Annotated in this window: 114 protein-coding genes, 3 tRNA genes and 1 pseudogene (2 of these 118 running past the window's edge); 61 read left to right on the forward strand and 57 right to left on the reverse strand. The window is 55.0% G+C overall.

The genetic code is table 11. The features are described from left to right. The 8 genes from D5067_RS19645 to D5067_RS19680 all read right to left on the reverse strand — a co-directional run. Nucleotides 1-116 carry the start of a TatD family hydrolase gene (locus D5067_RS19645; protein WP_119935631.1) on the reverse strand. Its footprint begins 667 nt before the window's first position, so only the first 116 of its 783 coding nucleotides appear in the window; it begins with the start codon at nt 114-116; its stop codon lies beyond the left edge, outside the window. Then, entirely contained in the window at nt 113-1165 is a 1053-nt protein-coding gene (locus tag D5067_RS19650) for a patatin-like phospholipase family protein (protein ID WP_119935632.1), read from the reverse strand. Before D5067_RS19650 ends, D5067_RS19645 begins: the two co-directional genes overlap by 4 nt. A gap of 123 nt (nt 1166-1288) precedes the next feature. After that, entirely contained in the window at nt 1289-1450 is a 162-nt protein-coding gene (locus D5067_RS19655) for a DUF1328 domain-containing protein (protein WP_003856556.1), read from the reverse strand. A gap of 127 nt (nt 1451-1577) precedes the next feature. Further along, the gene (gene osmY, locus D5067_RS19660) at nt 1578-2195 is read right to left on the reverse strand and encodes a molecular chaperone OsmY (protein WP_119935633.1); all 618 of its coding nucleotides are present in this window, start codon (nt 2193-2195) and stop codon (nt 1578-1580) included. A gap of 304 nt (nt 2196-2499) precedes the next feature. After that, nucleotides 2500-4089: a peptide chain release factor 3 gene (gene prfC, locus D5067_RS19665; RefSeq protein WP_119935634.1), complete on the reverse strand. Its 1590-nt coding sequence runs from the start codon at nt 4087-4089 to the stop codon at nt 2500-2502. 91 nt (nt 4090-4180) lie between these two features. Next, entirely contained in the window at nt 4181-4858 is a 678-nt protein-coding gene (yjjG, locus tag D5067_RS19670; RefSeq protein ID WP_119935635.1) for a pyrimidine 5'-nucleotidase, read from the reverse strand. A 20-nt stretch (nt 4859-4878) separates the two neighbouring features. Further along, complete coding sequence (gene rimI, locus D5067_RS19675; RefSeq protein WP_119935636.1) at nt 4879-5322, reverse strand: ribosomal protein S18-alanine N-acetyltransferase; 444 nt, start codon at nt 5320-5322, stop codon at nt 4879-4881. Further along, nucleotides 5291-5704, reverse strand: a complete 414-nt coding sequence (locus D5067_RS19680) for a DNA polymerase III subunit psi (RefSeq protein WP_119935637.1) — start codon at nt 5702-5704, stop codon at nt 5291-5293. The genes rimI and D5067_RS19680 overlap by 32 nt, the downstream gene beginning before the upstream one ends. Nucleotides 5705-5805: 101 nt before the next feature. Between D5067_RS19680 and rsmC the strand changes: the two genes are divergently transcribed. From rsmC to D5067_RS19700, 4 genes are all read left to right on the forward strand, one after another. Continuing rightward, on the forward strand, nt 5806-6834 hold the full coding sequence (gene rsmC, locus D5067_RS19685) for a 16S rRNA (guanine(1207)-N(2))-methyltransferase RsmC (protein WP_119935638.1): 1029 nt from the start codon (nt 5806-5808) through the stop codon (nt 6832-6834). 172 nt (nt 6835-7006) lie between these two features. Continuing rightward, nucleotides 7007-7092: transfer RNA gene (locus D5067_RS19690), tRNA-Leu, on the forward strand. A 28-nt stretch (nt 7093-7120) separates the two neighbouring features. Then, nucleotides 7121-7206 (forward strand) — tRNA-Leu (locus D5067_RS19695). A gap of 33 nt (nt 7207-7239) precedes the next feature. Then, nucleotides 7240-7325 (forward strand) — tRNA-Leu (locus D5067_RS19700). 41 nt (nt 7326-7366) lie between these two features. Here the strand turns inward: D5067_RS19700 and D5067_RS19705 are convergent. Then, on the reverse strand, nt 7367-7636 hold the full coding sequence (locus D5067_RS19705) for a DUF1435 domain-containing protein (protein WP_168192640.1): 270 nt from the start codon (nt 7634-7636) through the stop codon (nt 7367-7369). Nucleotides 7637-7851: 215 nt separating this feature from the next. Between D5067_RS19705 and D5067_RS19710 the strand changes: the two genes are divergently transcribed. Both D5067_RS19710 and fhuF read left to right on the forward strand, forming a co-directional pair. Further along, complete coding sequence (locus tag D5067_RS19710; protein ID WP_119935639.1) at nt 7852-8916, forward strand: GGDEF domain-containing protein; 1065 nt, start codon at nt 7852-7854, stop codon at nt 8914-8916. A gap of 90 nt (nt 8917-9006) precedes the next feature. Continuing rightward, on the forward strand, nt 9007-9795 hold the full coding sequence (fhuF, locus tag D5067_RS19715) for a siderophore-iron reductase FhuF (protein ID WP_119935640.1): 789 nt from the start codon (nt 9007-9009) through the stop codon (nt 9793-9795). A gap of 95 nt (nt 9796-9890) precedes the next feature. Here the strand turns inward: fhuF and D5067_RS19720 are convergent, their stop codons facing one another. Continuing rightward, on the reverse strand, nt 9891-11237 hold the full coding sequence (locus D5067_RS19720; RefSeq protein ID WP_119935641.1) for a PTS sugar transporter subunit IIC: 1347 nt from the start codon (nt 11235-11237) through the stop codon (nt 9891-9893). Nucleotides 11238-11565: 328 nt separating this feature from the next. Here D5067_RS19720 and D5067_RS19725 point away from each other — a divergent pair, with 328 nt between their 5' ends. Continuing rightward, nucleotides 11566-12024 carry a YbaK/EbsC family protein gene (locus D5067_RS19725; RefSeq protein WP_119935642.1) on the forward strand — a complete coding sequence of 153 codons (459 nt, stop codon included), beginning with the start codon at nt 11566-11568 and terminating at the stop codon, nt 12022-12024. Nucleotides 12025-12061: 37 nt separating this feature from the next. Here the strand turns inward: D5067_RS19725 and bglJ are convergent, their stop codons facing one another. Then, the gene (gene bglJ, locus D5067_RS19730) at nt 12062-12697 is read right to left on the reverse strand and encodes a DNA-binding transcriptional activator BglJ (RefSeq protein WP_119935643.1); all 636 of its coding nucleotides are present in this window, start codon (nt 12695-12697) and stop codon (nt 12062-12064) included. Beyond that, entirely contained in the window at nt 12694-13431 is a 738-nt protein-coding gene (locus tag D5067_RS19735) for a helix-turn-helix transcriptional regulator (RefSeq protein WP_119935644.1), read from the reverse strand. Before D5067_RS19735 ends, bglJ begins: the two co-directional genes overlap by 4 nt. 412 nt (nt 13432-13843) lie before the next feature. Here D5067_RS19735 and D5067_RS19740 point away from each other — a divergent pair, with 412 nt between their 5' ends. The 17 genes from D5067_RS19740 (at nt 13844) to D5067_RS19820 (ending at nt 28514) form a co-directional block, all read left to right on the forward strand. Beyond that, on the forward strand, nt 13844-14620 hold the full coding sequence (locus tag D5067_RS19740; protein WP_119935645.1) for a threonine/serine exporter family protein: 777 nt from the start codon (nt 13844-13846) through the stop codon (nt 14618-14620). Beyond that, a complete protein-coding gene (locus tag D5067_RS19745) occupies nt 14611-15084 on the forward strand; it encodes a threonine/serine exporter (protein ID WP_119935646.1) in 474 nt (157 codons plus the stop codon). Before D5067_RS19740 ends, D5067_RS19745 begins: the two co-directional genes overlap by 10 nt. Before the next feature lie 67 nt (nt 15085-15151). Beyond that, the gene (locus D5067_RS19750; protein ID WP_119935647.1) at nt 15152-15793 is read left to right on the forward strand and encodes a TetR family transcriptional regulator; all 642 of its coding nucleotides are present in this window, start codon (nt 15152-15154) and stop codon (nt 15791-15793) included. A 41-nt stretch (nt 15794-15834) separates the two neighbouring features. Continuing rightward, nucleotides 15835-16287 (forward strand): MarR family winged helix-turn-helix transcriptional regulator, encoded by a 453-nt coding sequence (locus tag D5067_RS19755; protein ID WP_119935648.1) that lies wholly within the window; start codon nt 15835-15837, stop codon nt 16285-16287. Nucleotides 16288-16370: 83 nt separating this feature from the next. Next, the gene (locus D5067_RS19760) at nt 16371-16799 is read left to right on the forward strand and encodes an organic hydroperoxide resistance protein (protein WP_119935649.1); all 429 of its coding nucleotides are present in this window, start codon (nt 16371-16373) and stop codon (nt 16797-16799) included. A 148-nt stretch (nt 16800-16947) separates the two neighbouring features. Next, nucleotides 16948-17493: a primosomal protein DnaT gene (gene dnaT / locus D5067_RS19765; protein WP_119935650.1), complete on the forward strand. Its 546-nt coding sequence runs from the start codon at nt 16948-16950 to the stop codon at nt 17491-17493. After that, nucleotides 17490-18227 carry a replicative helicase loader DnaC gene (dnaC, locus tag D5067_RS19770; RefSeq protein WP_119935651.1) on the forward strand — a complete coding sequence of 246 codons (738 nt, stop codon included), beginning with the start codon at nt 17490-17492 and terminating at the stop codon, nt 18225-18227. The genes dnaT and dnaC overlap by 4 nt, the downstream gene beginning before the upstream one ends. A gap of 84 nt (nt 18228-18311) precedes the next feature. After that, on the forward strand, nt 18312-18794 hold the full coding sequence (locus D5067_RS19775) for a YjjA family protein (protein WP_119935652.1): 483 nt from the start codon (nt 18312-18314) through the stop codon (nt 18792-18794). A gap of 270 nt (nt 18795-19064) precedes the next feature. After that, entirely contained in the window at nt 19065-21356 is a 2292-nt protein-coding gene (gene opgB / locus D5067_RS19780) for a phosphatidylglycerol--membrane-oligosaccharide glycerophosphotransferase (RefSeq protein ID WP_119935880.1), read from the forward strand. A gap of 181 nt (nt 21357-21537) precedes the next feature. Further along, nucleotides 21538-22176: an EAL domain-containing protein gene (locus tag D5067_RS19785; protein WP_119935653.1), complete on the forward strand. Its 639-nt coding sequence runs from the start codon at nt 21538-21540 to the stop codon at nt 22174-22176. After that, on the forward strand, nt 22173-22724 hold the full coding sequence (locus D5067_RS19790) for a helix-turn-helix transcriptional regulator (protein ID WP_119935654.1): 552 nt from the start codon (nt 22173-22175) through the stop codon (nt 22722-22724). The genes D5067_RS19785 and D5067_RS19790 overlap by 4 nt, the downstream gene beginning before the upstream one ends. Before the next feature lie 22 nt (nt 22725-22746). Then, a complete protein-coding gene (locus tag D5067_RS19795; RefSeq protein WP_119935655.1) occupies nt 22747-23241 on the forward strand; it encodes a Csu type fimbrial protein in 495 nt (164 codons plus the stop codon). 2 nt (nt 23242-23243) lie between these two features. Continuing rightward, a complete protein-coding gene (locus D5067_RS19800) occupies nt 23244-24020 on the forward strand; it encodes a fimbrial biogenesis chaperone (RefSeq protein ID WP_119935656.1) in 777 nt (258 codons plus the stop codon). Then, on the forward strand, nt 23941-26220 hold the full coding sequence (locus D5067_RS19805) for a fimbria/pilus outer membrane usher protein (protein WP_235843254.1): 2280 nt from the start codon (nt 23941-23943) through the stop codon (nt 26218-26220). Before D5067_RS19800 ends, D5067_RS19805 begins: the two co-directional genes overlap by 80 nt. Next, nucleotides 26211-27164, forward strand: coding sequence for a Csu type fimbrial protein (locus D5067_RS19810; protein WP_119935658.1), 954 nt, complete (start codon nt 26211-26213; stop codon nt 27162-27164). Before D5067_RS19805 ends, D5067_RS19810 begins: the two co-directional genes overlap by 10 nt. 129 nt (nt 27165-27293) lie before the next feature. Beyond that, a complete protein-coding gene (locus tag D5067_RS19815; RefSeq protein WP_119935659.1) occupies nt 27294-28037 on the forward strand; it encodes a winged helix-turn-helix domain-containing protein in 744 nt (247 codons plus the stop codon). Nucleotides 28038-28040: 3 nt separating this feature from the next. Further along, entirely contained in the window at nt 28041-28514 is a 474-nt protein-coding gene (locus D5067_RS19820; protein ID WP_119935660.1) for a FidL-like protein, read from the forward strand. A 40-nt stretch (nt 28515-28554) separates the two neighbouring features. Here the strand turns inward: D5067_RS19820 and D5067_RS19825 are convergent, their stop codons facing one another. Then, entirely contained in the window at nt 28555-29577 is a 1023-nt protein-coding gene (locus tag D5067_RS19825) for a zinc-binding alcohol dehydrogenase family protein (protein ID WP_119935661.1), read from the reverse strand. A gap of 139 nt (nt 29578-29716) precedes the next feature. Between D5067_RS19825 and D5067_RS19830 the strand changes: the two genes are divergently transcribed. Next, nucleotides 29717-30631, forward strand: a complete 915-nt coding sequence (locus D5067_RS19830; protein WP_119935662.1) for a GntR family transcriptional regulator — start codon at nt 29717-29719, stop codon at nt 30629-30631. 179 nt (nt 30632-30810) lie between these two features. Next, nucleotides 30811-32172: an MFS transporter gene (locus tag D5067_RS19835; RefSeq protein WP_119935663.1), complete on the forward strand. Its 1362-nt coding sequence runs from the start codon at nt 30811-30813 to the stop codon at nt 32170-32172. Between the two features lie 83 nt (nt 32173-32255). Here the strand turns inward: D5067_RS19835 and tsr are convergent, their stop codons facing one another. Both tsr and hpaR read right to left on the reverse strand, forming a co-directional pair. Then, the gene (gene tsr / locus D5067_RS19840) at nt 32256-33920 is read right to left on the reverse strand and encodes a methyl-accepting chemotaxis protein (RefSeq protein ID WP_119935664.1); all 1665 of its coding nucleotides are present in this window, start codon (nt 33918-33920) and stop codon (nt 32256-32258) included. Between the two features lie 84 nt (nt 33921-34004). Continuing rightward, on the reverse strand, nt 34005-34445 hold the full coding sequence (hpaR, locus tag D5067_RS19845; protein WP_119935665.1) for a homoprotocatechuate degradation operon regulator HpaR: 441 nt from the start codon (nt 34443-34445) through the stop codon (nt 34005-34007). A 270-nt stretch (nt 34446-34715) separates the two neighbouring features. Here hpaR and hpaG point away from each other — a divergent pair, with 270 nt between their 5' ends. The 14 genes from hpaG to yjiA all read left to right on the forward strand — a co-directional run bounded on the left by hpaG (nt 34716) and on the right by yjiA (nt 49679). Beyond that, nucleotides 34716-35993, forward strand: coding sequence for a 4-hydroxyphenylacetate degradation bifunctional isomerase/decarboxylase (gene hpaG, locus D5067_RS19850; RefSeq protein ID WP_119935666.1), 1278 nt, complete (start codon nt 34716-34718; stop codon nt 35991-35993). Then, nucleotides 35990-37456: a 5-carboxymethyl-2-hydroxymuconate semialdehyde dehydrogenase gene (gene hpaE, locus D5067_RS19855; RefSeq protein WP_119935667.1), complete on the forward strand. Its 1467-nt coding sequence runs from the start codon at nt 35990-35992 to the stop codon at nt 37454-37456. Before hpaG ends, hpaE begins: the two co-directional genes overlap by 4 nt. 2 nt (nt 37457-37458) lie before the next feature. Beyond that, on the forward strand, nt 37459-38310 hold the full coding sequence (hpaD, locus tag D5067_RS19860) for a 3,4-dihydroxyphenylacetate 2,3-dioxygenase (protein WP_119935668.1): 852 nt from the start codon (nt 37459-37461) through the stop codon (nt 38308-38310). Between the two features lie 9 nt (nt 38311-38319). Further along, nucleotides 38320-38700, forward strand: a complete 381-nt coding sequence (locus D5067_RS19865; protein ID WP_119935669.1) for a 5-carboxymethyl-2-hydroxymuconate Delta-isomerase — start codon at nt 38320-38322, stop codon at nt 38698-38700. A 121-nt stretch (nt 38701-38821) separates the two neighbouring features. Then, nucleotides 38822-39625, forward strand: a complete 804-nt coding sequence (hpaH, locus tag D5067_RS19870; RefSeq protein WP_023334391.1) for a 2-oxo-hept-4-ene-1,7-dioate hydratase — start codon at nt 38822-38824, stop codon at nt 39623-39625. A gap of 9 nt (nt 39626-39634) precedes the next feature. After that, nucleotides 39635-40432 (forward strand): 4-hydroxy-2-oxoheptanedioate aldolase, encoded by a 798-nt coding sequence (hpaI, locus tag D5067_RS19875; RefSeq protein WP_119935670.1) that lies wholly within the window; start codon nt 39635-39637, stop codon nt 40430-40432. A gap of 21 nt (nt 40433-40453) precedes the next feature. Then, on the forward strand, nt 40454-41800 hold the full coding sequence (gene hpaX, locus D5067_RS19880) for a 4-hydroxyphenylacetate permease (RefSeq protein WP_119935671.1): 1347 nt from the start codon (nt 40454-40456) through the stop codon (nt 41798-41800). Then, nucleotides 41772-42704, forward strand: a complete 933-nt coding sequence (hpaA, locus tag D5067_RS19885; RefSeq protein WP_119935672.1) for a 4-hydroxyphenylacetate catabolism regulatory protein HpaA — start codon at nt 41772-41774, stop codon at nt 42702-42704. Before hpaX ends, hpaA begins: the two co-directional genes overlap by 29 nt. Before the next feature lie 177 nt (nt 42705-42881). Continuing rightward, nucleotides 42882-44444, forward strand: a complete 1563-nt coding sequence (gene hpaB, locus D5067_RS19890; RefSeq protein ID WP_119935673.1) for a 4-hydroxyphenylacetate 3-monooxygenase, oxygenase component — start codon at nt 42882-42884, stop codon at nt 44442-44444. Between the two features lie 17 nt (nt 44445-44461). Then, nucleotides 44462-44974 (forward strand): 4-hydroxyphenylacetate 3-monooxygenase reductase subunit, encoded by a 513-nt coding sequence (locus D5067_RS19895; RefSeq protein WP_119935674.1) that lies wholly within the window; start codon nt 44462-44464, stop codon nt 44972-44974. Between the two features lie 178 nt (nt 44975-45152). After that, on the forward strand, nt 45153-46055 hold the full coding sequence (locus D5067_RS19900) for a helix-turn-helix transcriptional regulator (protein WP_119935675.1): 903 nt from the start codon (nt 45153-45155) through the stop codon (nt 46053-46055). A 203-nt stretch (nt 46056-46258) separates the two neighbouring features. Continuing rightward, nucleotides 46259-48412, forward strand: a complete 2154-nt coding sequence (locus tag D5067_RS19905; RefSeq protein WP_119935676.1) for a carbon starvation CstA family protein — start codon at nt 46259-46261, stop codon at nt 48410-48412. A 99-nt stretch (nt 48413-48511) separates the two neighbouring features. Further along, nucleotides 48512-48715, forward strand: a complete 204-nt coding sequence (locus D5067_RS19910) for a YbdD/YjiX family protein (protein WP_023345387.1) — start codon at nt 48512-48514, stop codon at nt 48713-48715. Between the two features lie 10 nt (nt 48716-48725). Continuing rightward, the gene (yjiA, locus tag D5067_RS19915) at nt 48726-49679 is read left to right on the forward strand and encodes a GTPase (protein ID WP_119935677.1); all 954 of its coding nucleotides are present in this window, start codon (nt 48726-48728) and stop codon (nt 49677-49679) included. A 34-nt stretch (nt 49680-49713) separates the two neighbouring features. Here yjiA and D5067_RS19920 read toward each other — a convergent pair whose 3' ends face one another. Together D5067_RS19920 and D5067_RS19925 are read right to left on the reverse strand one after the other, a co-directional pair. After that, nucleotides 49714-50193 carry an Hcp family type VI secretion system effector gene (locus D5067_RS19920; protein WP_119935678.1) on the reverse strand — a complete coding sequence of 160 codons (480 nt, stop codon included), beginning with the start codon at nt 50191-50193 and terminating at the stop codon, nt 49714-49716. Nucleotides 50194-50426: 233 nt separating this feature from the next. Next, entirely contained in the window at nt 50427-51119 is a 693-nt protein-coding gene (locus D5067_RS19925) for a hypothetical protein (protein WP_119935680.1), read from the reverse strand. Between the two features lie 549 nt (nt 51120-51668). Here D5067_RS19925 and D5067_RS19930 point away from each other — a divergent pair. Beyond that, nucleotides 51669-52214 (forward strand): YfaZ family outer membrane protein, encoded by a 546-nt coding sequence (locus D5067_RS19930; protein ID WP_119935681.1) that lies wholly within the window; start codon nt 51669-51671, stop codon nt 52212-52214. A 153-nt stretch (nt 52215-52367) separates the two neighbouring features. On the opposite strand, the gene D5067_RS19935 is transcribed toward D5067_RS19930, so the two are convergent. Next, nucleotides 52368-53738 carry an NAD-dependent succinate-semialdehyde dehydrogenase gene (locus D5067_RS19935; protein WP_119935682.1) on the reverse strand — a complete coding sequence of 457 codons (1371 nt, stop codon included), beginning with the start codon at nt 53736-53738 and terminating at the stop codon, nt 52368-52370. A 156-nt stretch (nt 53739-53894) separates the two neighbouring features. On the opposite strand from D5067_RS19935, the gene D5067_RS19940 reads away from it, so the two are divergent. The 7 genes from D5067_RS19940 (at nt 53895) to D5067_RS19970 (ending at nt 64034) form a co-directional block, all read left to right on the forward strand. Further along, nucleotides 53895-54638, forward strand: a complete 744-nt coding sequence (locus tag D5067_RS19940) for an AraC family transcriptional regulator (RefSeq protein ID WP_119935683.1) — start codon at nt 53895-53897, stop codon at nt 54636-54638. Nucleotides 54639-54685: 47 nt separating this feature from the next. Beyond that, the gene (locus tag D5067_RS19945; RefSeq protein ID WP_119935684.1) at nt 54686-55333 is read left to right on the forward strand and encodes a LysE family translocator; all 648 of its coding nucleotides are present in this window, start codon (nt 54686-54688) and stop codon (nt 55331-55333) included. A gap of 101 nt (nt 55334-55434) precedes the next feature. Next, nucleotides 55435-56616 carry a restriction endonuclease gene (locus D5067_RS19950; RefSeq protein ID WP_119935685.1) on the forward strand — a complete coding sequence of 394 codons (1182 nt, stop codon included), beginning with the start codon at nt 55435-55437 and terminating at the stop codon, nt 56614-56616. Between the two features lie 49 nt (nt 56617-56665). After that, nucleotides 56666-58285: a class I SAM-dependent DNA methyltransferase gene (locus D5067_RS19955; protein WP_119935686.1), complete on the forward strand. Its 1620-nt coding sequence runs from the start codon at nt 56666-56668 to the stop codon at nt 58283-58285. Next, nucleotides 58275-59678 (forward strand): restriction endonuclease subunit S, encoded by a 1404-nt coding sequence (locus D5067_RS19960; protein ID WP_119935687.1) that lies wholly within the window; start codon nt 58275-58277, stop codon nt 59676-59678. The genes D5067_RS19955 and D5067_RS19960 overlap by 11 nt, the downstream gene beginning before the upstream one ends. 96 nt (nt 59679-59774) lie before the next feature. Then, nucleotides 59775-63038 carry a type I restriction endonuclease subunit R gene (locus tag D5067_RS19965; protein ID WP_119935688.1) on the forward strand — a complete coding sequence of 1088 codons (3264 nt, stop codon included), beginning with the start codon at nt 59775-59777 and terminating at the stop codon, nt 63036-63038. Between the two features lie 63 nt (nt 63039-63101). Then, a complete protein-coding gene (locus D5067_RS19970; RefSeq protein ID WP_119935689.1) occupies nt 63102-64034 on the forward strand; it encodes a hypothetical protein in 933 nt (310 codons plus the stop codon). A 59-nt stretch (nt 64035-64093) separates the two neighbouring features. Here D5067_RS19970 and tssD read toward each other — a convergent pair whose 3' ends face one another. Genes tssD through D5067_RS19985 form a run of 3 tightly spaced genes read right to left on the reverse strand, consistent with a single transcriptional unit; the run spans nt 64094 to nt 65460 of the window. Then, nucleotides 64094-64585, reverse strand: a complete 492-nt coding sequence (gene tssD, locus D5067_RS19975) for a type VI secretion system tube protein TssD (RefSeq protein WP_119935690.1) — start codon at nt 64583-64585, stop codon at nt 64094-64096. Further along, nucleotides 64586-65098, reverse strand: coding sequence for a hypothetical protein (locus D5067_RS19980; RefSeq protein WP_119935691.1), 513 nt, complete (start codon nt 65096-65098; stop codon nt 64586-64588). It lies immediately after the preceding gene. Beyond that, nucleotides 65098-65460, reverse strand: a complete 363-nt coding sequence (locus D5067_RS19985) for a tlde1 domain-containing protein (RefSeq protein ID WP_119935692.1) — start codon at nt 65458-65460, stop codon at nt 65098-65100. Before D5067_RS19985 ends, D5067_RS19980 begins: the two co-directional genes overlap by 1 nt. 242 nt (nt 65461-65702) lie before the next feature. Between D5067_RS19985 and D5067_RS19990 the strand changes: the two genes are divergently transcribed. Next, complete coding sequence (locus D5067_RS19990) at nt 65703-66974, forward strand: DUF445 domain-containing protein (RefSeq protein WP_119935693.1); 1272 nt, start codon at nt 65703-65705, stop codon at nt 66972-66974. On the opposite strand, the gene D5067_RS19995 is transcribed toward D5067_RS19990, so the two are convergent. The 7 genes and pseudogenes from D5067_RS19995 to D5067_RS20020 form a co-directional block, all read right to left on the reverse strand. Continuing rightward, nucleotides 66971-68047: a DUF2955 domain-containing protein gene (locus D5067_RS19995; protein WP_119935694.1), complete on the reverse strand. Its 1077-nt coding sequence runs from the start codon at nt 68045-68047 to the stop codon at nt 66971-66973. The two genes, D5067_RS19990 and D5067_RS19995, sit on opposite strands and share 4 nt — an antisense overlap. Nucleotides 68048-68051: 4 nt before the next feature. Beyond that, nucleotides 68052-69119, reverse strand: coding sequence for an HlyD family secretion protein (locus tag D5067_RS20000; protein WP_119935695.1), 1068 nt, complete (start codon nt 69117-69119; stop codon nt 68052-68054). Further along, nucleotides 69116-69586, reverse strand: coding sequence for a MarR family winged helix-turn-helix transcriptional regulator (locus D5067_RS20005; protein ID WP_119935696.1), 471 nt, complete (start codon nt 69584-69586; stop codon nt 69116-69118). The genes D5067_RS20000 and D5067_RS20005 overlap by 4 nt, the downstream gene beginning before the upstream one ends. A gap of 138 nt (nt 69587-69724) precedes the next feature. Next, nucleotides 69725-70420 (reverse strand): ArsR/SmtB family transcription factor, encoded by a 696-nt coding sequence (locus D5067_RS20010; RefSeq protein WP_119935697.1) that lies wholly within the window; start codon nt 70418-70420, stop codon nt 69725-69727. After that, a pseudogene (locus tag D5067_RS24170) lies at nt 70395-70484 on the reverse strand (amino acid-binding protein); the annotation flags it as partial. The gene D5067_RS20010 and the pseudogene D5067_RS24170, both read right to left, overlap by 26 nt. 4 nt (nt 70485-70488) lie before the next feature. Beyond that, the gene (locus tag D5067_RS20015; RefSeq protein ID WP_119935698.1) at nt 70489-70812 is read right to left on the reverse strand and encodes an antibiotic biosynthesis monooxygenase family protein; all 324 of its coding nucleotides are present in this window, start codon (nt 70810-70812) and stop codon (nt 70489-70491) included. A 152-nt stretch (nt 70813-70964) separates the two neighbouring features. Next, on the reverse strand, nt 70965-72380 hold the full coding sequence (locus tag D5067_RS20020) for an aldehyde dehydrogenase family protein (RefSeq protein WP_119935699.1): 1416 nt from the start codon (nt 72378-72380) through the stop codon (nt 70965-70967). 100 nt (nt 72381-72480) lie between these two features. Between D5067_RS20020 and D5067_RS20025 the strand changes: the two genes are divergently transcribed. Continuing rightward, nucleotides 72481-73383, forward strand: coding sequence for a LysR family transcriptional regulator (locus tag D5067_RS20025; RefSeq protein ID WP_119935700.1), 903 nt, complete (start codon nt 72481-72483; stop codon nt 73381-73383). Here D5067_RS20025 and D5067_RS20030 read toward each other — a convergent pair. Then, nucleotides 73370-73849: a carboxymuconolactone decarboxylase family protein gene (locus D5067_RS20030; RefSeq protein ID WP_063428717.1), complete on the reverse strand. Its 480-nt coding sequence runs from the start codon at nt 73847-73849 to the stop codon at nt 73370-73372. The genes D5067_RS20025 and D5067_RS20030 overlap by 14 nt on opposite strands. A gap of 102 nt (nt 73850-73951) precedes the next feature. Between D5067_RS20030 and D5067_RS20035 the strand changes: the two genes are divergently transcribed. After that, complete coding sequence (locus D5067_RS20035) at nt 73952-75007, forward strand: aminotransferase-like domain-containing protein (protein WP_119935701.1); 1056 nt, start codon at nt 73952-73954, stop codon at nt 75005-75007. 85 nt (nt 75008-75092) lie between these two features. Here D5067_RS20035 and D5067_RS20040 read toward each other — a convergent pair whose 3' ends face one another. Beyond that, nucleotides 75093-75254 (reverse strand): DUF1127 domain-containing protein, encoded by a 162-nt coding sequence (locus tag D5067_RS20040; protein ID WP_119935702.1) that lies wholly within the window; start codon nt 75252-75254, stop codon nt 75093-75095. 176 nt (nt 75255-75430) lie between these two features. Between D5067_RS20040 and D5067_RS20045 the strand changes: the two genes are divergently transcribed. Next, nucleotides 75431-76846 carry an aminotransferase-like domain-containing protein gene (locus tag D5067_RS20045; RefSeq protein WP_119935703.1) on the forward strand — a complete coding sequence of 472 codons (1416 nt, stop codon included), beginning with the start codon at nt 75431-75433 and terminating at the stop codon, nt 76844-76846. 60 nt (nt 76847-76906) lie between these two features. Here the strand turns inward: D5067_RS20045 and foxA are convergent, their stop codons facing one another. From foxA to D5067_RS20060, 3 genes are all read right to left on the reverse strand, one after another. Beyond that, complete coding sequence (foxA, locus tag D5067_RS20050) at nt 76907-79015, reverse strand: ferrioxamine B receptor FoxA (RefSeq protein WP_119935704.1); 2109 nt, start codon at nt 79013-79015, stop codon at nt 76907-76909. A 121-nt stretch (nt 79016-79136) separates the two neighbouring features. After that, entirely contained in the window at nt 79137-80090 is a 954-nt protein-coding gene (locus D5067_RS20055) for a helix-turn-helix domain-containing protein (protein ID WP_119935705.1), read from the reverse strand. Nucleotides 80091-80228: 138 nt separating this feature from the next. After that, a complete protein-coding gene (locus D5067_RS20060; protein ID WP_119935706.1) occupies nt 80229-80462 on the reverse strand; it encodes a DUF2171 domain-containing protein in 234 nt (77 codons plus the stop codon). A gap of 219 nt (nt 80463-80681) precedes the next feature. On the opposite strand from D5067_RS20060, the gene D5067_RS20065 reads away from it, so the two are divergent. Beyond that, complete coding sequence (locus D5067_RS20065) at nt 80682-80867, forward strand: DUF2767 domain-containing protein (protein ID WP_119935707.1); 186 nt, start codon at nt 80682-80684, stop codon at nt 80865-80867. Nucleotides 80868-80905: 38 nt separating this feature from the next. On the opposite strand, the gene D5067_RS20070 is transcribed toward D5067_RS20065, so the two are convergent. From D5067_RS20070 to D5067_RS20080, 3 genes are all read right to left on the reverse strand, one after another. Beyond that, nucleotides 80906-82027, reverse strand: a complete 1122-nt coding sequence (locus tag D5067_RS20070) for a ribosomal protein uL16 3-hydroxylase (RefSeq protein WP_119935708.1) — start codon at nt 82025-82027, stop codon at nt 80906-80908. Nucleotides 82028-82163: 136 nt separating this feature from the next. Beyond that, complete coding sequence (locus D5067_RS20075) at nt 82164-82769, reverse strand: ATP-dependent Clp protease proteolytic subunit (protein WP_119935709.1); 606 nt, start codon at nt 82767-82769, stop codon at nt 82164-82166. Nucleotides 82770-82832: 63 nt separating this feature from the next. Further along, a complete protein-coding gene (locus D5067_RS20080) occupies nt 82833-83603 on the reverse strand; it encodes a DeoR/GlpR family DNA-binding transcription regulator (protein WP_119935710.1) in 771 nt (256 codons plus the stop codon). Between the two features lie 82 nt (nt 83604-83685). Between D5067_RS20080 and D5067_RS20085 the strand changes: the two genes are divergently transcribed. Both D5067_RS20085 and D5067_RS20090 read left to right on the forward strand, forming a co-directional pair. Beyond that, a complete protein-coding gene (locus D5067_RS20085) occupies nt 83686-84081 on the forward strand; it encodes a VOC family protein (RefSeq protein ID WP_119935881.1) in 396 nt (131 codons plus the stop codon). Nucleotides 84082-84206: 125 nt separating this feature from the next. Then, entirely contained in the window at nt 84207-85454 is a 1248-nt protein-coding gene (locus tag D5067_RS20090; RefSeq protein WP_235843256.1) for a hypothetical protein, read from the forward strand. A 41-nt stretch (nt 85455-85495) separates the two neighbouring features. Here the strand turns inward: D5067_RS20090 and D5067_RS20095 are convergent, their stop codons facing one another. Both D5067_RS20095 and D5067_RS20100 read right to left on the reverse strand, forming a co-directional pair. Continuing rightward, on the reverse strand, nt 85496-86890 hold the full coding sequence (locus D5067_RS20095; RefSeq protein ID WP_119935711.1) for an MFS transporter: 1395 nt from the start codon (nt 86888-86890) through the stop codon (nt 85496-85498). A 45-nt stretch (nt 86891-86935) separates the two neighbouring features. Then, on the reverse strand, nt 86936-88024 hold the full coding sequence (locus tag D5067_RS20100; RefSeq protein ID WP_119935712.1) for a cellulase family glycosylhydrolase: 1089 nt from the start codon (nt 88022-88024) through the stop codon (nt 86936-86938). Between the two features lie 185 nt (nt 88025-88209). Here D5067_RS20100 and D5067_RS20105 point away from each other — a divergent pair, with 185 nt between their 5' ends. Then, nucleotides 88210-89217, forward strand: coding sequence for a LacI family DNA-binding transcriptional regulator (locus D5067_RS20105; protein WP_119935713.1), 1008 nt, complete (start codon nt 88210-88212; stop codon nt 89215-89217). On the opposite strand, the gene fosA is transcribed toward D5067_RS20105, so the two are convergent. Continuing rightward, nucleotides 89203-89628 carry a FosA/FosA2 family fosfomycin resistance glutathione transferase gene (gene fosA / locus D5067_RS20110; RefSeq protein WP_119935714.1) on the reverse strand — a complete coding sequence of 142 codons (426 nt, stop codon included), beginning with the start codon at nt 89626-89628 and terminating at the stop codon, nt 89203-89205. The genes D5067_RS20105 and fosA overlap by 15 nt on opposite strands. Before the next feature lie 199 nt (nt 89629-89827). On the opposite strand from fosA, the gene trpS reads away from it, so the two are divergent. The 4 genes from trpS to D5067_RS20130 all read left to right on the forward strand — a co-directional run bounded on the left by trpS (nt 89828) and on the right by D5067_RS20130 (nt 92510). Further along, the gene (trpS, locus tag D5067_RS20115) at nt 89828-90832 is read left to right on the forward strand and encodes a tryptophan--tRNA ligase (protein ID WP_119935715.1); all 1005 of its coding nucleotides are present in this window, start codon (nt 89828-89830) and stop codon (nt 90830-90832) included. Nucleotides 90833-91004: 172 nt separating this feature from the next. Further along, nucleotides 91005-91688 carry an Ssp6 family T6SS pore-forming effector gene (locus tag D5067_RS20120; protein WP_119935716.1) on the forward strand — a complete coding sequence of 228 codons (684 nt, stop codon included), beginning with the start codon at nt 91005-91007 and terminating at the stop codon, nt 91686-91688. Then, a complete protein-coding gene (locus D5067_RS20125) occupies nt 91681-92028 on the forward strand; it encodes a hypothetical protein (RefSeq protein ID WP_119935717.1) in 348 nt (115 codons plus the stop codon). Before D5067_RS20120 ends, D5067_RS20125 begins: the two co-directional genes overlap by 8 nt. A gap of 2 nt (nt 92029-92030) precedes the next feature. Then, nucleotides 92031-92510: an Hcp family type VI secretion system effector gene (locus D5067_RS20130; protein WP_119935718.1), complete on the forward strand. Its 480-nt coding sequence runs from the start codon at nt 92031-92033 to the stop codon at nt 92508-92510. A gap of 175 nt (nt 92511-92685) precedes the next feature. Here the strand turns inward: D5067_RS20130 and D5067_RS20135 are convergent, their stop codons facing one another. The 18 genes from D5067_RS20135 to D5067_RS20220 form a co-directional block, all read right to left on the reverse strand. Beyond that, nucleotides 92686-93687: a YcdU family protein gene (locus D5067_RS20135; RefSeq protein ID WP_119935719.1), complete on the reverse strand. Its 1002-nt coding sequence runs from the start codon at nt 93685-93687 to the stop codon at nt 92686-92688. A 10-nt stretch (nt 93688-93697) separates the two neighbouring features. Next, complete coding sequence (locus tag D5067_RS20140; protein ID WP_119935720.1) at nt 93698-94630, reverse strand: ACP S-malonyltransferase; 933 nt, start codon at nt 94628-94630, stop codon at nt 93698-93700. A 10-nt stretch (nt 94631-94640) separates the two neighbouring features. Next, nucleotides 94641-96029 (reverse strand): hypothetical protein, encoded by a 1389-nt coding sequence (locus D5067_RS20145; protein WP_119935721.1) that lies wholly within the window; start codon nt 96027-96029, stop codon nt 94641-94643. Then, a complete protein-coding gene (locus tag D5067_RS20150; RefSeq protein ID WP_119935722.1) occupies nt 96026-96814 on the reverse strand; it encodes an outer membrane lipoprotein-sorting protein in 789 nt (262 codons plus the stop codon). Before D5067_RS20150 ends, D5067_RS20145 begins: the two co-directional genes overlap by 4 nt. Nucleotides 96815-96823: 9 nt before the next feature. Then, nucleotides 96824-98134: an ABC transporter permease gene (locus D5067_RS20155; RefSeq protein WP_119935723.1), complete on the reverse strand. Its 1311-nt coding sequence runs from the start codon at nt 98132-98134 to the stop codon at nt 96824-96826. Then, on the reverse strand, nt 98135-98782 hold the full coding sequence (locus D5067_RS20160) for a hypothetical protein (RefSeq protein ID WP_119935724.1): 648 nt from the start codon (nt 98780-98782) through the stop codon (nt 98135-98137). Beyond that, nucleotides 98766-99473, reverse strand: coding sequence for an ABC transporter ATP-binding protein (locus D5067_RS20165; protein ID WP_119935883.1), 708 nt, complete (start codon nt 99471-99473; stop codon nt 98766-98768). Before D5067_RS20165 ends, D5067_RS20160 begins: the two co-directional genes overlap by 17 nt. Nucleotides 99474-99483: 10 nt before the next feature. Further along, entirely contained in the window at nt 99484-100434 is a 951-nt protein-coding gene (locus D5067_RS20170; protein ID WP_119935725.1) for an ATP-binding protein, read from the reverse strand. Between the two features lie 18 nt (nt 100435-100452). Then, the gene (locus D5067_RS20175) at nt 100453-101670 is read right to left on the reverse strand and encodes a beta-ketoacyl synthase N-terminal-like domain-containing protein (protein ID WP_119935726.1); all 1218 of its coding nucleotides are present in this window, start codon (nt 101668-101670) and stop codon (nt 100453-100455) included. A gap of 4 nt (nt 101671-101674) precedes the next feature. After that, nucleotides 101675-104233: a beta-ketoacyl-[acyl-carrier-protein] synthase family protein gene (locus tag D5067_RS20180; protein ID WP_119935727.1), complete on the reverse strand. Its 2559-nt coding sequence runs from the start codon at nt 104231-104233 to the stop codon at nt 101675-101677. A 102-nt stretch (nt 104234-104335) separates the two neighbouring features. Further along, nucleotides 104336-105496 (reverse strand): aminomethyl transferase family protein, encoded by a 1161-nt coding sequence (locus tag D5067_RS20185; RefSeq protein WP_119935728.1) that lies wholly within the window; start codon nt 105494-105496, stop codon nt 104336-104338. A gap of 29 nt (nt 105497-105525) precedes the next feature. Continuing rightward, nucleotides 105526-105807, reverse strand: a complete 282-nt coding sequence (locus D5067_RS20190) for an acyl carrier protein (protein WP_125914340.1) — start codon at nt 105805-105807, stop codon at nt 105526-105528. A gap of 11 nt (nt 105808-105818) precedes the next feature. After that, entirely contained in the window at nt 105819-106376 is a 558-nt protein-coding gene (locus D5067_RS20195) for a hotdog family protein (RefSeq protein WP_119935729.1), read from the reverse strand. Between the two features lie 3 nt (nt 106377-106379). Next, nucleotides 106380-107135, reverse strand: a complete 756-nt coding sequence (locus D5067_RS20200) for an SDR family oxidoreductase (RefSeq protein ID WP_119935730.1) — start codon at nt 107133-107135, stop codon at nt 106380-106382. A gap of 20 nt (nt 107136-107155) precedes the next feature. Continuing rightward, nucleotides 107156-107524: a holo-ACP synthase gene (acpS, locus tag D5067_RS20205; protein WP_119935731.1), complete on the reverse strand. Its 369-nt coding sequence runs from the start codon at nt 107522-107524 to the stop codon at nt 107156-107158. A 17-nt stretch (nt 107525-107541) separates the two neighbouring features. Then, on the reverse strand, nt 107542-109164 hold the full coding sequence (locus D5067_RS20210; RefSeq protein ID WP_119935732.1) for a ShlB/FhaC/HecB family hemolysin secretion/activation protein: 1623 nt from the start codon (nt 109162-109164) through the stop codon (nt 107542-107544). A gap of 88 nt (nt 109165-109252) precedes the next feature. Further along, nucleotides 109253-113131 (reverse strand): two-partner secretion domain-containing protein, encoded by a 3879-nt coding sequence (locus D5067_RS20215; protein ID WP_119935733.1) that lies wholly within the window; start codon nt 113129-113131, stop codon nt 109253-109255. Nucleotides 113132-114068: 937 nt separating this feature from the next. Further along, a complete protein-coding gene (locus D5067_RS20220) occupies nt 114069-114542 on the reverse strand; it encodes a SymE family type I addiction module toxin (protein ID WP_119935734.1) in 474 nt (157 codons plus the stop codon). A 446-nt stretch (nt 114543-114988) separates the two neighbouring features. On the opposite strand from D5067_RS20220, the gene D5067_RS20225 reads away from it, so the two are divergent. Further along, on the forward strand, nt 114989-115343 hold the 5' portion of the coding sequence (locus D5067_RS20225; protein ID WP_119935735.1) for an HNH endonuclease. 659 nt of this gene lie beyond the right edge of the window; only the first 355 of its 1014 coding nucleotides appear in the window; its start codon is at nt 114989-114991; its stop codon lies beyond the right edge, outside the window.

The raw sequence follows: 115343 nt of genomic DNA on the forward strand, positions 1-115343 counted from the left end.
GGGACGATAATCGCCTGCACGCCTGCATCTGCGGCACGGGCGATGCTCGGCCCTTCGTCACCGGTAAACGGTGGAAAATCAAAATGGCAGTGGGTGTCGACAAAACGGTACGTCACGCCAGATCCTCGTTATCTAAGAGTGCGTCGTTGGCCTGCGGAACATCCACCAGCGGCACGGTCAGCGGATCGTTCGCCACAACTGCAGGCGGGGTAATGATGCGCTTGTGCCGGTGAAGCGGCGGCTGTTCCGCCAGCATTTTGCCCACCGTTGCCAGGAAGTAGCGTCCGCACAGCCGCCCCGTTTTGTAATCCATGCGCAGCGCCGGTATGCGGCTGCCCAGCGCCATGCTCACCAGCGGCTTAGGCGGGTAAATTTCGAAAATACGCAGCTTGCCCGGCGGCTTTTCAATAAAACGCTGCATCTCACCGTAGGTCGATTCATGCAGTTTGGCGATATTCACCAGCGGCTGCAGGCTGCTGTCGCCCAGCCACCGCTCCATGCGCTTAAACCACTGCGGGGTGTAGTACGTCTGCGACGGCACGGTGCGGATCACCACGATGGTTTTCGCCCCGCGTCGCGCAGCTTCCTGTACCGGAACGGCGTCGCTGATACCGCCGTCCAGATAGCTGATGCCGTCCAGCAGTGCGCCGGTGCGGTAAAAACCCGGTATAGCGCTGGAGGCGCGGATAATGTCCAGCCAGTTCTCTTTCTGCGGGGAAAAATAGCCCGGCGTGTAGTCATCTCCCCTGCTGGCGCACATCCAGAACTCTTTTCCGTTATCGAACAAACGAGCCGCAGTGTCCATCGCCAGCGGCATCTGGCTGGCAGTTGACTCCAGCAGCCAGTCGAGATCGATCAGGTTTCCACCGCGCACAAAACGCATCGGGTTGAAAAATTCCTTCGACGTGGTGTAGCGCATAATAACTTTGCGGGCATAGCCCGGCTGGTTACAGACGTAGGCGGATAGGTTTTGCGCTCCGGCAGAGGTGCCAAAGAAGAGGTTAAAAGGGTTAAACTGCGCGCGCATAAATTCATCCAGCACGCCGGCCGTGAATATGCCGCGCTGTCCGCCACCTTCACATACCAGTGCAAGCTGGCCTGCACGAAACGGCTTTAACGCCAGCGGCGCAATATTGCCGAGCGTAACGGGAATTCGCTGACCCACCTCTGCATTCCTGTTTTCATTATTGTGTTCTGACACAGTAACGCACTCCCGGCCTGAGACTCAAACACGAAAAAGCCAGTCGCAAGGACTGGCTTTGTTTTGTTGACGGTCTATTGCGTTTTGCTACGGACGGCGTCGGCCCGTAAACAGGCTGACCAGGAACAGGATAATACCAACCACGAAGACAATTTTAGCTGCCCAGGCCGCAGTACCTGCCAGTCCACCAAAGCCCAATGCGGCGGCAATTAACGCGATAACCAGAAATATAATGCCCCAACGAAACATAAGCCTCTCCTTTACCATAGTTAATGTCGGCCGCTAAACGTGAGCGCTCAGGCTGCTCACCGGCGTGTTTCCAGTGTCATTGTTATTTCGCCCGCTCGCCTCAGCCAGACGGGCGAATTGTGTAGATTTACTTCGTTTTCAGATCGTTTTTGACGCTTTTGACACCATCAATAGCTTTGGCGATGGTTTCAGCGCGTTCAATTTGCGCCTGCGAATCTACCGTACCGGAAAGCTGAACCACGCCGTCGGTGGTTTCTACTTTCACTTTACGAGACGGCACGATGTCATCAGCTAACAGTTTAGCTTTGATTTCGCTGGTGGTTGCCGCATCCCCGGCATACCCTTTCACAGAGGAGTCTTTAGCGTCGCGAACGTGCAATTTATCGCTAACGTCCGTTACGCCCTCAACACCCTTCGCGACTTTTACAGCCTGTTCGGCCTGAGCCTGGCTTTCAACAAAGCCGCTCAGCGTAACCACTTTCTTTTCCGTTTTTACGGAAATGTCGGTGCTCTTGATGGCTTCATCATCCACCAGCGCGGCTTTCACTTTTGCTGTGATAGAGCTGTCATCCATGAAATTACCGACTTTATTCATAGAGCTATCGATTTTTTCCCCTGCGGTATTGGCAGTGGACTGCGCTTTATCCGTGGCGCTGGTTTCTGCAAAGGCAGAACCGCTTACCAGGACGCTACCCAATGTTACAGCCAGCAGAGTTTTAGAAATCTTCAGTCTTGTCATATTCATCGATGTATTCCTGTGTTTTGCCCGTTAGTTGGGCGACAAACTTCCTTTATTACTAGTTTTATATTTCGCGAATTAACACACGGGTGAAATGGAGAACCTAAAGTCATGCATTGAACAGTTAATTCATCCGCGCCCGGTGTTAAACACTGAGTTAAATATAGATCACTCTCACAGTGTCGCTTTCAGAATTGGGCAAAAAACGCGCGAATGGCGTAAAAATGCGATGAATTAAGAACATTCCGCAAGGGATTAATAAGACAGGAATAAAAAAAGAGCACGGCGGTTGCCGTGCTCTGAGCGGGGATTAGTGTTCGCGCGTTTTGCGGAACTGAACGTCAGGATAACGTTCCTGCGTCAGGTTAAGGTTAACCATGGTTGGGGCGATATAGGTCAGGTTATCCCCGCCGTCCAGCGCCAGCTGAATTTCGTTCTTACGCTTAAATTCTTCAAATTTCTTCACGTCAGAACACTCAACCCAGCGCGCGGTCGCCACGTTTACGGATTCGTAAATCGCTTCCACGTTGTACTCGCTCTTCAGACGCGCAACCACCACGTCAAACTGCAGCACGCCGACCGCGCCAACGATCAGATCGTTGTTCGAAATTGGGCGGAACACCTGCACGGCGCCCTCTTCGGACAGCTGAACCAGCCCCTTCAGCAGCTGTTTCTGCTTCAGCGGATCGCGCAGGCGAATGCGACGGAACAGTTCCGGTGCGAAGTTCGGAATGCCGGTGAACTTCATCATTTCGCCCTGGGTGAAGGTATCACCGATCTGAATAGTGCCGTGGTTATGCAGGCCGATGATATCGCCCGGATAGGCCTCTTCAACGTGCGAACGGTCACCCGCCATGAAGGTCAGCGCGTCGGAAATAACAACATCTTTCCCGATACGCACCTGGCGCAGCTTCATGCCCTTCTCGTACTTTCCGGATACCACGCGCATAAAGGCCACGCGGTCGCGGTGTTTCGGGTCCATGTTGGCCTGAATTTTGAAGACGAAGCCGGTAAATTTCTCTTCCTGCGCTTCCACCTCGCGGGTGTCGGTTTTACGCGGCATCGGGCGCGGCGCCCACTCAACCAGTCCGTCAAGCATATGGTCAACGCCGAAGTTACCCAGCGCGGTACCGAAGAACACAGGGGTGATTTCACCGGCCAGGAACAGCTCTTTATCGAACTCGTGGGAGGCACCTTTCACCAGCTCCAGCTCGTCGCGCAGCTGCGCGGCCAGCTCTTCACCGATGGCAACGTCCAGATCCGGATTATCCAGCCCCTTCACGGTGCGGACTTCCTGAATGGTGTGACCCTTACCGGTCTGATAAAGATACACTTCGTCTTTGTAGAGGTGATAAACCCCTTTAAACAGCTTGCCGCAGCCGATTGGCCAGGTAATCGGCGCGCAGGCGATCTTCAGCTCGCTTTCAACTTCGTCCATCACTTCCATCGGATCGCGGATGTCACGGTCGAGTTTGTTCATGAAGGTGAGGATCGGCGTGTCGCGCAGACGGGTGACTTCCATCAGCTTACGGGTCCTGTCTTCGACCCCTTTAGCGGCATCGATAACCATCAGACAGCAGTCCACCGCCGTCAGGGTACGGTAGGTATCTTCGGAGAAGTCTTCGTGGCCCGGGGTGTCCAGCAGGTTCACCAGGCAGTCGTGATACGGGAACTGCATCACGGAGGTGGTAATGGAGATACCACGCTGCTTTTCCATCTCCATCCAGTCAGATTTTGCGTGCTGGCTGGAGCCACGGCCTTTAACGGTACCGGCAGTCTGGATCGCCTGTCCGAACAGCAGGACCTTCTCGGTGATGGTCGTTTTACCGGCATCCGGGTGCGAGATAATGGCAAAAGTGCGGCGTTTAGCCACCTCTTGCAGATAAGGAGACAACGTCATAATTAAATCTTCTTTTATAAGCGCGGCAGCACGCCACGCATCATGGAATACGAAATTGCGGCTATTTTACCCATCAACGGGGGGCAGGCAATCATTGTTTACACAGGAGCTGCTCCAGTTCGTTCAATGACGTGACGGTCCAGGTCGGCTCGATGCCTTCAGGCTGCACGCGACCATGCGCGTTGAGCCAGACGGTCGACAGCCCGGAGTTGATGCCACCAAGAATATCGGACTCTGCGGTATCGCCCACCATCAGCACGCGATCGCGGTCAGGGTTGCCCGCCTGCGCCAGCGCATAGTCGAAAATACGCGGGTCCGGCTTCGGCACGCCCACCTCTTCGGAGATCACCAGCGCGTCGAAATGATCGCGCAGGCCGGTGCGCTCAAGGCGGATCTGCTGCAGCGCGGTAAAGCCGTTGGTGATGATCCCAAGCCTGGCTTTACCTTTCAGCGAATCCAGCAGAGACACTGCGCCCGGCAGCGGCGCGCAGATGTCCGCCATTGCGTTCAGGAAGGCATCGTTCAGCGATCCGGGGCTGACGCTCAGACGTTCGGCCCAGAGGTCAAAACGCTGGTGCTGAAGTTGTAACGCGGTGATGGCTCCGTTCTGGTAGTCCACCCACAGCGGCTTGTTCACCGCCTGATAGTCCTGAAAATCTTCAGCGGTGAAGGTTACGCTATAGTCGAGAAACATCCGCTGTAGGCCGCCGAACGAGTCAAACGTAAACAGCGTTTCGTCGGCATCAAAGAAAATCCAGTCCCATTTCATCGTTACAACCTTATTTTTTATTATCCAATCGGCAGAGCCATAATAATGGCGTCTTCACGTCCCTCTGCGGTGGGGTAGTAGTTACGGCGGATCGTCGCCTCGTTAAAGCCTAAGCTTTCATAGAGCGCGATGGCGGCGACGTTCGACGCGCGCACCTCCAGCCACAGGGTGAAAACGTCACGGGTTTCGAGCTCACGAATGAGGTGCTCGAGCAGTTCCCTTCCCAGCCCACGGCGCTGAAACGCAGGATCAACGGCAATGTTAAACAGCGTAGCCTCGTCGAGAACGACCTGGGTGATTGCAAAAGCAGCCAGGGTGCCGTCAACGTCCAGGCGGTAGTTCAGGTACCGTTCACCCTGATTGCCGGCGAAGGTTTTTTCGCTCCACGGAAAGGCGTGGGCGCGCGTTTCAATCGCGAACGCCGTTGTCAGGTCAGGCGTCGTGAGGGAAGAAATCGTGTTCATATTCGCAGATTTGTTGCCATAGCGCGCTTCGCGCCTTTGGGTTGGCTTTCAGTTCGTCCAGCGCCGGCGAGCAGATCTGGCTTCCCTGCAGAGCGATCGCATTTGTCTCTCCCATGCGCCAGCTGTTGCAGCGGCTATCGGGAGGAAGCATCGTGACCCGCTCTGGCGTCAGCTGTAAAACCTGTTCGGCCGTCAGCTTCAGGCTGCGAAGGACATCTCCGATCAGGGGTTCATTCAGGGCAGGCAGTTCCTCCGCCACCATCACCAGGCGAACATGCTCGGGGATGGATATTGCGATTTCGCCCTGCAACGCCGTCGGGCGACGCAAGGCCCACTGGGTGATGCCCAGCTGCTGCAACTGCCAGTCTCGTCGGGATGTCATAGGGAAAACTCCTGTCTCTCAGGCGCGCAAATATAGCAAATGTGTCGAAAGTGCGCCATCTACCTACTATAATCCCCGCCTGAGTTTATTGAGGAACAATTATGTCTGCATTTACCCCGGCAAGTGAAGTCTTGCTGCGCCACAGTGATGATTTCGAACAAAGCCGTATTCTGTTTGCCGGAGATATGCAGGATGACCTGCCTGCGCGTTTCGACTGTGCTGAAAGCCGTGCCCACACACAGTATTATCACCACTGGCAGGTGCTGAGCCGCCAGATGGGCGAGCGTGCGCGCTTTAGCCTGGTGGCGGAGCAGAGCGATGTTGCCGATTGCGACACGCTGATCTACTACTGGCCGAAGAACAAACCGGAAGCCCAGTTCCAGCTGATGAACCTGCTCTCCCTGCTGCCGGTCGGCTGCGATATCTTCGTTGTCGGTGAGAACCGCAGCGGCGTGCGCAGCGCGGAGCAAATGCTGGAAGCCTACGCGCCGCTGAACAAAGTCGACAGCGCCCGCCGCTGTGGTCTGTATCATGGTCGTCTGGAAAAACAGGCAACGTTTGATGCCGAAGCCTTCTGGGGCGAGTATGAGCTTGACGGCCTGACCATCAAAACCCTGCCGGGCGTATTCAGCCGCGACTATCTGGACGTGGGAAGCAAGCTGCTGCTGTCTACCCTGACGCCGCACACTAAAGGCAAAGTGCTGGATGTGGGCTGTGGCGCGGGCGTACTGTCAACGGTGCTTGCCAGCCATTCCCCTAAAGTGCGTTTAACGCTCAGCGATGTCAGCGCGCCGGCGGTTGAAGCCAGCCGCGCAACGCTTGCCGCTAACGGTATTGAAGGCGAAGTGATTGCTAGCAACGTCTTCTCTGACATCACCGGCCGTTTCGACATGATTATCTCCAACCCGCCGTTCCACGACGGCATGGAAACTACCCTTGAAGCCGCGCAAACGCTGATCCGTGGCGCAACCCGTCACCTCAACAGCGGCGGCGAGCTGCGTATTGTCGCCAACGCCTTCCTGGCGTACCCGAAAGTGCTGGATGAAACCTTCGGTTTCCACGAAGTGATCGCCCAGACTGGCCGTTTCAAAGTGTACCGCACCGTGATGACGCGTCAGGCCAAAAAGTAATCGTCAATTTTGTAGGCCGGATAAGCGCAAGCGCCATCCGGCTATACATGACGCATCTATCGACCATTTTTGCATCAATCAAGGCATCACGCGCACATTTCAGTTGACGTTAAGCTGAAAACATCTAGAATGCGCCTCCGTGGTTACGATACTTTTACAGTATCGATGGTATGCGAAGGTGGCGGAATTGGTAGACGCGCTAGCTTCAGGTGTTAGTGTCCTTTGGATGTGGGGGTTCGAGTCCCCCCCCTCGCACCATAAATCACGTTGATATTGCTCGCACTGGGCGAAGGTGGCGGAATTGGTAGACGCGCTAGCTTCAGGTGTTAGTGTCCTTAGGATGTGGGGGTTCGAGTCCCCCCCCTCGCACCAACGAGGCGATATCAAAAAAAGTAAGATGACTGTGCGAAGGTGGCGGAATTGGTAGACGCGCTAGCTTCAGGTGTTAGTGTCCTTAGGATGTGGGGGTTCGAGTCCCCCCCCTCGCACCAATTATCTTACATTCCCTCTGAAGTACCTCTCGTTTTCCGTGTTATTTCAAACTCATCAGTATTACCAGAATCCCGCTGACCAGCGCGACGCACGATGGCAACAACACGAAATGCCGCAACTGCTTGTGCCAAATCATCCCGGACGTCACCAGTAAGCCAGAAACGATCATTGCCTTCCAGACGTCGATGGAGAGATCGGCAAACATCAGGCCGCCAATAACTGCTCCAGGCAGAAGCACTCCCCAACCACTTCCCAGCGCTTTACTCAACATGGTTTGCTCTCTCACATCGATAATGATAACCAATATCATATGATAAAGATTATCATCTGTCAGTACACAAACGTATAATTCGTTGTCCTTTACCTTTCCTATAATGACAGCGAATGGTTAAGGTGATAAATTGCCCACCTGTTAACTTCCCATAAAGTTTTTCTGATAATTACAATTCAATTTTTTTGCATCCACTATTACTAAACAACACCTGATTCATTGTTTTAATTGAATTTAAATAAAAACGCACGCATATGACATCACAATCCTGGCGATCTTTAGTCAACAAGAAATATCAGTTATCTTTACGTTTGTTTTTATTTTTGAATGCGATATCTGCAGTGTTCTCGGTAACAAACCCACTCTATTCAGTCCGGGTGGTATCTGCTCCGCTGTTTGCCGTATTCATCATTAGCACGGGCCTTCTTGTCTGGCACTGGAAAAACTGCTCCCGCAAAATAAATATCCCTGTTGTTTCAGCCATTTTTGGGTGTTTATGGGCGTGGCAAATCGCCTCTAAATTTTCGTTAATAACGCACGATCAGTCGACCTATTTAATGATGGCGCTATTAACGGTTCTTTTTATAGGGTCTTTGGCGTTCGCCAGTAATATCAAAGCATTTACGCTGCACTCACTTCCGGCTTTTATTACCTGCCTGTGGTTAAGCGATCATGAAAGCTGGCTAAGAATGGCTTACTCCTTTGCGCTGCCTATGTTCGCCATCGGTATCCACCATGTACTGCAGCGGCGTAACGACCGGTTCGCCCAGGAGCTGCTTTCTGAGCTGCTGGAAGAGCGTGAAACCCTTACCGATCTCAGCATGATGGACCCGCTAACCGGCCTGTATAACCGCCGCGGCCTGCAAAGCCGGCTGGAAAATCTTCCCGCCGCGGATAACGGCGAGCATTTTGTTTTACTGCTGGATATCGACCACTTCAAGGCTTACAACGACCATTACGGCCATATGATGGGCGATCAGGCGCTTATTCGTGTTTCCGCAGCGATCCGCGACGCCGTGCGCTCGCGCGATATTGTCGCTCGCTTCGGCGGGGAAGAGTTTATGGTTCTGCTGTCCAATATTTCGCTCGAACTTGCCCGCCAGACGGCGGAGCGTATTCGACAGAAAGTTTACGACCTGAAAATACCGCACATGTTTAATGAAAGCGTTGCTACCAACGTCACCATCAGCATCGGCATTGCCATGTTTAACGATGAAGACATTGAACAGGCACTGGAGAAGGCGGATAAAGCGCTTTACGAGGCAAAACACAGCGGGCGTAACAGCATTCTGCTAAGCGAAGAGTTGCACACCGCCTGAGTGCGGATCCGCAGATCCAGGACAAAAGGCTTGCGATCGGTTTTATCAATAGTTAGGATTGGCAATCATTATCATTTAGATTCCTATCCTATGGCCACACATACCGTACAAGCCGTTGACGCACTTCTCTGGCGAGCGCCTCTCTCCACGGGAAGCGTAACGCTTGCGGATGCCATCCGGGATAAAATTGCCGGTACGCGTGCTCATCTACTGGACTTTATTAAGCTGGATGAAGCCCCGCCGCATCACGCCATGACGCTGGCACAGTGGCAGCGCTCTGCGGAGCTACAGACTCTACTGGCAACCTATTCGGACCATATCTACCGTAATCAACCCTCGCTGGCGCGGGAAAATAAACCGCTCCTGTCGCTCTGGGCGCAGTGGTATATCGGGCTGATGGTTCCCCCCATCATGCTGGCGTTGCTGACTCAGGACACCGTGCTCGATCTCGCCCCGGAACATTTCCACGTGGAATTCCATGAGACCGGGCGGGCAGCCTGCTTCTGGATCGATGTTCATGAAGATCGCAGTGCAGGACCGCTTTCGGCCCAGGAGCGCATGGAGCGGCTTGTTACCCGTGCGCTCATCCCGGTGGTTAATGCACTGGAAGCGTCAGGAGAGATTAACGGGAAACTTATCTGGAGTAATACCGGGTATTTGATCCACTGGTACTTAACGGAGATGAAGCCGCTGCTGGGCGATGAAACCGTTGATGCCCTGCGACAGTCCTGTTTCTTTGCAAAACAGCTTTCCGATGGTCGCGACAACCCCCTCTTCCGTACCGTGGTGCCGCGTGAAGGTCTTCTTGTTCGCCGTACCTGCTGTCAGCGCTATCGCCTGCCGGACGTACAGCAGTGCGGGGATTGTACGCTGAAGTAGTGCCATTAATTGCCCGGTGGCGCTTCGCTTACCGGGCCTACAGCTCCTCAACACGTAGGCCGGGTAAGGCGCAGCCGCCACCCGGCACAAACGACTCAGGCTACCTGCTGATTTTCCTCTTCAGCGTTACGCTGCGCTTCTTCCGCTTCCTGCTCCAGCAGTTGCTTCTCGTACACCTTAAAGAACGGGAAGTAGATAATGGCCGATACGCAGGCCAGCACTATCACCAGAATAGCGGCACGGAAATCCCAGCCCAGCGCCCATGCAGCCCCGACCGGCGCCGGTGCCGTCCAAGGCACAACGGAAATCACGCGGCCAATCAAATCTAACTTCATCACTCCCCATGCCAGCACGGCGTTAACCATTGGCGCCAGCAGGAACGGAATAAAGAACACCGGGTTCATCACAATCGGCGTGCCGAAGATGACGGGTTCGTTGATGTTGAAGAAGCTTGGCACCACGCTCAGACGGCCAATCGAACGCAGGTGCGCGGAGCGGCTGCGCAGGTAGCAGATAACCAGCCCCATCGTTGCACCCGAACCGCCGATAACAATAAAGAACGTCCAGAACGCTTCCATAAAGATGTGCGGCAGCGCCTCCCCGGCGGCAAGCGCAGTCTGGTTTGCCCCCAGGTTTGTCAGCCAGAACATTTGCAGCATTCCGGAGACAATTGCCGCACCGTGGATCCCGGCAAACCACAGCAGGTGACCAATCAACACCGCCAGCAGGATAGCAGGCAGGGAGTCAGCGGCGGAAACCAGCGGTTTAAAGATAGACATGATGGCCTGCGGGATCAGCATGCCAAACTCAGACTGAATCAACAGGCTCAGCGGGTAAAGCGTCAGCACAACCACCAGCACCGGAATCAGCAGGTCAAAGGAGTTTTTGATCATCGGTGGCACCTGGTCAGGCAGGCGAATACCGATGTTGTGCGCCTTCAGAAAACGCATCAATTCAACGCAGTAAACGGCCACCAGGATGGCGGTGAAGATCCCCGTCCCGCCCAGGCTATCTACCGGCAGCGTCCCTTTGGTTTTGGGTGCCGCAACCAGCAGAAACGCCATCAGCGACAGCATGGCGCACATGAACGGGTCTAACTGATGCGATTTTACATAGTGTTTGCCAAGGTTGTAGGCGATAGCCGCACAGATATAAATGGACATGATGCCCATGGTCATATCAAACGGGGTGAGGATTTGTCCTTCAAACTGCTTCGCCATGTCCAGCCAGGCGCGAGCGAACCCCCAGGTGGTATCAGGGGAGAACGGAGGATAAGCGAACACCAACAAAAATGAGCCCACAATCATAAATGGCATCGCGGAAATGAACCCGTCGCGGATTGCCATAACATGACGCTGGGAGGAGATCCGCCCGGCTATCGGGCTTACGTAATTCTCAACGAAACGAAATATCAGATTGAACGCAGCATGGTTGGCAGACATAGCAGATCTCCTGTCAGACGTTGGTTACGGGCGTATTCGCGCCACACGTTGTGCCATACATCAGCTTCACAACCATGCTGGCTCGGGTACCAGCGGTACTGCTCAGACGGAATGGTTTCATAATTTGCTCTTATTATTGGATACAGGGAACGTTACGTACTCAGTATTAATCTATGCTTCACGCTCTGCAACCGGTTACTGTAACCGGTTTCCGTGAATGTGAAGGCGATCCAGAAATCAGCGGAACGGGATATTTGTTACGGAAGAGATATTTACAGAGCATAATTTCTTATGACAGATTACGCAGGATATTTGTCAGGAGGAAACAATGAGTTTGCAGTCTGTACAGCAGTTTTTTGCCGACAACGCGCCGGATGTCGAAATCATAGAGCTAAGCCAAAGCACCGCGACCGTGGCCCTTGCTGCTGCTGCTCACAACGTTGAACCGGGTCAAATCGCCAAGACGCTTTCGCTAAAGGTTAAAAATGAGGTCATTCTGGTGGTCGCTAAGGGTGACGCGCGCCTGGATAACAAAAAGCTAAAGGACGCATTCGGTGCGAAAGCGCGCATGCTCAGCAGTGATGAAGTCGTAACCGTTACGGGCCATCCCGTCGGAGGCGTTTGCCCTTTTGGGCTTGAGAACCCGCTTTCGGTTTACTGCGACGTGTCATTGAAACAGTACGCGGAAGTACTGCCCGCTGCCGGGGCCATTCACAGTGCAGTGCGTATTTCCCCGGACAGAATGGCCGAATTGACCTCAGCGAAATGGGTGGATGTCTGCAGTTGATCGCAGCGCCAGAATCACTCTGGCGCACGTCGGTCAGTCATGAAAATGAGGAAACGTTCAGCACAGAACGACGCGACTCCCAGGCGGGCAGATGAGCCAGAATATCGGCCGCATCCAGTAATCCCACGTCAGAATTAACGCCCAGCTTAACCATCGCGTTAAATTTATGTGCCCGAATGGTTTTAATATTACGCTCAAGCCGCGCTGCTATTTCAGGGATCGAATAGCCAGACGACATATAACGCAGAATCGCCCGCTCCGTGGGGCTCAGCATCCGGTTCTGGCTCACATACCAGTGATTGAACATGTTGTCGTTTACCCGGTGCGTTTCATTGAGCAGCACTATCAGACCTTCCAGCAGTTTCTCAAGCGAAAGCGATTTACTGATAACCCCGTGAAGACGAGAAGGAGAAAGGTGGCTGACCAGCCTCGCCTCGACCTCTCCAGCCGCCAGCACGATGCGCTGGATATCACCGTGTGAGAATGTCAGATCTCGCAGGTATGCCAGACAATTACGACGTTCCTCGCGCGCATCGGATAGCGAGTATATAACCGCGTAAAATGAGGTGTGGGAAAGCGCATCTTTGAAGCTATCGAAGCGGCTAAAAAGATGCATTTGAAAACTGCTGAGCGCGGGCAGAGCAAAAAAATGCTGCAGCCCCACGGCACTCATTGCGCAATTTTCAATGACGGCGATATGTCTTGTTGCAAGGGTCTTTTCCATTCATCAAAATCTCCATAGGCCGACATTAAACTCAGTTCCCGCATTCCCTGGGTACTGCTGATCCACGCATACATATCGGCGTTGCTGCGCAGGGATAACCGCCGCATCGCACTGTTTTTCTGCGCACTGATCGTTTTATTACTTTTCTTCAATAACGTAGCGATCTGATTAATGCCCCACCCTTTTCCCAGCAGCCGTAATACTTTGCGCTCTGAATGAGTGAGTGCGATAAAATTCTCAGTCTCTTCGTCCAAATCGGGTCTTTCTGGCATTAATAAGGTCTGGCTGATCCGTTCGGCACGTTCGCTACCGGCTCGAATAGCGCTTATCACGCCCTCAATGGGCTCCATATCTGAAAGCAATGTACTTTCAGGGCGCATAAGCAGCTCGATCGCCAACGGGTAGAGAGGACGAGAGACTAAAAATATCCAGTGAACATCCCGGTACTGATTGAGCAGCCCGTAATATTGCTCAAGCGTGCCACGCGGATTTCGGTAATCACCTGAAATATCGGCAATGATTACCCCAGCACGGCGTAACTGCAGCAGCGTTAGCTCCTGTATAGAGCGACAATAGGTCATCTCATAGTCAGGGAAATGACGCGTCATCACCCCGCCTAGCCCGGCCTGCATCACCGGTACCTTACTTATTACAACTCCGTGTTTACCCTCTAACGGCAACATAGAACCTCCGAGTCCATTCTTCTTTTACTAAATAGCGTTCAAACGCATCTTGATAAGATATATTCCATCCCTGAGCGCAAACGGATTAATTCTGCCCGATGTTGAGAATATCTTGATATGATTAAGAAATACCCAAAACGGCGTTAATATCTCATAAATGACAATCAAATTTAATTGCATCGACCTGAAAAGAACGAAAACATAAAATTAGAAATACTTAATATATAAACGCTATATTTTATTTTTAACCATTCATGCAATTAATATATTCACGTTTTCCCTTTCGTCAGCAGATATCCGCCTGTTTGCATAAAGCTTGATCTAACCCAGAGCAAGAGAGCGTACATTTTGTGCTAAAAGTAAGCATTCTGAGCCTACAGGCAGGCTTTTCACCTTCTTTTCAGGGCAAGACATGCAGGCAGATCGGTCAACGCAGCGTGCCGCTACGCGGCTATGCATTCAGTGCGGGCTTTTTCTCTTACAGCACGGTGCGGAAAGCGCGCTGGTCGAGGAGCTTTCAACGCGTCTTGGGGTCGCGCTGGGGATGGACAGCGTTGAAAGTTCCATCTCGTCAAACGCCATTGTCCTCACCACCATTAAAGACGGTCAGTGCCTGACCTCCACGCGCAAGAACCACGATCGCGGCATCAATATGCACGTCGTCACGGAGGTACAGCATATTGTCATTATGGCGGAGCACAGGCTCCTTGACCTGAAGGATATCGATAAACGCTTCAACCAAATCAAACCGTTACGTTATCCGCGGTGGCTGGTGGTCCTGATGGTGGGGCTCTCCTGCGCCTGTTTCTGTAAGCTGAATCAGGGCGGCTGGGACGGAGCAGCCATAACGTTTTTGGCCAGCGGCATCGCCATGTACGTTCGCCAGCTTCTGACCCACCGGCAGCTGCACCCGCAAATCAATTTCTGCGCTACCGCGTTTGTTGCCACGACGGTTTCTGGCCTGCTGTTGCGCCTGCCGCAGTTTGCCAGCACGCCCACCGTCGCCATGGCCGCCAGCGTGCTTTTGCTGGTACCCGGCTTTCCGTTGATTAACGCCGTTGCCGACATGTTCAAAGGACACATTAATACCGGGCTGGCGCGCTGGGCGATCGCCAGCCTTCTGACGCTGGCCACCTGTATCGGCGTGGTGATGGCGATGACGCTGTGGGGGTTACGCGGATGGGCGTGATTGAATTAGTGCTCGCACTGGCGCAGGACATGCTCCTGGCCGCCATTCCCGCCGTCGGCTTTGCGATGGTCTTCAACGTGCCACAGCGCGCACTGCCCTGGTGTGCGCTGCTGGGTGCAATTGGCCACGGTTCGCGAATGGTGATGATGACGGCAGGTTTTAATATCGAGTGGTCGACGTTTATGGCTTCGATGCTGGTGGGCTGCATTGGCATTCAGTGGTCGCGCTGGTATCTGGCGCATCCGAAGGTGTTCACCGTCGCCGCCGTTATTCCCATGTTTCCAGGCATCTCCGCCTATACGGCCATGATTTCAGCGGTGAAGATCGGCCATTTTGGCTACAGCGAGCCGCAGATGATCCTTCTGCTGAGTAACTTTCTGAAGGCCTCTTCCATTGTCGGGGCTCTTTCCATCGGGCTGTCTATCCCCGGTTTGTGGCTGTATCGCAAACGCCCACGCGTTTGATATTTGTGTTATTTCGCTGCCGTGGGGATAATCCCCTCTTTCCGTTTGGTGACGATAAGGAAAGGATGTGGCTAACCCTGGCAGCGAACACCCCGAGTACCATGACGAATCCAGCCTGAAGGATAAAATATTTCAGAGCGCGATCGCCCTGTTTGCCGAGTATGGGCTAAACGGTGCCCGCATGGAGCAAATCGCCGAGAAAGCAGGCACCACCAAGCGGATGGTGGTGTATCACTTTAAGAATAAAGAGAACCTGTACCTTCTGGCTCTTGAGTACGTTTACACCCAAATCCGCGCCAGCGAGAAACAGCTGAGCCTTGCCGGCATGCCGCCTGTCGAAGCACTGGTGCATCTGGTTGAAGCCACCTTTGACTACCATGCCGACCACCCGGACTACATTCGCATCATCTGCATGGAAAACATGCAGCGCGGTCGCTTTATGCAGCAGTCCAGCTACCTGCGCCAGGTCAACCGCAGCGCGCTGGAACTGCTGGAAGCCATCCTCCAGCGGGGGAAAGAGAAGCAGTTATTCAACCAGACGGTCGATGCGCGCGACCTTCACCGCCTGATCAGCAGCTTCAGCTTCCACTACGTCGCCAACAGCTACACGTTTACCCTGCTCTTTGAGGACGGCGCGGACGAAGCGGCGCAGCGCCAGCACTACCGAAAAATGGCGGTTCAGGTGGCACTTCGCTACACCTGCCCATAAAATAGCTTGCAATTATATTGCGCACTATTTATATTCATCTCATGAACGCAAAAACGAACGACACCACCGCCGCGCTCCTGCTGGATAACCAGCTCTGTTTTGCCCTCTACTCGGCAAACCTGGCGCTCAACAAGCTGTACCGGCAACTGCTGGCACCGCTGAACCTGACCTACCCGCAATACCTCGTCATGCTGGTGCTGTGGGAGCAGGACGACGTCACGGTGTCGGACATCGGCGAACGCCTGTTTCTTGACTCCGCCACGCTGACGCCGCTGTTGAAGCGTCTCGAAAGCGCCGGGCTGATCCTGCGTCAGCGCTCCCGTAAAGACGAGCGCCAGGTCGCAGTCACCCTGAGCGATGCGGGGCGTGCGCTTCAGCAGCAGGCGGTTGGGATCCCCCACGCGGTAGGATGTGCAGCGCAGTGTGATACCGACACGATGCTGGCCCTTAAGCAGCAGCTCGAACATTTGCGTCAACAGTTACACCGCGCGTAAAGCTATACTTTACGCGTTATTATTACCCATATATATCGCACGCTATTTAATAGCATATATAAACGTAAGATGAGGAACCTGCCATGTCTTTAGAAAAAGTTGTCTACACTGCCAAAGCAAAAGCAACCGGAGGCCGTGACGGCCGCGCCACCTCTTCCGATGGCGTTCTGGACGTTAAGCTGGGTGTGCCAAAAGAGATGGGCGGCATGGGTGGCGACGTCACCAACCCGGAACAGCTGTTCGCCGCGGGCTACTCGGCCTGCTTCCTGGGTGCGATGAAGTTCGTGGCCGCACGCGACAAATTCTCCCTGCCGAAAGATGCCTTTATTGAAGGCGAAGTGGGTATCGGCCCGCTGCCAACCGGTTTTGGTATTGAAGCAAAGCTGAATATTCACGTAGAAGGGATGGATGCAGCCGAAGCTAAAAAACTGGTGGATGCGGCACACATCGTCTGCCCGTACTCCAACGCCACGCGCGGCAATATCGACGTTACGCTGAACATCATCGCGTGATAAATGCCTGATGGCGCTGTGCTTATCAGGCCTACAAATGTAGCCCCGGTAAGCGCAGCGCCACCGGGGAAATCCCCTCCATTCCCTCCTCCTCTCTGTGCTACCATAAGCCCCTATCACGCCCGTAGTAATCAGCAGAGAAAGTGTTATGTCCTCCAGAATCCTGACAACCAGCATCGCTGGCATTGATGCCTTTATGCGTGACCCGCGCGGCGTGCTGAGCAATGCCGAAGGCGGTACGATCGCCGTGTTTGCCGACAACGCCCCGGCGTTTTACGCAATCACGCCGGAGCGTCTGGCGCAGCTTCTGGATATCGAAGCGCGCCTGTCGCGCCCGGCAAGCGATGTCACCCTGGATAACCAGTTCTTCGACGAACCGGGTAACGCGCCCGTGGCCGTGCCGATGGGAAAATTCCCGATGTACGCTGGCTGGCAGCCGGACGCCGATTTTCAGCGTCAGGCAGCCTTATGGGGCATCGCACTCTCGCAGCCCGTTACGCCCGAAGAGCTGGCCGCATTTACCGCGTACTGGCAGGCTGAAGGCAAAGTGTTCCACCATGTTCAATGGCAGCAAAAGCTGGCGCGCAGCATTCAAATTAACCGCGCCAGCAATAATGGCCAGCCCAAGCGCGATATCAACGCGTTTTCAGAACCGGATAAACAGATCCCTAACGGATTCCGAGGTGCGAAATGAAAAACGTCGGCGACCTGATGAAACGTCTGCAAAAAATGATGCCTGCTAACGTAAAACCCGCCTTTACGACGGGTGAAGAGCTGTTGGCCTGGCAAAAAGAGCAGGGAGAGATCCGGGCTGCAGCCCTGGCCCGTGAGAACCGCGCGATGAAAATGCAGCGCACGTTCAATCGCTCGGGTATCCGCCCCCTGCATCAGAACTGTTCGTTCGATAACTATAAAGTCGAGTCCCAGGGACAGATGAATGCCCTTAGCCAGGCACGTCAGTACGTGGATGAGTTCGACGGCAACATCGCCAGCTTCATCTTCAGCGGCAAGCCCGGCACCGGAAAAAACCACCTTGCGGCCGCCATTTGCAACGAGCTGCTGCTGCGCGGAAAATCGGTCTTAATTATCACCGTGGCGGATATTATGTCCGCGATGAAAGACACCTTCAGCAATCGCGAAACCAGCGAAGAACAGCTGCTGAACGATTTGAGTAACGTCGACCTGCTGGTCATTGACGAGATTGGCGTGCAGACCGAATCCCGCTACGAAAAAGTGATCATCAACCAGATCGTTGACCGTCGCTCTTCGTCTAAACGCCCGACCGGCATGCTGACGAACCACAATATTGATGAAATGACCCGCCTGCTGGGCGAGCGCGTGATGGACCGTATGAAGCTTGGCAACAGCCTGTACGTCATCTTCGACTGGGATAGCTATCGCAGCCGCGTCACCGGCAAAGAGTATTAAGACATTTCCAGGGATCGCCGGTGGCCCGGAGGTATATACTGGTGCCACTTCCGGCCCCAAACGGACCTTTTTGAGTAAGTCATTATGAAAAAACAGTTACCGATCGTCACACTTTTAGGCGTAATGCTGGCTACCGGCGCGGTGCAGGCAGCGTCATGGCAGGAGTCACTATCCAGCGCAGCAAGCGAGCTGACCAAAGAGAGCGGCAGTTCTCAGGGCGGGCTGTCAGCCTCTTCCCTCACCAGCCTGCTGGGTAACAGCTCCCAGAGCCTGAGCGCGGGCACGATGAACAACGCGGCGGGTATTCTGGAGTATTGTGCGAAGCAGAAGCTGGCCTCCGTGACCGATACCCAAAACATCAAAAATCAGGTGCTCGGTAAGCTGGGTCTGGATACGCAGGAACAGAAAGCGGACACCAACTACATGGACGGCATTCAGGGCCTGCTGAACGCGCAAAACGGCCAGCAGCTTAATCTGAGCACCCTCGGTAACTCTTCGCTGGCGAAACAGGTGAAAACCAAAGCCTGCGATCTGGTGCTGAAACAAGGGGTTAATTTCCTCTCCTGACCGTCCGCCTTTTCTGCCACAACACGCCGCGTTTATTACGATAGTCTTACAACGCGGCGTGAGAGACGTGTTTTCCCCCCCTTTCACCCTCTCAGCCTGTGCATGCCAGGATGCGACCGCCTTCAAAAAATCGATTTTATAAACCAAATCCTAACAACTGCACACTTTCGTGACGCTAAAATTGCAGCTAAACGACATCGCCATTACATTGTGTTACCCAAAAAATAATCTCTTAGCGGGCTAAGTGCCTGGCATCATGAGGATATGCTGTTGTCAGAATTAATGTCCCTTATCCTTTTTTTGGCTTCCATCGGCGTTTACGCCTGGAAAGCCGGCCGTAACACCTGGTGGTTTGTCGCCACGCTGGTGGTACTCGGCATTTTTATTGTTTTGAACATTACCCTCTACGCCAGCGACTATTTTACCGGAGACGGTATTAACGATGCGGTGCTCTATACCCTCACCAACAGCCTGACGGGCGCCGGAGTTAGTAAGTACATACTTCCCGGCCTGGGAGTCGTCGTGGCGCTGGTTGCTATTTTTGGCACGCTCGCCTGGGTGCTGCGTCGTCGTCGCCATCATCCACATCATCATGGCTATAGCCTGCTGGCGCTGTTCCTGGCGCTGGCGTCCGTTGATGCCAGCCCGGCATTCCATCAGATTACCGAGCTGGTCAAATCCCAGTCCCGCGATGGCGATCCGGACTTCGTGGCGTACTACAAAGAGCCGGCGAAGAAGATCGACAACCCGAAGCTCAACCTGGTCTATATCTACGGCGAGAGTCTTGAACGCACCTATTTTGATAACGATGCTTTCCCGAACCTGACGCCCGATCTCGGCGCGCTGAAGGATCAGGGTCTCGACTTTAGCAAGACCATGCAGTTACCGGGCACCGATTACACCATCGCCGGCATGGTTGCCTCCCAGTGCGGCATCCCGCTGTTCGCGCCTTTTGAAGGCAATGCGTCAGCGTCCATGTCGAGCTTTTTCCCGCAGAATATCTGCCTCGGCGATATCCTGAAAAATTCCGGCTACGAAAACTACTTTATGCAGGGCGCAAACCTGCGCTTTGCCGGCAAAGATGTGTTCCTGAAATCCCATGGATTTGACCATCTTTACGGCTCAGAAGAGTTAAAAACCACCGTTGCGGACCCCGCCTACCGCAATGACTGGGGCTTCTACGACGATACCGTTCTGGATGAAACCTGGAAAAAATTCGAGGAACTCTCCCGCGCTGGCAAGCGTTTCTCCCTCTTTGCCCTGACCGTAGATACCCACCATCCCGATGGGTTTGTGTCGCGCTCCTGCAAGCGTAAAAGCTATGACGTTGACGGCAAAAACAACAAGTCCTTTAGCGCCGTCACCTGCAGTCAGGAGCATATCGCCGCGCTCATTGAGAAAATCAAAGCCTCGCCGTACTTCAAAAACACGGTGATTGTCGTCTCGTCTGACCATCTGGCGATGAAAAACAGCGCCTGGGATGAACTGAACAAGCTGGACCGCAGCAATCTGTTCTTCGTCATGCGCGGCGACAAGCCCCAGCAGGAGGTCATTGCCACCAAGCGTAACTCAATGGATAACGGCGCAACGGTGCTGGATATTCTGGGGGGCGATAACTTTATTGGTCTGGGCCGCAGCACGCTGTCAGGTCAGTCCCTGTCGGAAGTATTCCTCAACATGAAGGAGAAAATCCTGGCGTGGAAGCCGGACATCATCCGTCTGTGGAACTTCCCGAAAGAGATGAAGGATTTCACCATCGATGGGGACAAAAACACCATCGCCTTCTCTGGAAGCCACTTCCGCCTGCCGCTGCTGCTGCGCGTCTCGGACAAACGCGTTGAGCCGCTGCCAGAGAGTGAATACTCTGCCCCGCTGCGCTTCCAGCTGGCCGATTTCGCCCCGCGCGATAACTTTGTCTGGGTCGATAAGTGCTACAAAATGGGCCAGCTCTGGTCACAGCCGCTGTCGCTCTCGACCGACTGGTGCGTCTCGCAGGGGCAGCTTGGCGGGGAACAGAAGGTCCAGCATGTCGATCAGGCCCAGTGGAAAGGGAAAACCGCGTTTAAGGATACGGTTATCGACACGGCGCGCTATCAGCGCAACGTCGACCTGCTGAAAATAGTCGATAACGACATTCGCTACAAAGCGGACAGCTTTATCTTTAACGTCGCGGGCGCGCCGGAGGAGGTAAAACAGTTCAGCGGTATCTCGCGCCCTGAGTCCTGGGGGCGCTGGTCCAACGCCCAGCTGGGAGATGAGGTGAAGATTGAGTATACCCATCCGCTGCCGGAAAAATTCGACCTGGTGATCACCGCGAAGGCCTTTGGCCCTAACGCCAGCCGCCCCATTCCTGTGCGGGTGGGTGATAAAGAGCAGATCCTGACGCTTGGAAATGACGTCTCTACCACCACGCTGCATTTTGAAAACCCGTCACGCAGCAATACCGTGGAGATCGTGCCGCCGGCTCCGCAATCCACAAACGAAGGCAATATCCTCGGGCACTCGCCGCGCCAGATTGGCATCGGCATGGTTGAAATCAAAATCGTCAACAGCGAAAGTTAGCCAACCCTCCGCCCGGCGTCCTGCCGGGCGAGCTTTTATAAATAGATAAAGCTTTATATCGTTTATAAATAAGCTTAAATCACTATATTTAATCTCTTTTTATTTATAAATATTCTTATATAAAGACAAAAAGTAGCATATGACCCCAGTAAACACTGACGAGGTCATACGCAGTTTCATCATGTTAACCGGCTACAAATTCGAATCCATCCGGGCGCTGCACACCGAGCATGTCATTGCCTGGGAGATGCTTTCCACGGCAAAACCGCACGTCAATCTTGAAGATTATTTCGGGTCGATGTCCTTTACGCAGCGCAAGCAGCACTTCTTCGCGCAGCTCCGCCATGCCATGGCGTGCCTGGACAGCAGCAAATACTATCTGAATGTCGCCTCCGATCTGCTCCTCGATGAGGATTTCATCGACAGGCTGCGGGAAGAGACGCCTCGTCCGCAGCGGCTGGCCATTGAGCTGACTGACCTCGAAAAAATTGTTCACCTTCCCGAGGAAGAGACGCGTGAGTTACGCCTGCGCATTGCGTCACTGCGCCGCTTCGGCATTGAAGTTTGGGCCGATGACGTTCACGAAGCCATTCTTCCAGGGCTTCTGGCCTGCCAGTTTTACTTCTACGGGATCAAGATTGATAAACACGCGTTCTGGTCCGGACGAGAGGAGCGGGAGAGATTTCTTCAGCTGGCCCGAAACTGCAAAAAGCTGGCCAGCAAAGTGCTGATAGAAGGGATAGAAACCTTTGGTGATTTCGCCCTTGCCCGCGCCAGCGAGGCGGAGTACGGCCAGGGCTACCTGTGGAATAAACAATGACCAACGCACGCCACTCTACCCCCGATTTTCGCATCATCATTCTCAGCGAAAACTATTTCCTGTGGCGCGGGCTCACGTCCCTGATTTCGATGATGATGACGCCGCGCCCCGATATCTTCTGGATAAACAGCGTCAGCCCGGAGGGGATATTACGCGTGCGTGAACAGATTATGAAGGATACCGCCCATAGCGGCTGGATGATCTTCACCGATGAATGCCGCGTTAACGACATTCAGGTCTACCTGCCTGCCGGGCGGGTCAGCGTGCTGGCGGACAACCTGTCGGTTATTCAGCTCAGCCAGTGCTTACGCAACGTGGATTTCACCCACGGCAGCCTTCAGGATGCCACGCTCACTCGCCAGGAATTACGGGTCTGCACGCTTATCAGCAAAGGGATCAGCCTGATACGCATCGCGCACTTACTCAATAAATCGCCCAAAACGATCTACACCCACAAGCGTAACGCGATGAGCAAATTCCACTGCCAGAACCTCGCGGAATTTCACCGCAAGATCTGCCTGCTGGAGCAGCACTCGCTTTATCTGTGATTAACCACTCAGGAAACTCATCATGAAAATTATCCCAATTGCCATTACCAGCGCACTTTTTCTGCTTCCTGTTACCGCCATCTCAGCAGAGACGGCAACGGCGACGATGCACGTCTCGCTGGAGGTGGTGAAGTCCTGTACGTTAAAGGCCAACGATTTAAGCTTCTCCCGCCACAGCTCTGATGAAGCCGGCGAAATCGAGGCCAGCACGCGGCTTAACATCACCTGTACTAACGGCACGCCGTTTACCCTTTCCGCTTACAGCAGCGACACCACGGAAAACGGCACGTTTTGGCTGAAACCTGAAAACACCGGCACCGGCGCGCAGAGCATTGCGTGGAAACTCTACGCAGACGAGAACAAGCAAACCCAGGTGACCAGCTCACAGGGGCTTACCGGCACGGGTAACGGTCAGGAACAGAGTGAATCCCTGTACGGCGTAATTGAAGCCGGAGCGCTGGCTGCCGCGCAGGCCGGCGCCTACAGCGATGACGTCACGCTGAATCTGGTGTACTGATCGTGCGTAGACTCTACCTGCTTACCGCCCTGTGGCTGCTAACGCTGCTGCTGCTTTCCCGCTATGCCCTGGCCGCCACCCTTCAGGTTGCACCGGTCACGCTGGATCTCGACAGCAGCCAGCGGGCGACGGCGGTATACCTCACTAACAGCGGCGATACCCCCATCCACGCGCAAATCCGCGTGTATGACTGGACCCAGGCCAACGGTAAAGATGTGCTTACGCCGACGGACGACGTGGTCAGCAGCCCGGCGATGACGGCCCTGGCGCCGGGCCAGCAGCAGCTGGTGCGCATTATTGTTCTGCAGCCCGGCGCCCGCCCGCAGGAGCAGAGCTATCGCCTGGTCATTGATGAACTGCCTTCGCACCTTGCCAATGCTGCCGGGCGCAATGCGGTGCACTTCCTGCTGCGCTACTCCATTCCGGTATTTATTGCTGGCGCACACGGCACGGGTTCTCGTGAAACCGATCTGAGCTGCGAACAGACCGACAGTCCCGCCGCTATCCAGTGCTATAACGCGGGCGATCGCCATATCCGCCTCAGCAACCTCCAGACGCTGACGCCTGAGGGCCAGGTCGTCGACACGATGAAAGGATTAGCGGGATATGTTCTGCCGGGTCAAAAATATGTCTTTACGCTCAAGCATACCCCACGCCGCGCGCTCGCTTCGCTGCGCGTCTTTTTGAATGAAAACCGCCATGCCAGCCAGATTTCGCTGGGTGCAGCTTCCGCTCGTCCTTCTGGTATTGCTCCTGCTGATGCCAACGGCGCGCGCTGAACCCGCTGCTACGGCCACGCAATGGCTGACAATCATCCTCAATCAGGCCCCGCGCGATGGGCTATGGGCCTGCAGAGTTGAGGAGAATAGCCTCTGGATGACCCGTAGCGACATCAAAAAGCTGGGGCTTCATCTGCCTGCGGGCAACGGCGAATGGATTGAACTTTCGTCCCTTTCCGGGCTGCAGGTCACTGTCGATTCGCTCGCCCAGCAGGCCACCATCACCGCCACGGCTGGAGCGCTCGACAGCCAGCAGCGCCTGGTCAGTGAAGCATCAGTGCAGCAGCACCGCTATCCTCAGGCGCAGCCCATTAGCGCCCTGTCGCTGGCCTACTCCCTTTACGCCAGCGATAGCAACGAGCAGCGGCAGGCCAGCGCATTTACCACGCTCACCGCCTCCGGCGCGCTGCCGGGCCTGCTGAGCAGCAGTTTCTCGAGCCGAACGGAAGCCGGGCAGGCCGCAAACACGCGCCTTGAGACCCGCTGGCAGTGGGATAACCCGACATCGCTCATCAGCCTGGCGCTGGGCGACAGCGTCACCACCGGTACGGGCTGGAGCCGCCAGGTGCGCTTCGGCGGCCTTCATCTGGCACGCAATTTTCAGCTCAATCCCCAGCTCAATACCGCGCCGCGCGCGCAGTTCAGCGACAGCGTGGTTCTCCCATCGACGGTCGATCTTTATATCGACGGATTAAAGCAGAGCAGCGAGCGCGTCACGCCGGGCAGCTACCTGCTCGATACCCTTCCAACGTTCACCGGCAGCGGACAGGCGCAGGTTGTCGTCACCGATATTAACGGGCAGCGCCGCACCGTGCAGCTCGATCTTTACGGTGCGCCGGACATGCTGGCAGAAGGGCTGAGCAGCGGTTCCCTGGATATCGGCTGGATGCGGCAGAACTATGCCCTCCACTCGGATGAATACGCCGGCTCGCCGATGGTCGACGCGGGCTGGCGCTACGGCGTAAACAACCGCCTGACGCTGGCGCTGCATACGGAGCAACAGCGCAGAATGCATAACGCAGGTGCGGGTTACGACTGGCTGGTTGCACCCCGTATTGGAATCGTCAGCCAGCACGTTGCGTTTAGCAACAGCCCGTACGGCAGCGGAAAGACGTGGGGGCTGGGGTGGCAATGGAACGGTAACGGCACCGGTGTTTCTGCCAGCACGACGCGCGCGGATGCGGCCTTTGCCGATAACGCCCGCATGAGCGGCACTCTGCCCGCCCGGCGCAGTGATTCCCTGTGGTTGAGCCACTCGTTTAACTCTATCGGCTCTCTGGGCGCAGGCTGGGTGCAACAAACCGTTCAGGGCAGCAGGCAGCGCTACCTCAATGCCTCATGGTCCACAACGCTGCCGGCTAACATCTCCGCCACGCTGAACTATACCCGCTCACTCTCCCGCGCGTCGCACGCCGTCCAGCTGATGTTCTCCGTTCCTTTTGGGCGCAGGGATACCGTCTCGGTGCAGGCAAGTCAGGACAAGCAGCGGCTGGATTATCGTCATCAACCGGACGACCAGACCGGCGGCTGGTCGTGGCAAATGGGGACACGCACCGGCAGCGAAGGTGAACACTATGCCGACGTCGGCCGCCTGAGCCGCTACGGCGAATGGCATCTCGGGCTGGAGCGCGGAAAAAACGTGAACAGCCAATACGCGTCTGGAGAAGGTAGCCTGACGCTGCTGGACCACTCCCTTCACGCCCTGCGCTACAACGAACAGGGGCTGGCGCTGGTTTCCACGCGCGGCACGGGGCATATCCCGGTGATGCTCGAAAATCGCCCGGCGGGGGAAACGGACGACGACGGTTATCTGTTACTGACCGAACTGCCACGCTATCACAACAGTAAGGTCACCATCGATCCCCTGGCGCTCCCGGCAGACGTGATGACGCCCGTTACGGACATCTACGCCCGGCCAGGAACAGCCGCCGCCGTGAAAGTCGATTTCGACGTGCATCGCGCGGTCACCGTCCAGGCAAGGCTGGTCGATAAGCAACGTCATCCGCTAGAAATGGGAAGCCAGGTTTCCACGCCAGGCGGCACCACGATCGTCGGTCGCGACGGGTTTATCTGGCTGGAAGACCCTCCCCTGCCCGGCGAGCTCGTCGTCCGAACATCCGCGGGCGAATGCCGCGTGAGCCTTCCGGCACGGCGTTCCAGCGCCGCCATCGTTAATATTGGAGAACAGATTTGTCATTAAGAATGCTGTTATCGCTGAGCCTCCTGCTGCCGCTGAACGCGCTGGCGCTCAGCTGCTGGATGACGTCAGGTGCCAATATCAATTTCGGCACGCTGACGGCGGGCGAAGCGGCCACCACCCATACCAGCGTCAAGTTTAGCTGTCAGGCGGATTACGGAACGACGCAATACATCAACGTCTGCCTGAGCAGCGTCGAAAGCTCGCCGTTCAGGATGATGTCGACGGGTGATGAACAAGGCAAACAGTACGCTCTGCTCTTTCGCCTCTTCAACGCCTATGAGCACGCCCAGGAGCTGAATGCCCCCACCGGCGGCAACCTGATGCAGCAAACGCTTGTGGCCGCCAGCAACGCAACCGTGAACGGGAGCTTTCCGCTGCTCGCCGTCATTCCCGCCGGGCAAAGTCAGCTACCTGCCCGCAGCTATTTCAAATACAACATGGACTTACGTATTTCATGGCGGAGCGCAGCCTCACGGGAGGCGCTGCAAAGCTGCGCGGACGGCTCAGCGGATGGCGAACAAACGCAGGGCTCCAGCAGAGCAGAAGCCACGCTAAACGATGGCTGCTTTATTCAACGCGTGACTCCGCTCAGCTTCGGGACGCTCACCAGCGCCAGCGCGCGTAGCGCCACGCGTTCTACGGCAACATTAACCGCACGCTGCCCGGCGGGCACATCCTTCGCGCTCGGGTTGAGCAGCGGAACGCATGCCAGCGGCAATCAGAGGCAGGTCTGCAACAGTCAGGGGCAGTGCCTGCATTACGGGCTCTGGCAGGATGCCAGCGCGACAAGACGCTGGGGCGATCAAAGCAGCGGCGATGCCTTTAACGTGTCAAACACCGACGGCGGAACGCAAAGCTATACCATTTACGGCGAAGTGCCTGCCCAACCCCTGACCGGCACCGGAGAATTCGTTGACGACGTGATTGTCACGCTTACTTATTAATCGGCCAAAAGCCAAACTGGATCAATGTTATCGGTAACAAACAGGATAAAATAGCGCCATAACCCGACAAACGACGCGGTTAATGCTCGCCGTTTGTATTCCATTTTCTCTGTCTGTCTTAAACACGCTATGAAATTCCTGCTTGCTGATGCCCTTGTTTACAACGACGAAGACGGTTCACTTTCAGTCGTCGGTGCACCTGACGTTGAGCCCCAGGTGCTCACGACCACCGCCAACGGCATTCTGAAAATGCTGGTGAAACAGCATGGTAACGTCGTTGAACGTGATTCCTTCCTGCGCGAAGTGTGGGACGAGCGTGGCCTGCAGGGTTCCAATAATTCGCTCAATCAGTACATCAGTATTCTGCGTAAAATGCTGGCAAGCCTGGTTCCGGACGCGTCGTTTATCGTCACCGTGCCCAAAATGGGGTTTATGCTGAACGCCGATATTACGGTGCAGCCTCTGTCCGATCGGCCAGAACATGAGGAATCGATCAAAACGCCCCGGCGCTCTCCGTCAGCGCTGCTGTTCTGCAGCGGGTTCACGATCGTGGTGGTGGCGCTGTGCGTCTGGATGTTCGTGATAAAGCAAAATCAGCAGCACGCTGAAATGCACCTTCTTACCCATATCGGCGCATGCCCGGTCTATACCTTCTCCCCGCTGGCTGACGTGTTCCACACTAAGGCGATTGCGCTGGCACAGAAGATCCAGGACGACGGCAATCTGCCCTGTCTTAAAAACTCTATTTTTTATCTGCACATACAGAACACGCTTTTCTACGGTCACGAGGGGCGGCTGGTTCTTTCGCAGTGTTCCCTGACGAAGGACAGCAAAGCCAGCGCCTGCCGCACGCTTTACTACTACGAATGGTGAATCATGACGCGTAAAAAAATGGGGCTGATTGTCGCCTTCAACCTGATGCTGATTGCCCTTGCGGTGCTGTGGTACCGCTATACGCCTCCCCTGTCCGTTACCTGCGAGGGAAACCTGAATTTTGCCGACCGGCGCGAGGCGAATAGTTTCAACTTTGAGGGTGAAATTGTGTTGCGCTTTCATCCCGACGGCAGCGGCGACTTCACGCTCAACGGCAGTGTTCTTAACACCGGGCAGAGCTGGGACGTTTCCCGCCAGGAAACCTTTCGCTGGCGGCACGTGAACGACACGCTTTACGAAATCACCATTATCCGGATCGAACGGTTCAGCCACGACGCATTGCCTAAAGGGGTATTTGAAAAATACGTTGCAGGCTTAACGCTCGGTAAGAAAAGATTACTGACCCTTGAACGCACGCCGGAAGAGGCGCTGGCGATCGGAAACTCCTTTTCGCCGCTGCTGATCTGCTCGGAATAAAAAAACAGCGCCCCACATAGCTCCGGGCGCTGCATGGCAACTAAAACGTAATCACGCCCTTAATCAGCTCGCGGTTGTTGATCACGTCACTTTCATAACGCTCCGCCAGCGACGAAAAGGGATAACGGTGTGTCAGCATCATATCCGCGGTCAACTTACCTTCTGCCATCAACCGTCCTACCTTCGCGAAATCTTCCGGCGTGGCGTTGCGGCTGCCCATCATGGTGGTCTCTTTCTTGTGGAACTCCGGGTCAGAGAACTGCAAATCCCCCTTGAACAGCCCGACAAACACGATGCTGCCGCCGTGGCGGATCAGGTTAACCGCGTTATTCATCGCTCGGGGGTTGCCGGTGGCATCAATCACTTTTTGTGCCAGCGAGCCGCCAAAGTGTGCCCGCAATCGAGCATCGAAATCCGCTGCGGCAGGGTCAACCGCCTCAACGCCCAGATGATTAACCACGTGCTCGCGGCGAGATCCGCTGGTATCTGCCACCACCACCTGCGCGCCATCCGCTTTCGCAACTGCCGCCGCGCCCAGGCCAATCGGGCCTGCGCCCACCACCAGAACCCGATCCCCGGGCTCCACGGCTGCGCGGCGTACCGCGTGTGCGCTGATGGCAAAAGGCTCGATCAACGCGGCGGCCTGCGGATCGATCCCCTCCGCCACCAGCACGTTGTCAATCGGGACGGCCAGATACTCGCTAAACCCACCGTCCTGGTGCACGCCGATCACGGAGATCTTCTCACAGCAGTTGGTGCGGCCACTTTCACATGCCGGACACTGCTGGCAGGCAACGTAGGGAATAACGGCGACCTGTTGGCCTGCTTTCACCTGAGTTATATTTTCGCCAACCTCGATAACCTCACCGCATATTTCATGGCCTAACACACGAGGATAGGTGAAAAAAGGCTGATTCCCGCCCCAGGCATGAATATCCGTCCCGCAAATCCCAACCGATTTTATTTTTATTACGACCTCGCGGTTACCCGAAACCGGTTTATTGCGCACTTCCCAGATTAATTTTTTCGGCTCACGACAAGTCAGCGCATTCATTGTGGACATTATTCTCTTCTCCCCGTTTTTTGATGTTTCAGATATCGATGAAAAATAAAAAACAGGTGATACAGGCCGCTTAATTTGTGAAAAGCCGCGCATAAAAATGTTTTAAATCGGGTTTTAATGAACGCAAAAGGAGAAAGCTATGAGTCGTTCGCAGAACCTGCGCCACAATGTTATTAACCAGGTGATTGACGACATGGCGCGCGGCCATGTCCCGTCCCCTTTGCCCTCCCAGAGCGCGCTGGCAGAAATGTACAACATCAGCCGCACCACCGTTCGCCATATCCTGAGCCACCTCAGCGAATGCGGCGTGCTGACGCAGGTAGGCAGCGATTACGTCATTGCCCGCAAGCCCGATAACGACGATGGATTTACCTGTACCTACGGCTCTATCGCCGAACAGACCCGGGTTTTCGAGCACGCGTTTTTTGCGATGATCAACCAGCGCCAGCTGCGCGCAGGAGAAACCTTTTCCGAGCTGCAGCTGGCACGCGCCGCCGGCGTCAGCCCGGTCGTGGTGCGGGAATATCTGTTGAAATTTGGCCGTTACAACCTCATCCAGAGCGAAAAGCGCGGCCAGTGGAGCATGAAGCAGTTCGACCAGTCCTGGGCTGAACAGCTCTTTGAACTGCGGGAGATGCTGGAAACGCACGCGCTTCAGCATTTCCTCAATTTACCGGATGACGATCCGCGCTGGCTTGAGGCGAAAACCCTGCTTGAGCGCCACCGGACGCTGCGCGACAGCATCGGCAGCAGCTTTCGCATGTTCTCGCAGCTGGACCGGGATTTCCACGCGCTGCTGCTTTCTGCCGCCGGGAATATCTTTTTCAATCAGTCCCTTGAAATCATTTCGGTTATCTTCCACTTCCACTATCAGTGGGATGAACGCGACCTGAAACAGCGCAATATCATCGCGATTGATGAGCACATGACCATTCTCAGCGCTCTGATCTGCCGCAGCGACCTGGATGCCACGCTGGCACTGCGCAACCATTTGGATACGGCCAAACAATCGATGATCCGCTCGATAAACCAGAATCAGGAGAACGTCCATTAAGAACGGATTAAAAACAGCAAATGTCTATCAAGAGCACGGTTTCACCATTTTGAAAACGCCGAATAAATATCCCTTGCCTATGCTCACAAACAGTCGACTGCATTAAAACCATTACGTGAGCGGTGGCGGGGTTTTATTTCGCTGCTGATAAATAAAAACAAAACATTCAGGAGTTCGGCGTGGAAAAAAATAACATTACCCTCGATCCGCGTTCGTCATATGATTCCCCCTCCCCTGCTGATATTTCCGTCCCCACGGAGGGAATGCTTCAGCGCAGTAGCAGAATAAAACGGATCCAGACCACGGCGATGATCCTATTATTTTTCGCCGCCGTCATTAATTACCTCGACCGCAGTTCATTATCCGTCGCGAATTTAACCATTCGCGAAGAGCTGGGGCTAAGCGCAACCGAAATCGGCGCGCTGCTGTCGGTTTTCTCGCTGGCCTACGGCATTGCCCAGCTTCCCTGCGGCCCGCTGCTGGACCGTAAAGGCCCGCGCATTATGCTGGGCCTGGGGATGTTCTTCTGGTCACTTTTCCAGGCGCTGTCCGGCATGGTGCACAGCTTCACCCAGTTCGTGCTGGTACGTATTGGCATGGGGATAGGTGAAGCGCCGATGAACCCGTGCGGCGTAAAGGTGATTAACGACTGGTTCAACATCAAAGAACGCGGGCGCCCGATGGGGCTATTCAATGCGGCCTCTACCATTGGGGTCGCCATTAGCCCGCCGATCCTCGCGGCGATGATGCTGGTGATGGGCTGGCGCGGCATGTTCATCACCATCGGCGTGCTGGGGATGTTTCTCGCGATTGGCTGGTACATGCTCTACCGCAACCGGGAGCAGATTGAACTGAGCGGCGTTGAGCAGGCGTACCTGAACGCGGGCAGCATCAACGCCAGGCGCGATCCGCTGAGCTTTGCCGAGTGGCGCAGCCTGTTCCGCAACCGTACCATGTGGGGAATGATGCTGGGTTTCAGCGGCATCAACTATACCGCATGGCTCTATCTGGCCTGGCTGCCGGGTTACCTGCAAACCGCGTATAGCCTGGATTTAAAGAGCACCGGCATGATGGCGGCCATCCCGTTCCTGTTTGGCGCAGCCGGAATGCTGGTCAACGGTTTCGTCACCGACTGGCTGGTCAAAGGCGGCATGGCGCCGATCAAGAGCCGTAAGATCTGCATTATCGCGGGGATGCTCTGTTCCGCAGCCTTCACCTTCGTGGTGCCAAATGCGACCACCTCAATGGCTGCGGTAGTGCTGATTAGTATGGCGCTGTTCTGCATTCATTTTGCCGGCACCTCCTGCTGGGGGCTGATCCACGTTGCCGTGGCCTCGCGCATGACGGCTTCCGTAGGCAGCATTCAGAATTTCGCGAGCTTCATCTGCGCCTCGTTTGCCCCCGTCGTGACCGGTCTCATCGTCGATACCACACACTCATTCCGCCTGGCACTGATCATCTGTGGCTGCGTGACCGTCGCAGGCGCACTGGCGTATATCGTCCTTGTGCGTCAGCCCATCAGCGACCCGCGGAAGGCATAAAAAAAGCCCGGTCGCGCAGGGCGCGTGCCGGGCTTTTTTGCGGGCCGGGTCAGGCGAAGACGCCACCCGGCAGCGTGTGCAGGTTAGAACGTTTCCCAGTTCTCGCCCGCGTCGGTGGCTGCGGTTTTACGCGCCATCACCGGGGTGATTACATTTTTCGCAGACGCGAAGTCGCGGGCTTTTATCTGCTCCTGCTGAATGCGGAATACCGCAACCGCCTGGGTCAGACGGCTCGCCTGCTCTTCCAGCGCGGCCGCTGCCGCCGCAGACTCTTCCACCAGCGAGGCGTTCTGCTGGGTCACGCGATCCATCTCGGCTACCGCCAGGCCCACCTGGTCAATCCCGCGGCTCTGCTCGTCAGAGGCAGAGGCGATTTCGCCCATGATGTCGGTCACGCGGGTCACCGCATTCACGATTTCACCCATGGTTTCACCGGCGCTTTCAACCAGCGTCGAGCCAATTTCCACGCGACCTACGGAGTCTTCAATCAGGCTCTTAATCTCGCGTGCCGCCTGGGCGCTGCGCTGCGCCAGGTTACGCACTTCGCCTGCAACAACGGCAAAACCACGCCCCTGCTCGCCCGCACGCGCCGCTTCTACCGCCGCGTTCAGCGCCAGGATGTTGGTCTGGAACGCAATGCCGTCGATCACGCTGATAATGTCGGCAATTTTCTGCGAACTGCCGGCGATGTCGCGCATGGTTTGCACCACGTTATCCACCACTTTACCGCCCTTCTGCGCGGTTTCAGACGCGCTCAGCGCCAGGTTGCTCGCCTGACGGGCGTTCTCGGCGTTCTGCTTCACGGTTGCGGTCAGCTCTTCCATGCTGGCAGCCGTCTCTTCCAGGGAAGCGGCCTGCTGCTCGGTGCGGGAAGAGAGATCGTTGTTGCCCATCGAAATCTCGCTCGCGCCGCTGTAAATCGCGTTGGCACCGTTACGCACGTCGCCGACGGTGCGCACCAGCTCGCCCTGCATATGGCGCAGCGAGTCGGCCAGCTCGCCCATCTCGTTAGAACCTTCCACGTCGATGCGCTTCACCAGGTCGCCGCTGGCGATATGGCGAATGCTGTCGATCAGACGGTTCAGCGGCGAGATCAGCGCCTGCTTGATGCCCAGCCAGACGGCAATAATCACCACCAGCACCGCAACCAGCACGCTGATCAGCACCCAGATAGCCTGAGTGTAAGAGCTGTTGCTGTCTTTAACCGCCGTTTCGTACAGCTTGTCGTTCTGCTGCAGGTAGCTCACGTACTGCTTCTCAAAACCGTCCTGATAGCTTTGGGTCGGCTGGTCGAAGAAGGCGTTGATTTTCCCTGCGCCCAGCAGCTGGATCAGCTCCGCCAGCGCGCCGTGGTAGATATCGTAGTTACGCTTGATCTCCATCGCGGCGGCGTCGCTCTGACGCGGGTCGCGCGGCAGGGCTTCGTAATCAGCCCAGTTTTTTTCCGCCTGTTTCAGAGACGCAGATGCAATCTGCATCAAATCAGAAACGGTCGCGCCGCTGCCGATATTGCTCTGGTCCATCATGTAGCGGATGCCCGCACGGTTCAGGGTGTTACGGGTTTGCAGTAGCGCAACCCAGCTGCCGTTGAGCGTAGACTGCTGCTGGCGAATGGTTTGCAGGACGGTGAAATTCTCTTTGTCATGCTTGAGCGCATTAAAGAAAAGACCACCGGATGTGAGTTGTAAAAGGCCAAAAATAGCTAAAACCAGCAATAAGCTGGTGACAATCTTGATACGGTTTAACATGTTTTCTCTTTCCTTCAGACAGATACAGAATTTTCGGCCTGGTAAGGGAAAACTTTACGAAAATCATCCTGGAATTTGTGGTTTTTACTCTTCTTCCCGCGCTGCGATATGCCTGTTTCCGAGCTCAATAAACTCTTCGAGCAGCGCCGTCAGCTGCTTCATCTTCTCCGGCGTGTACTCCGCCTCAATTTGCTGATACGCCTCTTCCACCTGCGCCTGCGCGTGTTCGTACAACGTATTGCCCTCTTTAGTCAGCGATACGTACAGCTTGCGCTGGTCGTTGACCGGCTTTAAGCGCAGCACCAGCCCGTCGCGCTCCATGCGCGTGAGGATGCCGGTCAGGCTGGGGCGCAAAATGCAGGTCCGAAACGCGAGGTCGTGGAAATCCATCGACAGATTTTCCGCCAGCACGCGCACGATGCGCCACTGCTGCTCGGTCAGGTTATGCCGCTTCACAATCGGACGAAAGTACGACATTGCCGCTTCCCGCGCCTGCAGCAGCGCGATGGTTAATGAGTCATGCATAGCCTCTCCCTTCACATCATTAACAAGTAAACAATCACTAAAAGATGCTTTTATAAACAACATGTTTTCCGTCAAAAAGTCTAACAGAAACCATTAGATTTTATTAACCATCTGATTTTAATATAAATAAAAATCAATTTGTAAATTTATTGTTATTCATATCACAAATTTTTCACTTCTGATTGCGAAATGAACAGCAAAAGCATAAAACCAGATCATTAACATATTAATGAAATCATAACCCGGACCTCCGGGGTGAGGAGTATGTGAATGAAAGGTACCGTTTTTGCCGTCGCCCTCAACCATCAAAGCCAGCGTGACGCCTGGCGTGAAGCGTTTGAAAAAGCCCCCTACAGCACGCCGCCGAAAACAGCCGTGTGGTTTATCAAACCGCATAACACGATGATCCGCGCGGGCGAGCCGATCCCCTTCCCGCAGGGGGAAACGGTGCTAAGCGGCGCGACGGTGGCGCTGGTCGTCGGCAAAACCGCCAGCAAGGTGCGCGTGGAGGATGCCGCGGCGTACATCGCGGGATACGCGCTGGCCAACGAGGTGAGCCTGCCGGAAGAGAGCTTCTATCGCCCGGCCATCAAGGCTAAATGCCGGGACGGGTTTTGTCCGCTCGGCGAACTTGTCGCCGTTGATAACGTGGCTAACCTGACCATCATCACCGAGATCAACGGCCGCGAAGCGGATCGCTGGAACACGGTCGAGCTTCAGCGTAACGCTGCCGAACTGCTGAGCGCCCTGAGCGAGTTTGCCACTCTCAATCCCGGCGATGCGATATTGCTCGGTACCCCGCAAAACCGCGTTGAGATCCGCCCGGGCGATCGGGTGCGCATCCTGGCTGAAGGCTTTCCGCCGCTGGAAAACCCGGTGGTGGACGAGCGCGACGTCACTGTTGCGCACAGCACGCCGCCGCACGCCACGCTGTTCGCCCTCGGCCTGAACTACGCCGATCACGCCAGCGAGCTGGACTTCAAGCCGCCCACCGAGCCGCTGGTGTTTATCAAAGCGCCGAACACCTTCAACGGCGACAGCCAGACGTCGGTGCGCCCGAACAATATCGAATACATGCATTACGAAGCGGAGCTGGTGGTGGTCATCGGCAAAACCGCGCGCAAGGTCAGCGAAGCCGAGGCGATGGACTACGTGGCGGGCTATACGGTCTGCAACGACTACGCCATCCGCGACTACCTCGAAAACTACTACCGCCCGAACCTGCGGGTCAAAAGCCGCGACGGGCTGACGCCCATCAGCCCGAACGTGGTGCCGAAAGAAGCGATTCCCGACCCGCACAACCTCACCCTGCGCACCTTCGTTAACGGCGAGCTGCGCCAGGAAGGGACCACGGCGGATCTGATCTTCAGCATTCCGTTCCTGATTGCGTACCTGAGCGATTTTATGACCCTGCAGCCGGGCGACATGATTGCCACCGGCACGCCGAAGGGGCTGTCCGACGTGGTGCCGGGGGATGAGGTGGTGGTGGAAGTGGAGGGCGTCGGACGCCTGGTAAACCGAATTGTCAGCGAGGAGACTGCAAAATGAAAAAGATAAGCCACTGGATTAACGGTAAAAACGTCGCGGGAAGCGAATACTTCCACACCACCAACCCGGCCACCGGCGAGGTGCTGGCAGAGGTCGCCTCCGGCGGTGAAGCTGAAATTCACCAGGCCGTTGCCGCCGCCAAAGAGGCGTTCCCGAAGTGGGCCAACCTGCCGATGAAGGAGCGCGCGCGCCTGATGCGCCGTCTGGGCGACCTGATCGACCAGAACGTGCCCGAGATCGCCGCCATGGAAACCGCCGACACCGGCCTGCCGATCCACCAGACCAAAAACGTGCTCATTCCGCGCGCCTCGCACAACTTCGAGTTCTTCGCCGAGGTGTGCCAGCAGATGAACGGCAAAACCTACCCGGTCGACGACACGATGCTGAACTACACCCTGGTGCAGCCGGTGGGCGTCTGCGCTCTGGTGTCGCCGTGGAACGTGCCGTTTATGACCGCCACCTGGAAGGTCGCGCCGTGCCTGGCGCTCGGAAACACCGCGGTGCTAAAAATGTCTGAACTCTCCCCGCTCACCGCCGACCGCCTGGGCGAGCTGGCGCTGGAGGCGGGCATTCCGGCGGGCGTGCTGAACGTGGTGCAGGGCTACGGCGCGACGGCGGGCGACGCGCTGGTGCGCCATCACGACGTGCGCGCCGTCTCCTTCACCGGCGGCACCGCCACCGGACGCAACATCATGAAAAACGCCGGGCTGAAGAAGTACTCCATGGAGCTGGGCGGCAAATCCCCGGTGCTGATTTTTGAAGATGCCGACATCGAGCGCGCGCTGGACGCCGCCCTGTTCACCATCTTCTCCATCAACGGCGAGCGCTGCACCGCCGGCTCGCGCATCTTCATCCAGCAGAGCATCTACCCGGAATTCGTCAAGCGCTTTGCCGAGCGCGCCAACCGCCTGCGCGTGGGCGACCCGACCGATCCGAATACCCAGATTGGCGCGCTGATCAGCAAGCCACACTGGGAGAAGGTTTCCGGCTATATCCGCCTCGGCATTGAAGAGGGCGCAACCCTGCTGGCGGGCGGCCCGGACAAACCAGCTGACCTGCCCGCTCACCTGAAGGGCGGCAACTTCCTGCGACCAACCGTGCTGGCGGACGTCGATAACCGCATGCGCGTGGCGCAGGAGGAGATCTTCGGGCCGGTGGCCTGCCTGCTGCCGTTTAAGGACGAAGCGGAAGGCCTGCGCCTGGCCAACGACGTGGAGTACGGGCTGGCGTCGTACATCTGGACCCAGGACGTCAGCAAGGTGCTGCGCCTGGCGCGCAATATCGAAGCCGGCATGGTGTTCGTTAACACCCAGAACGTGCGCGACCTGCGCCAGCCGTTTGGCGGCGTGAAGGCCTCCGGCACCGGCCGCGAGGGCGGCGAATATAGCTTCGAGGTCTTCGCGGAGATGAAGAACGTCTGCATCTCGATGGGCGACCATCCAATTCCAAAGTGGGGGATCTGAACATGGGTAAACTAGCGCTAGCGGCAAAAATCACCCACGTACCGTCGATGTACCTCTCCGAGCTGCCGGGCAAAAACCACGGCTGCCGCCAGTCGGCCATCGACGGGCATAAAGAGATCAGCAAGCGCTGCCGCGAGCTGGGCGTGGACACCATCATCGTGTTCGACACCCACTGGCTGGTGAACAGCGCGTACCACATCAACTGTGCGGACCATTTTGCGGGCGTCTACACCAGCAACGAGCTGCCGCACTTTATCCGCGACATGACCTACGACTACGACGGCAACCCGGCGCTCGGCCAGCTGATCGCCGACGAGGCGGTGAAGCTCGGCGTGCGCGCCAAAGCGCACAACATTCCGAGCCTGAAGCTGGAGTACGGCACGCTGGTGCCGATGCGCTACATGAATGCGGATAAGCACTTCAAAGTGATTTCCATCTCGGCGTTCTGCACGGTTCACGACTTTGCCGACAGCCGCAGGCTGGGCGAGGCCATCGTCAGCGCGATTGAGAAATACGACGGCACCGTGGCGGTGCTCGCCAGCGGCTCGCTGTCGCACCGCTTTATCGACGACCAGCGCGCGGAGGAAGGGATGAACAGCTACACCCGCGAGTTTGACCGTCAGATGGACGAGCGCGTGGTGAAGCTGTGGCGCGAGGGGCAGTTCAAGGAGTTTTGCAGCATGCTGCCGGAGTACGCCGACTACTGCTACGGCGAGGGCAACATGCACGACACGGTGATGCTGCTGGGGATGCTCGGCTGGGACAGCTACGACGGCAAGGTGGAGTTTCTCACCGAGCTGTTCGCCAGCTCCGGTACCGGCCAGGTTAACGCCGTTTTCCCGCTGCCCGCGTAAGGAGCCACCGTGCCGCACTTTATTGCTGAATGTACCGACAACATCCGCGAGCAGGCCGACCTGCCGGGGCTGTTCGCCAAAGTGAACGAGGCGCTCGCCGCCACGGGCATCTTCCCCATCGGCGGTATCCGCAGCCGCGCCCACTGGCTGGACACCTGGCAGATGGCCGACGGCAGGCACGATTACGCCTTTGTGCATATGACGCTGAAGATTGGTGCCGGGCGCAGCCTGGAGAGCCGGGAAGAGGTCGGTGAAATGCTGTTTGCGCTGATCAAAACGCACTTCGCGGAGCTTATGGCGAGCCGCTATCTGGCACTGTCTTTCGAGCTCGACGAGCTGCACCCGACGCTCAATTACAAGCAAAACAACGTGCACGCGTTGTTTAAGTAATACCGTCCCCTCTCCCATTGGGAGAGGGTTAGGGTGAGGGGATACCTCTGCGGCCCGATGCCCTCACCCCGTCCCTCTCCCACGGGGAGAGGGAGAAAAAAACATAAAACAGGATATCGCCATGCTCGACAAACATACCCATACCCTGATCGCCCACCGTCTGCATCAGGCGGAGCAGTCCCGGGAGCAGATCCGCGCGATCTCGCTGGACTACCCGGAGATCACGATTGAAGACGCCTACGCCGTTCAGCGCGAATGGGTCAGCCTGAAGATCGCCGAAGGCCGCGTGCTGAAGGGCCACAAGATCGGCCTCACCTCCAAAGCGATGCAGGCCAGCTCGCAGATTAGCGAGCCGGACTACGGCGCGCTGCTGGACGACATGTTCTTCCACGACGGCAGCGACATTCCCGTCGATCGCTTTATCGTTCCACGCATCGAAGTGGAGCTGGCCTTCGTGCTGGCAAAACCGCTGCGCGGCCCGAACTGCACCATTTTCGACGTCTACAACGCCACGGACTACGTCATCCCCGCGCTGGAGCTTATCGACGCCCGCTGCCACAACGTCGACCCGGAAACCCAGCGCCCGCGCAAGGTGTTCGACACCATTTCCGATAACGCCGCCAACGCCGGGGTGATACTCGGCGGCCGTCCGATTAAGCCCGACGCGCTGGATCTGCGCTGGATCTCCGCCCTGCTCTACCGCAACGGCGTGATCGAAGAGACCGGCGTTGCCGCAGGCGTGCTTAACCATCCGGCGAACGGCGTGGCGTGGCTGGCGAACAAGCTGGCGCCGTACGACGTGCAGCTTGAGCCCGGCCAGATCATCCTCGGCGGCTCGTTTACCCGCCCGGTGCCCGCCAGCAGAGGCGACACCTTCCACGTCGACTACGGCAGCATGGGCTCCATCAGCTGCCGCTTTGTCTAGGAGATAGCGATGCAAAACGCATTCAAAGCGGCGCTGAAAGCGGGCCGCCCGCAAATTGGCTTATGGCTGGGGCTGACCAGCAGCTACAGCGCCGAGCTGCTGGCCGGAGCAGGCTTCGACTGGCTGCTGATCGACGGCGAGCACGCGCCAAACAGCGTGCAGACCGTCTTAACCCAACTGCAGGCCATCGCGCCCTATCCCAGCCAGCCGGTGGTGCGCCCGTCGTGGAACGACCCGGTGCAGATAAAGCAGCTGCTGGACGTGGGGGCGCAAACCCTGCTGGTGCCGATGGTGCAAAACGCCGACGAAGCGCGGCTGGCGGTACGTTCGACGCGCTATCCGCCCGCGGGCATTCGCGGCGTCGGCAGCGCCCTGGCTAGAGCGTCGCGCTGGAACCGCATCCCGGACTACCTCCAGCAGGCTAACGACGCCATGTGCGTGCTGGTGCAGATTGAAACCCGCGAGGCGCTGAAAAACCTGCCGCAGATCCTGGACGTTGAAGGCGTCGACGGCGTGTTCATCGGCCCGGCGGATCTGAGCGCCGACATGGGCTTTGCCGGCAATCCGCAGCACCCGGAAGTGCAGGCCGCCATTGAGCAGGCGATCGCGCAGATCCTCAGCGCGGGCAAAGCCCCCGGCATACTGATGGCCAACGAGGCGCTGGCAAAACGCTACCTTGAACTCGGCGCGCTGTTTGTCGCCGTCGGCGTCGACACCACCCTGCTCGCCCGCGGCGCGGAAGCGCTGGCGGCGCGCTTTATCGAAAAACCGGCTACGTCAGTGAATAACAATAAATCCGTCTACTAAACGTAAGATCTGGAGCGCACCATGACGACTTCTACCCTGCAAGATCAGAAAGCTATTGAACATCGCGTTATCGGCAAGCTGTTCCGTCGGCTGATCGTGTTTCTCTTTATCCTGTTTGTCTTTTCGTTTCTCGATCGCATCAATATCGGCTTTGCCGGGCTGACGATGGGCAAGGATCTGGGCCTCACCTCCACCATGTTTGGCCTGGCGGCAACGCTGTTTTACGTCACCTACGTGCTGTGCGGGATCCCGAGCAACATCATGCTGGCGAAGATCGGCGCGCGCCGCTGGATCGCCGGGATCATGGTGGTGTGGGGCATCGCCTCCACCTGCACCATGTTTGCCACCAGCCCGCACACGCTCTATGTTTTACGCATGCTGGTGGGCATTGCCGAAGCCGGCTTCCTGCCGGGGATCCTGGTCTATCTCACCTGGTGGTTCCCGGCCTATCACCGCGCCCGCGCCAACGCGCTGTTTATGATCGCCATGCCGGTGACCATGATGCTCGGCTCGATCCTCTCCGGCTACATTCTGGCGATGGACGGGCTGTGGAACCTGAAGGGCTGGCAGTGGCTGTTCCTGCTGGAAGGGATACCGTCGGTGGTGCTGGGCGTGGTGACGTGGTTTTACCTCAACGACACGCCGGACCAGGCCACCTGGCTGGACGATGACGAAAAGCAGGCGCTGAAAACGATGATCGCCCGCGAGCAGGAGGTTGCCATTGCCCAATCCGTCACGCCGCGATCGACGCTGCGCGAAGTATTGACCCCCGCGGTTCTGCTCTACACGCTAGCCTACTTCTGCCTGACCAACACGCTGAGCGCGATTAACATCTGGACGCCGCAGATCCTGCAAAGCTTCAACACCGGCAGCAGCAACATCACGATCGGCCTGCTGGCGGCAATCCCGCAGTTTTGCACCATCCTCGGGATGATCTGGTGGAGCCGCCGCTCCGACAGGCTAAAAGAGCGAAAAAAGCACACCATCCTGCCTTACCTGTTCGCCGCGGCGGGATGGATGCTGGCCTCGGCAACCGATCACAGCCTGATCCAGCTGCTTGGCATCATCATGGCCTCAACCGGATCCTTTACCGCCATGGCGATATTCTGGACCACGCCGGATCGGGTTATTAGCCTGCAGTCCCGCGCGGTGGCGCTGGCGGTGATCAACGCCATCGGCAACGTCGGCTCCGCCGTCAGCCCACTGCTGATTGGCATTCTTCGCGACGCGACCGGCAGCTTCAGCTCCGGGCTGTGGTTCGTGGCCGGGCTGCTCGTCGTTGGCGCGCTGGTGCTGACGCGCATCCCGATGACGCAGCGGGATCGGCAGAGGAGCGGCCATGTGCCAGAGCCCCATCGCCAACATTGATATCAGCAAGGAGTACGACGAAAGTCTGGGCACCGACGACGTGCAATACCAGTCGTTCGCCCGCATGGCGGCCTTTTTTGGCCGCGACATGCAGGCGCATCGTCACGACCAGTATTTTCAGATGCACTTTCTCGATACCGGACAGATTGAACTCCAGCTCGACGATCACCGCTACTCGGTGCAGGCCCCGCTATTCGTCCTCACGCCGCCCTCGGTGCCGCACGCGTTTATCACCGAGTCCGACAGCGACGGGCACGTGCTGACGGTGCGCGAGGATCTGATCTGGCCGCTGCTGGAGGTGCTCTACCCCGGCACGCGGGAAGCGTTTGGCCTGCCGGGGATCTGCCTCTCGCTGGCCGACAGGCCGGACGAGCTGGCGGCGCTGAAGCATTACTGGCAGCTGATTGCCCGTGAATCCACGGAACAATTGCCCGGGCGAGAACACACCCTGGTCCTGCTGGCGCAGGCGGTCTTTACCCTGCTGCTGCGCAACGCGAAGCTCGACGACCACGCTTCGGGCGGCATGCGCGGCGAGCTGAAGCTGTTCCAGCGCTTTACCCAGCTGATTGATGCCCACTACCACCAGCACTGGACGGTGCCGGAATACGCCAGCGAGCTGCACCTGACCGAATCCCGCCTGACGGATATCTGCCGTCGCTTCGCCAACCGCCCGCCGAAGCGGCTGATCTTCGACCGCCAGCTGCGCGAAGCGAGGCGTCTGCTGCTGTTTTCCGACAGCGCGGTCAGCGAGATCGCCTGGCAGCTGGGGTTTAAGGACCCGGCCTATTTCGCCCGGTTTTTTAACCGCTTAGTAGGGTGCTCGCCGAGCGCGTATCGGGCGCAGAAAGTACCGGTATCGCCTGTTCCCCTCACCCCTGCCCTCTCCCAAAGGGAGAGGGAGTAACCGTCCCCTCTCCCTTTGGGAGAGGGTTAGGGTGAGGGAAATCACACTCTGCGATCTCTCGCGAAAAGTACCCGCCGTTGTCCCAAACGTCCCTTCACGTTTCGCCCCTCTCAGGCTTCAATTAAATAACAAAAGCAAAACATAAATTTAACAAAACTATTCCGATACGAGGTCCCTATGAAGCCTGAAGATTTCCGCACTGATGCCAAACGTCCGTTAACCGGCGAAGAGTATTTAAAAAGCCTGCAGGACGGTCGTGAGATTTATATCTACGGCGAGCGCGTCAAAGACGTCACCACCCATCCGGCGTTTCGCAACGCGGCGGCCTCCATCGCGCAGATGTACGACGCCCTGCACAAGCCGGACATGCAGGACACGCTGTGCTGGGGCACCGACACCGGCAGCGGCGGCTATACACACAAGTTCTTCCGCGTGGCGAAAAGCGCCGACGACCTGCGCCAGCAGCGCGACGCCATCGCCGAGTGGTCGCGCCTGAGCTACGGCTGGATGGGCCGCACGCCGGACTACAAAGCCGCGTTCGGCTGCGCGCTCGGCGCCAACCCGGCCTTCTACGGCCAGTTCGAGCAGAACGCCCGCAGCTGGTACACGCGCATTCAGGAAACCGGCCTGTACTTCAACCACGCCATCGTTAACCCGCCGATCGACCGGCACAAGCCGGCGGACGAGGTGAAAGACGTCTACATCAAGCTGGAGAAAGAGACCGACGCCGGGATCATTGTCAGCGGCGCGAAAGTGGTGGCGACCAACTCGGCGCTGACCCACTACAACATGATCGGCTTCGGCTCCGCGCAGGTAATGGGCGAAAACCCGGACTTTGCGCTGATGTTCGTCGCGCCGATGGATGCCGAAGGCGTGAAGCTGATCTCCCGCGCCTCCTACGAGATGGTGGCAGGCGCAACGGGATCCCCTTACGACTACCCGCTCTCCAGCCGCTTCGACGAGAACGACGCCATTCTGGTGATGGATCGCGTGCTGATCCCGTGGGAAAACGTGCTTATCTACCGCGATTTCGACCGCTGCCGCCGCTGGACGATGGAGGGCGGCTTCGCCCGCATGTACCCGCTGCAGGCCTGCGTGCGGCTGGCGGTGAAGCTCGACTTTATCACCGCCCTGCTGAAGAAATCACTCGAGTGCACCGGTACCCTGGAGTTCCGCGGCGTGCAGGCGGATCTCGGTGAAGTGGTGGCCTGGCGCAACATGTTCTGGGCGCTGAGCGACTCTATGTGCTCCGAAGCCACGCCGTGGGTCAACGGCGCCTACCTGCCCGATCACGCCGCGCTGCAAACCTACCGCGTGATGGCGCCGATGGCCTACGCGAAGATCAAGAACATCATCGAGCGTAACGTCACCTCCGGGCTGATCTACCTGCCGTCCAGCGCCCGCGACCTGAACAACCCGCAGATCGACCAGTATCTCGCCAGGTACGTGCGCGGCTCCAACGGCATGGATCACGTTGAACGTATCAAGATTTTGAAACTGATGTGGGACGCCATCGGCAGCGAGTTCGGCGGCCGCCACGAGCTGTACGAAATCAACTACTCCGGCAGTCAGGATGAGATCCGCCTGCAGTGCCTGCGCCAGGCGCAAAGCTCCGGCAACATGGACAAAATGATGGCGATGGTCGACCGCTGCATGTCCGAGTACGACCAGCACGGCTGGACGGTACCGCACCTGCACAACAACGCCGATATCAACATGCTCGACAAGCTGCTGAAATAGCGCAGCGGGAGGCTTCAATGCAATCAGATGAACAACGCCTGCGTTTTCGCGACGCGATGAGCAGCCTGTCCGCCGCGGTCAATATCGTCACCACCGAAGGCGAGGCGGGACGCTGCGGCATCACCGCCACCGCCGTCTGTTCGGTGACGGATACGCCGCCTTCGCTGATGGTCTGTATCAACGCCAACAGCGCCATGAATCCGGTTTTTCAGGGCAACGGCAGGCTGTGCGTAAACGTGCTGAACCACGAACAGGAGATCATGGCCCGCCACTTCGCCGGGATGACCGGCATGGCCATGGAGGAGCGTTTTACGCTCTCCTGCTGGCAGAAAGGCCCGCTGGCGCAGCCGGTGCTAAAAGGGGCGCTGGCAAGCCTTGAGGGTGAGATAAGCCAGGTCCAAACCATCGGCACCCATCTTGTCTATCTTGTTGAAATTAAAAACATCATTCTCAGTGATGAGGGTCACGGCCTGATCTATTTTAAACGCCGCTTCCACCCGGTGATGATGGAGCCTGAAGCCGCAATATAATCCCCCTTCGTGCTGGCCGTTTCGCGGCCAGCACCACTTTCCACAAAAAAACCTAAGGTTTCCGCTAAATCACGCCGTTATATAACCATAAGAGAAATTTTCTGCGTCTGAATACTGACACCGCGTGTCAGTGCTATCCGCATCATTCAGCGTATACCCCAATATACAGGAAGACCTTATGGCTAATTCGACGCGGAGCCGCTCGGCTGAACGTCTGGTCGATATTCTGGTAGAGCTACATTTACACGGTGTAGTGAATCGCAGCGCATTGATGGAAAAATTTAAAATTACCGAGCGCACCGTCTACCGGGATTTAAATGCCCTTTCGCCGATTGTGGAACATACCGGGAACGGGCAATATCGGCTCATCCACTCTGCGCAGTCGCCGGGCGCGCAGGGATTGCATCACACGATTGCTAACTTTCTGAATGTCGATAGCTTTTTCCCTGAAAGAAGCGCGGAGTTCTGGCAAAAGCTTGAATCAAGGGTGGATGAAAACCATATTCTCATTCTCGGCGGCGAGGCTGAGAACAAAATCAGCGAAACAATTAACCGATATCTGCCAAAAATAGAGAAATCGATTAAGAACCGTAACGTGTGTAAGATCCAATATAAAGACAAAACCCGCCTTATTAATCCTTACAAACTCATTAACAAAAAAAACATATGGTATTTACAAGCCACTGAAAATAGCAGGTTGAAATCCTTTTCACTGACCCAGATTACCTGGCTGGATATTCAGGATTCCACTTTTATACCGGAAGAGAACGCGCTTGAACTGCTGGAAAAACGCCTCGATCCGTGGGTGTCGGAAGATACTTTCGAGGTGAAAATATTTATCAACAGTACTATTTCCCACTACTTTACGCGCCGCAATTTGCTGCCGGAGCAGGAAATTATTGGCAAGCCGAACGGGGGCGTGACGCTACGCTGCCGGGCGGCGCATGAGAACCAAATCCTGCCGCTGATTTTCTACTGGCTGCCCAACATTCAAATTTTAGAGCCGGCATGGCTGAAGGATAAGCTCCTCGGCACGCTGGAAAGTTACCTCACAGAGGAGTCAGCCTCGTTAACCGAGTGATCTGCATCACATAATTTCTCCCGCTAGCGGCGAGCCTGAACCACTCGCCGCCACCTTTGACCGTTCACCCATCGCTTTCAACCACTCACCCATTTACCTTCCTTTACACGCGCAAAGATCTGGCACGATCCCTCCAGCATTAATCAATACCTCCTCACAACAAACCCTGACCCCTTTTTCTTACATAAAAAACCAGGTCTATTATGGATACTAAAAAACTACTGAAGCACGTGCCCTGGGCATTACTCGGGATCCTCGGCGCTTTCTGTCTGGCGGTTGTCGCATTACGCCGGGGCGAACACGTAAGCGCCCTGTGGATCGTGGTCGCGTCGGTTTCCGTCTATCTTGTGGCTTATCGCTACTACAGCTTGTACATCGCGCAGAAGGTCATGAAGCTCGACCCGACGCGCGCCACCCCGGCGGTCATTAACAATGACGGCCTGAACTACGTGCCAACCAACCGCTACGTGCTGTTTGGCCACCACTTTGCCGCCATCGCAGGTGCTGGCCCGCTGGTCGGCCCGGTGCTGGCCGCGCAGATGGGCTACCTGCCGGGCACCCTGTGGCTGCTTGCCGGCGTGGTGCTGGCGGGTGCGGTGCAGGACTTCATGGTGCTGTTTATCTCTTCTCGCCGTAACGGCGCCTCTCTGGGCGAGATGATCAAAGAAGAGATGGGCCGCGTGCCGGGTACCATCGCGCTGTTCGGCTGCTTCCTGATTATGATCATCATCCTCGCGGTGCTGGCCCTGATCGTGGTGAAAGCCCTGGCCGAAAGCCCGTGGGGCGTCTTCACCGTCTGCTCTACCGTGCCGATTGCGCTGTTCATGGGCATCTACATGCGCTTCCTGAGACCAGGACGCGTGGGTGAAGTGTCGGTGATTGGTATCGTGCTGCTTGTGGCGTCCATTTACTTCGGCGGCGTGATTGCGCACGACCCGTACTGGGGCCCGGCGCTGACCTTCAAAGACACCACCATTACCTTCGTGCTGATTGGCTATGCCTTTGTCTCTGCCCTGCTGCCGGTATGGCTGATTCTGGCCCCGCGTGACTACCTGGCGACCTTCCTGAAAATCGGCGTAATCGTCGGGCTGGCGATCGGCATCGTGATCATCAACCCAGAGCTGAAAATGCCTGCGGTGACCCAGTATATTGACGGTACCGGCCCGCTGTGGAAAGGCGCCCTGTTCCCGTTCCTGTTCATCACCATCGCCTGCGGTGCGGTCTCCGGCTTCCACGCCCTGATTGCCTCCGGCACCACGCCTAAGCTGCTGGCGAACGAGAAAGACGCACGTCTGATCGGCTACGGCGCAATGCTGATGGAGTCCTTCGTGGCGATCATGGCGCTGGTTGCAGCCTCCATCATCGAGCCGGGTCTGTACTTCGCGATGAACACCCCGCCGGCGGGCCTGGGCATTACCATGCCAAACCTGCACGAGATGGGCGGTGACAACGCGGCGCTGATAATGGCGCAGCTGAAGGACGCAAGCGCACACGCCGCGGCGACCGTCAGCTCCTGGGGCTTCGTGATTTCGCCTGAGCAGATCATGCAGACCGCGAAAGACATCGGCGAGCCGTCCGTGCTGAACCGCGCAGGTGGTGCACCAACGCTGGCCGTGGGTATCGCACACGTCTTCCACAAAGTGCTGCCGTGGGCGGACATGGGCTTCTGGTACCACTTCGGTATTCTGTTCGAAGCGCTGTTCATCCTGACCGCGCTGGATGCCGGTACCCGTGCAGGCCGCTTTATGCTGCAAGATTTGCTCGGTAACTTCGTGCCGTTCCTGAAGAAAACCGACTCTCTGGTGGCGGGCATTCTGGGTACCGCGGGCTGCGTAGGCCTGTGGGGCTACCTGCTGTATCAGGGCGTTGTTGACCCGCTGGGCGGCGTGAAGAGCCTGTGGCCGCTGTTCGGTATCTCTAACCAGATGCTCGCAGCCGTTGCCCTGGTGCTCGGTACCGTGGTCCTCGTGAAGATGAAGCGCACCAAATACATCTGGGTAACGGTTGTTCCTGCGCTGTGGCTGCTGCTCTGCACCACCTGGGCGCTTGGCCTGAAGCTGTTCAGCGCCAACCCGCAGCTGGAAGGCTTCTTCTTCATGGCTAACCAGTACAAAGAGAAGATTGCCGCAGGCGGCGCGGATCTGACCGCGCAGCAGATTGCCAACATGAACCATATCGTGGTGAACAACTACACCAACGCGGGTCTGAGCATTCTGTTCCTGGTGGTGGTGTACAGCATTATCTTCTACGGCATCAAAACCTGGCTGAACGTGCGCAACGCCGACGGCCGTACGGATAAAGAAACCCCGTACGTACCGGTGCCGGAAGGCGGCGTGAAGACCTCTTCACACCATTAATCCGCAATCCCCCCCTCTCCCTTTGGGAGAGGGCTGGGGTGAGGGGAACACAAGCCCAGCGGACTCACATCGCCGGGCTTTTTCTGTCTGGAACCCACAATGTTTGGTAACTTAGGCGAAGCAAAAAAATACCTCGGTCAGGCGGCGAAGATGCTGATTGGCATCCCGGACTATGACAACTACGTTGAGCATATGAAGACCAACCATCCGGATAAGCCGTTTATGACCTACACCGAATTCTTCCGCGAGCGTCAGGAAGCACGCTACGGCGGAAGTGGAGAAGGCGGCGTCCGCTGCTGCTAAAGGAGAGACCATGACCCCGATTGCCGTTACCCTGCTGACCGGTTTTCTCGGCGCAGGCAAAACCACCCTGCTGCGCCACATCCTGAATGAACAGCACGGCTTCAAAATCGCCGTCATCGAAAACGAATTTGGCGAAGTCTCCGTTGACGATCAATTAATTGGCGACCGCGCCACCCAGATCAAAACCCTCACCAACGGCTGCATCTGCTGCACCCGCTCTAACGAATTAGAAGACGCCCTGCTGGACCTGCTCGACAGCCGCGATCGCGGCGAGATCGACTTCGACCGTCTGGTAATCGAGTGCACCGGCATGGCCGACCCCGGCCCGATTATTCAAACCTTTTTCTCTCACGAGATCCTCTGCCAGCGCTACCTGCTGGACGGCGTGATTGCCCTGGTTGACGCAGTACACGCCGACGAGCAGATGAACCAGTTCACCATCGCCCAGTCTCAGGTAGGCTACGCCGACCGCATCCTGCTGACCAAAACCGACGTGGCGGGAGAGAGTGAAAAACTGCGGGAGCGCCTGACGCGCATTAACTCGCGCGCGCCGATTTATACCGTGACGCACGGCAATATCGATCTGGCTCAGCTGTTCAACACCAGCGGCTTTATGCTGGAAGAGAACGTCACCGCAAAACCGCGCTTCCACTTTATGGCGGATAAGCAAAACGACGTGGCGTCGATTGTGGTCGAGCTGGATTACCCGGTGGATATCAGCGAGGTTTCGCGGGTGATGGAGAACCTGCTGCTGTCGTTTGCCGACAGGCTGCTGCGCTATAAAGGCATGCTGTGGATTGACGGTGAGCCGAACCGCCTGCTGTTCCAGGGCGTGCAGCGCCTGTACAGCGCCGACTGGGACAGGCCGTGGGGAGAGGAAAAGCCACAAAGCGTGATGGTGTTTATCGGGCTGACGCTGCCGGAAGATGAGATTCGGGCGGCGTTTGCGGGGTTACGTAAATAGCCGCCCTCATTGCCTCTCTCTTTGGAGAGGGGCATTAGCCTCTGCACAGATCGTTCCACGTATCGCGATAGATAATATTACCTTCCGTATACTTCCAGGTTATCGACTCATAGCGTAATTCGAGCGTTTCCAGATGCGTGCTGCTCAGGCCATTCGGTGACAGATACGGTGAAACCGTTGTGAGTATTACGTTCTCCAGAATAATGTTGAAATATTCAGCCTCAATCCCGGATTCCAGAATGCGGTACATCCTTATGATGGCTTTCTTCAGGGTGCGCCCCTCACACACTGCGCGATACAGAATAGGGGTTGTCTGGTCAAACTCTTTGACGATGGTAATAGGGCTGTGAACGCGTGTGCCGGTGAGTTTTCCCCAGCTCGGATCAACGGGTATAGTTACGCCGTGAGAGAATGACTTCAATTCGATGGAGCCTAAACGCATTGGCATCAAACAGCCGCCGACAATGGGAGACCCATTTTCATCTTCGAGCCAGAGGTGTGCGGGGGTAGACATATAATTTCCTTATTAATACTCAAAAAGTTATCAGTTGATGTATTACCATTTCACATAACGTACAAATATATAAACTATGAATATGGCAAATATTCCAATAGGCCATAGCGGGCCTTCCCTGAAAAAATTTATGTAAGATACGGCAAAAACTATCACACATATTTGCGGAGCATATAATGCAAATAATTGCCGAGCTAGCCAAAGTAGCATTCTTTTTATGTATATCATTCAACCTACTTAATCATCCTGGTAATAATATCTACAATCTCCTCATCTGAAGCCCATTGTGCTTTAAATGCCCCAGCACGCTCAAACACAGGTTCGACCAGGAAATACATCATTTCTAACTCGTGCAGATATAATGCCGAATAGTAAGAGGGGTAGGTGAAATTAAGTCTAGAGGCGCTATCAGCTGCCTTTTGCACAACACCATATAGGCTTGCCCCCACAGTAGCTATGCTAGCGACGCGTCCCGCAATCACACTCAGCTCAAGTCTAAGATTCATACCCACAGCAACAGAGGTAGCCGTAGCTAATGAAAACCCTACTCTGGAAAGAGAGCTGGCAGCAATGTGAATATTAGCTGCCATTAATTTTTGTTTGATAACCTCTAACTGCTCAGATTTTTTATGCTTAAATATTTCGTCAAAATATACTTTGAGCATTTCATAAACAACATCTCTATGTTGCCAAAGTTGGATTACGCCGTATAAAAACCTTAGGTCCTCAGTTCGCTGTTTTTTACAGACATCCTGATATTCATCCGTAAAACATGATGTGTAATAGATTGCGCGCGTTGCGCCTGCACCAATGATATCAATATGATTAGACACCGCCTCCTGTACGCCCGCGACCGCATGGTCAAGTTTCAACGCGAGAATATTATTCGACTGCAAATAACGTATGACGTCATTTCTGTAATACATGGTCACTCCTTGACATTCATTACATTCTGCAAAAAGTGTATGAACTCGCAGGTTTCGAGTAAATGGAGATGATGCATTCCCTTTGAGATCCGGATCGAAATATAAATAGATGAAAGATCGTTACAGGCAACGTAAAAATCACATACGCCTTACAAGCGTTTTTGCCTTCCTCGCGATCGTATAGGGCAAATATTCGCGCTATCAATATGTATGGATGACAACGTGTTGAGTAGATATTAAGCATAGAAATGTAAATTTACGTTTTCAACTATGACATTTGAAACACTTTTGGAAATTATTAGAAACGCAATTAATTCACGCCGAATCAATATCCCTTCCCTGTTCAAGGTCTGTTTAGAAAAAAAATTAAACTTATTCTAAACGCCGGAACATTACGCATTGACGCCGTGACAAACCAACCTTTCATCAACGACAAAAGAGAGATTCATTAACAAAAACAGCATAAAACTGCGAACCACCTCACATTTGCAGTCATAAACATCGCTTGTTAAGGTGTCCTCAGATTAATTTGATGACGAGGAAATACTCATGAAAAAGCTTAACGTTCTTATCCTTTCTGCTCTGACCGCCGTATCTGGCTCCGCACTCGCCATGGGCGGCAGCATTGAGCAGGGTAAAAATTTTACCAACCTGAATGTGGAAATGGGTAAATCCTCTTCCGGCCTGTACACCGAAGGTAACTGGCTGAAAAACACCGATGACGGCACCCAGACCGGCGGCGTTGGCGCAGGTTACAACCTGGAAGTTGGCCCGGTGATGCTGAACGCTGGCGCGAAAGCTATCTACATCGGCCCGAAAAAAGGCGATAACGGCGTGGCGTTCCCAATTGGTGGCGGCGTGAGCGTGGCGCTGACCGACAGCATCAACGTATTCGGTGAAGGCTATGTTGCACCGGACGGCCTGAACAACAGCGTGAAAAACTACGTTGAAGCGAACGGCGGCGTAAGCTGGTCACCAATCAAACCGGTTACGCTGAAAGTGGGTTACCGCCACGTGAGCGTTGACGGCAAAGACGGTCGTCCAAACCACACGCTGATTGACGGCGCTTACTTCGGCGGCGGCGTAAGCTTCTAAGCCAGTATTTCGCCCGGCGGCGCTACGCTTGCACGGGCCTACAGTGAACGGTGCAATCTCTTGATACTGTTTACATTGTAGGCCGGGTAAGCGCAGCGCCACCCGGCAAGAAAGGGTCGTGGAAACCTGCCAACCGGCAGGTTTTTTTACTTCTTACTGACGCACGACCACCAGCTTCTGGTTCACAAACTCTTTGATCCCCAGATCCGACAGCTCGCGCCCGTAGCCAGAGCGCTTGACGCCGCCAAACGGCAGCTCCGCCGCGGTATCGGTCAGCCAGTTGATGTAGACCATGCCGGTCTCAATGCGCGACGCCATTTTCTTCGCCCGCTCGATATCCTGGCTGAACACCGCCCCGCCCAGACCGTAGTGGGAATCGTTAGCCAGTGCGACCGCTTCGTCGTCGCTTTTCACCACGTAAACCTGCGCTACCGGACCGAAGAACTCCTCGAAGTACGCCGGGTTATCGCGCGAGATGTGCGTCAGGATCGTCGGCTCAAAGAAGCTTCCGTCACGCTGAACCGGCTTGCCGCCATAGTGCAGCTTCGCGCCATTTTTCACCGCCTCGTTAACCTGTTTGGTTAGCGTCTCCAGCGCGTCTTTGGAAGACAAAGGCCCCAGCGTGGTGCTTTCGTCCAGCGGATCGCCAATTTTCACCTGCTTAAACGCCTCGGTGAATTTGCTCAGGAAGGCGTCTGCAATCTTTTCATGCAGGATAAAGCGCTTCGCCGCGGTACATACCTGCCCGGCATTGTTGAGCCGCGCGTTAACGCCGATCTTCACGGCTTTATCCAGGTCGGCATCGTCCAGCACCACGAACACGTCGTTACCGCCCAGCTCCAGCGTAGATTTCTTGAGGTTCTTCGCGGCCTGCGCCGCGACCACGCTGCCCGCTTTTTCGGAACCGGTCAGCGCGGCACCCTGTACGCGATCGTCGGCAATAATGTTCGCCACCTGATCGGAAGAGATAAACAGGTTGGTCCACGCCCCTTCCGGCGCGCCCGCCTCACGCACCAGGTGCGCAAAGGTTTCGGCACAGTGCGGCACGATGCTGGCGTGTTTGGCGATGACCGGGTTGCCCGCCGCCAGGTTCGGCGCGAGCACACGCATCAGCTGATAGTAGGGGAAGTTCCACGGCTCAACGGCCATCAGCACGCCGATCGGGTGGTGCTCTACCCAGGCTTCTCCGAGTTCAGATTCGTATTTCACCGGCGCCAGGAACTGCTTCGCGTTGTCGGCGTAATAGCGGGCGATCTGCGCGCACAGTTTTACCTCGCCGCGGCTCTGCTCAATGAGCTTGCCCATCTCCTGGCTGGCGATTTTTGCCAGCTCCTCCACGCGATCGTCGATAAGATCGGCGAGCTTATGCAGCACGGGAAGACGCTGGCTAATATCACCTTTCGCCCAGTCTGAATGATAGAGCGCGTCTGCCGCATTCAGCGCCGCCTCGATATCCGCGTCAGTATGGGAAGGATACTCTTTGATAAGCTGGTTAGTGGCAGGATTTACTGTCTGATAAGCCATGTCGAATCTCCTTAATTTACCGCTTAGGGTATTAAGGGTAGTCACTCTGACTGACTATGGACGTAAAGTTGGGTATATCCGGAAGGTTCTTAACGAGACGCTGTTGGGATCCACGCCGGGATGGTATAAAAAACGTTGCTCATTAAAGGATACCCTATGCCCGATACCCGCCTCGTTCGTCAGACGTTCAACCGCGTGCCCGGCCTCGAACTGCGCAGCACGTGGCAGAGCACGCAGGCATATAAGCGTCATAGCCATGCGCAAGTATCGATCGGTGCAATCATGGAGGGGAGTACGCGATGCGTGTGCGGTGGGCAGGAATATCTGCTCACGCCGGGCGACATCATTGTGATCCCCGCGCACGTCCCGCACAGCTGTAACCCGGTGGCCGGGCTGCCGCGCAGCTACCATATGCTCTACATCGACACTGACCTTCCCCTCGGGCAGCAGGTCATTCGTGACGCACCGCTGTTTAAGCGCTATCTGGATACTGTTGAAAGCATGTCATCAACAGCCCTGAACGCATTGCTTTCCGCAATCCCTTTGTGCGGTGAAGATAAGCGAAAGCTACGTCCCACCAGCCAGCTGCTGCAGCAGGCGATTCTGCAGGATCTTGCCGCTCCACCCACGCTGGACGCTCTGGCCCGGCGATTTTCCTTGCGTAAAGAGACGCTGATCCGCACCTTCAAGCAGGACACCGGGCTAACGCCGGGCAGCTTCCTCAACGTCTCGCGCGTGGAATATGCCAAAGCGCGCCTGCGTGCCGGAGATGAGATCGCCGACGTCGGCTACCAGAGCGGATTTGCCGATCAGAGCCATTTCCACAAAACCTTTGTGAGCTACACCGCAGCCACGCCCCGTCAGTACGCCACCGGCCGATCAATATCGGACAATAAATAGGTTCTCGAGCGCCGTAACCTGATCTCAGTTTTTATTCTGAGGTCGCTATGGAACTGTTATTCCCTTCCGCTTTTCTCGCCCTGGCGCTGGCGCATTTTGTTGCCCTGCTGAGCCCGGGGCCCGATTTTTTCCTGCTGGTAGGCTACGCCGCACGCTACCGCCTGCGCGGCAGCGCCGGGCTGTGCATTGGGATAGCGGCGGGAAACGGGCTCTATATTTTGCTGGTGATTGCGGGATGGAGCGCGCTGCGCCAGTTTTCGTGGCTTTTTGCGCTTATCGAACTGTCCGGCGCGCTTTACCTGCTGTGGATTGGCTCGCACCTGGTGCGCAGCCGTCCGCAGCCCCTTACGCTGAATGAAACCCACCAGCGCTTTCCTTCGCTACGCAAGCAGATCCTGCTGGGGCTAGGCTCTGCGCTGCTAAACCCGAAGAATGCGCTGTTCTATCTGGCGCTGATGACGGCATTGCTGGGGCCGGACGTCACGCTGCTTCAGCAGGCGGTCAGTGGCGTCTGGATGGTGATGGTGGTGCTGATGTGGGATTTGGTGCTGGTGTCGCTGATGGGGTTGCCGACAGTTCAGCAGAAGGTCGGCCGGGTACTGTGGGTGATTGAGCGAGCGGCAGGCGTGGTGCTGATGGGATTTGGCGGGTGGGTGGTGTGGCGGGTGATATCACAAAGTGTGTTGCCCCTATAGAAAGCAACGCCTTTATTGCCTTACAAAATAAGTGACTTAGCTATTAGTATTTATTCCCTGACGTGGCAAGCTAAAGCCACAGCAATCGTTAAGGGAACAACGTGAAAAACTACAAAGTCATCACGCCACTTTTTCCAACCTATGCGCAGGTTCAGGCAATGATGAAAGCCGTCTCCGGCTATTCAGTGAATTCGGTACGTAACATGATCAATGCGATTCAGGAGCAAACCGGCACGCCGCAAAATCCGGTTGACTGGTCCGAACCTGATATGTGGATCAACGAACGCCTGAAAGGCGAAGACGCTGAAATCGCGCTGCGGATCTGGAATCAGGATAACCACATCCTCAATCCCCGCCATAGTTACGGTAGCTATTTATTTCTTAACTCTTCTGTTTTCGAACTGATGGAAACGACGCCGAAAGATATCTGGGTACCCACCGAGCGCGGGCAACAATTTCTAAATCATGATGACGCCACGCTCCGCGCGCTGGACGATAAAGAAGGGTTACTGCAACTTCTTGAACTGCTGGCAGGACGTGAAATGTCGCGTCGTGCTGACTTACTCCCTGAATGGCAGGCTTTTTTACACCAGCATTCAAAATTTGCCTCTACCAGCTCTATCAAAAGCACCCTCTACTCGCGCCTCTATAACTTGATCGATCGCGATATGGTCGCCCGGGAAGGGATGAGTTACTACATCACCGATAAAGGCCGCGCATGGTTAGCGAATGCCCTACCGGCCCGAAAAGCCGACCCACGAAAAGAACTTCTGGACGCGGTTAAGCGCTATAACCAGCAGCAAAAAGAGCATCTTCGCGAACAAATCAGCACCATGAATCCCTACAAGTTTGAGCATTTGATTGGTCAACTTCTGGAGGCAATGGGTTATGAACAGGTGGAAGTGACCAAAGCGTCGGGCGATAAAGGCGTCGACGTCGTCGGCAGAGTACAGGTGGGCATTACCACCATCACGGAAGTGGTACAGGTTAAGCGTATGCAGAGCAATATTACCCGTCCTGTTATCGACCAGTTACGTGGTGCGTTGCCTTATCACAGCGCGATCCGGGGCACACTCATCACCACGGGTCGTTTTGCCGGAAACTGTGAAAAAGCGGCTCTGCATCCCGGTGCTGCTCCTATTACCTTGATAGATGGTGACCGACTCCTAGAACTGCTAATTGAGAATAATGTCGGCATTCGTCGCAGCAATGCGGTCGAGCTGCTGGACGTGGATCTGCAGCTTTTTGATGAACTGGAAGAGGGATTAAAAGGCGAAATTTAACGTCTTAATCGCTACAATAGACGCCAAATTTTTCCTGATTGAGTTCATCATGGCCAAAGCACCAACAAAAAAAGCCAAAGCAAAGAAAGGCTTTGAAGACACATTATGGGATACCGCGAACCAGCTTCGCGGTAGCGTTGAATCCTCCGAGTACAAGCACGTGGTACTGAGCCTCGTGTTCCTGAAATTTATCAGCGATAAGTTCGAGGCCCGTCGTCAAAAAATGAAGGACGAAGGCCAGGGAGACTTCCTGGAAATGGAAGTCTTCTATCAGCAGGACAATATCTTCTACCTGCCGGAAAAGGCGCGCTGGTCGTTCATTAAACAAAATGCCAAGCAGGATAACCTCGCCGTCCTGATTGATGACGCCCTCTCCACCATTGAGAAGCGCAACCCGACGCTGAAAGGCGCGCTGCCGGATAACTACTTCAGCCGTCAGGATCTGGAAACCAAGAAGCTGGCGTCGCTGATCGACACTATCGACAACATCGAAACGCTAGCACATGAAACCGACGTTGAAGCGCTGTCGAAAGAAGATCTGGTCGGCCGCGTGTACGAATACTTCCTCGGCAAGTTTGCCGCCACCGAAGGCAAAGGCGGTGGTGAGTTCTATACGCCAAAATGCGTGGTGACGCTGCTGACCGAGATGCTCGAACCGTTCCAGGGTAAAATTTATGACCCCTGCTGCGGCTCGGCGGGGATGTTTGTCCAGTCGGTGAAGTTCGTCGAAAGCCACCAGGGGAAAAGCCGCGATATCGCCCTGTACGGTCAGGAGCTGACGGCCACCACCTATAAACTGGCGAAGATGAACCTAGCGATTCGCGGCCTGTCGGCTAACCTTGGCGAACGCCCTGCGGACACCTTCTTCAGCGATCAGCACCCGGATTTAAAAGCCGACTACATTCTGGCAAACCCGCCGTTTAACCTGAAAGACTGGCGTAACGACGCCGAGCTGACCAACGATCCGCGCTTTGCAGGCTACCGCACACCGCCAACCGGTAACGCCAACTACGGCTGGATTTTGCATATGCTCTCCAAGCTGTCGGCCAACGGCACCGCTGGTTTTGTGCTGGCAAACGGCTCCATGAGTTCCAACACCAGCGGCGAAGGCGAGATCCGCGCGCAGATGATCGAAAACGATCTGATCGACTGCATGATCGCCCTGCCCGGCCAGCTGTTCTATACCACCCAGATCCCGGTCTGCCTGTGGTTTATGACCAAATCGAAAGCGGCCGATCCGGCCAAAGGCTACCGCAACCGTCGGGGCGAAACGCTGTTTATCGATGCGCGTAACCTCGGCACCATGATGAACCGCACCACCAAAGAGCTGACGGCGGACGATATCGCCACCATCGCCGATACTTACCATGCGTGGCGCAGCACGCCAGAAGAGCTGGCCGAACGCGTTAAGCGCGGCGACAGCAGGCTGGCGCAGTACGAAGACCAGGCCGGGTTCTGCAAGGTCGCGACTATTGAAGAGATGAAGGCTAACGATTACGTGCTGACGCCGGGCCGCTACGTCGGTGCTGCCGAGCAGGAAGACGACGGTGTGGCGTTTGAAACCAAAATGAGTGAATTGTCGAAGACGTTATTTGAACAAATGAAGCAGGCGGAAGAGCTGGATAAAGCGATTCGTCAGAACCTGGAGGTTTTGGGTTATGGGGAGTAAGTGGAAAACATCCTTTTTAACCGACCATTACAGCATTAGCTCTGGTCTTTCCAAACCAGCTAAAGATTTTGGTACAGGTTATCCGTTCTTATCTTTTAAGGATATTTTTTATAATTATTTTTTACCTGATTCACTCACGCAATTAGTGCAAAGTACAGATAAAGAAAGAGCCTCTTGCTCGGTAAGACGCGGGGATGTTTTTCTTACTCGTACAAGCGAAACGATGCATGAACTGGGTATGAGTTCTGTAGCATTAAAAGATTATACAGATGCCACGTTCAATGGCTTTTGTAAAAGATTGCGCCCGAAGGAAACATCTGAATTAGAACCAGAGTATGTTGGTTATTACTTGCGTAGCCCTGTATTTAGACAGAGCATGCTTGCCTTTTCCACCATGTCAACCCGAGCTAGTCTTAATAATGAAATGATTAGTCGGTTGGAAATAAGTTATCCAGATCGTAAAATACAAAAAAAGATAGCAAACATCCTACTTTCTCTTGATGAAAAAATCGCAATATCAAGAGCAATCAACCAAACCTTGGAACAAATGTCTCAAACACTGTTCAAATCCTGGTTTGTAGATTTCGACCCAGTAATTGACAACGCGCTAAATGCAGGAAATCCAATCCCAGAAGCGCTGCAATTTCGTGCCGAACTGCGTCAAAAAGTACGCAATAGTACAGATTTCAAACCACTTCCGACGGATGTTCGTGTACTATTCCCGGCTGAGTTTGAAGAAACAGAATTGGGTTGGATTCCTAAGGGATGGCAACACAAAAATGCTGAAGAAATCGCAACGATTTCTATCGGGAAAACGCCTCCCCGCAATAATAAAGAATGTTTTAGCGTCAAGGAAGATAACAATTACACTTGGGTATCAATTAAAGACCTTGGAAACTGCAATGTATTTATTAAGAAAAGCAGTGAATATCTAACTACTGATGCAGTTAATAATTACAATGTAAAAGTCGTGCCTAAAGGAGCTGTGTTATTAAGCTTTAAATTAACCATTGGTAGAATAGCTATAGCAGCAAACACATTAACTACTAATGAAGCAATTGCTCATTTTCATAATATGAAACAAGATATAAGCAAAGAATATCTATATTCATATTTACAACAATTTGATTATAATTCGTTAGGAAGCACATCTTCTATTGCTACCGCAGTTAATTCTAAAATCATAAAAAAAATCCCAGTTCTAGTGCCTGATGCTGCTATATTAAAGCAATATAAAACATCAACAGATATTATTTTTAAAAGAATATACTTTAACAATGAAAATACACATAATTTAATCGCCCTCCGCGACACCCTGCTCCCCAAACTCATCTCCGGCGAGCTGTCCCTGGAGGATCTCCCCGACATCATCAAACAAACCGAAGCCGCATAACGCATTTTTGCCCCTGTAAAATCAGGGGCTTTCTGGTAAGGTTTTCTCTTATTACAGGAACCCTTACCAGAAAACCAGCCAGGGCCGGAGCGGGATATGCATCTCTCATTCAGTGAAGCGAAGTTAGAACAGGCAATAATTGAACTGCTACAGGAGCAGGGTTACCAGCACCTGACAGGCGACAATGTGCCGCGTTCCAGCCTCGATCAGGTCATTATTGAAGACGATCTTCGCCACTATCTCGCATCCCGCTATCAGGCCGACGGTATAACGGAAGACGAAATCCAGCGGCTGATCAAACAGTTCACTACCCTGCCCGCCTCCGATCTCTACGAAAGTAATAAGACCTTTTGCACCTGGCTGGCAAATGGCTTCCTTTTTAAACGCGACGACCGTCAGCAGAAAGATCTCTATATCGAACTGCTCGATACCCGGCACCTGCCCGCCGCGCTGCGTGAGCTATTCGATAGCCAAGACGTACCGATGCAACAGGCTGCTGAAACGCCAGCAAGCTATCTTATCCAGCCGTTAAACCGCATTAAAATTGTTAACCAACTGACCATCACCGGCAAAGAAAACCAGCCGCGCATTCCGGATGCCATCCTGTATATCAACGGCCTGCCGTTGGTGGTGTTCGAATTTAAAAGCGCGGTGCGCGAGCAGGAAGCCAATATTGGCGACGCGTATAAACAGCTCTGTACCCGCTATCGTCGCGATATTCCTCAGCTATTTGTCTATAACGCGCTGTGCATCATTAGCGACGGCGTCAATAACCGCATGGGCAACCTGTTCGCGCCGTATGAGTATTTTTACTCGTGGCGTAAAGTCACCGGTAATGAAAACCGCGAGCAGGACGGTATCCCTTCCCTGCACTCAATGATTCAGGGGCTGTTTCATCCGGTACGCCTGCTGGACGTGATTAAAAACTTTATCTGCTTCCCGGATAAAGCCAAATACGAAGTGAAAATTTGCTGCCGCTACCCGCAGTACTATGCCGCGCGCAAGCTCTACTACAGCATCGAGCGAGCGCGTAAACCGTACGGTAACGGTAAAGGTGGCACCTACTTTGGCGCCACGGGCTGCGGTAAGAGTTACACCATGCAGTTCTTAACCCGCCTGCTGATGAAAAGCGTCGAGTTTTCCAGTCCGACCATCGTGCTGATCACTGACCGTACCGATCTGGACGATCAGCTCTCCACACAGATGTGCAATGCCAAAAATTATATCGGTGACGATACCGTGGAGCCCGTCACCAGCCGCGACGATCTGCGGGAAAAGCTGGCCGGTCGTAACAGCGGCGGCGTCTTCCTGACCACCATCCATAAATTTACTGAAGACACCGAATTGCTCTCCAAGCGAAGCAATGTCATCTGTATCTCTGACGAAGCGCACCGCAGCCAGGTCAATCTGGATCAGAAAGTGATCGTCGATAAAGAGAGCGGCAAGGTACGCAAGACCTGGGGCTTCGCCAAATATCTGCACGACTCGCTGCCAGCGGCCACCTATGTCGGTTTCACCGGAACGCCTGTAGACGCCACGCTGGATGTCTTCGGCGCGGTAGTGGACAGCTACACCATGACAGAATCCGTTCAGGATGAAATCACGGTACGTATCGTCTATGAAGGCCGGGCTGCAAAAGTGATCCTGGATGCCAGCAAGCTGGAAGAGGTAGAGAAATATTACGAAGAGTGCGCTAACGCGGGCACCAATGAGTGGCAAATCGACGAAAGTAAAAAAGCCAGCGCCACCATGAACGCGATCCTCGGCGATGAGGATCGCCTGAAGTCGCTGGCGGAAGACTTTGCTAAACACTATGAAAAACGCGTCGCTGAAGGCTCAACGGTGAAAGGTAAGGCAATGTTTGTCTGCGCCAGCCGGGACATTGCCTGGGATTTATATCGTTTGTTGAAAGACTGTCGTCCGGCATGGTTTGAGGTTAAACAGGCTCCCGAAGGGGTCGAACTTACCGAGCAGGAGCAGAAAGAGCTGCCACCGTCCGAAATGGTCAAGATGGTGATGACGCGAGGTAAAGACGATGACGCCAAACTGTACCACCTGTTGGGCAGTAAAGAGTATCGTAAAGAGCTGGATAAACAGTTCAAAAATGCAAAGTCGAATTTCAAAATCGCTATTGTGGTCGATATGTGGCTCACCGGTTTCGACGTCCCGGAACTGGACACCATTTACATCGATAAGCCACTGCAAAAACATAACCTGATCCAGACCATCTCCCGAGTTAACCGCAAGCTGGAAGGAAAAAGCAAAGGTCTGGTGGTGGACTATATCGGCATCAAGCGCCAGATGAACCAGGCACTGGCGATGTATTCCCGCATAGACGCCACCAACTTTGAGGACATCCAGCAGTCGGTCATTGAGGTGAAGAATCATCTCGACCTTCTGTCGCAGGTTTTCCACGATTTCGACAGCCGCGCTTACTTCACAGGAGAGCCTCAGGCTCAGCTTGCGTGTCTGAATCAGGCGGCAGAATTTGTCATGCGGACCCAGAAAATTGAACGTCGCTTTATGGGGCTGGTGAAGCGCCTGAAGGCGGCCTACGATGTCTGCTGCGGTAGCGAGGCGTTATCGCAGACAGAGCGAGATCGTATCCATTTCTATCTTGCAGTACGCTCCATCGTCTTTAAGCTGACCAAGGGTGATGCACCTGACGTTACCCAGATGAACGCCCGCGTGCGAGAGATGATTTCTGACGCATTAAAGGCAGATGGCGTGGAAGAGCTGTTTTTCCTGGGCGATAAGAAAGCGGAATCGATCGATATTTTCGACGAGGATTATCTGGCGCGTATTAATAAGATCAAGCTGCCCGCAACAAAGATCCAGCTTCTGCAGAAACTGCTGGAGAAAGCCATCAGCGACTTTAAAAAGATTAACCAGCTTCAGGGGATCAACTTCACTCGTCGCTTCCAGTCCATTATGGATAAATATAACGAGCGCCGGGAAGACGACGTGCTGAACGGTGAAGAGTTCGATAATTTCAGTCAGGAGATGACCGATATTATCTACGATATCAAAACCGAAATGGGCACCTATGCAGATTTGGGGATTGATATTGAAGAGAAAGCGTTTTACGACATCCTGGCGCATATGCGAGACAAGTATCAGTTTACCTATGAAGACGACAAGATGCTGGCGCTTGCAAAAGAGATGAAAGCAGTCGTTGATAACACGTCGAAGTATCCAGACTGGAGTAAACGTGATGATATTAAGGCTAAACTGAAGGTGGAACTCATCCTTCTGCTGCATAAACATAAGTTCCCTCCGGTAGCCAACGATGAGGTCTATTTAGGCGTGTTGATGCAGGCAGAGAATTTTAAAGAAAATATGGATTCGGTGAAAATGTAACTTCATAACTCATTTTGGCAAAGACTGTTCTTACGGCGCAACAATGATTATAAGGAGCACGTTATGGCAGAAGGATTAAAAATGTTTTACGCGCGTGATGAGCGCAATACAAACTCTCATATTCCTGTAGCAGATATTAAAGAGAGTGATAGAGAGGGGCTGATATGTGAGTTCTGCCCAGCTAAAATTAGTTGGGTCAAGGCTCACAAACGTAACGGTAAGAATATTTCAGCGTTCTTACGTTTACAGAAAAACGAGGAACATACTTTCAATTGTAAAAACAACGTCAAATCTGCAATTACTTCTCTTGTAGCCCATTCACAGAATATTGAAGACGGAAAACTTCTCCTCGAGGCGCAAGATTCAGCGTTTATCTTCCGAATGAACGTCCTTATTGAAGCCAGCGCCGTTCTAAGAAAAACCAGTTTTACTCTAGAGGAAGAAGCCGATCCGGAAGAGAAAGCACGCAAGAGAATTCGATATAAGAAAACAGAAAAGCGTCTCGCTGATTACTTTAACACGGCTGCTGGTATTGCTAAAATCAGAGCAAAAATAGAGGAAAGCAGCGATAAGAAAACACTATCTGACCTGGTAAAGATAGATTATAACGGCAAGAAAATTAGCTGGAATGACTTTTTCTATGATGAAAACCGTTATCCCATTCTTTTTAAAAAGGCCGCGAAAATCGCTCATCCTGTCGCAATTCTTATAACGGTTAAAAAAGCGCAAGAATACATTAATAGTGAAAGAAGTAATTTCTACACCCTCAAAGGGGAGGTATGTACACTGGAGCTTGAGGATAAAAGCAAAGAGTTTTTCGCACCAGGTTTAACTTGTAATGATGCTACCTTTTTTGAAAATCTCGAACCAAAAGACGAGATTATTGTTGTCGGTAAAGTACGCCCAACAACAAATCGCTGGGGTGAAGGGAATATCTTTAAGAATTTAAACTTTAATGTTTTTAACAAAAAACAAATAACACGGTTAAAAGATTGAAATACTGCAAATATCACACACTGTCTCCGGGATAAAGTCTATATCCCGGAGACACTTAATCAAGCCCCCAACCGATAATCCCAGTCATCCGAATGAATAACGTTACCGTCACGGTAATGCCAGGTAATCTTTACATAACGAAGCAGAACAAGCTCAAGATGACCCTGTTTTTCATGATAACTATCTTTCACGTCAGGCATCATTGAAAACAACGTGACGACCTTCACCGCTTCCAGCGCGATCGTGAAATAGATTTCTTCCTGGCCGGCATCATTGATTCTATAAAGGTCAATAGTCGCTTTCCTGAGCGTACCGCCAGTACTGAGTGCTTTATAGAGAAAAACGCTTGAAGCATCAATTTCTTTCTCAATAAGAAAGGGACGGTGCTGGCGCTTGCTCAACGCTCTGCCATTATGCAGGTCAGAATTATAGTTTACGTTATGATAGAGCCCCAAAACCTCAATCTGGTTTTCACGGTCTTTAATTTCCACGCTGCCTTTTATGATATTACCCGCATCGTCAGTTAATGACATATATCCCGGAATGGCCATTTAAATATCCTTATCGAATGGAATAGAGTGTTCAACGGTTGCGATCATAACGGTGAGACATCTTTTACCCTCCGGGCTTTTTATTTTGAACATTTCCCTGATGGAATCGACATAAAGCTTATTATTCTCGGCTTCTGTCTCTGAGTAATTGGCAAAAGCGCAGATTTGCTCAATAGTGAGCAACGGCTTATCGTCTTTTAAGATTGCTAAGACACCTTCAGGGTTATGCGGGATGGCTTCAGAAAGTGCCGCCTTTAAATCTTCAGCCGTACTGGCATCCACTCCGGGTTCAAGGGCACTCGCTACGGCTAACCATGCTTGTGTGCCGCTCCTAATTTTCGGGATGATATGGTTCCACCATTCCGACTCACCGTTATCATTTGAAGCCATTTCACTTACAACGGTCCTGGCACCTTTGTCATTTATCATTTGCAATATCTGTTCAGGAGTGTGGTTTTTGGCAAATAAACCCACCGGTAAGCACAAGAAGAACAGCGCAATAATATACTTCATTATCGCACCACCAGAATTGTGTCACCTGAATCATAAATCATATGACGTTTATCCTGGCCGTTCATAATGATGCAACCTGCTGATGCCGAACCTGGCGGTTGACCTTTTTTATCCCCATGAATCTGGAAATGATCTCGGCCAAAAGTATTCGTGCCAGCTATAGGTTCAAGAACAATGGCCTCTGCACTTTTATGATTATTCCATCCGGCAATAAAATAAATACCTCTGGGAATCGGCCCTCTGTTTCGTTGACTTTCACACTCAGGCTTATCTTTCGATTCACCCGCACCGCTGTAGCAGTGAGCGACAAATTCGCCGTTATGGCTCAATATTCCTGTCGATACTTTATATTCCCATGTCATTAACACCGTCTCCTTGTGCGAATAGTCTCTTATCTTATGACTCATAAGAAAATCGAAATTACCGTGTCGGTCACAAAATCTTACTATCGAGAATAAATAAGCACAAAAAACATAGAAAGATTAATAATATATAATTTTGATGTATATAATTTTTATATAAAAGCCGTTTATACACGCAGAGAATGCATCTCCCCCTTACACCAGTTTTGCACTTTTGGTTCACTTGCCTCTATCCTTAACCCATGGAAAAAATAGCTGAACTCAAACGCGCCAAGCTGCTGGCGCTGTCGCTGCTGCTGATTGCCGCCGCGGCCTTTATCACCACCCTGTTCCTGCCGCAGACCTTCTGGGTGCGCGGCGTGAAGGCCATTGCCGAGGCGGCGATGGTCGGCGCGCTGGCAGACTGGTTTGCCGTGGTTGCGCTGTTCCGTCGGGTGCCGATTCCCTTTATCTCGCGCCATACGGCGATTATCCCGCGCAATAAAGACCGAATTGGCGACAATCTCGGCCAGTTTGTGCAGGAGAAGTTTCTTGATACCCAGTCGCTGGTCGCATTGATTCGCCGCTATGAACCTGCGCAGATGATCGGCGCCTGGTTCAGCAAACCGGACAACGCCCAGCGCGTCGGGCTGCACTTGATGCAGGTGATGAGCGGTTTTCTCGAACTGACTGACGACGGACGCATTCAGCGCCTGCTGAAACGGGCGGTGCATAAGGCCATCGACAAGGTCGATTTCACCGAAACCAGCGCCGTGATGCTGGAGAGCATGACCAAAAACAACCGCCACCAGGTGCTGCTGGATGCGATCATCAACCGTCTGATTACCCTGATTCAGCGGGAGAGCACGCGGGACTTTATTGCCGATCAAATTGTCCACTGGCTGAAGACCGAACACCCGCGCAAGGCGATGGTGCTGCCCACCGAGTGGCTGGGCGATCAAAGCGCGGAGATGGTCTCAAACGCGGTGAACGCGCTGCTGGACGATATCAGCCACGACCGCACGCACCAGATCCGCCAGGCGTTCGACCGCGCCACGCTGAAGCTTATCGGCAACCTGAAAAACGATCCGGAAATGGCGGCGAAAGCCGACAACATCAAGCACTACCTGAAAAATGATGAGGCGTTTAACCGCTACCTGGGAGAGATGTGGGCTGACCTGCGCCAGTGGCTGAAGGCAGATATGCAAAGCGAGGATTCGCGCGTGAAGCAACGCATCGCCAACGCCGGGCTGTGGTTTGGCGAAACGCTGTCTAACGACGCCAGCCTGCGTGCGTCGCTGAACGAGCATCTGGAGCAGGCCGCGCACCGCCTCGCGCCGGATTTCGCGGCGTTCCTGACCCGCCACATCAGCGACACGGTCAAAAGCTGGGACGCCAAAGACATGTCCCGCCAGATTGAGCTTAACATCGGTAAAGACCTGCAGTTCATCCGCGTCAACGGCACGCTGGTCGGCGGGACGATTGGCCTGATCCTGTTTTTACTCTCGCAGCTGCCTGCCGTGCTGGGGCATTAATCTACTTTGGGCGGCGCGATGACGTAGCGCGTCGCCTCAAAGCGGTTGAGGATCAGGTGTACCAGAAATACCATCGTCAGCGTTGCGACCAGCGAAAAGGTGACGGAGGTGATGCGGTAGAGATCGCTGAACACCAGGTCAGTGTCCGGGTGCATGTTCTGCCCGAACATAATGCCGATGGTCGTGATGCTGGAGAACCCCACGCCCGCGCCCACCTTTTCCATCACGTGCAGGCGCGCGCCAAACGCCAGCCCGAGGCCGATCAGCGGCATCATCAGCAGCATATGGCTGCTGTGATCGTAGAGGATCAGCTGCACCACCAGAATATAGAGACAGCCCAGCACTACCCCGACCACGCGCCAGATAGAGCTCATCACCGAACCGCGATAGTGCATCGGGAACAGAATCAAAATCCCCGCCATCAGCGCCGAAAGCGAATCGCTTAAGTCGCTAATCTGGAACACCACGAATATCAGCGTCGCGACGGTGCCGGAGAGCAGCGACTCGTGGCGCACACGGGCATCGTCTTTCTCAATCAGCGGCGGCGGCTTGCGGGGCTCGACGTCCGGCAGGAGGTAGTTCATCAGCGCGCTCAGGCACACCGCCATCACGCTCGCTTCGATGTTGGAAAACAGCAGCGTGTGCCAGTTGGTGGTGGGGTAGCTCATAAAGTTGAGCATCACGCTCTGGCACACCACGCCCATTGAGCCAAACAGGAACAGCGGCCCCTTGCTCATAAAGCGAAAACGCATCACGTACAGGGCAAACACCACCAGCGTCATGATGACCGGCCATTGCGACAGATAGCCGATAATGAAGATCATTTCGACACAGTTGAGCGCAGCGCTGAAGATAAACTGCTTCGCCACGTGGCGGTTAAAGACCGGCACCAGCGACAGCAGCATGATCGGATAGACCACAAAAAACACGCCGTAGCTGGTGTTGTAAAAGCTGGAGATGCTCAGCGCAATCATCCCGGCAAAGACGATGCGCAGGGTCTGGCGAAAGTCGTTTGCCGTGTAGACGATATTGCCGTGCGGGGTAAAGACCCGCGCCAGGGTGCTGATAGACATCGAACTAATAAACATAGTGAAGCAGGCTCACCAGGTGGATCTGCATCCCTGAGAAGAAGCGCGCAAACGGCCCTTCGCTGTTGTAGAGCTGCACGGTGGCGCGCGCGCCGGTCGGCAGATGCTTCGGCAGCGCCTCGTCCAGCGCGACGTGAATGCGCATGCGCTGGGCGTCGCGCACCCAGCGGTTGGAGGTTTCCGGCTCGGAGAGTTGACCGTTAACCGCTTCCTGCCCGGCGAGGATCCCCGCGTCGCTGCTGGTCACGTGGGCGCGGAACACCCGGCCCGGGAAGGCGTCAAACACCACGGCAGCGTCGGTACCCTGATGGGTATGGCGCAGGCTCTTCTCGCGGAAATCGGCCACGATATCGGTCTGGTTGTTCACCAGCGCCAGCGAGGCCGAGCCGGAAGTGGCGTAAAATCCCGGGCTCAGCTGCAGGTTACTCACCGTGCCGTCGGCTTCTGCGTAGACCTTCGTCCAGCCGAGGTTCAGCTCCGCCTCATCCAGCGCGTTACGATATTTTTGCAGCGTTACGTTGCGGTGCTCGTCACGCTCGCCGCGCTGAATGCGCAGGTTATGGATGTTGGCCTGAAGTGAGCTAACGGACTGCTCGCTGCTTTGCCAGGTGGTGCGGACTTTATCCAGATCTGACTGGGAGACGTTCTGCAGCGTGCTCAGCTTCTGGTAGCGGTCGAAGGTGACTTTGTCGTTACGCGCCGTCAGCACGGCGGTTTTCAGGCTGGCCTGCGCGGAGGCGATCTGCGCGTCCAGCTGATCGTTGGAGAGACGAGCCTGCTCAAGCGCGATTTGCGCGGCTTCGACCTTATTGCGAAACGGCGTGTCGTCGAGTTCGAACAGCAGATCGCCTTTCTTCACCTGGCTGTTGTTGTGCACGTGGACGGCCGCAACGTATCCGGAAACGCGCGCGGACACCGGCGTCACCACGCGCATCACGGTGGAGTCCGGGGTCAGCGGGATCCAGATATCCGCGACGATAAAGTAGACAAACATCAGCAGGAAAGAGGCAATACTTACCCTTACCCAGCGGGCAAACTTTTGTTCAGGAGTCATTATTTTTCGGTCTTGTTATCTTCTTCGCGGATTGTCCGCAAATTGCAGGCGATTTGATTCAGCGTGGCGCTGAAAATGTCGATATGTTCCGGCGCGATGTTTTGCGATACGCGAGCCTGAAAGTTCTCAATAACCTGGGTGAGCGTTTCAAGAACGGTTTTACCCTCAGGCGTCAGCGTTAACAGCCGGATGCGCTTGTCATAAGGCGATACGCTGCGCAGCAGGTAGCCCTGCTTTTCCAGCTGCGTCAGGGTGCGCATCAGCGGCGGCAGTTCGATACCCTGCACCTCCGCCAGTTCGCTCACCGAGACGTTATCCCCAAGCTGGTGAAGCTGCATCATCACCGTCCAGCTCGACTGGGTTAACCCGGTATCGAGAATGGCGTCGTCGATCACCGCGCGCCACTGACGCACGACCATCGCCATCCGCATGCCCATCGGCCTGCGGCAGAACAGATCTTCTTCACTCATGGGGAGTCCTCTCGTATTACGCACTCAAGATAATAGTTATCAGGGTAAGTATCAAGAAACGAGAGGCGAAAGAGCAGGAATTGCGAAAACGATGTTCTCCCTTTCCTTGTGGGAGAGGGCATCAGCCCGCAGCGGAGTTTAGCGGCTAAAATGCCTCCTGACGGCACTTTTCCCCAAAGCCGTCACCACCACCTCCCTGTACCCCGCCACGCGCTGGATCCAGCCTTTACTTTCCAGAAAAGTGAGCAGCGCCGCACCCGCCTCGCCGCCAAGATGAAAGCGCCGCTCGCTCCAGTCCAGGCAGGCGCAGCAGGCCTTGCGACGGGTACTGGAATTTAACTGAACGCCGAGTTTCAGAAACTGCTCCCGGCCATACGGCGTGAGCGCTGAACCGTCAGCCTCAAGCCACCCTTCCGCCTGCATAAAATCATAGATCTGCACCGCAACCGTTCCGGCAAGATGGTCGTAGCAGGTTCGCGCTTCGCGCATGGCCCTCGGCGCGCTGGTTTCCGGCGGCGTAATGCGGCTCCAGGAAAGCCCCATCATCTGCTCCACCAGCTCCGCAACGTCGTGCCCCGCCAGACGGTAGTAGCGGTGGCGCCCCTGAGACAGGCAGATAATCAGCTTTCCCTCCACCAGCCGGGCGAGATGCCCGCTGGCGGTCGACGGCGCGACGTCTGCGGCAGCGCTGAGTTCGGTGGCGGTCCACGCGCGCCCGTCCATCAGCGCGCAGAGCATTTTCACGCGCGACGGATCGGCCATTGCCGCCGCCACCGCCGCCATGGCCTGTTCCAACGCCGCGCCGCTGTCAGGATTTAAGCTCGTCTTTAACATTGGTCGCCCAGGGTCTGGTGATCTCTGCGGCCAGCTTATCATTATCCGTCGGCAGAATGAGGTGAACGTCATACATCCTCGTGCCCGCCGGTTTCGGAACTGTGCTCCCGCACTAGCTGCGCCACCCGAATACGGTAGAAAGAAAAAATCGACTCCCGCCCTTCGGCCTGCGCCGCCTGATGAAAAACGTTTTGCTTCCAGCGGCGGACGGCCTCTTCGTCCCGCCACCAGGAAAGCGACAGAATTTTGCCGTCGGTCGTCAGGCTCTGGAACCGTTCGATATCAATAAAGCCGTCAATGTCCGCCAGCAGAGGCTTGAGTTCGGCGGCGAGCTGCAGGTAGCGCGCCTGATGCGCGGGCGCGGCTTTCGCTTCGAAAATGACTGCAATCATGGGTGTCTCTCCGTTGTGGGGATGAGGAGAGAATGCAGGATGGAAAAGCACAATGCTTCGGTAAGGAACGAAGTGTTATGCCGGATGGCGCCGCGCTTATCCGGCCTACGGGCTCCTGTAGGCCCGGTAAGCGCAGCGCCACCGGGCAGGTTTTAGCCCAGAACCGACCGCGGCTCCATAAACGCCCGGATCCCCCACTCCCCCATCTCGCGCCCCACGCCGGAGTGCTTGAATCCGCCGAACGGCGCTTTTGGTTCATGGGCAAGCGTGTTTACCAGCACGCGGCCGGCAACAATCTGCTGCGCCACGCGGCGCGCGCGGTCCGCATCCTCGCCCAGCACCATCGCGCTCAGGCCGTACTCGGTATCGTTGGCAATGGCAATTGCCTCCGCCTCGTCGCGATAGGGTATTACGCACAGAACCGGGCCGAAGATCTCTTCACGGGCAATCGCCATCCGGTTGTTCACGTCGGCAAACAGCGTCGGGCGCACAAACCAGCCGTCCCGCGTCCCGTCTGGTCGTCCTTCGCCGCCCGCCAGCAGGCGCGCCCCTTCTTCGATACCTTTGCGGATATACCCCTGCACCCGCAGCCACTGCTTCTCGCTAACCATCGGGCCTATGTCCGTCACGCTGTCGCGCGGGTCGCCAGATTTTACCGCCGCAACGGCCTGCGCCAGCGCGGTTTCAATCTCCGCCTGACGCGCCTGCGGCACCAGAATGCGCGTTCCTGCCACGCACGCCTGCCCGCTGTTCATAAATCCGGCCTGAATCACCAGTGGGATCGCCTGCGCGACATCCACGTCATCCAGCAGGATCGTTGGCGATTTACCACCCAGCTCCAGCGTCACGCGCTTAAAGCTCTCCGCCGCGTTGCGCAGGATCGCCCTGCCGGTATTCGTGGAGCCGGTAAACGAGATTTTTGCCACGTCCGGATGGCGGCTAATGGTTTCCCCCACCGTCTCGCCGCGCCCGGTGACGATGTTAAACACGCCCGCCGGCAGCGCGGCATCGCGCAGCGCTTCGGTGACAATCTGCGTTTGCAGGGCGCTCATTTCACTCGGCTTTATCACCGCCGTACAGCCGGCAGCCAGCGCGGCCGCCAGCTTGCCGCAGATAAACCCGGCGTCGCTGTTCCACGGCGTAATTAGCCCCGCTACGCCGAGCGGCGTCATCTGTACCGTGGCTGCGCCTGCGGGGGTGACGAACTCAAACGCCTCCAGCGCCTCAATGGCCTGAGCAATCACCTCCGCCGGATAGCGGGCCATCCACGCCGAGCGCGAGGCGGGCGCGCCGTACTCTTCAATGACTGCCTCCAGCAGATCGTCGTGGCGGGCGGCCACGGCGGCGTGCATGCGCCTCAGGGCCGCGATGCGCTCCTGCTTCGTGGTTCTCGACCACGCCGGAAACGCCGCTTTTGCCGCCGCAACGGCGCGCTCTGCGTCAACCTCATCCGCCAGACGAACCTGGCCGATGACCCGCGCCGTCGCCGGGTTGTACAAATCAAACCACTCGGTGCCGTGCGGGGTAACAAATTCGCCGTTAATAAAGATCTGTTCGATGGTGTGCATATAAACCTCCTCAGGCTGTGTGAGCACAGTCTGGCACGGCTTCTCCGTTGCGATAATCCACGCTATGCTGCAAGGGTTATTTCGATTTTCAGGATAATCTATGCATCGTTCAGGTCTGACAGAGCTGGAAGTGGTGATGGCGGTGGTGCGACGCGGCAGCTTTCGCGGCGCGGCGCAGGAGCTGGGCATGTCCGCCACGGCGGTAAGCAACGCCATCGCCGGGCTGGAGCGCCGCCTTGATGCCCGCCTCTTTAACCGCACCACCCGCAGCGTGGCGCTCACCGACGCCGGGCAGCGCTACGTGGCGCGCGTCGGTCCGGCCCTGCAGGAGATCCGCCTCGCCGGCGAGGAGATCCACAGCGACGCCGGGGATCTTACCGGCACGCTGCGCCTGAACGTGCCGAACCATATCGGCACCCTGTTTCTCGACCAGCTGCTGATCGACTTTATGATCCGCTACCCGAAGATGCGCGTGGAGACCGTCAGCGAAGCGCGAATGATCGACATCGTCGCGGAAGGCTTTGACGCGGGGATCCGCCTCGAAGAGTCCGTGCCCCAGGACACGATCGCCGTGCCGCTGACCGGCGAGATCCGCCAGCTGGTCACCGCTACGCCGGAGTATTTTGCACGTCACGGCATTCCGCAGATGCCGGAGGATCTGCTTTCACATCAGGGTATCGGCATGCGCATGGCGCACGGTGGGATCTCCCGCTGGGAGCTGGCGCGTCGGGGTGAGACGTACGCGCTTGCCGTGCCGCCGCGCTTTGCGACGTCCGATCTTTTCGCGTCAATTCGGGCCGTGAAGGCAGGACTCGGGGTCGGTTTTTTACCGGAACTCTATATTCAGGACGAGCTGAAAAGCGGGGAACTGGTGAGCGTATTAAACGACTGGGCGCAGCCCTTTGCCGGGCTGCGCCTGTATTACCCCGGCCATCGCCACGTTCCGCCAGGGCTACGGGCGCTGGTGGCGATGATCCGCGAGCGCGGAATTATTCCAGGTTAGCCTTATTCAGCCCGTAAGCCACGTCCAGCGATCCCGGCTCCATGCGGGAGGTGATACCCAGGCGGTTCCAGGCGTTGATCGCCACGATGGCGAAGTTCAGCTCTGAAATCTCGACGTCCGAGAAGTGCTCCGCCACGCTGCGGTACAGCGCGTCGCTCACCCCGTGAACCCCAATCTGCGTCAGCGCTTCGGTGAAGGCCAGCGCGGCTTTCTCGCGGGCGCTGAACAGCGGGGATTCGCGCCAGGCCGCCAGATGGTACAGGCGCAGCTCGCGCTCTCCGGCGATTTTGGCCTCTTTCGAGTGCATGTCCAGGCAGAAGGTACAGCCGTTAAGCTGTGAAACGCGAATGTCGATCAGGTGCTTCAGCGCCGGGTCGATGGAGGTTTTTGCCACCTCCATGCTCAGGGCGGACAGGGCGTTGGCAAGGGCAGGTGTAGCCTTATGGTGGTTGACGCGGGTGCTCATTGTCTTTCCTCTTTTTTGTGCGGCATATGTCATGCGATGAGGTAAATCTACGCCGTTCATGACATAGTAAAAAGACACAAAAATCACAAAAGAAGGTAGGACATGAGGCTGGGCTATCACGAGATTTACTCGCGCTATCGCGACAATATTACGCGCGGCGTGCTGAAGCCCGGCGACAAGGTGCCCGCCATTCGCGTGCTGGCCGAGGAGCTGAAGGTGGCGCGTAAAACCGTCGAAACGGCCTACGCCATCCTGACGGGCGAAGGGTATCTGGTGAGCCAGGGCGCGCGCGGCACGCGGGTCAACCCGGATTTACTGTTGCCGGATAAAAATCCCCCTGCGGAACAGCCCACCGGCACGCTTCCGGCATCGCTCATCAGCCAGCGCGAACGGGCGGGGTTTCTGCGCCCCGGCATTCCCTCGCTCGACAGCTTTCCCTATAAAAAATGGCTGCTCCTCGCAGGCCAGGCGACGCGCTCCATGCGCCAGGAGGAGATGCTCAACCCGCCGGTGCTGGGCTGGTACCCGCTGCGTGAGGCCATTGCCCGCTATCTGAATATTTCACGCGGTTTGTCCTGTACGCCGGAACAGGTGCTGATCACCAGCGGCTACAGCGGCAGCCTGCGGCTTATCCTCGACCAGCACGACCGGGTGATTTTTATGGGCACCTTCAGCAAAACCATCATGCCCTCGCTGCGCATGGGGTATATCGTGATGCCCGCCAGCACCGTTGAGGCGTTTACCGACTGCGCGGACATCGTCGCCAGCGGCCAGCCGGTGCTGACGCAGAAGATCCTCACCGCCTTCCTCAACGAAGGCCATTTTTTCCGCCATCTCAAGAAAATGCGCGCGCTTTACCAGACCCGCCGCGACTGGATGATAGCCGCCCTGCGCGAGGTATACGGCGACCTGTTCTTTACCGAGCAAAACGACGGCGGGATGCATGTTGTGGCGTTTCTCACGAAGGGAAGCGGCGACCGGGAGATTGCCCGCTGCTGGCAGGCGGAGCAGCTTCAGGTGAACGCGCTATCCGAGTGGTATCGCGGCACGAGCAAACGCTACGGGCTGGTGATGGGCTATAACAACGTGCGGACGTATCAGGAGGCGGTGGATTTGCTGGAAAGACCGAAGCGGCAGACGCTTGCGCTGTTGAGCTGAACACCGCCGGGTGGCGGCTGCGCCTTACCCGGCCTACTCGATCCCGTAGGCCCGGTAAGCGAAGCGCCACCGGGCGATAAATGCCTCACACGTCATACCGCGACAGCCCGACGTCCTTGAGCTGCTCGTCGCTCATCTGGCTCAGAATGCGACGGGTACGGTTGATGCGATACCAGCTGCAGATCGTCTTCCCAATCCAGACAAACGCAACAAACGGACGTTTTGAACGATTTTCAAAGAATTCCATGATGCTCTCCTCGCTGTGCCGATGGAGCTATCATCGTGGAATTCAGGCCTTACAATACAGATGCAAAAACAACTTTTGTTTAACATACAGATCCGCTAAAACGGTATCTGCATGCCGTTTTTCGCGGCAATCTGTACTGGTTTGATTATCTGTATGGTAAAAACAAAGGATACAGCATGACGCGCTACCAACATCTGGCCAATCTTCTGGCGGAACGCATTGAACAAGGGCTGTATCGCAAGGGTGAACGCTTACCGTCGGTGCGCGCGCTGAGCCAGGAGCACGGCGTGAGCATCAGCACCATACAGCAGGCCTATCAGATCCTCGAAAACCTCCAGCTGATTACGCCTCAGCCGCGCTCCGGCTATTTTGTCTCTCAGCGTAAAGCCCAGCCGCCCGTACCGGCCATGACGCGTCCGGTGCAGCGCCCGGTTGACGTCACCCAGTGGGACGAAGTGATGATGCTGCTGGACGCCCGCGCCGACAAAGAGATGATCTCCTTTGGCGGCGGCTCGCCGGACGTCAACCAGCCAAGCCTGAAGCCCCTGTGGCGCGAGATGAGCCGCATTGCGCAGCATAACCCGGCCGAGATGCTGAGCTATGACGTGCTCGACGGGCGCCTGGAGCTACGCGAGCAGATCGCCCGCCTGATGCTGGACGGCGGCTCGACCGTAGCAGCGAACGAGATTGTGATCACCAACGGCTGCCACGGCGCGCTGTCGATTGCTCTGCTCTCGGTGTGCAAACCGGGGGATATCGTGGCGGTAGAGTCGCCGTCGTTTCACGGCACCATGCAGATGCTGCGCGGGTTCGACATTAAGGCCATTGAAATTCCCACCGATCCTGAAACCGGGATCAGCATCGAAGCCCTGGAGCTGGCGCTGGAGCAGTGGCCGATTAAGGCGGTGATCCTGGTGCCGAACTGCAATAACCCGCTCGGGTTTATCATGCCGGAGGCGCGCAAGAAGCAGGTGCTGGCGCTGGCCCAGCGGCACGATATCGTCATTGTGGAGGATGATATTTACGGCGAACTGGCGGCGGAATATCCGCGTCCGCGCACCATTCACTCGATGGACATTGACGGGCGCGTGATCCTCTGCAGCTCGTTTACCAAAACCGTGGCGCCGGGCCTGCGCGTCGGCTGGATTGTGCCGGGGCGCTTTTACGACCGGGTGATGCACATGAAGTATGCCGCGGGCGGGTTTAACGTGCCGGGCACGCAGATGGCGGTGGCGGCGTTTGTGCGCGACGGCCACTACCATCGCCACGTGCGGCGCATGCGCCAGATTTATCAGCAGAATATGGAAACCTATACCTGCTGGGTGAGGCAGTATTTTCCGGCGGAAATTTGCGTCACGCGTCCGCAGGGCAGCTTCCTGCTGTGGATAGAGCTGCCGGAGAAGGTGGATATGGTGTGCGTCAGCAAGCAGCTGTGCCGGCTGAAGATCCAGGCGGCGGCCGGGTCGCTGTTTTCCGCCTCCGGGAAGTACCGCAACTGCCTGCGCATCAACGTGGCGCTGCCGCCGACGGAGAAGAACCGGGAAGCGCTGAGGAAGATGGGCGAGGCGATTGTGATTGCGATGGAAGAGTAGTGCGTTTTTGCCCTCACCCCAACCCTCTCCCACAGGGAGAGGGTGGAAATCGTCAACGACTCAGAACTTCCACGAAACGCTGCCCACGATGCTGCGTTCTGCACCGAAGTAGCAGTAAGAGAGCGAGTTACACGCCGCCACGTAGCTCTTGTCCGTCAGGTTATTCACGTTCAGCTGCGCGCTTACGCCCGTGAGCCCCACCTTCGACAGGTCATACCCTACCACCATATCCACCAGCGTATACGACGGCAGCGTATGGGTGTTCTGGCGATCGCTGGCGATCCCATTGACATAGCGCACGCCGGAGCCGACGGTCAGGCCGTCCAGCGGGCCGGTTTTGACGTCGTAGCTCAGCCAGGCGCTGGCCATATTACGCGGGGCATAGACGGCGCGCTTGCCTTCTTCCTCCGGGCTGCTCTTCTTGTAGCGAATGTCCGTGTAGGTATACGCCGCCTGCATGCGCAGGCTGTCGGTCAGCTGGCCAATCGCCTCCAGCTCAACGCCCTCAGACTCGATTTCACCGATGGAGCGGTACGGATCGGTCGGCTCCTCCTTGGTGGCGATGTTCTTCTGGTTGATGCGGAACACCGAGGCGCTGAACTGGCTGTTCATTCCTTCCGGCTCATACTTCACGCCCGCTTCCCACTGCTTGCCCTTCATCGGATCCAGAATATTGCCCTTCTCGTCGGCAAAGCTGGTCGGCGTAAAGGCGGTGGAGTAGCTGACGTACGGCGCGACGCCGTTATCAAACAGGTACAGCAGCGCCGCGCGGCTGCTGAAGTTGTTCTTATCCAGATCGCTGCGGGTGTGGTTGAAGTTGTCGACGTTCGACACGCTCACCTGGTCGTAACGGCCACCGAGCGTCAGGCGCCAGCGGTCGATGGACATCTGATCCTGCAGGTAGTAGCCGGTCTGGCGCAGCTTGTGTTTTTCCCTGCTGTACTGGGTGATGTAGTCCGGCTTCGCGCCGTACACCGGGTGGAAGGCGTCAATCGGCGGGAAGCCGCCGTAGTAGCCGGTCACGTTGTTGGTACGATCCTGGTAATCCATGCCGATCAGCACGCGGTGATTCACCGGCCCGGTGTCAAAGCTGCCGTCGACCTGGTTATCCAGGGTAATGGCGTTCATCTTCTCGTCGGAGCCGGAATAGCCGCGGTTCAGCTCGGTGTCGTTCAGCCAGCCTGCGGCATACACCTGGTTCAGCTCCACTTTGGTGTGCAGGTAGCGCAGCTTCTGGCGCACGGACCAGCCGCTGTCAAACATGTGCTCGACGTTATAGCCGACCATGTTTTCCCGACGATCGTACTTGTCGTAATCGTCCTCGCCCTCGAAGAAGGTGTTAGAGATTTTCTTACCGCTGTGCGGTACGACGGTGCCGTCATACGGCAGGCCGGAGTGGCTGCCGCCTTCCGGATCGCGGTGCAGGTAGGCCATCAGATCCAGACGGGTATTGTCGGTGATGCGCCAGGTCAGGCTCGGCATCAGCGCGTAGCGTTCTTCCTTCAGCGGGTCGAACTGGGAGTCGGCGTAGCGGGTCATCCCGCTGAGGCGCACCGCCACGCGGTCGTTATCATCAACCGGGCCGGTGACGTCGAACATCGCCCCGCGCTGGTTATTGTTCCCGGCGAAGAGCTTGATCTCCCCACCGGGATCGAACGACGGCCTGCGGGAGGTGAGCGCCACGATCCCGCCCGGCGACGAGCGGCCGTAGAGCACGGAGGCCGGGCCGCGCACGACTTCGATGCTGTCCAGGAACCACGGGTCAACCACCAGCGAGCTGTGGGAGTTGGTGTCGCCCATCATCTTCAGGCCGTCGAGATAGACGTTGTCCAGGCTGCCGTCCGAGAAGCCGCGCAGCACCATGTAGTCAAAGCGGTTTGATGCGCCAATCTGGTTACTGTACACCCCCGGCGTGTAGCTCACGGCCTGACGCACGCTGGTTGCCCCCTGCTCTTCGAACTGCTCGCGGGTGACGATAGAGACGGACTGCGGCGTTTCAATATCCGGCGTTTCAAGCTTGGTGGCGGCAGACTGCATCTGCGAGGTTACCACCACGGTGTCAGTTTTTTGGGCATCCTGCGCCAGTAAAGGAAAAGCGACGCTACCGGTAACCCATCCCACCAGCAGTGCCAGACGCGATTTAGCAAACATAACTCTCTCCAGAGATATTTCTTATTGTTAATAAGAATTATTACCTTTTTGAGAGTGCAAACGGCTATGCGCGCCGCCAGGTTATGTATGCGCGATGCTAAACCGCACGGGATGCGTTCGCGCGAAAGGAGAAATTACGTTAGCGGGGGTTGCGCACGTCGCCCGGCGAAATCCCGTAATGACGGCGAAACGCGGTGGCGAAGTTGGTGGCATGCTGATAGCCACACATCCACGCCGCCTGCTGCACGCTGTGGCCTTCCAGCAGATAGCGGCGCGCCAGCGCAAGGCGGCAGTCGCGCAGGTAGTCGAAAAGCGTGCAGCCGTAGCGCTGACGGAACTTGCTGCGCAGGCTGCTCGGGCTCATGGCCGCAAGGGCCGCCAGCTGCGCGAGTGTATGATCCTGCTCAGGAGACTGTTCGAGCAGGCTCCGCACGCGCTCCAGACGCGCATGCTCAGGCCGGCGCGGGCAAGGCTGCTGGCGCTGGTTCAGGCCGTGGCCGAGCAGCTGATACATCAGCCCCTCCAGCAGCAGCCTGCGCGAGAGCGCGCTTCCGCCGTGCTGCTGCGCATGCTGAATACCTGACATAACACACTCGGGAACGTGCCAGACAAACGTGGGGGCATTCAGGCTTTGCCATTCCAGAAGCAGCGACTCAAGCAGGGCTTCACGTCCGGCATTGTGCGGGTACACGCCAAACGAGAGCGTTTTCAGGGTGCTGTCGGCATCGTGACGCGCGCTCATCACCTGATCTTCACTCAGACGTGAGCTGAACGCCATGCCGGGGCGGACAGGATAGTCGATGCCATTGAGCGTGAGCGTCACGCACCCTTCCAGCACCACCAGCATATAGAGCGGGCTGCTGTGGCGAGAGGTGGTTTCATAGGGCTGTAAAACACGTACGTCGGAGTGGGTCAGCGAAATGCCGGACGAAAGCGTCATCTCTTCCACGTTGCCCTGCAGCACGGGGCTTCCGCTGGCCTGGGCGTCTTTTAACTGTGGGAAACGGTAGTCGATGCCGTAGCGCTCGCCGAATATCTGAAAATCCTCAACAAAAAATATGCGTTTCGCTGATGTATTTTCGCTCTGGAGCATAATTCGGTGCCTGCGTCGGGGAAAGGACAGGCAAAACAGTATCATTCATTTGCAATGGCAGCAATCACCGGGCACAGACGATATTACGCTCCGGACGAAGCCGGAGCGAAGGTATATATTTCTGTACCAGAAATATATTTATGCTTCCTGCCACTCAGCAAAAACCTCTTTATGGTTTTTGGTCAGGACAACTTTATTATCCTCGACCTTATCGACCCAGCCGAGAGGAATAAAGTGGTGCTTCCCGCCCGATTCTGGATCGCTTTTCGCAAGCTTGATACGCTCGCCGTCCAGATGGTCCACAACCCCTACGTGCGTTCCGCAGCTGGCGACAACCTGAGTGTGATCCTTAATTTCGCTCTTATCTACCATAATCATTCTCCTGTTTCGGTTATTGGCCTGTTGCACGACATTAACTGTAGCGCATAAATTTAGGCTTAAAGCGCTTATTAGCATTTTGAAACATCATTGACAGATACGGATATTATGTCTATCTAGCGCGGGAGTTGAAAAATAAGAATTAGATGAATTATTACCGGCTGGTTATTTCTCTTTCATAATTAAATTATCGCAACCAACGAGGAGGTATTTATGACGATTCACAATAATCGGACAGAAATTTCACTGGCTCTTGGTGAAGCGGTTTTAGACATCGTGCAAAAAGGCCACGAGGTATCGCGAGAAAATCTCGCCCAGGCGATGAAAATCAAAGCGGAGAAAGAGCGCGACGATGAGCGGCTTCTGAACTACTGGAAGGCCTGCAATATGCTGGTCTGAACGCGGCGGCGTTTAGTCTGGCTAAACGCCGCCGACTGTTACTCGTCGAAGAACCAGTAGCCCTGGTTTATCAATCCGGTTAGCTCTTCAATATAAGCCGGGTTATTCAGCGCCTCGCCCAGCTCAGCCTGGCCCAGTTGGGTGTAGCGGCACAGCGCATCCGCCGCGTTAGCATCCACGGTTTCCAGCTGTTCGCTGTTGATGAAGAAGCTGCCGTTGATGTTCAGCACGCGCAGCCCGCTGAGACGGGAAAGCGTTTCGCCCCCCTGCAGCGCGTCCAGCACCTCTTCAGGCGCGTACGGCGGCTCGGCGGTGGCGATATCCAGCTCATGGCGCGGCGTAGAGACGAAGCTTCCAAACCATTTCGTGAAATCCTCTGGCTTGGCGATCATGTCGATCATCATCTGACGGATGCGATCGAGCTCGTACTGCTCGACGCGGCCAGGATGTTCACGGCAGGTCAGGTCCGGATCGCTGTAGTGCTCGCCGCCCAGATCGTTTTCCAGGGCGTAGTCGGCGAAGCTGCTGATCAGGTCGCGACCGTTCGGCCCGCGGAAGCCCACGGAGTAGTTCAGCGCGGTTTCATGGGTAAAGCCGTCGTGCGGGAATCCTGGCGGAATATAGAGGATATCGCCCGGGGCCAGATCTTCGTCGATGATAGGTTCAAACGGATCAACGTGCAGCAGGGCCGGATGCGGGCAGAACTGGCGCATCGGCAGCTTGTCACCCACGCGCCAGCGGCGGCTTCCCATCCCCTGAATGATAAACACGTCGTACTGGTCGATATGCGGGCCCACGCCGCCGCCGGGGACGGAGAAGGAGATCATCAGATCGTCCAGACGCCAGTCCGGCAGGACGCGGAACGGACGCACCAGCTCAGCCGCCGGCATATGCCAGTGGTTTACCGCCTGCGCCAGCAGCGACCAGCCGGTTTCTCCCAGATTGTCGAAGTGCTCAAACGGACCATTGCTGGCCTGCCATTTTCCGTTGGTCTGGCTCACCAGACGGCTGTCGACTTCCGGCTCCATTGCCAGACCCGCCAGCTCGTCCGGGGTAATCGGATCGACAAAATTCGGGAAGGCATTTTTCAGCACAACGGGTTTTTTTTGCCAGTATTTTTCGAGAAATTCCGGCCAGTTCAGGTTCAGTTGATACGCCATGGGTAGCACCAGTGAGAGGAGAGACAGGCGCGATTATAGAAGAGACGGTACGGAGGGAACTTGTCATGGGTCAATAGAGCGCGTGTAGGTCGGGTAAGGCGAAACCGCCCCCCGACACAAACACGGCGCGTAAAACTCAGTCCAGCTTCAGCTCGTCATAGTGGGTAATCAGCTTGCCCACGATGCCGTAGTCCAGCGCTTCTGCCGGAGACATCCAGAAGTTGCGATCGGTGTCTTTTTTCACTTTTTCCAGCGGCTGGCCGGTAGCGTCAGCAATCAGCTTGTTCACGCGATCCAGCATGCGGATGATCTCACGCGCTTCGATTTCGATATCCGTCGCCTGACCGCGCACGCCGCCCAGCGGCTGGTGGATCATAAAGCGGGTATTCGGCAGGGAGTAGCGGTGCTCTTTTTTCGCCGCCAGGAAAATGGTGATCCCGGCGCTGGCCACCCAGCCGGTGCCGATCACGTGCACTTCCGGGCGAATAAACTTGATGAAGTCGTGGATGGTGTCACCCGCTTCCACGTGGCCGCCCTGGCTGTTGATGTAGAGCTTGATCGGATCGTTGCTCACGCTCTGCAGCAGGATCATCTGGGTGATAACCTTCTGCGCCAGCTCCTGGTTGATCTCACCGGAGATCACAATCGAACGGGACTCCAGCAGTTTTTGCTGCAGAGCGCCCGCGCCGGTTGTCCCTTCAGCTTTCTCTTTGTCATCACTGCTTTTCAGTGTGTAGTGCATTGTTGTTTCCTCAGCATTTAGCGCTCAAAACCAGAGTGTAGCCTGTTTTACCTGTCAAAGTCCTCACGCGCGCACAATGCGAACATCCAGTGCGGCAAAGGTATCGATAAGGTCCCTCTCCATAGTCTCATCCACCACCAGCACGTCAACGTCGCGGCTCTTTGCCACCACGTAGCGCGCCACGCCGGGGAGCTTCTCCGGGGTCAGTGCGACAATGGTCTCGCTACTCTGGGCAATGACCGCTTTTTTGAACTCGCAGTCGGCATAATCAAAGCCGGTCAGCCCCGTCTCAGGATCCATCGCGCAGCCGCCGATAAACGCCTGATCGAAGATAATCCCCTGGATCTGGCTCACCGCCGTCGCGCCAGTCGCCCCGCCGGATGCCCGCTGGATCTGTCCGCCGATCATAATCACCTCGCACAGCGGATGGTGCAACAGCGCCGCCGCAATGACCGGCGAATTGGTCACCACCGTGATGCTTAAATCCGCAGGCAACGCTTTCGCCAGCGCCAGATTCGTCGTGCCGGTATCGATAAAAATGCAGCCGCCAGCGCTAACGAGCGTTGCCGCTTTCTGCGCGATTGTGTCTTTTGTTGCACTGTTCGTCCGCTCGCGGCTGACAAAGCTTCCCGCTTCCGGCAGCTGAAGCACCGCCCCGCCGTAGACCTTTTTACAGATGCCCTCTTTGCTCAGCTCATGTAAATCACGGCGTATGGTGTGCTCTGAAACCCCCATCTGGATCGCCAGCTCTGCGCAAACCACTCTTCCACTTTCGGTCAGGATCTGACGGATCCGAGCTTGTCGTTGATCCGGAAAAGCAGCATAATCGAGCATGAAGAATCCTTTAAATAAACCTAATCGCGTATCAGTACGCATAATGTTGCACAACCAAGCAGGACAAACAACGAGGGTTATGATGAATATTGCACACGTCGCGCTTTGGACGCGCAGCCTGGACGCCCAGGTCAGGTTCTGGGAAACGATTTTTGGCGGGCGGAGCAACGAGCGCTACCTCAGTAAAAACCGCCAGGGATTTGCCTCGCATTTCATTACGCTGGACAACGGGCCGACCATTGAGCTGATGACCGTCCCCGACCTGCCCGACGCTCCCGCTTACCCAGAGTTTATCGGCTGGGCGCATATCGCCATTGATGTTGGCAGTAAAGCAAAGGTAGACAGCATGGCGGAGCAGGCACGCTCGGGCGGTACGTTGCTCAGCGCCCCGCGCATGACGGGAGACGGGTTTTATGAAGCCGTGATTGCCGATCCGGACGGAAACCGGATCGAGCTTGTGGGTGAGTCTACCGGTTAAGCGTTCGTCACCGTTCTGTGCGGCGCAGGAAGGGAACCGCCCTCAATATTTATCACACATTTTGGGGGCTGGAAATTAAGGCTTATCACGTCTTATGATGCCCCTTTACAAAAGGGGGCGTCAGGATGAAGGCCGATTTTTTAAAAATCATTAACCGTAAATTTTTCATTGCCATTATAACCTCGTCCACCTTCGTGACAGGGTGTACCTTTAGCGTTATATGGTTCTATCTCGCTAACATTGACCGGCTGGATATTCTTTATGATGCGCTGAGCGTGACGAGCGCCATCGGCATCATATTTGGTTTCACTCTGCTTTCCCTGTTCGGCTTCAGTATCGTTATATTTATTTCGTCTTTCTTACTGTATTTAATCTACTTATCGAATGAACAATCGCTTAAGCATTATGAAGGCTTACCCTCACGTCTCGCAAATGTGAGTCTGGTAAACAGCATCATGATTTGCATCGTGTTTATCTCCAGCATGAGCCTTTATTATTTTCGCAACTGGAATGGACTTGCCGTTACAGTAACGGCGATCGGTTTGCTTCTGTTGACGACCTGGAGTATGTCGAGATGGCAGATTTTCACCCGTGCGTATGTTGAAATTGATAATACGCTGGAAAAGAAGTACCTCAAAACATGGCCGATTAAGTTCGGCTTACCTGCTTTATTGCTCATTCCTGCGTGTGTTCAGGTCCTCCCGCTTCTGTTCGTGACCAGCCAGCTTGATTTTAACAGTGAAACGAGCATGCTCGCACAGTTAGCCATTTTTACCGGGCTGTCGGTGGTCCTGGCCGTGGTCGGCATTTTCCCGGGGATGATCCTCGTGAGTGAACAGAAAAACATCATCCAGATGATAACGACAATAGTGATCGTCATTCCGGCCCTGGTGTTCCTGATGACGATTTTCTTTAGACCCACGCCGAACTTGCTTATCAACATGACCCTCAATCTTTCTGGTATCAGTGACTGGCGGACTCACCAGTATTACATCGAGACGCAGACGCATCCCCACGCCATGTTTGACGGAGCAACGTGGAACACCCGTTACTATAAAGAAATCCCGTCACGATTTTTTATCACTGGGGTAAATATCTTTGCTCTGGGTAATATACAGCTCATATGCCCTGGCCAGATTAACGCCGCGAGAGCGGCAAGCCTGAAAACAACGGCGGATGATTTCGAAGCATACGATCTCCGCAGTAAAGCGCTGAAGCGCGCAGCCATGAAATGTATTCCATTCAAAAAAGAGCAGATCCACCAATGGGATTCACCGATTTCCGACCCTGTATTTTATCAAAAAGTGAAATCGACAGGCAGTAACGGCATTCTGGATCTCCTGAAGGAGATTAAACCGCCGCACGCATCGTAATGTCAGAGGCCAGACACCTGCCCGGCAGGTGTCTGGCAGCGCTAATTTACCGGCACAGGACGAACGCTACGCTCTTCGCTATCCCGCGCCCCTTCCCTACTCAACCTGCGCTCCGCCAGCAGCCGACAAATCTCCGCATGCTTCTCCTCGGTAAAGGTAAAGCGCGACATAAAGCCCATGCGGATCAGCGACCCAATCGCCGGCAGCAGGCAAATCCCGAAAAACAGCCCCGCCAGCACGCCTTCGCTCTGGCTCTGCGCCTGCGGCACGTAGCCGATCGTCGTCAGGAACACGCCGATTAGCCCGCCGCCTACCGCCACCGACATCTTGCCGGTAAAGGTCTGCCCGGAGAAGGTGATCGCCGCGCAGCGCTTGTGGGTGTGGTACTCCGCGTACTCGATGGTGTCGGCAATCATCGACGAGGTAAGGATGTTGGTCATCATCACGAACAGCGTGCTCAGGCCGAGCAGAATGAACAGCATCGTCACCTGCTGATACCCGACAAACCACATCACCACGCGCACCGCCACGTCCAGCCCGCAGAGGATCATAAACAGCTTCCGCTTCTGCATCCGGCGCGTCAGCATCGGGGCGACCAGGCACAGCACCGCCGCTACGATCCCCATCACGCCAATCGCCATCTGCAGGCTGCCGTCACCCATGTTGTAGATAAAGAAGTAGATATAAATTCCGTTGGCGACGTTGTGAAACACGCAGAAGAAGAACGACAGCAGGACGATAAACAGCGGCTTGTTCTGGCGCAGGTTGTGGAAGGTGTCGCGCATCGTCACCTTCTCAGGGCTCGGCGGCACGCGCTCTTTGATCTGCATAAAGCCGTTGAGCATCAGCGGCAGGCCCACCAGCATCATCACCAGCGCCGCCATAAAGTAGCCTTTGTCATTGCTGTGCTGGGCAAAAAACGCCGCCAGCTTCGGGAAGAAGATGTTGGCGCAGGCAATCCCGGCGTTCACACCGAGCATCGCCGCCGTCACCGCGCGGGTGCGCTGGCCGGAGTCGTTGGTCATCACCGACGACATCGACCAGAACGGGATATCGGAAATGGCGTACAGCGTTCCCCACAGGATGTACGTCACCCCGGCGTAGAGGATTTTGGTGGTCATGTCCGCTTCGATTTTATAAAACGCCAGCAGGGTAACGCCGGTGATCAGCAGCGGGGCAATCAGTAAAAAGTGGCGAAACTTGCCGAACCGGCTGTTAATGGTGTCCATAATGCTGGCAAACAGCGGGTCGTGAACCGCGTCCCACGCGCGGGCAATCAGGAAGATGGTGCTCGCTGCCAGCGCCGAGATCCCCAGCACGTCGGTGTAAAAATAGTTAATAAACGAACCCACTAAACCAAAGCTAAAACACTGACCTAAACCATAGCCAAAATAAGACCACAACTCGCGAGACGGTATTTTCATTGTCATTGCCATAGTGCGTACCTGGTTGCCCGACGGCTCACCGCCGGGTCGTTATTATTAGCCCTGGACGTTCGGAGCGATCTTACGAAGCTTCTGCAGCAGCGCGATTTCAGCGCGCGAGAACGGGATGCCGTTCTCCTCGAACACGTCGTGGAACCAGAGGCGGCAGTAGTCCGTGGACTCCTTCATCACCACCGGCCACGGCAGCCAGGTCTGGGTTTTACCGCGCACCAGCCCCCACTGATACGGCGCGACCTTCGCCATGTACATCAGCGGCAGCTGCTCTTCGATGGTGCCGCCCACGTGGCGCGCCAGCCATTCGGTGCAGAAGATCGGGCGTCCGAGCGCCTGCAGCTGCTGGATAATCGCCGTCATCCGCCCGGTATTGGTGTAGGCGTGATAGCTCACCACGTCCGACAGCGCCAGCGCGGTCTGGTCCAGCGGGTGCTGATAAAACGTCTCGCCCTCCTCTTCAGCGGGCAGGCGCCACGCGCAGACGGTGAGCGGCTGGGTCGGGTCCTCTTCACGCGCCCAGCGGAACGCCAGCTTCATCAGCTCGTGGGCGCAGGTCTCCAGCTTCTCGTCGTACAGCACCTCTTCCGTGCCGGTCGCGAAAATGCCGCGGTTGCCAGGCTCGTTGTAGAGATCCCACAGCAGGACGCGCCTGTCCTCGCGGAACTGGCGGACAACGTCGCGGATATAGCGTTCAATGTCTGCCCAGCAGTCGCGGTCGCACACCTTGTCGCGCCCCGGGCTCGCCGCCGCCTGGCTGTTGTGCTTGCCGGGCACGGGCGGCTTTTGCGGGCCGAGGTACGGCTCGTCGCCGGAGAAGCCGCAGTCGTCCATCAGGGTCAGCATGGTGCTGAATCCGCGACCGTCGGCGATAGTCAGAAACCGATCGATGCGCGCCATCAGCCCGTCGCGGTCATGCTCCCAGACGATAAACGGCAGGTTGATGCGCAGGGTGTTGTAGCCCGCGTCCGCCGCCCAGGCCAGCTCGCGCTCGATGGTTGCGGCATCGAAGGTCTCTTCCTGCCAGATATCGGTCCAGTTCACCGCCGTCGACGGCAGATAGTTAAACCCGCACAGCCAGCCTTTTTGCTCATACCACGCCTGCGCCTGCGCCCTGCTCCACTGCTCTTTCATTCCGCGTCCTCTTACTGATAATGTTTAGCTAATAAATATTATCCAGGGGATAAATGCGCAAATCACGGCGCGAAGAAAAGCGACGGCCCTCACAAAGATCGCGCTTCGATGAATGAGAAACGTGATCGACGGCGCTAAAGCGTGCGGTTAGGGTATGATGCGAATTCGCGAAAGGGAGAGGACGGATGAAGCGAAAAACGAAAGTGACGATGAACGATATTGCGCGTGCGGCGGGGGTGTCGCAGGCGACGGTATCGCTGGTGCTTAACCAGTCCCGCAACATCAAGCTCAGCGACGACACCCGCCAGCGGGTGATTAACATCGCTACCGAGCTCGGCTACGACCGCCTCCCCGCCGTTCACGCTCCGCGCAACCAGGAGGAGATCGCCCTGCTGGTCAGCTCCCTGCAGAGCTTCGATCCGTTTATCGACGCCATCAGCCAGGCGCGGGAAGCGGCGTGGCGCAACGAGACCCTGCTCACCGTCTATGACTACGGCGACGACGTGGAGCTGGCCCTGAACATCATCCGCCAGCTGGACAAGCGCAACTGCATCGGGATTATCCTCGCCTCGCCGGTCACGAACGTCGTCGATATGACGGCGTTTCAGGACTGCACCCGCATTCCGCTGGTGCTGCTCAACCAGCGCGACCCAGGCTCGCCGCTGCTGCCGTCGCTTATCCCGGACGACTACGCCAACGCCTTTCAGGTCACCAGACACCTCATCGCCTGCGGGGCCACGCGCATTGCCCACATCACCGGCGAGAGCTGGATGGAGGCCACGCGCCAGCGTCTGGCGGGCTACCGGGCGGCGCTGCAGCAGGCCGGACTCGCGTGCGACGACGGCCTGGTGCGCCAGACCAACTGGCAGTTCAGCGAGTCTTTTACCGCGACAGCTTCGCTGCTGGAACTGGCCGAGCGCCCGGACGCCATCTTCTGCGCCAGCGACTGGCTGGCGATTGGCTGCTATCAGGCGCTGGCGGTGAACGGCGTGCGCATTCCGCAGGACATGCTGCTGGCGGGCTATGACGACCAGAAGATCTCCGAGCAGCTCACCCCGCCGCTGACCAGTATCCAACTGCCCTACAGCGAGCTGGGACGGCTGGCGGTGGAGTACCTGTGCAATCAGGAAGATGCCGCCACGCACGTGACGCTGGCGGGCAGGCTGAAGGTGCGCGCCTCAAGCCTCGTCTGAGGTAAACACCATGCCCGCATAGGGCTTCTCGCGACACGCCGCCAGCCGCGCGGCGAGGCTGCCCACGTGTAGCTCCAGCTTGTGCCCGTCCGGGTCGAGAAAATAGAACGACGCCCCCTCGCTTTTATTCTGCTTCCAGACGGTGACGCCCGCCTGCTTAAGCCTTAGCGAGAAGGGTTCAAAATCTTCTTCCGCCACGGTAAACGCGTAGTGGGTGTAGTCGCTCCCCTGCGGCGGCATGTTCCTGCGCGCCTCGTCGTACGACAGGCAGACCCACAGATCGCCGCAGGTGAGATAGGCCCCGGTATTCCAGCGGGCGTGCAGCGTCAAACCAAGCAGCTCGTGCCAGAAGGTGACGCTTTTTTGCAGGTCGCTGACCGCGAGGGTCAGGTGGTTGAGTGATTGCAGCATGACGAGCCCTTTTGTTTTTCGCGCCGGACGTGGTACGGTAAAAGCATGAACATAAACCACGCCGTGCTCACCGTAAACCGCTGGTGGCTGCCTTCTTAAAGGCGGCACGGAGTAGTTTTCCCCATTTTCAGATAGCCGCCGAAAGGCGGCTTTCTCACATCTAAGACCCCTTTCGGCAACTGCACATTAAGGAGTCTTTATGAACGCACCCACCATCCTCACCGGCGACCGCCCAACCGGCCCGCTGCACCTCGGCCACTTCGTCGGATCGCTGCGCCAGCGCGTGGCGCTCCAGCAGACGCACAGCCAGTTTGTGCTGATTGCCGACCTGCAGGGGCTGACCGACAACGGCAGCAACCCGCAGAAGATCCGCGACAACATCCCCGAAGTGCTGGCCGACTACCTCGCCGCCGGCATCGACCCGAACCTGACCACGATCTGCCTGCAGTCCGCCCTGCCCGCCCTCGCCGAGCTGACGATGTTATATATGAACATCGTCACCGTCGCCCGCGTGGAGCGTAACCCGACGGTGAAAAACGAGATTGCGCAGAAGGGTTTCGCCCGCTCGCTGCCGGTCGGGTTTATGGCCTACCCCATCAGCCAGGCGGCGGACATCACCGCGTTTAAGGCCGAGTGCGTGCCCGTCGGCGACGACCAGCTGCCGATGATTGAGCAGACCAACGAGATTGTGCACAAGATGAACAGCCTGCTGCCCGCCCCGGTGCTGCGCCACTGCAAAGCGATGCTGAGCGACACCAGCCGCCTGCCCGGCATCGACGGCAGCGCCAAGATGTCGAAATCGCTGGGCAACACGCTGCACCTTTCGGCCAGTGAAGAGACGATTCACCGTGCGGTCAGCGCGATGTACACCGACCCGAATCACCTGAAGGTGAGCGACCCGGGGCAGATTGAGGGGAACGTGGTGTTTACGTACCTCGACGCGTTTCATCCGGACAAGGAGAAAGTGGCGGCGATGAAGGCGCACTATCAGGCGGGCGGGCTGGGCGACCGTGTGTGCAAGAACGAGCTGGAGGCGTGTTTGCAGGAGCTGATTGCGCCGATGCGGGAGCGGAGGGCGATGTATATGCGTGACAGGGGCGAGCTGATGGCGATGCTGAAGCGCGGTACTGAACGGGCGCAGGGGGTGACGCAGGCGACGTTGAGGGAGGTGAAGGTTGGGCTGGGGGTGCCGGTGTTTAGTTAAAGTAGGTTTAGCGGTGGAGTGCGTGGGATGGGCATGAAACCGCTGATTATCTCATTAAAGATGAAATTGATACCTCTAACAATTCTTAATTCCTTATTTAGATAAGATAAATTGCTTCAATCACATTAATATTACATTGATAAATCCTTTATTGCGTATTTAAAGGTTTATTATGGCTGATATAGAAGATATAGCCCGGAGATTATGCAACATTATCGTTTCTCCTGATATCGTTACTGGGCTTATAAATGGAGGGCTATCTGTACCGCTAGATTATGGATATCTGATTTATGGTATCTTTGACACGGATACCAGGTATGCTCGTGAAACTCAACGTATACGAATGATTACTGCCATAAAAAATGACATTTTGAATTACGAGAACATTATCAACGCTGTCAAAGTTATACTTAAAGAATTCAACAGATTTTTAACAGAGGCGGAGCAGGATAAAATATACAGATCTGTAATGACTTCAATTGCAGGTAGAATATCAACCAATTTTATTGCATCCACTATCGCTAAACATGTTATTGAAAGAACATCTTTTACGTTTGTTGTTTTTAAAGGGAAAGGTAACCCAATCACAGCACTGAGCACACTTCTTTTATTTGGGGGAATGGCTGAACGATCAATTAGGACATCTGACAGACTCAAAGCAGAAGCCCCAGAAGTATATCAACTTCTGAGACCCAGAGACTATGACCTACTTTATTTTCTGTTCGCTGATGCCGTCCAGCCTTTCGTAGATGCTATCCATGCAGGTTATTCAGAAGGAAAACCTGTATTTAATCAGATCATGAAGAAAGTTAATGAAAAAATAACTACACGCCCTACGGCAGGCGCGTATGAGTAGGTTTATCATCCCAATTATAAACCTGCTTCTTTGCTCATACTTAGTATTAGCCTATATCCTTTGCTGTGTTGAATTCGAAACCTGGCATGATAAAACAATCGCTTTTTGCATCATTACCCTAAGCGCTTACATTATTTCATTAGTAATGAATAAATTCCTGCCAGGAAAGATATCCATTTTTGGCGGGATCCTGGATGTGTTATCAGGTCCCTTACTGATCATCGGTGCATTTGCTTGTATAGCAGTCCTTGAACCATGGCCGCTGAAAATTATTGGCTTGTTCATATGGGTCGTGGCGATGTTGCACCTACCTTCTTTTGTCAATATAGATGAGGAATAATCATGTCAAATCCAGCATATCTTTGGTTAACCGATGCTAATGGCTCACCCGTCGTAGGAGGTTCCATGGTGTCCGGTCGGTTAGGCGCTATTGAATTAAAGGCGGTCGCTCATCACCTCACCATTCCCGTGAGTGGAAATACAGGCCGACTAACAGGTACCCGCGTACATACACCGATTGCCGTTCAGAAAGAATTTGATAAAACGACACCGGTTCTCATCAGGGCACTGTGTGAAAACCAAACACTAAAATCGGCTACGTTCAAAATGTATCAAATTGATGATGCAGGAATCGAGAGAGAATATTTCAACATTATCCTGGAGAATGTAAAAATCACAGGTATAACGCCAAATCTATTCCCGGGTTCTGGAACAGGAACGCATACAGAGACGATCGAGCTAAGATATGAGGCAATTACCTGGAAACACTGTCACGGGAATATAGTTTACAAAGATGCCTGGAATCATATGGCGATAGCCTGAACCGACTTTAAAATTTCTCGGGCCGAGTTAAGTTTGTGCTTGCCGGTATGCACAAGCGGAGTGGCGGCGATGATGGCGCATTACCAGGCGGGCTGGGGGTGCCGGTGTTTTGAGATTAAGCCAGCGGCACATATTGCTTAAGCTCAGATATGCGCCGCCGGTGCTTCTCAACCGCTTACCATAATGCGTTTTGCCTTTTGATCTCATCCCAGCGAAGGCACATATCGCATGACATCATGAAATCGTTATGCCATTTCCACCAGGCATGCAGGACGTAATAAGCCAGACAAGGGGCATAGCAAAGCAAAAAATAGGCCTCGAAACACAGCGCCCTTCCCGCCAGCGTCACGACAAGCGCGACCAATACTAACCATGCAAACTGAATGACCAGCAGGATCGCAAGCCTCAGCCACAGCGGCTTTGCATACAGCGAACGCCACGGAATAGCTTGCGAAAAGAAAAGATCAATCTCATTCAGGAACAGATGCCCGAGGAAGATATAGCGTTTAGTAAAGCGTAAAAACAGCAGATTAATCGCCAGAACGACCGCGCAGAGTATCAGCATAGTGATAATGGCTTTGAGCGTGAAGTAATGCCCATAGAAATCGAACTCTGCGCGTCTGCCGAGCGGCGCGATCGTCAGTAAATTCATCATAACGGACATGACGACCGCCACCGCCAAATAACCCGTAAGCCGCTTGTATTTGATCGTATCTCTCGCAGAGACGATGACCTGCCTGATATATACAGGGCGCAGCAGGGCAAATATTCCCCAGATAAGCAACGGCGCCACAATCGCGACTGCGGCAAGCGCCAGGCCCGGCGATGCGAGGGAAAAGAGTGCCCACGTTAACCCGCAAAATAGCAGCGCGGCGCCTGCCAGAACCGTGAAGGGAGAAAAGAGAAAATGATGCCTTACGCTCCTCTCGTCGTTCAGAAAGCAGCTCAGGTCTACGTTTTTGACCACGCATTTATAGGCCCAATACGCCCTGAGATCGTTAATAAACGCATAGAGCACCAGCGCTAAAATACCGCTCACGCACCACGCATCCTCGCGGGAGAACGAGAAACCGCTATTTTTCCCGTAAAACCCCAACAGGATCAGCGTAACAACATAGATTAAAAGCAGGTTCCTTTTATCCTGAAACCGAATAAACGTTAAATAATCAGGGATCATAGCGCTACCGTTATATCTCTAGTGCTTTTCTGCAGTGGACAACCGGGGAAGATGCGCCCCCGGGAAAATCATTCAGCATCTGACCCAGGTAGGGTTTATTGCTCATTTCGATAAAGTGCGGACGCCTCTCGTGATGTAAAAAATACGACAGCGTATCGCGCCACTTCACCGTATGGGTCAGGTGCAACGCCAGATTTTCTTTTATCTTCTCCGGCTCCCGCTCAGGCTGCGCCGTCACGTTCATTACCACCTCATGCTCCGGCGCGGTAAGGGGCTGCCCGGCAAGGCATTCGCGCATCGGCTCAACGCCGTCCGCCATTAAGCGCGTATGCCAGGCGCCGCTTACGCCCAGCTTAATGGGGCTAAGACCTTCACGCAGCAGAAGGCTGGCGAAATCATTTAGCGCCCCCGACGTGCCGCCGATCACCTGCTGATGTGGGGTGTTATCGCAGCTGATATCCAGCGCAATGCCCGAACGGGCGATTGTCTCTGCAAGCTGCGTATGCGTCATGCCCTTCAGGGCCAGCATCGTCCCTTTATGCACCTTGCTTACCGCATCCATCGTGCTGGCGCGAAAATGGATCGTGCGGAACAACGTCTCCAGCGAGAGCGCCCCGGCAGCATACAGCGCGCTATATTCACCCACGCTATGGCCACAGGAGCCGATAACGGGCGTTCGGTTAAACCGTACTTTCCACAGGTCGAACAGCGTCACGTTAATGGCCGTTACCGCCATCTGCTGCACCGGCGTCTGAATCAGCTTGTTCATCGGCCCCCGGAGACACAGCCGACGGAGATCCCTCCCGGATATATCGCTGGCACAATCCCAGATCCGCTTCGTCGCGGCGTTAATATCCCACAGATCGCTTCCCATGCCGGTCATCGGGTTTCCCTGTCCGGAAAAAAGCAGCACGACGGGATGTTCAGAATCATTAAGCGTCATCGTTATCTCCTTATAAATAATATTTCAGTCCGACGTACATACCGACGGACTCACCGAAGAGTGCGAACTCTGAATCGGCCGCTCCCAGTGCGGCATAAAATCCACCGAAGGCTTCCAGACTGTCGTTTATGGCGTTCAGCGGCGCGCTAACGTGAAGGCCGGCGAGGGTACTGGTGTCGACAAGATTGAGCACCAGGTAAGGCCGCAGCGCGATGTCTCCTCCAGCCTGCAGACTCGCCCACGCGTTAAGATAATGTTTCCCCTGCAGCATGCCCTTATTACCGGTATTACTGATTTCCGATGACATGAGGTACTTATACGAGTCGAACGCGCTGTCCAGCGGATCGTAGCCGGTTCGGGTATTCAGAAAGCGCAACAGTTCACGCTGCTTTTGCCACTGGGAGCGGGAATAGCCTTCGCTCTGAAAATAATATTCCAGCCCGAAAAGAGAGAAGTTATCAGAGGTATATTCCCCTCCCGCAGCCAGCTCAACGCCAGGCTTATCCTCAGCGCTGTAAAGCGATGTCGGAAACTGATAACGCTCCAGCGCCCGGCGCTGCCGGTCTGAAAGGTGCCGCCAGCGCTGCCCGCGGTGAAACGCCATCTCTCCCTTAAACGTCACCTGGGGCGTCCAGGTGAAGCTATCGGAAAACGCAACCGACTGGGAATCGCCGAGCAGAACGCGCGCGCCGGGGGTATGATCGCGAAAGTGATGCGACGAGTAGCTCAGCAGCCAGGCTTCACTGCTGTTACCCCGCTGGTTGTCTGACCAGGCGCTGGAAGAGAGGTAGCGTTTATCAATGGTCGACAGCTTCGGTACGACGCTCAGAGATAGCGCATGCTGCCGGTCATCCGCAGACAGCGTGGCCGCCCAGGAGGAGGACTGATACGCGGATCTCATCTGCGGATCGTAAAGGCGCGTGGGCTTAAAGCCGCCGTAGTACTGGCTAAGGAGATCCGCCGGCGAACGCAGGAAAAAAAGCCCCGGCTTCGGTTTGAGCTTGCCCATCTCCAGCTGGATCTGGTCGGAGACGCTATACACCATGCGCAATTTTTCGAGGATCGCCCGCGAGCGGCGGTCCTCTTTTTCAAATGCACCCAGCGGCCGAGCGCCGTACCAGGTCAGCCCGTAAAGCGAAAAATCAAGGTTCAGGGCATTGTCGACAAGCGCGCAACTGCTGGCAATGTTGATACCCGCATCGTTAAAAACATTGTTGCGGGTGTAAGGATTTTTACCGTTAATCTGCCAGGGCGAGGTCTGCTTCTTGACGTATGTCGTCTGCTCAAACAGCGTCACCGTGGCATTTTGAGCAACCTCAGCCCCCGACAAGCACTCGGCCAGCAGGCTAAAGGGCGCACAGGACAGGATCAGGGTTATCCTCGCCAGCACGCGTTTCATTGCACACCACGCATGATGGACTCGCGGGTAAACCAGGATTCCGGCAGTGATTCCAGACGAATATCACTGTATTCCATAACCGAATATCGATTGCCGTTTCGGGTGTCCTTGACCACGATTTTCGTCGGCCGCATTTTGCCCAGCACCGGTTGAAAATCATGGTACGTCACTTCTTTAAACAACCGATCGTCGAGAGAGTAATAAGAGGCTTTAAATGGCCGGTTATCGCCCTCTTTCTCGACGTAGTAGCTGATTTTTGGCCAGGTTGCCTCGGCAGACTTGCGTTCGAGCAGCAGCGAATAACAGACGTTTTCGCCACAAGGCACTTCTCCCTGCAGGGTTGAGCGATAGGCGTATTCAAAATTGGTGACGATCACGTCCCCGTTGGCTATCTGTCCAATAAGCCGCTGCTGTGGAGAAACCGGTACGGGGCGGCGGAGTTCTGGCGTATAAAACCACAGCGCGTAACCGTCCGAGAACAGCACTTTTCCTTTGTCCCGCGGCGGAAAGATTAACCGCGCCAGAGAACGGGCATCCGCTTTTGTCTCGCCATCCGGCTTAATAAAGCGCATAGAGATATCAAGGATCTGCTTATTCTCAGGCTGCGTCGCACCCGCCTGATATTCGCTAATCGTCAGGGTGTAACGAAAAGGCTTATTTGGAGAGCGAACCTCGTCAGCCCGGCGGATAATCTCCAGCGCTTTTTCATCTTCAGGAGATGCAAAAACCCAGGTCGATAAGAGCGTCAAACCTAACAGCAGCGCGGTATTAATCTTGCTTAACATATCGCTTCCTTACGAGAATTTAAACGCGTCCGAAATATTCAACCGAGAGGCACGCAGGGCGGGCAGTACCGAGGCGCCGGCTGCCGTTAATATGGGCAGTACCAGCGTTATCCAGTTAAGCGCCAGCGTGTCCGTTTTAATAAATGCCGTATATCCCTGGGATTGTCCCGGTGACGGTGGCATGGGGATCCCCTGAATATTAATGACCGTCGCAATGGCGTAACCGATCGCAAGGCTCCCGGCGGCCCCCATAATGCCGGTGAAAATACCCTCTAATAAAAAAAGTCGCGTGACGTGCAGCGGTTTTAAGCCAATTGCCCTCAGCGTGGTTATTTCCCGGGTGCGCTCAATAATGTTCATCGTCATGGCATTGCTAATCATGAAGATGACGATCAGGCTGACGATGAGCTTAATAAAGAAATAGATCCCGGAGAGTAACCCTTCAACCTGCTGATAAAACAGCGAGACCTCTTTCCAGTCCTTTACGATCAGCGGCAAATTGTGTTGGGAAATAAACAGACGCAGCCTGTCGCAGAATGCTGCCGTATCATCCTCATTGAGCAGGATCAGGATTTTGCTGACGCCGTCGGTTCCCATCATACGCTGCGCGGTAGCAAGCGGGATTTTCATTGCCACATCGTCGTAATCCTTGATCCCTGACTGAAACACGCCGCGCAGCTTAAGGGATAGTGCGCCCTGCCCGCCCTGGGCGTTAACCACCAGTACGTCCAGCCAGTCGTCGTAATGAGCATTAAGCGTTTTCGCCAGCCCGCTGCCGAGAGTAATTTCATTGGTTTTTACCCGCGAAAGATCGCTGCCGGAAATAAGCTTATCAAACGCGCCCAGTTTTAAAGCCGGTAATGGCTCCACGCCGAGGGCGGAAAAATAGCTCGAGGTTTCGCTTTCGTACTGCGAAATCACCCCAGAGAACTCCAGCTGTCCGGAAAGAGTTGAGATTGACTTCGCCAGTTCCGGTTCGCTGAGGATCGCCTTTTTCAACGCCTGATAGTCGTTGATAAGGCTTTTGTTTTTATTTGACGTCTCAAAATAGTTATTTTTGTAGATCTGAACATGCCCAACGTTGGTTCGAATAGTTTGCTCTTTCAGGATCCAGAATGAGTAATCGATAAAACCGCCGTACAGAAATATCGATATCCCCCCCAGCATAATCGCGGCAAGGGTAGAAAACGATCGCCGCTTGTGACGGAAGAGGTTTAAAAAAGCGAACTTCACGTCTCGCGAGCGATATATTGCACACCACGCCACAAAAAGCAGAATGCCGATTACAACCACAGTGGCTAAAACCATTTGCCAGACCATTTATTTCCCTTTCACCAGTGGTAACACTATCTGAGTGACTTCGGTCATATCCCATTCCGGTGCGCTACCGGACTCCAGCGCCGCGGCCGCGTCGGGATCCTGTTTTTTAATTTCCGACAGCAACGTCTTTGCCTGCTGGGAACGTTTACAGCTCAGCAGCGCGCGATAGCGCATCCCTTTGATATGCTCCACCAGCCCCACGCTGAAGCCCTGGGCGTTATTCAACATCAAAGCGGTATCGTTGAGCGTGATGACGCAACGCCCTAAATCAGACGCCAGCCATGCATCAACCCGTGCGCGCAGATAACGGATTTTCGGGTCGTCTTCGTGAAGCTCAACCGCCTCATCAAGATAGAAAAAACCGGTCTTCGCGTATTCTGACGCCCGAATGAGATCGCTGGCCGTCAGAAAATAATCGGCCTGGCGGAGCATGCCGTAGGCGTAAAACACCAGCGAAAGGGGATTGTCGCTGCGGCTGTACTCCTGAAACAGCGACTGAGTGACCTCGGCCAACGCCGCGGGCTGGGTCGGAAACCCGTGCTGAATGACCCGTTCCGCCACGGGGATCGTTGACGCCCGGACGGTTCCGCCGTACAGCAGGTAAAGCACGCATCCACAAAGCAGAAAAAAATTATGTTTGCGAATCATGAACTAAGGCTCCGTCTTTGATTTCAACCACGCGCCGCGCGCGCGCTTTTAGCTGGCTCGAGTGCGTGGAGATGATAAAAGTGGTCCGGGTCTCCTGATTGATTTTCAGCAGCAGATCCAGAATGGCTTCTCCCGTTCCCAAATCGAGATTGCCTGTCGGCTCATCGGCGATGACAATCTGCGGCTCGTGCGCCAGCGCTCTGGCGATGGCTACCCGCTGCTGCTGCCCACCGGAAAGTTGTCCCGGCTTACGATCCGTAAACGCGGCCAGACCGACGCTGTCGATAAAGTGCAGCGCCCGTGCTTTCGCCTCGCTTTTCGTGATGTGTCCATTCAGCACCAGGGGAAAATAGACGTTATCAAAGACGTTGAGTACGGGGATTAAATTAAAAAACTGAAAGATAAAGCCTAAATGCTTCCCGCGGATCGCAGAAAGCTGCTCTTCACTCAGATTATTCAGCAATTTATTCAGGAACAGCACGGTGCCGCCACTGGGTTTATCAATGCCTGATAAAATATTCAGCAGCGTGCTTTTACCGCTGCCGGATGGCCCGCACAGGGCCAGAAATTCCCCTTTCGCAACGTCGAGGCTAATATTTTTTAATGCGTCAACTTTTCCGTCACCCTCGCCATAGTGCTTATAGATATTATTTAACGAGAGCATGGGCAGCTCTTTTATTATTTTGCTCATAGCGTTGCCGTTAATCCCTGCCATAGTCGATGTCGAAATAGCTGTACCCCAGCACATTGTCCGGGACGACTGTTCTCAGGTTTCCTGCTGTAGAGGCGTGCTGCTTTACCCACGCGAAGCTCAGTGCAGGCGTCAAACACCCGCTGGCACCGTAGGTCTCCGCCAGGTTAAGGATATTTTCTTCAGGCACTGCCGATCGCTGCAGCAGATCGTTGCGCACGCCCGCATAGGCAATGCGTCCCCCCTCCCGCGTATTTTCGAGGGTTTCCGCCATCAGATATTGCCCGCCACTCACCTTTATTGCGCTTTCCTGGCTGCTGAAAATGAAACAGCCGGTACGTTCAACGGTTAAATTGACGTTATCCGCCTTACCGCGCCGATTTTCTCTGCCGCTAAGAGGACGATCCTCGTCAGAAAACACCAGGATTGGGATCGCCCGATATGCGGCGCAGATGACCACGTAATCAAACACATCCCAGCTCAGATAATCCTTCGCCAGCGAGACAGCCTGCATAAAGCCCTGCTTCTCACCGCGAATTTTGCAGGTGGGTCCGTTAATAGCGAACTTTTTGACCAGATTTTTTGGCAGCGTATCTATCGCCGAAATATGCAGGGCGCTGGCTATATTCTCAAACGGCCCCGACTCGCCCCAGGAATCGACGTAGATAAACGCCGTCCGGCGCTTCAATAATCTCATGCGCTCCTTGGCGGCCAGCGCCAGCAGCGCCTCATCCGCAGACAGCTCCATGGCCTCGAGGTATTTTTGATACTGAGGATTTCGGATCATCTCTCCGGCATACCGCCCAGCCTCGGTGCCAAAACGCTTCAGGCCCCAGCCGTTAACATGGGAAGACTTCAGCGATTTATTGTATAAATGCGCCTCCCAGGCATTCAGCCAGCTTGGCTGGTAGAAATAAAATGTCTCTTCTGGCTCAATCAATGAAAATGACGATAAATACATAGGCTTTTCCATAAACGTCTACCGCCCTGAATTCGTATCAGACATCACAACGCCAATAACGGAACCATCCACCCCAATCCCCATTTTCAGCAGATGAGCGCGCGCGTGGTGCGTTGCCTCGCGATTAACCCATACCTGCTGCGCGATGGTTTCAATAATGGCGTCGCCGGCGACGGGAGAAATAATTTCCCGCTGGGACAACGTATGATGCCCAATTATTAAATCAATAATTCCCGAGCCGGTGGCGGTATAGCCAATCTGACCTTTATAGGCGAGAACGGGAATTAACGTCCCTTCGCTAAATATCACGATGGCTTTCGCTTCGGCTTTATCGCTAATGGACGATCCGTTGCCGTGAGGAATAATCGCGCACAGATCGCCCGCGGCAATTTCCGCTTTTTCGACCGCTTGCTGCATTACTTTCACGATACTGGTGCTAAGCCATGAACTGTCATTACTTCTGCCCGCGCTGATTTGCATATAGGAGGTTTGTAAGCGTATTCCACCGCTACGCTGGCGCGCGCGCCGGTGGCGTGCGCTTTCAAGTAGCAGAACGCTAAATCCTTCAGCAAATAAGACCCCTTTACTGTGCTCGCCAAAGGGCTGTACGGGATCGCTATCCAGCATGGACTGAGTACTGAGAAACCAGAGATCCTGCGTTTTAATTTTGGAACAGTTGACCACCAGCACCAGATCGACACCATTATGCTCGATGGCCTGACAGCCGAAATGTATCGCCGTCAGCGACGAGTTGCTGGTGCAGTTCAGATTCGGTGGCAAATAGCGCAGCCGATACTGCCGGGCAAGGTCGCCAGCCAGACGATCCTGCGACATATTCTCAACGTGCAGCTGCATTAATGATGTTGAAAGATGAATATCCTCAACATCATTTTTGTTATAGAAGCTTTTGAACGCCATACCGTCGACCCGCGGGCCGATACCGGTCAAATAAACCCGTACGTTACTTCCGGCGAGGCAGCGCGCCTCCAGCTCAGCCTGCCCGAGAGCATCATCGATCAGGCGAAGGAGCAGATCGAATGCGCTATCATCCGTACGATCCAGCGTGGCCACCTTGATATTCCGGGTAAATCCACACTTTATTGCCTCGTCGTCAGACCTGAACCAGCCTTTTGTTTCAACGCGCCTTCCCTGCTTCAGGTTGTGAATAAGCTGAGGGCTGTCTTCGGCAAAGGGTAAACAGGAACTGAACCCCGAAATGATAGCGGCATTGTCCACAATATTATCCTTTAATCACAAACGCGTAATAGTTCCCGCCTTCCGTCGCCCCCACGAGTAATACCTGCCTGAGCGCCAGCCGCAGCGGTTCTCGCACAAAGTTGATTCGTGAATCGAAAAATTCGCGGGTATGTGGAATAGCGGGAACGGCCTGCTTTTTAAAGCAGTCAATAATGACCATCAGATTGAGTAAACCGGCTGCGGATGCGACAAACCCAAAGCAGGCGTTGTAATTAACGACCGGCACATCCGGCTTCGCGTCGGCAAAGATTGTATGAATAGCATCGATTTCAACGTGCGAGCTGTCGGGGCTGCCGTTGCTCGTGCCGCAAACAAGGTCAATGTCCTGGGCTTCAACACCGGCATCGGCCAGCGCGCGGGCAATGGCAAGCGCCATTGAGGACGATTTTTCGCTGTGCATGGCGGCGTCAAAGTAGCTGTTGCTACAGGCTTTACCGTACCCGGCGACCTCCGCCAGCACCTCCGCCCCGCGCTCCTGCGCCCGCTGCGGATCTTCCAGCAGCAGCATGCAGGCCCCTTCACCCGGCACATAGCCTTTCGCGGCTTTACCGTAGACCTGATAATCATCCGCGCTGGAGGTCATCTGGAGCTTTTGCGTCACCGCATTCATGTACATCGACATCGACGGAAAATACTCATCCGCCCCACCCACCAGCACCTGCGGCTGCAGGTTCTGACGCACGATTTCATAGCCGTAGGTTAATGCCCCCAGCGCCGCGTTCTCGCCGGTGGCAAGCGTGGTGGTGTACCCCTTGATCCCTTCGGAAATGCCGCAGAAGGTCGGAATCGCATTCATCAGCGAACCGGGAAACTCAGAGGTCCTGACCTTACGAGGGTCTGGTTTCAGGCTTTGCAGGTATTTGTAGGTCGTCTCCTGCGGGCCGCTGGACATCCCCATCACCAGGCCCAGCGCATCGCCATCACGCTTGATTTTGCGCTTCGCCTGCTCCAGCGCTTCGGACAGTGCAATCAGCGCAAAGGTGCCGCCACGGGTCGCTTTACGTGGGTCAAAGCGGCGCAAGTGTTTGCGCGGCTCCAGATCCGTCACCTGGAAGGTTTTGAACTGCGCGTTCTCCTCCGGGCGCGGCGCGGCATCCAGGCTGAACGCATCACCAAACAGCAATTCAAACTGATGGGTCTCTTCCAGCACCGTCAGCAGCGCTTTTGCCTCTTCGAGTGTGTCTTCCGGGAAAGTCACCTCGCCCAGCGCAACGGTATGATTGCGCGCCCAGACGCTATCCAGGATCGCATTAACAGTATGCCCAATCGCCGACACCGCGCCGGTACCGGTAATGGCAACCCGCTTCTGCTCAAAGCTGCTGACCGGAACGGAACCGGGTTCCATGCTCACGATCAGGCTGCAGTTATTTCCGCCGAAGGCATAGTTGTTCTTCATGAAGAGGTTAATCTTTTGCTCGCGGAACGCGTTAGGCACGTAGTCCAGATCGCAGTTCGGACGCGCCGCGGTGAAGTTCAGGGTAGGCAAAATGTGGTTGTCGGGCAGCGTCACCAGGCAGGCGATGAGCTCGACGATGCCCGCTGCACCAATGTTGTGGCCAAAATAGGATTTGGTCGAACTCACCGGCGGCACCGGATGGCCTGCAAAGACTTTTTTCATCGCCAGCGTTTCAATACGGTCGTTGGCTTCGGTCCCGGTACCGTGGGCGTTTACATAGTCAATCCGATCGGGAGTGATACCCGCATTTTCCATGGCTTTGAGCATGACCTGCACGGCGCCGCTGGCGCGCGGATCGGGTCCGGTCTCATGGAAGGCATCGCAGGAGGTGGCATAAGAGAGGATCTCGCCGTAAATGGTGGCGCCACGCGCCACGGCGTGGTCATAGTCCTCAAGCAGCAGCGCCCCCGCGCCTTCACCAATAGACATGCCGGACTGGCCCGAAAACGGTGTACAGGCCTTCGGGTGCATGACGTTCAGCGCATAAAAACCGGCGAAGGTAGGCAGGTAGATAGGCTCAGTGCCGACCGCCAACATCGTTTTGTTTTTGCCGTTCTGGATATAGTCGAACGCCATGCCGACCGCATTCGGGCTGGCGGTACAGGCGGTAGCGACCAGCTCGACCCCGCCCTGCAAACCCAGCAGGGTCGATACGCTGGAACAACAGGAGGAAAAGCCGCCCGAAAAGAGCGCCTTGCGCAGGGAAAAATCGGCCAGGCGCTGCTCAAACAGCGGCAAAAATGCCTCTGTGCCGGCAGAAGAGACGCCAACAATTAAGCCGGTCTCTTTAAGCTGGGCTTTGTCATCAACCAGCCCCGCCTGAATTAGCGCATCCTTGCCTACCTTATAAGCCCACAGCGCCGCATTATCGAGTGAGTCAATAATCTCATCCGGAAGTTCTGAATAATCCATCTCATGCAGCACTTCAGCCGCTCTGGCATTTTCAAACCATGTTGAAAAGCGTTTGCTGTCAGCCACACCGTTGCGCTTATTCACTAAAGCGTCTTTAAAATCCCCAAGGTTATCAGCCAGAGAAGATAAGATGCCCATCCCGGTAATAACAACGCGTTTCCTGTTTGTTTTCATAATTCACCGTACCGCCGTGTACAGATAATAAAACAGTCAAAATGGAAAACAGGCGGAATTAGCACTGCTGATTACCCACCGACTGTTTTTATAAGGAATCAATTACAATGCGCTTTTCGCTTTTGACGCATCAACAAAGCTGTGTTCAGTCGGATTAACCAGCATGCTCAGGTTATAAATAAAGGGCATGCTTTTAGTTCTGGCGACCACCGTTTCGGTATCGGTTTGAAGGGTATAACCCGCAATATCGGACCAGGCATAGTCGCTTTCCAGCAGCGCCAGGGCAATAAAGCGCTGTAGCGCAGGCGAGAATACGGCATTCACCACGTGCCCAATAGCCTGGCCGTCAACCAGCACGCTATCGCCCGCCGCGATCCCTGAGCAGGTCTCTTCGGCGATCATGCCAATCAGCCTGCGCGTACCGGCCTGCTGAGACAGCGCCTGCACCGCTTCCTGCCCGACAAATCCTTCTTTGTCGTACTGGACGGCCCACTGCATCTGCAGCTCAACAGGGCTAAGGCTGTAGCCAGCAAACAGGCTCGCATCCCAGCCCGGGTTTTCGATACGCACGATTTTCTGATAGTCCAGGCCGCCGGTCTGCAGATGATATTTACCGCCCTGCTGTTGAAGCTGCCGCCACTGCTCAACCAACTTCTCCTCATGGCCGATAACCATGTACGCAAATTCGCCGTGTTTACCGCAGCGGAGCACCATCAGTTCATCGTCGGTATTCATGTACTCGTAATACGGCAGGCCAATCACATCGAAGCCGTGAATTTCTGCCATCAGCTCCCAGGCGTACGGACCTTCGAGCAGAATCGCCCCCCAGCGCTGTTCGCGCATATCGCTAATTTCAGGGGTGTCCTGAATATCGAGTTCGTCTGATTTCTCCAGCAGCGCGGCCAGGCTGGCCATCAGCTCATCGGCGGGAATATTCTCCGACATAATGTAATACCCCTCTGAAGAACACAGGACGTATACATCACCGCGAATGGTGCCGTCGTCATTCAGAACCAGCGAGTAAATCGCCTGTTCATCGCGAATAATAGAGACATCGGCAGAGACCAGATAATTCACCAGAGCCCATGCATCATCCCCCATCACGCTGATGATGGACATATGGGAATAATCCACGAGGAGAGCATTTTCGCGTACGGCTTTATATTCTACCATCGGGTCATGATAGGCTGCGGGCACGGAGTGATGGTTATAAACGCTCATTACTGCGTTATTCTGCAAATGGAAGTCGTATAAAGACGTCATAACGTGATCCTGTCAGTCAAAAGGGTGAATTACGCGTTTAGCTTCTGAATAATAAAGGTGGCGAGGCTGTTGATGCTTCTCATATAAGAAGGGTCATCACTTTCACCGACCTTAATGCCGAACACTTTATCCAACATCACCACAATTTCCGTCGCATCGACGGAATCAAGTTTTAATCCGTTGCCAAACAGCGCAGTGTCATCGTCAATCTGCGACTCTTCGCGCTGAATATTCAAACGCTGAATAATTTCCTGTTTGATTTTACGCAGCACATCCTTGCGTTGCTGAATTGCGTCGTTCATCGTTGACATGGTTTTTTCTCTCACAGAGGTTGTTTAGTTTCGCGATAATTAATAATGGTGCCGTGGCTTATCAGCCTCTTGCCTACGTATGCCGACACGGAGTAGTGTTTAAAGCCGTTGGCATCAGAAAAGGCTAACTTGCTCGTGACCTCAATCGAGTCACCGGGGTAAGCGATATCCTTAAATTTCAGGTTTTGTGCGGCCAGCACGCCGCGCACCTGGGCACGCCGCTCGCGGATAATCGCCAGCATCTCGTCAGTCGTAATATGGGCATGAATGTCGCGCAGGGACTTCAGCGTCTCATGACACCGGGCCTCATAAATGTCGCAAATATCGGTTAAAAATGAGAGATACTCGCTGGCCTGACCAAATATTTCAGCAATGATCACCCCCGGCATAATGGGGTCGTCAGGAAAATGCCCCAGCAGATAAGGCTCGTTATAGGCGACATGTTTCGTCACTTTCACAAAGCCATTCTCACCGTATTTAAAATCGTCGATACGATCGACCATCAGCAGCGGCTGGCGCCAGCCGCCCATTTCCAGAAAGATCTTTGCGGGAATAACGTATCTGGACATAGATCACCGCATTACCAGGCCACCATCGATAACGATGGTTTGGCCGACGATGTAGCTGGAAGCGGAAGAGCTTAGGTAAACGATCGTGTTCGCCACTTCCTCGCATTTTCCCAAACGACGCAGCGGAATGGTGCTGACCACCCCACGCACCACCGTACGGGAGACCTTTTTCACCATTTTTGACTCAATCATTCCCGGCGCGACGGCATTGACGCGAACTCCATAGCCTGCAAGCTCTGCGGCCAGGGTGCGGGTAAAGCCGAGGAGCGCGCCCTTGGAAGCACTGTAGTTCACCTGTCCTACACTCGGGATCAGGGCGGCAATAGAGGCAACATTAACTATCGTCGGGCTTTCCGCAGAGCGCAGCAGCATCAGCGACTCTTTGATCAGGCGGAATGTGCTGAACATATTAACGTCCATGACCTGGCTAAAATCCGCGAAGCTCATCGACGCAAACAGGCTGTCTTTTACGACCCCGGCGTTATTCACCAGAACGTCGAGTTTTCCTGCCTTTTCCGCGAGATGGGCGCAGAGCGCAGCCACGTCCTGCGGCTCGGCAAGATCGCACTGAATGAGCGAAAGTTTTGCCCCGGCCGGATGGTGCTCTTTTAACTCCGCTAGCGGCGCAGCATTGGATTTATACAGGGCAAAAACGTCACAATCCTGATCCAGAAACGTTGCGCAGATCGCCAGGCCAATATCCCCGCTGGCGCCGGTGACAAGTACCGTTTTTTGCTTAAGGTCGTTATATTGATACATAGCATTCACAAATAATTTGATTAATAAAGTATGACAATCGCTATCGCATGGGTCTGGCAATGTGAAATAGTCAGTGAGGTGTTTACGCATCCTTTTTCTGCCAGCAGCTTTTTTATCCGCTCGCTGAAAATAAAATGGGGACAACCGTAATCGTCGTGCGTCACTTCAATATCATGAAACGTGATTCCGTTCCGGTAACCGCAGCCAAGCGCCTTTACCGCCGCCTCTTTTGCCGCCCAGAAACCGGCCGCGCGTTCGACGTTAAGATCGTCAAGGTTAATCTTTATCAATTCCTCCCCGGTATACACCCGAGACAGGAAATCTATTTTCCCGTTGTCTATCGCACGATTAATTCGCGTCACCTCAACAATATCCGTACCGATGCGCATAATGGCTTTCATCCTTGCTAGAGCTGATATGAAATGGAGAAGTTAACGTTAAGCTTATCGACGTCCATGCTGCCCGGGTATTTTACGGGTGCTGACAGGGAAGTATCCCAGGTCAGGCTTTTTAGATTGCCTTGCATACCCACGGCGGAGCCTGCGAGAAATTCATCGCCATATACGCTGTCCTTTTTTATCTGCCCAATATCGAACCCGACATAGTAACTGGCATTAATAAAGCCCACCGGATGATAGAGCGTATTTTGCAGGTAATAGCCGCTGTTACCGTTCAGGCCCACGCTATTTTCAAACCCACGCACGTTCCAGCGTTCTCCCAGGGTCATCTGATCCTGTAAGGTGAGATCTCGCGGCGCGTACTGAGCATAAAACGTGGCGCTATAAATGCTGTTTCCGAGCTGGCGCGAATAGCTGCTCTCCAGATTGAAAAGCTGGCTGACCGGGCTGACGTCGCCATACACCATATCCGGCGTCTTATCAGCGCCAAACCAGGTAATAAAACGCTGCCACGACAGCGTCGAGTCCCAGTAGGCATTATTCAGCTGCTGTTTATAGTTAACCCCCAGCCTGACGTTATCCATATTGCGTTTTTGCAATACCAGTTCCTGACCGTCAATTTTATACCCGGACTTGCGGCGAATAAGCTCCGCATTCCCGGTCACCTTGCGGGTTTTATCCCGGTATACCGTACGCGATGCTTTTGCGCTCCAGTAATCACTCTTACCCACATACTCCACTGAGGAATAGTTCAGCGGAATGGTCTGGCGCGACGTGCTGCTGCTGTAAAAAACCGAATAGTTCCAGTACCCCACGGGAAAAGCGTAGTAACCACTTACACTCTCATATTGGCCTGTAGTACTGCGCGTCCCGGCCAGATAAAACAGGTCGCTCAACCGGGCTGTGTTGTATAAATAGCCCACCGCCGAGGTCAAATACCGCCCTGTCTGTTTGTCCCCCCAGTTGCTGTAGCTCGCTCTCAGGTTCCAGTTTTTTGTGCGCTCGGTTGTGATGTGCACGATGCTGTAGCCATGCCGGGTACCGGGTTCGATATTGATTTTCACATTGGCATTTGGTACCTGCTGGAGGTTCTCCAGCCCCTGCTCAATATCACGAATATTGAGGATATCTTCTTTCTTAAACGGCAATATCCACGGGTTAACATCATCGCCATCAACATGGATCTTTTCGATTTTTCCGGCCTCAACGTTAAGCGTCAGGATACCGGAAGCAATATTTTGTGAAGGCAGCGTAATGCGGGTGGTGATATAGCCCGCGTTGATATAATAATCCTGCAGCGCGTTTGCTATCTTCACTACGCCAACGCTCCCGACGCAGCGACCAAGGATCTCTTTTTTAATCGCCCGGTCGGTTTTATGCTTCAGAAAATCGTTTTCAAGCTTCAGCGTATTAATCGTAAAACAGTTTTCTTCTTCCGGCAGATTGTCCAGCCGGAACACTTTGCGATCGGTACTGGAATACACATCCTGGCGCTGCACTTTCTGTTCTTTGAATGCGCTTAAATCGGCATTATGCTGCTGCTTAATAAGATGATTAATATCATCCTCAGCATTGGCACAGGCAGCGACCAACAGTAGCGACAGCCACAAGATTTTAAATCGTAATTCCATTTACTGTCTCAAAAAGAAAGGCAGCAGGGTCTCATTCTGACCTGGTGTTAACAGAAGATAGCTGCTGCCTTATGTTACGGCTTAAACATTAAATACCCACGATAGTCCCGGTATTGGTGACTTTATTGGCGTTCAATTCCAGACCTGCTAACCCACCTAATACAGCGTCTTTACCGCTGTTGGTCACATTATTCGCCGTGACGTTCGCAACGCCGTAGCTGAGCATGTTCAGGTAGTTATAGATATTGCCGGAGGTTTTTGCCGTCAGGGTGTAATCACCGACAATATTGCCGCGGTTGTTAATGTCATTGACCGCATTAATGGCGATATTCTGCGCGAGAATATTGCTTTTAGCGTTGTTGGTAACGTGTCTCTGCGTATCAATATTCACGCTCGTTCCCGCGACGATGTCCTGGAAGTTTTCAACCCCGTTCTGGGCATTAATCGCCAGCGCATTATCTGCGGAGATCGTGTTACGGTTGTACAGCACACCTTTCAGGACGTTAACGTTCAGCGTGTCTTTGCTGCTGATCCAGCCATAGTTGGTGAAGCTGTTATCAACGTTCAGCGTTAATTTCTTATCTGACGCAATCACGCCCGTTGCCGTGTTGTTTGCCATGCTGCCATTGCTGGCGTTGTAGAGCGTGCTGGTCGTAACGTCCAGGTTACCTGCGCTCCAGGTCGTTGCATAGTTGTTGTAAAACACACCGGCAGCCTTAACGATCGCGTCCGCACCGCTGACTAACATCCCCCAGGTATTATCCAGCGTGGATTTTGCGATCAGGCTAAGCGGCCCTTTTTCGGCAATGATGCTGCTGTAGTTGTTGTACACATTCTGCGCGGAGAGCGAAACGCCTTCCGTGCCAACCATGCCGCCAGCGTCACCCGTGATGCCAAAGTAGCTGCCTAACTGAGAGACAAAATTGTTGCCATAGCGGTTTTCAATATTGCCCGCCGAGGTAACAGACAGCTTCTGGCTCGCAGCCATCATCGCGGTGTTGTTATACACCGTGGATTTTGCGTCAACGGTAACATTCTTACCGGCGATTAAGCCGTAATTGTTATCGATGGCGTTCCCCTTCAGCGTAACGTCGCCTTTTTCGGAGAGGACCGATCCTCTGTAGCTGTCAAAATTGCCCGTCAACGTCAGGTCAATGTCGTTCACGCCCGCAATCTGACCATAGTCGTTATTCAGTGCGCCGCCCGCAATGTTGACCGCGCCCGCAGAGAGGATCGTGCCGCTGTAGTTATCAATATTGCCTTTTGCCGACACAATACTGATATCGCCGTTTCCAGCAGTGATGCTTCCGCGGTTATTACCCACGTTCGCGGCCGTCGCCAGCGTCATACTGCCGTTCGCCTTGAGGGTCGCATTATTGTTGTTAATGCTGTTGGCGCTGATAGAGACATCACCTTCGCCTCTCATGGTGAGGTTATTATTCAGGTTGCCGTTCGTTTTCACGGTCAGGTCTGAATCACCCACAATATTCCCACGGTTATTAATATCGTTAACCGCGGTGATGGTGACGTTATCCCCCACCATGTTGCTGTTATTGTTGTTGGTGACGTGGCGCTGGGTGGTGATCGTCAGATCGCCGCCGGCCGCTGAGATATTTTTGAAGTTCTCCACGCCGTTCAGCGCGGAAAGGGTCAGCGATTTCTCGGCCGCGAGCGTGTTACGGTTATAGAAAACGCCTTTGAGCACGTTGACGATCGCATCGCCCTTGCTGCTGATCCAGCCGTAGTTATTGACGTTGTTATTCACATTCAGAACAAGATCGTTATCTGAAGCAATAATCCCCGTCGCGTTGTTATCAATTAACGTACCGTTGCTGTAGTTCTCCAGCGAAACGGTATCGATATTCAGATTGCCCGCGGCGTAGGTCGTCGCGTAGTTGTTATAGAACACCCCACCGGCTTTGAGGGTGGCATCCGTCCCGCTCATCAGTAACGCACGGGTGTTATCAATATTCCCTTTTGCCTGCACGGCCAGCGGGCCATTCTCAGCGACGATGCGGCTGGTATTGTTGTAAATATTGTTTCCGGTAAGCGAAATACCCTCTTTACCGATCATGCCGCCTTTTTGCTGAGGCATCCCGAAATAGAGACCAAATGCGCTACCGAAATTATCACCGTTACGGTTATCGATAGTGTTATTGGCCTTCACGGTGAGAGCTTTACTTGCAACGATCATCGCGGTGTTGTTATTCACGTCGCCATTGGCTTCGATGCCAATATTTTGCCCCATCATAAAGCCACCGTAGTTATTTACGGTATTGGCACCCAGCGCGATATCCCCCTCTTCAGAGCTGATAACGCCGATGTAGTTGGTGATGTTGCCCGTGGTCGATACGCTGACGCCGCCTTTACCCGAGAGGCCGCCGTTGTCGTTCCGCAGGGAGCTGCCTTTCGCGATCACTTTGGCAGACGAGTTCAACTTGCCCGCGTAGTTATCAATGGCGCCGTTGCTTTCCAGGGAGATATCGCCATTCGACGCCATCTGCCCGCCATTGTTATTGATGCTGTTCGCCGCAATCTGCACGCCCTTCTCGGCAATAATCCCTAAGGAGTCATTGCTGGAGGTATCAGCCGTTTTGGTCGAACCATTGCTCACCGCGCCTTTAGCGGAGATTTTGGTAGTACCGCCAGCAGAACGGAGCAAACCGCGGGTGTTATCGACGTTGCCGGCACTGATTACGTCAACGTTGCCGAGAGAATCGACCAGCCCGCTGTTGTTGTTAAGGGCAGTGGATTCCAGACCAACATACCCGCCCTTAATCTGACCGTTGCTGTTGTTCAGGGTGCCGGTTTTCAGCGCCACGATACCCGCTTCGATACCCACAGTGTTGCCTTTGCCTGAGTTGGTCAGGGTAGCGTTATTGGTATCAACCGCCAGCGTCCCCGCCGAGGCCATTTTGCCGTTGGTGTTATCGATAGCACCGCTGTTGATATACAGATCGCCGGAGGTGGAGATATTGCCCGCGCGGGTATTCACCAGGCTGTTTTTATTGGTATCCAGCGCGATAGATCCCGTGGCAGCGATGGCGCCCGTGGTGTTATTGAGCGCACCGTTGGTCTTGATATTAATCTGACCGGAGGTTTCAATTCGTGCATTGCTGTTCAGCAGCTGACCCTTCGAGTCGATGTTGACGCCGCCATCACCCGCCGAAAGCAGGCCCAGGTTGCGCACGCCCACGCCGTTTTCCGTGCTAACCAGGTTGATTTTTTTGGCGTACATGCCGCCAAGGGCAGCCACGTCAATGCTGTTGGTGTTACGTGAACCGGTTGCAGTCACGGTGCCGGTCGCCTGGCCCGCCGAGTTAACATAGTTATTTCCTGCCACCACGTTCAGTTCACCGGCGGAGACCTTGTCGGTGACAACGACGTTACGGGCCAGAATGTCCGTCGGACTGGTCGTACTCATTTGTCCAAGGGTGATGGTGCCGCCGTTAACGGAATAACCCGCCACCTGGCCGTCCTTAACATCAGGCGTGCCGGTCGTCAGCGTCAGCTTGCCGGTATTGATCGTCCCGCCGCCGCTCACGGTGATGCCGTTAGGGTTGGCAATAATTAAGTCTGCTTTATCGCCTGCAATTTCCATCATGCCGTTGATGGCCGAGGCATTTTTAGACGTCACTTCATTAAGAATGACTTTCGCCGACCCAGAGGTCAGGTTGCTGTTACCCTGAACGTTACCGCCGAGGGTGGTGTTAGCGCCGGTAGCGCTGTTATTGAAAATCACACCATTCTTGCCAACGTTTAGCTTATCGTAAACGTTATGAGAAAGGCCTTTGTCGTTGGCGGTATTGATATTAATGACAGGTACGTTGTTCGCTGACCCGACAACACCATTTTTAATACTGATGTCTGCGGCCTGCGCGACGATTGGCAGCGCCAACAGTACCGCAGCTGCAACCGGGTGCCACTTCATGTCGAAGCGCGGGGTGCTATTTTTTTTACTATTCATAATAAGCTACTCTTATAACGGAATAATTATATCCATGTTTGAATGTGACATCTCTACGCTAAATCACTCATTCATTTCCCTTGACGAATAAACCTCCTTTTCTCCCTTTGTGTATAATTCAGAATTGTAGAGTTAGTATTGAACATAGTTTTGAACCTGCTGGCTCAGTGTTGTCTTCACCTTGCCTGACGCCATTAGCCTATCGTCAGAGAAGATGAATGCGTTCCCCTGAATCGGAAAACATCACCAGCCAGGATTATCCGTCATAAGTATTAAGCGCACGCGTCGATACAAGCATATAACGCCCAGCCGGTCGTCATATTCTTAAATACAGCCATATGTCGCTTAATGCTATAAAATAGCAGCGTGAATATACCCCGCCCGGCTTAACCTGCCGCGGCATTGACACTTCTTTCGCGGGCGGCCGCACCCGTCACATTCTGCATGCAGATTTATGACCTGCGTAAATACTATTATTACAAATTGCAACAACCATTTTGAAGATCATTCTAGCGCCTTTTCCTGAATTGGCAACATTCATACATTGATATTTTCAGCAAAAAACAATCAGCCACAACAAATAACACAGGACATTTCTTATATTTTTATAAGGTATAAACTTAATTCAAGCGCAGTGCCTTAATAAAATGATTTAACCACCCCATAAAGCAGCAGGAATATACTGAGAAAAAAACCGTTAAAAACGACATGTTCGCGTATATTTTACATTGCGTATAGCGCCCGAGAATAATCTTATTGAGAATTTGCCGATGGCCATCGTTCACGCGGATTGACTGCCGTGAAGCCGGACTGAATGGCGGAGTAAGAAAAATCGCTTGTTCTATGAGGCTCAGGTATGGATGGCGAATACGGACATGCGCACGCATGCCCGTACAGAAAACTCAGTAACACGATCGGTGAAGCGGCACGCCTGAAGCTACGCTTTTACCGCCTGCCCGCTCCCGCGTTTAACCCTCGGTATATCGCCTGTATCATTCAGCGCACCCGGAAACGTCTTCAGCCACTGCGCGACTTTCTGTTTATTAATATTCACCACGCTCATACCTTCCAGGCATCCCCATAATTCTCTTGTATGCTGCGGCGTAATCACAATGCAGTCTTTCATGGCGCGGATTTTTACGGGCATGCCGTCGATAAAGCCTGCACGGGTTAACCAGTCGCCGCCCAGAAGAAGGTATTTCATGTCTATGCGCGCGTACAGTTCGCAGCAGGCGGCACTGTCCTGCGGCGTTTCCGCGCGGGGATGGACGGGTGCCGCGTTGGGCTGTTTGCCGTGAAGACGGCGGGCGCTGTTTTTGCGTACCAGCTCGCGGTTTTCAATCATGCCGGTGAAAGCGTCTGATTCTGTTTTGCAAACAATAAACTCTGGCTTAAAATTCGTCGCAGCCATATACAACTCCTATCAAGTTGGTTGTGGTTAGCGGTATGGGGGTGTTGCAGCACCTTCATATCGCGAATTCTTCTTTAAATATTCTTCGATACTTCCTTTGCCGTTCGGCGTAATTTCTGGTGCTCATTATACAGGGCTGAATATAAATACAGCGGTTTGGTGTGGGGTAAATTTGGAATTTGCGAGGGGGATTCAGGAAAAGGGTTTTAATTCGAGAAATGACAACGCTTCGGCTGTAAACCTGTTCAACTCACCTCTTCCAGATATTTGTTCGTTAGTAAACCTGCGTTAATACCGTATCGGTTGTCCCGATAACTTCCTCTCTGACCTCTCAAAAATTCATCAAATCTATAGATTAACGATTTACATCACCCTGATTTTGTTATGTGATCCTGTTACAGGCTTTAGTAACGCCCTGCCCAGCCAACCGTAACAGGACTTCATAGATGGAATTTTATCAGGCCGATCCGATGCTTGAGAACTACTGGCGTGGTGTGATCCTCTTTGGAAGGAACGTCGCATCTTACAAATTTGCGCTGGCGTCAGCGTTGTATGAAGTGGATAAGACGGGCAGCGATTTGATTACGCTCGACCGGCTTGCCGTGCCGTACAGCAGCTACATTTGCGAGCACCTGAAGCATGCGCCAAAGCAGATCACCTCCCGCAGCAGTCAATTTCTGGAAACCTGCCTGAAGTTCAACAGAGGTGAAATCACCCACGCTCAGCTCATTGAAGCGACGGTGCGCCTTGGCTTTAACAACGTGATTGATGCCTTTCATTACGTGAACCAGGGCGAGATCG

The organism is Enterobacter huaxiensis (assembly GCF_003594935.2).
Taxonomy (GTDB): Bacteria; Pseudomonadota; Gammaproteobacteria; order Enterobacterales; family Enterobacteriaceae; genus Enterobacter; species Enterobacter huaxiensis.

Excerpts from the sequence above, each read along its gene's own strand:
- D5067_RS19655 (WP_003856556.1), bottom strand. The coding sequence starts at position 1,450 with ATGTTTCGTTGGGGCATTATATTTCTGGTTATCGCGTTAATTGCCGCC.
- osmY (WP_119935633.1), bottom strand. The coding sequence starts at position 2,195 with ATGAATATGACAAGACTGAAGATTTCTAAAACTCTGCTGGCTGTAACA.
- prfC (WP_119935634.1), bottom strand. The coding sequence starts at position 4,089 with ATGACGTTGTCTCCTTATCTGCAAGAGGTGGCTAAACGCCGCACTTTT.
- yjjG (WP_119935635.1), bottom strand. The coding sequence starts at position 4,858 with ATGAAATGGGACTGGATTTTCTTTGATGCCGACGAAACGCTGTTTACG.
- rimI (WP_119935636.1), bottom strand. The coding sequence starts at position 5,322 with ATGAACACGATTTCTTCCCTCACGACGCCTGACCTGACAACGGCGTTC.
- D5067_RS19680 (WP_119935637.1), bottom strand. The coding sequence starts at position 5,704 with ATGACATCCCGACGAGACTGGCAGTTGCAGCAGCTGGGCATCACCCAG.
- rsmC (WP_119935638.1), top strand. The coding sequence starts at position 5,806 with ATGTCTGCATTTACCCCGGCAAGTGAAGTCTTGCTGCGCCACAGTGAT.
- D5067_RS19705 (WP_168192640.1), bottom strand. The coding sequence starts at position 7,636 with ATGATATTGGTTATCATTATCGATGTGAGAGAGCAAACCATGTTGAGT.
- D5067_RS19710 (WP_119935639.1), top strand. The coding sequence starts at position 7,852 with ATGACATCACAATCCTGGCGATCTTTAGTCAACAAGAAATATCAGTTA.
- fhuF (WP_119935640.1), top strand. The coding sequence starts at position 9,007 with ATGGCCACACATACCGTACAAGCCGTTGACGCACTTCTCTGGCGAGCG.
- D5067_RS19720 (WP_119935641.1), bottom strand. The coding sequence starts at position 11,237 with ATGTCTGCCAACCATGCTGCGTTCAATCTGATATTTCGTTTCGTTGAG.
- D5067_RS19725 (WP_119935642.1), top strand. The coding sequence starts at position 11,566 with ATGAGTTTGCAGTCTGTACAGCAGTTTTTTGCCGACAACGCGCCGGAT.
- bglJ (WP_119935643.1), bottom strand. The coding sequence starts at position 12,697 with ATGAGTGCCGTGGGGCTGCAGCATTTTTTTGCTCTGCCCGCGCTCAGC.
- D5067_RS19735 (WP_119935644.1), bottom strand. The coding sequence starts at position 13,431 with ATGTTGCCGTTAGAGGGTAAACACGGAGTTGTAATAAGTAAGGTACCG.
- D5067_RS19740 (WP_119935645.1), top strand. The coding sequence starts at position 13,844 with ATGCAGGCAGATCGGTCAACGCAGCGTGCCGCTACGCGGCTATGCATT.
- D5067_RS19745 (WP_119935646.1), top strand. The coding sequence starts at position 14,611 with ATGGGCGTGATTGAATTAGTGCTCGCACTGGCGCAGGACATGCTCCTG.
- D5067_RS19755 (WP_119935648.1), top strand. The coding sequence starts at position 15,835 with ATGAACGCAAAAACGAACGACACCACCGCCGCGCTCCTGCTGGATAAC.
- D5067_RS19760 (WP_119935649.1), top strand. The coding sequence starts at position 16,371 with ATGTCTTTAGAAAAAGTTGTCTACACTGCCAAAGCAAAAGCAACCGGA.
- dnaT (WP_119935650.1), top strand. The coding sequence starts at position 16,948 with ATGTCCTCCAGAATCCTGACAACCAGCATCGCTGGCATTGATGCCTTT.
- dnaC (WP_119935651.1), top strand. The coding sequence starts at position 17,490 with ATGAAAAACGTCGGCGACCTGATGAAACGTCTGCAAAAAATGATGCCT.
- D5067_RS19775 (WP_119935652.1), top strand. The coding sequence starts at position 18,312 with ATGAAAAAACAGTTACCGATCGTCACACTTTTAGGCGTAATGCTGGCT.
- D5067_RS19785 (WP_119935653.1), top strand. The coding sequence starts at position 21,538 with ATGTTAACCGGCTACAAATTCGAATCCATCCGGGCGCTGCACACCGAG.
- D5067_RS19790 (WP_119935654.1), top strand. The coding sequence starts at position 22,173 with ATGACCAACGCACGCCACTCTACCCCCGATTTTCGCATCATCATTCTC.
- D5067_RS19795 (WP_119935655.1), top strand. The coding sequence starts at position 22,747 with ATGAAAATTATCCCAATTGCCATTACCAGCGCACTTTTTCTGCTTCCT.
- D5067_RS19805 (WP_235843254.1), top strand. The coding sequence starts at position 23,941 with ATGCCAGCCAGATTTCGCTGGGTGCAGCTTCCGCTCGTCCTTCTGGTA.
- D5067_RS19815 (WP_119935659.1), top strand. The coding sequence starts at position 27,294 with ATGAAATTCCTGCTTGCTGATGCCCTTGTTTACAACGACGAAGACGGT.
- D5067_RS19820 (WP_119935660.1), top strand. The coding sequence starts at position 28,041 with ATGACGCGTAAAAAAATGGGGCTGATTGTCGCCTTCAACCTGATGCTG.
- D5067_RS19825 (WP_119935661.1), bottom strand. The coding sequence starts at position 29,577 with ATGTCCACAATGAATGCGCTGACTTGTCGTGAGCCGAAAAAATTAATC.
- D5067_RS19830 (WP_119935662.1), top strand. The coding sequence starts at position 29,717 with ATGAGTCGTTCGCAGAACCTGCGCCACAATGTTATTAACCAGGTGATT.
- tsr (WP_119935664.1), bottom strand. The coding sequence starts at position 33,920 with ATGTTAAACCGTATCAAGATTGTCACCAGCTTATTGCTGGTTTTAGCT.
- hpaR (WP_119935665.1), bottom strand. The coding sequence starts at position 34,445 with ATGCATGACTCATTAACCATCGCGCTGCTGCAGGCGCGGGAAGCGGCA.
- hpaG (WP_119935666.1), top strand. The coding sequence starts at position 34,716 with ATGAAAGGTACCGTTTTTGCCGTCGCCCTCAACCATCAAAGCCAGCGT.
- hpaE (WP_119935667.1), top strand. The coding sequence starts at position 35,990 with ATGAAAAAGATAAGCCACTGGATTAACGGTAAAAACGTCGCGGGAAGC.
- hpaD (WP_119935668.1), top strand. The coding sequence starts at position 37,459 with ATGGGTAAACTAGCGCTAGCGGCAAAAATCACCCACGTACCGTCGATG.
- hpaH (WP_023334391.1), top strand. The coding sequence starts at position 38,822 with ATGCTCGACAAACATACCCATACCCTGATCGCCCACCGTCTGCATCAG.
- hpaI (WP_119935670.1), top strand. The coding sequence starts at position 39,635 with ATGCAAAACGCATTCAAAGCGGCGCTGAAAGCGGGCCGCCCGCAAATT.
- hpaX (WP_119935671.1), top strand. The coding sequence starts at position 40,454 with ATGACGACTTCTACCCTGCAAGATCAGAAAGCTATTGAACATCGCGTT.
- hpaA (WP_119935672.1), top strand. The coding sequence starts at position 41,772 with ATGTGCCAGAGCCCCATCGCCAACATTGATATCAGCAAGGAGTACGAC.
- hpaB (WP_119935673.1), top strand. The coding sequence starts at position 42,882 with ATGAAGCCTGAAGATTTCCGCACTGATGCCAAACGTCCGTTAACCGGC.
- D5067_RS19895 (WP_119935674.1), top strand. The coding sequence starts at position 44,462 with ATGCAATCAGATGAACAACGCCTGCGTTTTCGCGACGCGATGAGCAGC.
- D5067_RS19900 (WP_119935675.1), top strand. The coding sequence starts at position 45,153 with ATGGCTAATTCGACGCGGAGCCGCTCGGCTGAACGTCTGGTCGATATT.
- D5067_RS19905 (WP_119935676.1), top strand. The coding sequence starts at position 46,259 with ATGGATACTAAAAAACTACTGAAGCACGTGCCCTGGGCATTACTCGGG.
- D5067_RS19910 (WP_023345387.1), top strand. The coding sequence starts at position 48,512 with ATGTTTGGTAACTTAGGCGAAGCAAAAAAATACCTCGGTCAGGCGGCG.
- yjiA (WP_119935677.1), top strand. The coding sequence starts at position 48,726 with ATGACCCCGATTGCCGTTACCCTGCTGACCGGTTTTCTCGGCGCAGGC.
- D5067_RS19920 (WP_119935678.1), bottom strand. The coding sequence starts at position 50,193 with ATGTCTACCCCCGCACACCTCTGGCTCGAAGATGAAAATGGGTCTCCC.
- D5067_RS19925 (WP_119935680.1), bottom strand. The coding sequence starts at position 51,119 with ATGTATTACAGAAATGACGTCATACGTTATTTGCAGTCGAATAATATT.
- D5067_RS19930 (WP_119935681.1), top strand. The coding sequence starts at position 51,669 with ATGAAAAAGCTTAACGTTCTTATCCTTTCTGCTCTGACCGCCGTATCT.
- D5067_RS19935 (WP_119935682.1), bottom strand. The coding sequence starts at position 53,738 with ATGGCTTATCAGACAGTAAATCCTGCCACTAACCAGCTTATCAAAGAG.
- D5067_RS19940 (WP_119935683.1), top strand. The coding sequence starts at position 53,895 with ATGCCCGATACCCGCCTCGTTCGTCAGACGTTCAACCGCGTGCCCGGC.
- D5067_RS19945 (WP_119935684.1), top strand. The coding sequence starts at position 54,686 with ATGGAACTGTTATTCCCTTCCGCTTTTCTCGCCCTGGCGCTGGCGCAT.
- D5067_RS19955 (WP_119935686.1), top strand. The coding sequence starts at position 56,666 with ATGGCCAAAGCACCAACAAAAAAAGCCAAAGCAAAGAAAGGCTTTGAA.
- D5067_RS19960 (WP_119935687.1), top strand. The coding sequence starts at position 58,275 with ATGGGGAGTAAGTGGAAAACATCCTTTTTAACCGACCATTACAGCATT.
- D5067_RS19965 (WP_119935688.1), top strand. The coding sequence starts at position 59,775 with ATGCATCTCTCATTCAGTGAAGCGAAGTTAGAACAGGCAATAATTGAA.
- D5067_RS19970 (WP_119935689.1), top strand. The coding sequence starts at position 63,102 with ATGGCAGAAGGATTAAAAATGTTTTACGCGCGTGATGAGCGCAATACA.
- tssD (WP_119935690.1), bottom strand. The coding sequence starts at position 64,585 with ATGGCCATTCCGGGATATATGTCATTAACTGACGATGCGGGTAATATC.
- D5067_RS19980 (WP_119935691.1), bottom strand. The coding sequence starts at position 65,098 with ATGAAGTATATTATTGCGCTGTTCTTCTTGTGCTTACCGGTGGGTTTA.
- D5067_RS19985 (WP_119935692.1), bottom strand. The coding sequence starts at position 65,460 with ATGACATGGGAATATAAAGTATCGACAGGAATATTGAGCCATAACGGC.
- D5067_RS19990 (WP_119935693.1), top strand. The coding sequence starts at position 65,703 with ATGGAAAAAATAGCTGAACTCAAACGCGCCAAGCTGCTGGCGCTGTCG.
- D5067_RS19995 (WP_119935694.1), bottom strand. The coding sequence starts at position 68,047 with ATGTCTATCAGCACCCTGGCGCGGGTCTTTACCCCGCACGGCAATATC.
- D5067_RS20005 (WP_119935696.1), bottom strand. The coding sequence starts at position 69,586 with ATGAGTGAAGAAGATCTGTTCTGCCGCAGGCCGATGGGCATGCGGATG.
- D5067_RS20010 (WP_119935697.1), bottom strand. The coding sequence starts at position 70,420 with ATGTTAAAGACGAGCTTAAATCCTGACAGCGGCGCGGCGTTGGAACAG.
- D5067_RS20015 (WP_119935698.1), bottom strand. The coding sequence starts at position 70,812 with ATGATTGCAGTCATTTTCGAAGCGAAAGCCGCGCCCGCGCATCAGGCG.
- D5067_RS20020 (WP_119935699.1), bottom strand. The coding sequence starts at position 72,380 with ATGCACACCATCGAACAGATCTTTATTAACGGCGAATTTGTTACCCCG.
- D5067_RS20025 (WP_119935700.1), top strand. The coding sequence starts at position 72,481 with ATGCATCGTTCAGGTCTGACAGAGCTGGAAGTGGTGATGGCGGTGGTG.
- D5067_RS20030 (WP_063428717.1), bottom strand. The coding sequence starts at position 73,849 with ATGAGCACCCGCGTCAACCACCATAAGGCTACACCTGCCCTTGCCAAC.
- D5067_RS20035 (WP_119935701.1), top strand. The coding sequence starts at position 73,952 with ATGAGGCTGGGCTATCACGAGATTTACTCGCGCTATCGCGACAATATT.
- D5067_RS20040 (WP_119935702.1), bottom strand. The coding sequence starts at position 75,254 with ATGGAATTCTTTGAAAATCGTTCAAAACGTCCGTTTGTTGCGTTTGTC.
- D5067_RS20045 (WP_119935703.1), top strand. The coding sequence starts at position 75,431 with ATGACGCGCTACCAACATCTGGCCAATCTTCTGGCGGAACGCATTGAA.
- D5067_RS20055 (WP_119935705.1), bottom strand. The coding sequence starts at position 80,090 with ATGCTCCAGAGCGAAAATACATCAGCGAAACGCATATTTTTTGTTGAG.
- D5067_RS20060 (WP_119935706.1), bottom strand. The coding sequence starts at position 80,462 with ATGGTAGATAAGAGCGAAATTAAGGATCACACTCAGGTTGTCGCCAGC.
- D5067_RS20065 (WP_119935707.1), top strand. The coding sequence starts at position 80,682 with ATGACGATTCACAATAATCGGACAGAAATTTCACTGGCTCTTGGTGAA.
- D5067_RS20070 (WP_119935708.1), bottom strand. The coding sequence starts at position 82,027 with ATGGCGTATCAACTGAACCTGAACTGGCCGGAATTTCTCGAAAAATAC.
- D5067_RS20075 (WP_119935709.1), bottom strand. The coding sequence starts at position 82,769 with ATGCACTACACACTGAAAAGCAGTGATGACAAAGAGAAAGCTGAAGGG.
- D5067_RS20080 (WP_119935710.1), bottom strand. The coding sequence starts at position 83,603 with ATGCTCGATTATGCTGCTTTTCCGGATCAACGACAAGCTCGGATCCGT.
- D5067_RS20085 (WP_119935881.1), top strand. The coding sequence starts at position 83,686 with ATGAATATTGCACACGTCGCGCTTTGGACGCGCAGCCTGGACGCCCAG.
- D5067_RS20090 (WP_235843256.1), top strand. The coding sequence starts at position 84,207 with ATGAAGGCCGATTTTTTAAAAATCATTAACCGTAAATTTTTCATTGCC.
- D5067_RS20095 (WP_119935711.1), bottom strand. The coding sequence starts at position 86,890 with ATGGCAATGACAATGAAAATACCGTCTCGCGAGTTGTGGTCTTATTTT.
- D5067_RS20100 (WP_119935712.1), bottom strand. The coding sequence starts at position 88,024 with ATGAAAGAGCAGTGGAGCAGGGCGCAGGCGCAGGCGTGGTATGAGCAA.
- D5067_RS20105 (WP_119935713.1), top strand. The coding sequence starts at position 88,210 with ATGAAGCGAAAAACGAAAGTGACGATGAACGATATTGCGCGTGCGGCG.
- fosA (WP_119935714.1), bottom strand. The coding sequence starts at position 89,628 with ATGCTGCAATCACTCAACCACCTGACCCTCGCGGTCAGCGACCTGCAA.
- trpS (WP_119935715.1), top strand. The coding sequence starts at position 89,828 with ATGAACGCACCCACCATCCTCACCGGCGACCGCCCAACCGGCCCGCTG.
- D5067_RS20120 (WP_119935716.1), top strand. The coding sequence starts at position 91,005 with ATGGCTGATATAGAAGATATAGCCCGGAGATTATGCAACATTATCGTT.
- D5067_RS20125 (WP_119935717.1), top strand. The coding sequence starts at position 91,681 with ATGAGTAGGTTTATCATCCCAATTATAAACCTGCTTCTTTGCTCATAC.
- D5067_RS20130 (WP_119935718.1), top strand. The coding sequence starts at position 92,031 with ATGTCAAATCCAGCATATCTTTGGTTAACCGATGCTAATGGCTCACCC.
- D5067_RS20135 (WP_119935719.1), bottom strand. The coding sequence starts at position 93,687 with ATGATCCCTGATTATTTAACGTTTATTCGGTTTCAGGATAAAAGGAAC.
- D5067_RS20140 (WP_119935720.1), bottom strand. The coding sequence starts at position 94,630 with ATGACGCTTAATGATTCTGAACATCCCGTCGTGCTGCTTTTTTCCGGA.
- D5067_RS20145 (WP_119935721.1), bottom strand. The coding sequence starts at position 96,029 with ATGAAACGCGTGCTGGCGAGGATAACCCTGATCCTGTCCTGTGCGCCC.
- D5067_RS20150 (WP_119935722.1), bottom strand. The coding sequence starts at position 96,814 with ATGTTAAGCAAGATTAATACCGCGCTGCTGTTAGGTTTGACGCTCTTA.
- D5067_RS20155 (WP_119935723.1), bottom strand. The coding sequence starts at position 98,134 with ATGGTCTGGCAAATGGTTTTAGCCACTGTGGTTGTAATCGGCATTCTG.
- D5067_RS20160 (WP_119935724.1), bottom strand. The coding sequence starts at position 98,782 with ATGATTCGCAAACATAATTTTTTTCTGCTTTGTGGATGCGTGCTTTAC.
- D5067_RS20165 (WP_119935883.1), bottom strand. The coding sequence starts at position 99,473 with ATGAGCAAAATAATAAAAGAGCTGCCCATGCTCTCGTTAAATAATATC.
- D5067_RS20170 (WP_119935725.1), bottom strand. The coding sequence starts at position 100,434 with ATGTATTTATCGTCATTTTCATTGATTGAGCCAGAAGAGACATTTTAT.
- D5067_RS20180 (WP_119935727.1), bottom strand. The coding sequence starts at position 104,233 with ATGAAAACAAACAGGAAACGCGTTGTTATTACCGGGATGGGCATCTTA.
- D5067_RS20185 (WP_119935728.1), bottom strand. The coding sequence starts at position 105,496 with ATGACGTCTTTATACGACTTCCATTTGCAGAATAACGCAGTAATGAGC.
- D5067_RS20190 (WP_125914340.1), bottom strand. The coding sequence starts at position 105,807 with ATGTCAACGATGAACGACGCAATTCAGCAACGCAAGGATGTGCTGCGT.
- D5067_RS20195 (WP_119935729.1), bottom strand. The coding sequence starts at position 106,376 with ATGTCCAGATACGTTATTCCCGCAAAGATCTTTCTGGAAATGGGCGGC.
- D5067_RS20200 (WP_119935730.1), bottom strand. The coding sequence starts at position 107,135 with ATGTATCAATATAACGACCTTAAGCAAAAAACGGTACTTGTCACCGGC.
- acpS (WP_119935731.1), bottom strand. The coding sequence starts at position 107,524 with ATGCGCATCGGTACGGATATTGTTGAGGTGACGCGAATTAATCGTGCG.
- D5067_RS20210 (WP_119935732.1), bottom strand. The coding sequence starts at position 109,164 with ATGGAATTACGATTTAAAATCTTGTGGCTGTCGCTACTGTTGGTCGCT.
- D5067_RS20215 (WP_119935733.1), bottom strand. The coding sequence starts at position 113,131 with ATGAATAGTAAAAAAAATAGCACCCCGCGCTTCGACATGAAGTGGCAC.
- D5067_RS20220 (WP_119935734.1), bottom strand. The coding sequence starts at position 114,542 with ATGGCTGCGACGAATTTTAAGCCAGAGTTTATTGTTTGCAAAACAGAA.